Below are 112,413 nucleotides of genomic sequence, written 5' to 3'. Positions count from 1 at the left end.
CCGCCAGCTTGAAATACATTGACGGGAATGGCCGGGTTTGCAAAAAGCCCGGCCATTCTCTTTTACGGATTATACAAAACCGAGAGAAACGAGAACATATATAAGCACCGTCTCCGGGTAGCTTTGCCGGTAGACGTTACTTTTTAGAATGTATCTAGCTCTCCTTATAAGATTTCCCTCAAATGACTGAAGGAAGTTTTCCAAGGTTCGTTGGGAGGCTCCGTCAAGAAAGCTTCTTGCGCTCCTCGCTGCTTCGGCATGAGATCGTCTCCAGAGACGAAATTTTCCGCCAAACAAGGACTTCAAACGAGAGATTTTCGCTGTCCAGCTACGATTTTCCCCGATCGCGTTCGCGCTGTGCTGACGATATAAGAGCTTGGGAACACTGTCATAATATATCTTTCCCCCTGCGCCCGAAACGATAAGATAGGACCACCAATCGTGACTCACGAAGGGAGTGAGCCTCGCACTCTCCTGCACGATCTTGAACGCCGCTCTGTTCATCAGCATGGTATTTCCGCCAGCAATATTTTGCAGCAATGCATTCTGAAAGCTGGGGTTTCGCTTGATCAGACGGGATAAACCGACCTGGCGGCCTTGTTCATCTATGAGAATCGTCCTGCCGCAGTACAGCATCGGCCTGTTCTCATCACGTTTATCCATGATCTCCATGGCATGTGACAGTTTGTCTTGTAGCCAGACGTCATCCTGATCACAGAAACCGAAGAAATCTGCATCATCCGGGGTCTTAATAATCAGGGAACGAAAATTCTCCGCAAAACCACGCTGCGGCCCTTGATCGATATTATACGCCCCGCACGTCCAGCGATTACGGTACTCATTCAAAATCGCGAGTGTGCCGTCCGTCGAGCCATCATCACTAATCCACAAGTCAACGGCACCATTGTCCTGGGCAGCTATGGAATCAAGCTGTTCACGCAGATGCCGCTCACCATTACAGGTCGCCAACAAGATTGATGTTTTTCTCATGTTTTTGAGCGACCTCTCCTAACTCCATCATATACGCCCATCCCCAGCGCCGCTGGGAACCTCGTACACTTCGCTGGCCTAATCCCGCTATTTATGGGCGGCGCGAAAGAGATTGACCGGCAACCGCGCGGTGCCGTAACCATGCCATACTCGTCATGTTCCATGCCGCATCTTCAATAGAGAATCCACCTGAATGGCATTTACACATCATCTTTCCTTAATCCGGCGCCTTACCCGGCGTGAATTTGATCAGCGTTTCAAGGGTTCTTTTTTAGGTTGGTTCTGGGCGATCATCGTACCTCTTGCCATGCTCGCGGTTTATTCGCTGGTGTTCGGATCCATTCTCGGGTCCCGATGGCCGCAGCCTGAAGACGCAACCACCCAATTCCCGTTTCCAATGCTGTTGTTCGTGGGCCTGATCGTGTTCGGGTTGTTTTCCGAGCCATTCAACCGAGCGCCAAGTTTGATTCTGGAAAATAGCTCTTATGTGAAGAAGGTCGTTTTCCCCCTCGAGATTCTGCCCGTCGTCGCTGTTATTGGCGCGCTGATAAATTCGGGCATATCCTTCATCGCATTCTTTCTCATATATTTCGGCCTATTCGGCATCCCGCCATACACAGCCCTGCTGCTGCCCATCAGCTTGCTGCCTTTGGTGCTGTTCACACTTGGCGTCAGTTATTTTCTTTCATCGGTTGGCGTGTTCCTGCGCGATGTCCGCCACATCACTGCCCCGCTCTCCACGGCCATGCTTTTCCTTTCTGCTATTTTCTACGATCCGGAATCAGTGCCCGAGGCATATCGGTGGCTTCTTTACCTGAATCCGCTCACGCCCGCGGCCCTGCAGGCCCGCGACCTCCTGTTCTGGGGCAAGATTCCATCCCTGTTCGAGTTTGCCGTCAGTTTACTTTTTAGTCTTCTGGTTTTCAGCCTCGGCCTCGAATGGTTCAAGCGTACAAAAAAGGCGTTCTCCGATGTCATCTGACGAAATCATCATCGAAGGAAAAGGGCTGGGAAAGGCATATCAAATCTACGCCAAGCCCCATGACCGGCTGAAACAGATGCTCTTCCGGTCCCGCCGCTTTTACAGCGAGTACTGGGCCGTGCAAAATGCGGATTTCGTTGTCCGCCGCGGCGAGACCGTTGGCATAGTCGGACGCAATGGCTCCGGTAAGTCCACACTCCTGCAAATTATCGCAGGCACCCTTCAGGCCACGACCGGCAGCATCGAGGTGAAAGGCCGGGTTGCACCACTCCTTGAACTGGGCGCGGGGTTCAATCCCGAGTTCACAGGTCGAGAGAATATCCGGCTCAGTGCCGCAATCCTCGGACTATCGCCGGATCAAATCACCGAAAGAGAGCCATCGATCGTGGACTTTTCCGGCATCGAGGATTTCGTCGACCAGCCGGTCAAAACATATTCCTCCGGCATGTATGCTCGCTTGGCCTTCGCCGTGGCAGCGCATGTCGATGCTGACGTCCTGATCGTGGACGAGATCCTGTCCGTAGGCGATGCCGCTTTCACCCAGAAATGCATGCGTTTTATTCGCAAGTTCAAGGAGCATGGGACCATCCTCTTCGTCTCGCACGATACGGCGTCCGTGAATGCCTTATGTGACCGTGCGATCTGGATGGACAAAGGACAAATCAGGGCTGAGGGAGAAGCCAAGGAGATTTCACTTGCCTACCAGGCAGCGCTGCATGGCGACGATGTGGGCGGTTTCTCCATTCAAGGCAGAAAGCGCGAAGCAAAGAAGCCTCGTCGCGATCTTCGCCACGAGTTGATCGCGACTTCAACGCACAGAAATGACATTGAGGTGTTTGCTTTCGATTCCGAAGCGCCCTCATACGGAGCCGCCCAGGGCAAGATCGTCAATGTCGAATTCCAGGCAGAAGATCAAACCCCGCTTTCGGTGATCGAAGGCGGAAGCGAGGTGACGCTTGTCGTCGAAGCGACCGCCCTCGCGGATCTGGCAAGCCCTATTGTTGGTTTTTTCGTCAGGGACAAGCTGGGGCAGAACCTGTTTGGCGACAATACCTATCTAAGCTTCGCGCACAGCCCCCTCGAAATTCCTGCCGGCGACCGGTTCGTCGCGCGCTTTTCGTTCCAGATGCCTTATCTGCCGACAGGCGACTACGCTGTCTGCGCCGCTCTCGCTACCGGTACGCAGAGCGATCACGTCCAGCAACACTGGGTAGATACGGCAGTTACGTTTCGGTGCGAGGGCGGGCATCATCGCCAAGGGCTTCTGGGTATCCCGATGCATGAGATCGACTTGAAGCTTAACGATACCGATACCGCGCAGAGCTCCGCTCCTGCTTAACCCTTTCATCCCATTCCTTTAGCCGGAGAAATTCATGGTAGCCTATACGACGCCTTCATCCATTCAGCTTCCGGAACGGGTCGAGTTTCCAGTCTCGTGGGCGGGTCATATTCCTTTTGCTTTCTGGATTGTCGAGAATCTCCGACCCAAAAAAATCGTCGAGTTAGGAACTCACAGCGGTAATTCGTTTTGCGCATTCAGCCAGGCGGTCGATCGCCTCGAACTGGACACGGCGCTTCATGCTGTCGATCACTGGGCTGGCGATGAGCATGCAGGGGCTTACGACACGGCCGTCTACGATGATCTCAAGAGATATATGAAGAACCGCTACAGAGATCGCCCTCACCTGCACCGGACCAGCTTCGACGATGCGACCCGCGAATTCGACGACGGCAGCATAGACCTGCTCCATATAGACGGGCTCCACACTTATGACGCGGTGAAGCACGATTTCGAAATCTGGCGACAGAAGCTGACAGCAAACGCTGTCGTTCTTTTTCACGATACGGCGGTTACTAACCGGGATTTCGGTGTGGGTCGATATTTCGAGGAATTGGCGAAGGAACATCTCGCGTTCAACTTCTCTCATTCGCATGGGCTGGGGGTGTTGGCCCTGTCCGAGAACCTACCGGAACCGGTGCTTGCGCTTCTTCGGGGGCAAGCAGATATGAATGGGCTGCTGCCGCGGAGCGTGTTTTCCCGTCTCGGTAATGCCATTACCGATCATTTTTATGCAGAAGCGTTCTGCAAGGTTGAAGAGCGCGACCCTTTTCACATGGGTCCTGATGCGCCGTCCCTCTCAGAGATGCTGCGTATGCTCCAGCACAACGCGGGCGAGCGGATTACGCTCTACACAGGCTTCAACTCTCCGAAGGTCAATACGTCGGACGTATCCGACGATCTCCCCCTCAAGATTCTGGCAAGCGGCTTTTTCAGTCCGGACCATTATGCAAAGCTGGCTGGGCTTTCCACCGACGACGCGCTTGCACTCTGCCGCCACTATCTAGACGAAGGCGAAGAGGCCGGGCTTAGTCCCTCCGCCGAATTCGATCCGGTCTTCTATGCTCAGGAATATCCGGATGTTGTGACTTCCGGATCAGGACTTCTGGAACACTATCTCTTCCATGGTCGCCATGAGGGGCGCGTGCCAATGAGCGCGGAAGGAGTCATACAAGAAATCACCCCCCCTGAGACAACAAAGTCAGACGTTTTCGCAAAAGAGGAATAATAACATTCGCCCGGGATATTCTACCTAAAGTATTATTGCTCGCACACGTGGAGGGAACGCCAAAGAGAAGTCAGGAGAATCAAGACTGAAATTCAAATTATAATAGGCGTCGTTATTAAGTTTATCCTTCCAACGCAATTTCATGAATTCGACTTCTGAAGAGAACCTCAACTTCTTTTCAGGGGTATCTTCAGCTCCTCGTGAAACGCTCTCCAGATGGTAGAGTTCAGCGAAGGGCGTCACAACGTTAAGGTATCCGGCTTCGAGACTCTTAAGGCATAGGTCGACGTCGTTAAAGGCGACCTTCAAATTCGTCTCGTCTAGACCACCTATGTCTAGATACTTTCTTTTATCGATAAGCAGGCAAGCGCCGGTAACAGCCGTCACGTTTGAGCGAACCCTCAAACGCCCGAAGTACCCAAAGTCGGAGTAACGTTTAGCGCCTAGATGAAAATGGTTTGCGACCCCTCCAACACCGACCACAACACCTGCGTGCTGAACAGTATCGTTTCCATAATAAAGCTTCGCGCCCACACAACCTATCGAAGGCTGTACGGCCAAGGAAACCATCTCAGTCAGCCAGCCCGGAGAAATAACCTCGATGTCGTTATTGATCAGGCCGACGATCGTGCCATTGGAATGTTGAACCGCGTAATTATTTATAGCCGAGTAATTAAACGGCTTATCATAATCGATAATATGTATATTCTCGATTGACTGCAAGGATTCGAAATACTCTTTCGTCTCCGGCTCCACAGAACCGTTATCAACTATGATGATTTCATAGTTTTTGTATTCCGTTTTCTCCAGGATAGAACTAACACAGCCGCGAACAAGCTCCACCTTGTCTCTGGTTGGAATGATCAAACTGACAAGCGGTGCCGGGGTTGGAACAGCATAACGATAATTATAAAAGGGCAGATTCTCTATCGGAACAACATCCGCGCCCTCGCCTATCCGTGCTGCGTGGTCTTTCAACGCTCTGAAACCAGCATCGTAAGCATAGCTTTTTTCCGAGCCTGATGCGGCGGTGGAACCGGCAACAGCGCGCCAATGATATAGTATTTTTGGAATATGTCGTATCTGGTCGGGATGGAGCCCCTCTATGAGACGAAGGTTCAAATCATAGTCCTGGCTACCTTCATACCCCTTCCTCCAGCCACCGATCCTGCGAATATTATCTGTCTTATGCACCGTAAGGTGATTGAAATAATTCTGCGACCTAAGAAGTTCTAACGAGAAATCCGGTTTGAAAAACGGGTCGAATCTATCTCCGGCTTCAGAAATCTTATCCTCATCGCTGTAGATCAGAGCGCTTTCGGGATGCCGGGCAATTTCCTGAACGATTTCGTAAAGCGCATGCGGCCGCAAAATGTCATCATGATCAAGAAGCGCTATCCACTCTCCCCGAACAATCTCGAGAGCGGAATTCGAGGCCGCGGAAATGTGCCCATTTGTCTCACGAAACGTCACACAAATACGGTCATCTAGTTGCATGTACCGTGTCAAAACTTCCCTGACGTGGGGATCCGTGGAGCAATCATCGGCGATACAAAGCTGCCAATTGCTGTAGACCTGCGCACGAACGCTTTCAATCGCTTCAACAAGCAGATTCTCCGGCGGATTATATGTAGGCATGACTACAGAAATCAGCGGCTGAATTTCCAGCTTTTCTGCGGCATCGCGCATGGCCCGAAGATCGTCTGGAGAGAAACTGTCGTAGAGGCGAATCCATTCCTCATAGGTCCGCTGGCCGGGGGACGAATTATCTCCGTCGCTCGACGAAACCCGCTCGACCTCCTTCATAAGGCCACTCACCCCCTCGGCTCGAAGGATATCGAGAGAGCGGCTTGCCGTGTTCCACGCCTTCCTCGGCGTATCCATCCTGTTGCTCGCCGTACTGACGATCCTTCTCAGCCGGTGAAACGATGAAGAGATACGGCGAAGGGTTACGTCTTTCAGAAGGAACGTTCCCGGCGTCACACCTGGATCGAAGCGAAGTCGCGACGTTACCGCCGGCAACTCGAAGGCAGCTTGATAGGATGCGCCGATTTTCCGTATCCTCAGAGAAATCGTATCTCCCTCAGAAAAGCCCTCGCCCCGGTCAAAATAAAGGACCGGAGACATCAAAGCGTCGTCGGCTGAAAATCCCAGCAACCGCATCCGGTACATGCCCGGCAGAAGTGGTTCCGTGAGGTCAACCAGAAACTGCGGGTCATTGCCGATGATTTCCCACTCATCAGCCTTTTCGCCTTTGCTGATCAAGTGAAGATCATTCACACCCGAAAGGCTCAGTCTCTGTTCACGTCGAAGAAAATGTTGCATGGGATTAAATCAATGCCCGTTGTACAGCCTCGATGAATTGGTGCACCCCACTTTTCCACTCAGGTAGGGGGTGACCAAAAACGTCTGAGAACTTTCGGTTGCTGAGACGCGAATTGGCAGGACGTTTGGCCGGTGTCGGATAATCGGCGGTTGTTATGTCCTGGACGTTTGCGCTCTGCAGGCCAAGTTTACTGCTCTCGGAAAATATTTCACGCGCGAAACCCGCCCAGTTCGTATCGCCTGTTCCGGTCATGTGAAATACGCCGCGCCATTGGTCTGCTTCGTGATTTTCGAGAATGTGGGTTGTCACGGCATATATCGCCGCCGCGATGTGCGGAGCATAAGTAGGTGACCCAAATTGGTCCGCAACAACATTTACCGTTTCGCGATCACCAGCCAAACGCATCATCGTCCTGGCAAAATTATTACCCCAGGGGGCAAATACCCATGCTGTCCGAAGGATGACGTGCCGCGCATTATAGAAAGCGACATAATCCTCCCCTGCGAGCTTGGAAGCACCATACACACTCCGCGGGCCGACCGCGTCAGTTTCGACATATGGATCAGGTGCATCGCCAGAAAAGACATAATCGGTAGAAAGATGTATAATCGGGATGCCGGCAGCAGCAGCAGCACGTGCAACATTGCCTGCACCATCGCGGTTGACCAGATAGGCCAGAGAACTCTCCGTCTCGGCCCGATCAACTGCCGTATAAGCGGCGGGATTAACGATAACGTCCGGGCGAAAAACGGATATTGCTCGTCGCAAACCATCAAAATCGGTTATATCAAGATCCGGGCGCCCCAGGCAGCTCAGTTCCACATTCTCTGGCTTCGCAGCCATCATTGCCTGCGCAACCTGACCGGTATTACCTGTTACAAGAACACGTTTGGCAGCCATCACGCCACCTGCCCCAGTCGCTCTCCCGCATAGGCCTTGTCCCGGATCGGGCGCCACCAGGCCTCATTCGCCAAGTACCAGTCGATTGTCTTCTCCAGCCCGGTTTCAAACGTTTCTTCAGCGCTCCAGCCCAGCTCGCTTTCGATCTTGGTCGGATCAATTGCATAACGTCTGTCGTGTCCGGGGCGATCAGTCACAAAGTGAATGAGATCACGATAGCTGCCCTGGCCTCTCGGACGCTTACGGTCAAGAATAGCACAGATGGCCTCGACAACCTGAAGATTAGTCCGTTCAGCCCGCCCACCAATATTATAGCTTTCGCCCGTTTTTCCCTTGGTCAGTACGCACTCGAGGGCCCGAGCGTGATCCTCGACATAAAGCCAGTCGCGAATGTTTGCGCCCTTTCCGTAAACTGGGAGAGGTTTTTCATGGAGAGCGTTCAATATCACGAGGGGGATGAGCTTCTCGGGAAAATGAAAAGGGCCATAGTTGTTGGAGCAATTGGAGAGAACCACCGGCAGCTTATAGGTCTCGAACCACGCTCTCACGAGGTGATCGGACGCCGCCTTGGAGGCCGAATAGGGAGAAGACGGATTATACGGTGTCTCTTCCGTGAACACGCCGCTGTCGAATGGAAGGTCTCCAAACACTTCATCTGTCGATATGTGATGGAACCGAAATGCCGCCTGCATCTCGGGCGCCAGCGTCCTCCAGTAGCACAGAGCGGCATTCAGGAGACGAAACGTGCCCACGATGTTGGTTTCGATAAATGCTGCGGGACCGTCGATTGATCGGTCGACGTGGCTCTCCGCTGCAAGATGCATGATGTGCGTGATCTTCTCCGCGTGCATCATATCCAGCATCGCTTGTTCATCACAGATGTCGGCCTGATAAAACTTATAGTTGGGACGCTCTGAAGCAGAGCCCACCGAGGCGAGGTTGCCTGCATAGGTTAGCTTGTCGACGTTTATGACATTTACCGAAGGCCGGGAAACCAGATGCCTCACGACAGCGGAACCGATAAAACCAGCTCCTCCAGTGACCAAAACTTTCATTTCATTCTCCGACATCAAATTTGGTTCGCTCAATCGTATTACTCGAACGTTTCGGCGTCACCGAAACCCGGAGCCTTCCGATCCTTTTCCGACAGCTTGAAAGCACTGCCGAGATCGGGCCACGAGATCGCGATACTCGGATCGTCGTAGCGAATATTTCGATCTAGTTCCGGGGAATACAGATCACTGACCTTATAGACGACCTCGGTCCCCGGCTCCAAAGTGACGAAGCCATGCGCGAAGCCCTTTGGCACAAGAATTTGGTTCCATTTTGCCGCTGATACTTCCAGACCCACCCATTTTCCGTAGGTCGGAGACGAGCGCCTTATATCAACAGCAACGTCGTATATAGCTCCCTTTACCACGCGAACGAGCTTGTCCTGCGCCTTTGGAGGAAGCTGATAGTGAAGCCCCCGGAGCACTCCGATTTCGGCGGAGAGCGAGTGATTGTCCTGAACAAACTGGAGATCGACGCCGAGCGCCTTGAATGATTCCTGATTATAGGTCTCGGAAAAGAAGCCGCGATCGTCGCCGAATTTTTCCGGAATGATCTCCTTGACGTCCTTGATCTCCAGCGATCGAATTTCAAACACGGGGCATTCCTTTTACGCGGCGCAGATAGTTTGCATATTCGGTTTTCCCGAGCTCGTCTGCTCGACGCTCCATATGCTCGTCATCAACGTAGCCAAGCTCATAACCGATCTCCTCCAGACACATGATCTTTATGCCCTGACGTTTCTCGATAGTCCGAACATAAGACGATGCCTCATGCAGGCTGTCGTGGGTGCCAGTGTCCAACCACGCATATCCCCGCCCAAGCTTCGCGACCCGCAATTTTCCTTGGGCCAGATAAGCGTTATTTACATCGGTTATTTCCAGCTCACCGCGCGCAGAAGGCTTAATGCTTGCGGCGATATCCAAAACGTCGTTGTCGTAGAAATACAGGCCGGTTACTGCCCAGTTAGATTTGGGTTGCGTCGGCTTCTCTTCGATCGATTGCGCGACGCCGGTCTTGGCATTGAATTCGACCACGCCGTAGCGCTGCGGATCATCAACCCAATAGGCGAAGACAGTTGCTCCGTCGGGCTGGAGACGCGCTTCCGTGCAGAGGTCTGCAAGGCCGGCGCCATAGAAAATATTATCGCCGAGGACGAGTGCGACAGAATCATCGCCGACGAACTGCCGACCAATGATAAATGCCTCTGCGAGTCCGTTCGGCTGCTCCTGCACAGCATAGCTTATCGAAATTCCGAAGTTGGAGCCATCGCCCAGCAGAGTGGTAAAGGCCTCCATATCCCGCGGAGTCGTGATGAGCAGTATTTCTTTGATGCCAGCCATCATCAGAACGCCGATGGGATAATAGACCATAGGCTTGTCATATATCGGCAGAAGCTGTTTTGAGACCGGCACTGTCACCGGATACAGACGTGTCCCGCTTCCACCCGCAAGTACTATACCTTTCAAGAGGCCGCTCCTTGATCTTGTTGATTCGTCGAACGTTCGCACTGAAAATGCATAAGCCCATCCGGGAGAATGCGTCGACGAGATTTCCTCTCAGTTTGATACGGCACTGGTTTCCTTTCAGCCTCGAAGGTATTGTGACGGCCGGCAACACACTGGGGATGCAGAACGTTCGTCGATTCAGCAAGAAGCTTATGATTGTGTCCTAAATGGACAATCAGACAATTTGAATGACTCATTGTAGTCAAGATTTTTAGCACTTTCGTAACATACACTCGGGATTGGTCCTCGCCGATGAGCTGAATGCAAGATGGCAACGCTCATGCACATGCACCTCGTTTGATCTTAAGGCAGGCCAGGCGGCCCCAGCAGACGGACGAACGGTGGGAGCAGCTACTTTTCTATCCGGAACCAGGAACAGATCACGATCACAGTTCCTGATTTGCATCGTGGCGCAGAACAATGACTGTTGAAAATATAATACGGGCTTTAGTTAAAACGTTACGTTGCAACTACGACCTAGACTTGACTTGCTCAAACGGATTGTTCATAGCGCCTAGAAATTTGAAATGCCTTATAATATTGGTTGGGGGGTTTTATGAAAATCGCAGTGGCGGGGATGGGATATGTTGGCCTCTCCAACAGCGCGCTTCTCTCTCAGCACAATGAAGTTACAGCTATCGATGTTCTGCCGGAGAAGGTGGGTCTGATAAACCGTCGGATATCGCCGATTATCGATACGCATCTTCAACAATTTATCCAGGACCCAAAGCTTTCACTAACGGCAACTGTCGATCCACAAACGGCATACCAGGATGCACAATACGTCATCGTGGCCACGCCTACCAACTACGATCCCAGCACGGGAATGTTCGACACCCGGTCGATCGAGGCTGTCATTTCCACCGTCCACAGCATCAACCCGCAGGCGACTATAGTAATCAAGTCCACGGTACCCGTGGGGTACACTGCGGATTTGTCGCGGAAGATGGGAAAGAATAATATCATTTTCTCGCCTGAGTTCCTTCGCGAAGGCAAAGCACTTTACGACAACCTCTACCCTTCTCGTATTATCGTCGGCGACCGCTCCTCACGTGGACAAGAGTTTGCTGATCTTCTTCTTGCCGGCGCGCATGATAAGTCAACGCAAGTGCTGCTGACCGGCCCGACGGAAGCGGAGGCAATCAAGCTCTTTGCCAATACCTACCTTGCGATGCGCGTGGCATATTTCAATGAGTTGGATAGCTATGCCGCTTCTCATGATCTGGATACACGAGAAATCATCGAAGGCGTTTGTTCCGATCCTCGTATTGGAGCGCAATATAACAATCCGTCCTTTGGCTATGGCGGTTATTGCCTGCCAAAGGATACAAAGCAGCTTCTTTCGAACTACCGGGACGTCCCCCAGAATCTCATACGTGCGATTATTGACTCAAATAGCACGCGCAAAGATTTCATTGCCGAACAGATATTGGCACGTCAGCCCCGAAGGGTTGGCATACATCGTCTGGTGATGAAGGCAGAATCAGACAATTTCCGAGAGTCGAGCGTCCAGGGCATCATGAAACGGCTCAAGGCAAAGGGCGTAGAGGTTATAGTTTACGAACCCTTGCTCGCAGATGAACCCCATTTTTTCCACTCCCGGATCGAAACCGATCTCAACAGTTTCAAGAGAGATTGTGACCTGATCGTCGCCAACCGCGTCGTCGACGAATTGCGGGACGTGAGTGAAAAAGTATACACACGGGATATTTTTGGGAACAGTTGAATATTAGAAAGTTATTCTCTTGGATAAGGCAAGTAATAAAAAAATACTTCCCGTTATAGTAGGAGCCACAGCTCTAACTATAATTATATTAATGATAATCGGCGTAAACCCTTTCACCCACACGCTCGCTCCAATGGACCTGCTCCTTCATTATAAAGGCTGGTCAAATCTCGATATGAAGGTGCCACTCATTAATCCAGAGCGCTCCGACGTTTTGGATTATTATCTTCCCAAATGGCGCTTTTTCCGCCAGGAAATTCTAGCGGGAAACTGGCCCGCATGGAACCCGTACAATCAGCTCGGTGGTGTCGGTATATGGAACCCGACAGAACAAGGGTTGAGCATACCTTTTCTCATCTTCCTGATCATCCCCAACGAGGCGATCGCTTATACACTTGCACGTTCTGCGAATTTCATCATTGCAAGTGTTGGAACATATCTCCTCCTCTTGGTGATGTTTCGCCACCGGACTGCGGCGATGCTCGGCGGAATTACCTATGCCTTCTGCGGTTTCAATATAGCCTGGGCCCACTGGCCGCACGTCACCACCAGCGCGCTTATTCCATGGGTGCTTTTGGGTATTTGTGCTTATCTTGAAACCGGGCGAGTGCGTTGGCTTGCCCTTGTATCCGGCAGCATAGCTCTCCTTGCATATGGAGGCTTTCCGTTCGTGGCAGAATGGGGGGCACTCGCTGCCGCTCTTCTGGCCAGCACGATACTCATCGGACAGCTCAAAAACGGCGATTCTCGAATTATCATATTTTCTCGCGCAGCATGTCTCTTTCTTGCGGCATGTTGCGGGGCGATCATTGCACTGCCAGGTGTATTGCAGATGCTCGCCCTCCTTAAGACGACGGATATCTCGCATCGCTCTGGGGGCACTGTCTTTGCCCCCAGCGATGTCATAAACTTGCTAGGTTTTGACTTCTCGAAAAAAGTGGGAGTCGAACGCACGGTTTCAACGAGTTATATAGCCACTGGCCTTGCCTTATTTGGAATCGCGATCGCCGTGTTCCGTCGCGAGCGGTACACGATATTCTCTTTAGTTCTTTTAGTTATTGTAACTCTTGTCGTGTTTGGCGTCCTTCCGCGTGATCTCGTGAGGGCGCTACCAGGATTCGACAACAATGTGTGGTCGCGTGGGAGTGCCCTGATCGGACTCGCATTGGCAATGCTTTCTGCCTCGGCTCTCGCATACATAAGCAATATCATCTCTCGGCCTCTCGCGAAGATCGTGAGCATTGGCGCCGTGGCGCTCGCGGCATTTCAATTGCATGGTAATTTTGCGCAAATGAACGCGAAACCAGAGCTGCAGGCGTACCTTCCAGAGACGCCAACGATCTCTCACATTCGTAGCAAACTTATTCCAGTTCAAAGCGTTTTAGCGGATAATTCGTATATTATATCGGGGACTATATCTAATTACTTTGTTCCGGAATTTTTTGGGCACGGTTTTCGTACAAATAGTCAAGAATTATTAATGCTGGAACTTGCCACGAACTTTCGTTCAACGTCGACAGCGTCATCATTAGCGTGTGAAAATATAACACCCACTCTTCCTGCCCTCACTTACGTAGGAGTCAGGTATGTGCTTATCTCGGACAGATGCAGACAAGGCATCGCGTACCTTAGCGACGGTCATGGGCATCGTCCCTCTCCACTTATTGATCAGAATGGTCTCGACGGGGTCATACTATTAGAGGAGAAAAGAGCAATCAGTGGGGCAACTTTCACGTTCGCAACTTATACCGCAGCAACAGCTCCCGGAAGAGTGAGATTTTGCCTGCATGATTCCTCCAGGGAAATAGCTTGCAGCTTTCTTTCGGCTGAAGAGATCAAGGACAACAAGCCTGGAACCTTCCGGTTCGCCAAAGACATTCTTCTTCCGGCGGGAGAGTATCGGTACACGCTTCAACTTCTTCCTCCATTTGAGGCTTCAAAGAAATTGAGCGTGTGGAGCTTCGAATCGCCAAAAGAGCAACATTTCACGACGTCCGGCCAATCGCGTGAGTTTATCCCTAAAATGAGCCTGCTTTTCGAACGAGAATGGCCAAACAGCTTTGACCTCCGAAGTCTGGAGCCCGGCATTACTCTTGTAGAGAACTTGGCAGTCAGTGGCAGCAGCTATTTTCTGGACGATCTACGTAATCCCGACCTGCCCGATTTTGATAACGTCACTTTGACCGAGTATCACGCGGATGATATCTACCTGCACTACACGGGTAACAAGGCTGGATGGGTTGTCCTTCCCATCAGGGCGGATAGTAACTGGCGAGGTACCATTGATGGCGAAAACGTATCGGTGGAACGGTTCCTCGATCTCTTCCCCGCACTACAAGTCTCAGGTAGTGCTCATATTCGTCTCTACTACGATGACGCCGGCGTTCTGAGATCCTTTGTTCGATTACCCCTGATTGGCCTGTGCGTTTTGCTTGCAGTACTGTTTATAGGGCGTCGATTGGAACAGAAGGTGACGTCATGACCCTACGCTTAGTCTTCATGTTGAAGCTCGGCCCACACTGCCTACCAGACAAGGATACAATAGAATGAAACTCATTATACAGGTTCCCTGTCTGAATGAGGCGGAGACACTTGGCATTGCGCTGGACGCACTGCCGAGAGAAGTTCCAGGCTTTGATGTTGTCGAGTGGCTCATCATTGACGACGGCAGTAGCGATAATACTGCGGACGTCGCACGGGCGCATGGAGCCGATCACGTCGTCAGGCACACCCGCAATAGGGGGCTCGCCCACGCCTTCATGACCGGCATCGATGCATGCCTGCGACTTGGAGCAGACGTCATTGTCAATACAGACGCTGATAACCAATATAATGCAGGAGATATTCCGGCATTGACAGCGCCAATTCTGATGGACGAAGCCGATATGGTCATCGGTGCGCGCCCCATTACCACGATCGATCATTTCTCCCCGGTTAAAAAAGCTCTTCAGAAACTTGGAAGTTGGGTCGTACGAACCGTGAGCAGCACGGATGTCCAGGATGCTCCCAGCGGCTTTAGAGCTATCTCTCGTCAAGCGGCAGAAAGCTTAGTTGTCTTCAATAACTACACATATACTTTAGAGACGATCATCCAGGCCGGACAGAAAAATCTTAAAATTGTAAACGTTCCCGTTTCCGTCAACGAAGATCTCCGGCCATCCCGTCTGTTCAAGAGTATCCCGGCGTATATTCGCAAATCCGTCATGACGATGGTGCGGATTTTCGTCATCTATAGGCCCGCTCGTGTCTTCGGGACTCTTGCAGTGTTCCTGTTCGGCACAGGCGTGTTAATCGGCTTCCGTTTTCTTGTATATTGGCTTATGGGGCAAGGAGACGGACATATCCAGTCTCTGATATTGGCGGCGGTTCTGATGCTCATGGGCTTCCAGACATTCGTTACTGCCTTTTTGGCAGACGTTATCGCAGCGAATAGACGACTTCTGGAAGAAATCCGCACGACACAACGACGCGCTCTTTCTTCCAAAGCTGAACATATCGATGGCTACTCAGGAAAGTCGCCGGTAGGCACCTCCAAATAAGGAAACCAGAATGTCTATCAAAGTTGCAGGCGGTCGCTCCGAAGAGGGCGTCGTAATTGGTAATACTTTCGACAAGTATGGCTCAAATAACCCGCTCGTTAAATGGATGATGGCAGGCTTCGATGGAGCCCTCTCCGACTTCGTCAGCGAAGCAGCACCACAAACGATTCACGAAGTTGGATGCGGCGAAGGCTATTGGGCGATGACTTGGGCGCAGAGAGGAACACAGGTCAAAGGAACCGACTTCTCGAGCGACGTGATCGAGATGGCTCGAGGCAATGCAAAAGCGCGGGGTCTTGACCCGAAAATGTTCGAAGTCCGTAGTATATATGACGTGGATTCCATCGCCGACAGCGCTGATCTGGTCGTATGTTGCGAGGTGATGGAGCATGTCGATGATCCAGACCGCGCACTCCAGGCGTTACAAAAGATCGTGCGTAAAGACTTGATCATATCTGTGCCGAGAGAACCCCTGTGGCGCCTTCTGAACATGGCACGTGGGAAATATCTATCGGATTTTGGCAACACACCCGGACATATCAATCACTGGTCCACCCGCGGCATCCAGCGGCTTGCCAGCAGATACTTTGATGTTGTCTCGGTAAAGACCCCTTTACCCTGGACAATGGTTCACTGTCGCCCTCAAAAAAGTCATAAGTAAAGAGATCATCTTGAGTAAGATATCCCGGGCGCAGTGGTTGAACCGAGTCGGACAAATCCTTGGATTACTCGGTGTTCTATTTCTTGCCTACAAATTATTCCAATATCAGTCGGAGCTCGATTTTCAAAATTGGGGTATCGCCAACACTGCCGCCTTGCTCGGTCTTTGCCTGCTCTATGGCTTGGCGAACCTCTCGCTAACGGCAGGGTGGCACTTCTCCCTTAAATATCTTGAGTATCCTCAAGAATTCAAATGGACACTTAATGTATATGCCGTGACCCAACTGGGGAAATACCTCCCAGGCAACATCTTTCAGTTTGCAGGACGCCAAGCTATGGGTGCTGCCGTAGGCATCCCGCAAAAGAAGCTTGCCTTGAGCTCGCTCATCGAAGTGTTTTTCCTGACTTTAGCTGCCGCGTCCTATGCTCCTACCGTTCTGCCCACCTACTTCGCTTGGATCTCAAGAGAAGTATCCCTGTTGCTTTGTCTGCTTACGATTTCCATTGGCCTCATAGTGACGGCACTACTGAAACCCGCTGCCTTATCGAAGTCTGGCCTGGGTTACTGGACACAGGTATTAACGTCGAGTTCGATATTCGTCGGAGTCTACCTGCTGGCCGGCGGCACCGTGAGCAGTTGGGACCAGTTTTTTGTCATCGCAGGCGGCTTTAGCGTAGCCTGGTTGATCGGCTTACTGACACCAGGCGCTCCAGCCGGTCTCGGCGTCAGAGAAGCTGCGATAGTGCTATTTCTGGCAGAAGTAGCCCCGGCACCAATTGTCCTGAAAGCGGCTCTATTGGGCCGATTAGTAACAACTATAGGCGATCTTCTTTTCTACCTTGCTAATCGTGTCGCTCAAAAACAACTTGCCCTCAAGAGTCATTAAACCTCGTATTCTATACACACGATGCGCCAACAGGAAATTCCTACATAATTCCGCTGGCGGCTTGTAGCTTTTTGAGAAACGGCAGGTGCAGCAGGCTGCCCTTGCGACGTACATCCGTCATGATTTGCGGAAGGTGATCCTCGTGACCAATCTCCCGCAAAGCTTGCTCAATCTCATCGCTGGTGAACTGAAGACGATACAAAAGATCACGCTTCATCAGAGGGCAACCGAGGAATCTCCGATACAAGAAACCGCCCGTGTGGATCTGAGACCTCTGTCCAATAGCAGCGATCACGCTATCGATGATCTCAGGCGGACTCATCTCGGACAAATCGGACATGCGTAAGCGAGTTGGCGCCGGAGTATATCGTGAGAGGGCGAGCAAATCTTCTTTTGAAAGGCGCCCCAGCGGCGCCCGCAAGTCATTCGGACTGTAAAGTATCTCTATCGTTCTGGCTTTCGGAACTATCGCGCGGGAAAGTCCGATCTCGCCCGCTTTTATGGCCCAGAGCCGCGAGTCAATCAGCAGGTAATTGATCCAGAAATCACGAAAATACTCCGCTCTAAAGACATCGCCGTGGACCGAAAAGCAAAATGACTGAATGTGATATTTAATCTCCCAATTCTCAAATGCGCCGGTAACATCCGCCTTGGAATCCGCGAGACGCTTGAAAAGGTCGACCAAACCATTTTCGAAGAAATATGTGCTGTCATTCAGATATATGACCCGATCAGCTTCCGGAAATTCTTCCAGGCAATAGAGTGTAGCGTCCTTGAAGCCGCCAATGTCGAAGCCCGCATTGTTTCGGATTAGTATCTTCTTCGATTTCAGCTTCACCTCTTCAAGATCGTCGCCTGTCATGGGATGATTTATGACAAGCACGACGTTCACACCGGTATCAGCCAGTGCATTAAGCGCGTTACGTACATACCAGGGAATACCGCTCGGCTGCCATATTAGGAAAATGGCATATACATTTCCGGAGTGGTGCAGGTGTCCATCGTGCGTCTCGACAATGTTGGAACTCTCGACCGGCTTGTTGAACCACTTGGCGGCGAGCACCTTGCGATCGTGATAATATAGGCGAGCTGCAAGTTTTCCTACGCCGAAAATTCCCTTGTTCAAAGCTTGTCGAAACGCCACGCATCTCTCCCTGATTTAAATTACTGACTTGTGAAACACGGTCCCACGTCCGAAATGAGACACGGACACCTAAATTGCGAATCCTCATAAAATTCTGCAATGGCCTGGCAGGACTGGCAAGGCAACAGATAATGCATTCCTGTCTGAAGCTGACGTGACCATACAGCCTGCAATGGCATGGCATTTGTTCGCATTTCCCGGTAGCGAGCTTCTACAGTGGAGAATCACTATGTTCTCGCCTTTGAACCGCTCTTGCATCGGTCACCAAAGCGCGGGCGGTGAGAGGGGGCTCCTCGTATTAGAATTTTCCCGACACGGCCTAAATCCCACGCGACTTTGACAGAACCGTTAGCCAGAATAACCATATCGTCCCAGCAGGTTTCGGTCATTTCGATCGGCTACGGGAAGAATCACAAAGGCGTCGGGCAGGCTCATGAACCAGGGCACTGCTTATTGCCGCAGGACGGACAGGACGAACTGTCCTCGTTGAACTCGCCGAACCATCTCATAGATCAATATTCAGTTCCGGATACCGCGCATTTATTGCATCAACATCGACTTGGTATTGCTTGCCGATCCAGGCACATATCTCGTTGATCAGGTCACTCGATGAATGTGCGTAGGCCACCAGATCGCACCGTCTGCCTGTTTTCACAACGACCGGATTCGATGGAACGAGCGCTCCACTTGCCAGCAATGCCGAAACGACGCTCAGCCATCCTATCGCGTTGCCCTGCCCCATGAGCGCGGCCTGCACGACGACCGTGTAATCCGAAAACTGAAGCTCGCGTGCCGTTTCTGTGATGATCTTCGAAGACACAATATCTGCCCACCGGAATTGCGACCCGCTCAGAGTAATCAGCCGGTGAAGTCCTTGATGTGGCGACTGTTCGAAGTCGGGCGCGCGCACGGGCATCAGGATTTCAGGCATCAGCGAATAGATCGAGTATCGCTCATCTCCGCGCGGGTCGAAGCGCATTGCAATGTCGACATCATTGACGGGACAATCAAGTGGCCCCGCGATGAACTGAAACTGCATTTCGGTGTCTGGAAATGCGGCTTGAAACTCTTTCATGCGCGGCATGAACCAGTGAGTAGCGAAAGCCGCCGAAACCGACATGCGCACGGTACGACGCTTCTTTGACGCTTTCTGCGTGAGGCCAGCCAGCGCCTTTTCGATATTTGAAAAGCTCTTCGAGACTTCTGTAAAAAGACGTCCCCCCTCATCGGTCAGCTCGGCCCCAGTCGGCGTCCGCCGGAACAATTGCATGCCGACATGTGCCTCTAGTCGACCAATGGTCCGGCTGACTGCGGGGCTGGTCACACCCAACTCTTTAGCAGCCCTGGCAAACGTGCCACATCGGACCGCAGCTTCGAATGCGACCAGTGTGTTAAGCGAGGGAAGCAGGCGCCTGAGGTGGGACATTACAAAATGTAACTCCGGTGCTGATTATTATGGGAATTGCCGGGGAGAAAGTCATTCGCCACAACTCGTTCCACTGCTGATTTTTGTCTGACTTGGGAGTGGCAAATTAAATGGCGTTCGAAAATTTCAAGGTCCTGACCTTTGATATCGTCGGGACGTGTATCGACTTCGAAAAGGGCGTCCTCGATGGTGTCCGCAAGGCTGGCGGCGATGCCGCCAGGGCGCTGACCGACGACCAGATCTTCGGCCCCTATCTGAAGGCGCGGGAAAAATTTCCGGGACGTGCGAGCGAAGTCATGCGTGACGTCTATCTCGATGTCGCTCGTGCACTTGGACTGCCGGAAGACGATGCCGCAGGAGACAGTTTTCACAGTCAGTTTTTCGATTTTCCCGCATTCGAGGATTCTGCGGAAGCACTGCGTCGTTTGCGTAGGCATTTCCGCCTGGTTGCAATGACCAACTACGACCGCGTCGGCTTCAGCGCGAATTCCAACAAGCTGGGAAATCCGTTTCACGACAGCGTCACTGCTGACGATGCCCAATATCCCAAACCCGACCCGAGATTCTTTTCCTATAACCTTGGCCGTCAGTCTGCATTCGGTTTCAAACAGGACGAGATCCTGCATGTCGCCCAGAGCCAGTATCATGATATCGGCGTCGCCAGAGAACTCGGGTATAAAGTTTGCTGGATTGAGCGTCGGCAAGGGCTCAAAGGATTTGGCGGCTCGCCAGTCCCGGAGATGGTAACAAGGCCCGATTTCCACTTTGCCACCCTGCGCCAGCTTGCCGACGCCGTCGACGCCGAGAAAAGCTGAACAGCGACACGAGCCCAGGAGTTCGCACGTGCATAAGTCAGCCTTACCTCTATCGCTCTGGCGCGAAACTGCGACACCCGCAACGGCCCACTCAGAGCTGCATGACAATGTCCAAGCAGATGTCGTCATCATCGGTGGCGGATATACCGGTCTGTCGGCGGCGCTGAGAGCGATCGAACTGGGATTAAAACCTGCCATTCTGGAGGCACGGCAAATTGGCTTCGGTGCATCGGGAAGAAACGGTGGCGTCGTGTCCACCAAATTTCGGGTCTCGCTAAGCGACATAGCGAAAACCCATGGCAAGAACGTTGCTAAGCGCATGAATGCGCTTGGCCACGAGGCAATGAGTTGTGTCGAGAATTACATCGAACAATTCGGTATCGTGGAGGCCGACCTGCGGCGAACTGGTAATATTCGATGCGCACATAACGAGACGGCATTTACCGCTCTGGTCGAGGAAGCAAAAATTGTCAGGGAGGTTTTCGGCGACACGAGCTTCACCATACTCGATGCCAAAGCTGTCGCGGAGGAAACCGGAAGCACATGCTTCTTTGGTGGCATTCTGAATTTTCATGCCGGAATATTCCATCCCCTCAGCTATTGCCGGGGTCTTGCGAAAGCCGTTCTTGCCAATGGTGGCAGCATTTATGAAAGTAGCCCTGCCCTTCGTTTTACCGATGAGGGGGGTGAAAAGCGCGTTCACACGACTGACGGGTCGATCCGGTGCAAACAGGTGCTGATCGCGACGAACGGCTATTCGGATATCAGTTCCGCCACCGAAGCTGTTCGCAAGACCGTCATCCCCTTCCGGAGCGCTATCATCGCGACCGAAGCGCTGCCCAGCGCGATTTTCAGGGAGATTCTTCGCAACGACCGCAGCTATAGTGAGACACGACGAATGATGAGATGGTTCAGGCGCAGTAGCAACCGGCTTCTCTTCGGTGGTCGAGGTGCTTTTGGCAAAAACGACTCTCCCGCCGCCTACGCGATGCTGGAACAGGCAATGCGCGATATTTTCCCTCAGCTGAAAGAATATCGTGTAGCCAGTCGCTGGTCGGGCCTTGTTGCGATGACGATGGACAGCCTCCCGCAAATTGGGCTTATCGAAAAAAATATCGCATTTTCTCTCGGATATAACGGTGCAGGGATTGCCATGTCGAGCCTTCTTGGACGCTACGCGATCGACATACTGCAAGGAAAGCAGCCCGACCTTGCACTGATGCAGCGCCAAAAACCGGAAAACATTCCGTTCTTTTCGATGCGCGCGCCAGCCGTCCGAACAGTTGCTGCCTGGTATCAACTGCTCGACCGGTTTGGACGGTGATTCAGGCTGCATCTTCGCTAGAGAGAACTGCATAGTCTCATCGCGTCCAGCATCGCCGAATGAACGTTCCTACTTGCAAGAGCATCACCGATGCGATGCAATTCGAACCCCACTTTATCGTGTTGCGGCTGTGGTCTGGCATCAATCAAGGCCCGCAGATCCGTCACGCCATCATTCGAGGAATGCGAACGAAGCGCGTCGAAGATATCGTTGGATGGAACACTCCCCTGCTCCACTACGACATGGTCCACCACGAGCGTTTCCACCTCCCTCGATATGTCGTTGACGAGTGTTGCAACCAATCGATTGTCTTGACGCTCAACGGCCGTCAAACGAGTTTCTGTCTTCGGATAAAGGTTGAATTTCAGGAAAAGCTTTTTCCACCTGACCTTTTCGGCATAGGTCAATTCCTCCCCGAGCTGTGCATCGATAGTCACAAAATGAACTTTGGCACCCACACCAACCGCTTTCTCTGCTGCGAGCGGTGCGGGGTGTCGGCCTGTTCCATCGAATATCAGTACGTCTCCCGATAGCTTTGCCTGCCCGGACAAAATATCCCAGGTCGAGGCGCACAGATCACCGCCGTGAAGAAGATCGATTTGCGGCATGCCACCAGTGGCCAGCAAAACAACATCCGGGTCCAGAGACATAATCTCGCTATCATCGAGATAGGCATTCGTTTGCATGGTAACGCCAAGTCGGTTCAGTTCGGCAACTCGCCATTCAACTATACCGAGCAGGTCAGTGCGCCACGATCCCTTTGCACCAAGAAGAAGTTGACCGCCGAGCTCGGATGCAGCTTCAAACAGCGAGACCTCGTGTCCCCGTTCCGCACTTATTCTCGCAGCTTCCAGACCGGCAGGCCCGCCGCCTACGATAACGACCTTGCGTTTGCCATTACCGGATTTCGAATAAACATGCGGCAGAACAGTCTCGCGCCCCGTAGCGGGATTGTGAAGGCACGCGGGACGGTGCGGAGATTGGCAATGGGTTGCACCGACGCATGGCCGGATCTCTTCTTCTTTGCCTTGAGCCAACTTGCTTGCCAGATATGGATCGGCGATCTGCGCGCGTGTCATCCCGGCCATATCAACTTTGCCTTCCCGTATTGCAAACCGTGCCGACGCGATGTCGGAGATGCGGGCCGCGTGAAAAACTGGAATGTCCAGTTCCTGACGAAAACGACCGACAGGTTCGATCCAGGGCGCGAGCGGCGATCCCATGCCCGGCATCGCATCCTCCGCAAGACCGCGCGTGGTATCCATCATTCCGTAAATCGCGTTGAAGAAATCGATTCCGCCAATGTCGCGCAAGGCCTGTGCGACTTTGACTGACTCCTCAAAATTCATCCCCCCACCAGGTCCCTCGTCGACCGCCATGCGGATGCCCACGATAAAATCGTCACCGACGGCCCTTCTGATCGCCTCATGAACCATCAACGGAAAGCGCATCCGATTTTCAAGGGAACCACCGAAACGATCGGTGCGGCGATTCGCGATCGGCGACAGAAACTGGCCGATCATGTGCCCGCCAGCATGTGTCTCTATGCCATCGAGACCGCCTTCCTTGCACCGCAAAGCAGCATTGGCGAACGCTTTGACAACGCGGTCTATATCGTGCTCATCCATCTCGCGTGGTATGCTACGATGCAAAGTTTCGCGAATGGGCGACGGCGCGATCATTGCAAGGCGGTCACCACCATAGCTTTCCCCGCGGCGCCCAAGATGCGTTATCTGACACATGAGCGCAGCACCATGGCGGTGCATTCTCTCAGCGAATTGCTGAAAATGGGGAATGATTGCGTTTGTCCCGACATTCAACTGGCGAAACACATTCGGCGAATCCAGGTCGACATTTGAAGACCCGCCGAACATCGAAAGCGCAAGACCACCCCTAGCCTTTTCCTCATGATAACGCTGATAGGCCTCAAGCGGCATCCCTCCCACTTCCAGACCGCACGCGTGGCTGGTGCTCATGATCCGGTTGCGAAGTTCGAGATGCTTGATCTTCAACGGTTGCAGCAGCGGGTCTGCTTTCGCATTAGTTGCTTTTTGCTGGTACATTGTTTTCCCTCGGGCAATAGCGAACCCATTCACGCAAGCGGTCGTTTGCGCGGGATTTTCGCTGAACGAATTCGGTGTCTGACTAAAAGATCTGACTCAAGAACTGCTGAGTTCGAGGATCCTTTGCTGCGGTGAAAAACTCCTTCGGCGGCGCATGTTCAACGATCACCCCCTGGTCGGTGAAATAGATGTGGTCGGCGACTTCACGGGCGAAGCCCATTTCATGCGTAACCAGAACGCAGGTCATGCCATCTGATGCCAGTTCCTTGATCGTCAGCAGCACTTCCTTCACGGTTTCGGGATCAAGCGCCGCAGTAACTTCGTCAAAAAGCATCACCTCCGGCCGCATCGCAAGGCTGCGGGCAATTGCTACGCGTTGCTGCTGCCCGCCTGAGAGCTGGCCAGGATATTGATTTTCCTTGCCCTCCAACCTGACCTTGGCGATCAGCGCACGTGCGCGCTCCTCCACGAGCTTCTTCGGCTCTCGCAGAACCTTGATCGGTGCCATCATGACGTTTTGCAGCACGGTCTTGTGCGGGAACAGATTATACTGCTGGAAGACGATCCCGACCTTTCGTCGCAACGCGATCTTGTCGAGCCTGGGATCATTCACTTCCTGCCCGTCGACCGTGATCGAGCCTTTCTGAATCGGGCTCAAACCATTGATGCACCGAATAAGGGTGGACTTCCCCGATCCCGAGGGACCGATGATGCAAATCACCTCACCTTTGCGGATATCGAGGCTCACGCCCTTGATGACCTCCAGGTCTCCATATGCCTTGTGAACATCGCGAAGAGAGACCAATGGACGGGCCGCACCGGAATGGCGCGCACTCTGAGCGTCACTTTCATATGGCATATTTTTTCTCCAGCTTCCTGGTGAGCAACGCGATCGGGTAGATGTATACAAAGAATAAGCAGAGCAAAAACAGGTAGAAAGGAAAGAGGAATTCCGGCTTGCCGCCCGAAGCCTCCATTGCTGCCTGCGCGTTCGCGACAGATTCGCGGACACTGAATATCGAGGCCATCGGCGTCGAAAGCGTCAACAACGCATACCAATTCATCCATGGAGGAATCGCGCGTTTGAAACTCTGGGGTAAAATAACATTCCAGAGCGTCTGAGGTCTGGTAAAACCAAGGCTTTCAGCCGATTCCCACTGTCCGGTCGGAATGGACCGCACCGCGCCGCGAACGATCTCACTGATGTTGCCCATCACCGGCAAAGCGAAGGCAACGGTTGCTTTCGCCCAACCCGGAAACGGTACGGCAATCCCGGCCGGTAACCTCAGGTTCTCAGGCATCATGTACATGGCAATGAACAGAATGACGAGCCAGGGAGAATTGCGAAACAGATGCGTCACGAGACGCGCGACGACACGCACAGGCCCAAAAACGCTGATCTGCATAAGGCCCAAAAAAATCCCCAGTATCGTCGCCAACGCCATTGCCAGAAAGCTCATGTAGAGATTCAGGGAGAAGCCACGGAGAATGAACGGTATCCACCCAAACAACGTTTCAAGCGCGGTGGGCGCCCCCGCCTCCAATGTTTGCGCGTAGGAAACGCATAGCGAGGCTGAAAACACGGCAAATAGCGCAACTCCATATCGCCAAGTGAGTACGGAAGAAATCCTGGCTGTGCCGAAGCGCGCAACATCGATCGTGTAAGGTTTCTTACTCATTGCCGTACCCCGGAAGCGCTAGTCGATGTTCGATTGCATGTAGAACCGATGCGAGCAGACTGACGACGATCACGTAGAACAAAAACAGCAGCAGGATCATTTCAGGGACGTTGATATTGTCCGACCAGACCTGATTAAGGACATAGGTCATTTCAGGAACTGCGATCACGTAGGCAAGCGACGTGGTTTTAGCCAAGCTGACGAGATTGTTCGTCAAGGCTGGCAGGCTGATGCGAAAGGCCAGCGGCAGCGTGACATACATATATATTTGCCAGTTGGAGAAGCTCAGGCTCTCGGCAGCCTCCTTCGTCGTCTCAGGCACGGCCTCAAGACCTGCGCGAAAGATCTCGACATTGAAGGCACCGCCGAAAATCCCAAGCGCGATCACCGCCCATCCGAAAGAAGAAATAACCGGCTCATAATATCCGCCCATATCCACGGCCGGGGTAAACGCTCCCAGGCCGAAATAAAAAAACAGGAGCTGAATCATCGGCGGTGTGTTGCGAAACGCCTGGATATAGGCATCAACGGCGACGCGAACGAGCGCGCTTTTCGATGTCTGCGCCCATGCCCCCAATATGCCGATAACGAGAGACAGCAATATCGAGAGCGCCATCAGCTGCAAGGATAGAGAGGCTCCCTCGATAAAGCGGTCGAACTCGTACTCGTCATAGAAGACGATAAAGTTCAGGCCCGCAGTCTCGTTCAGATTGCGGAAGAAGGTTGACATGGATTCGATCATTATCGCTCCGAGCAGCTCCTGATCAGAAATTGCGGGCCGATGCGCCGTGCACCTTTTTGGAGACACAAGACGCGCTACCAGTCTGTGCTTCCTGCATCATATTGCGCAAAAACCGATGCGATCTTCGCGACGATACAGCCTTATTGTTTCGGTTCCAGATAGGCAGTGTCCCAGTGGAATTTCTGATTTTGCTCGGTGAACCATGCGGAAGGCTCGACCTTCCATTTCTTGGCCAGCTCAATGAGCTTTCCATCGGCCTGCCAGCGATAGGCCATACCTGCCATGAAAGCGCCCCATCCCTTGTCGAGTTCTTCGATGGGAACAGCCGCCGCCCAAGGGTTGTTATAAAGTACCTCGACCGGCATTTCGTAATCCTGCCACTCAGGCGATTCAAGATCGGCCATGATGCTCACATCATCATAGACCCACGCGATGCAACGGCCGGCACGCAATGCTTCCTTGCCTTCCGAATTTCCAGTGAACGCAGTCAGCTTGGCTTTAAGCTCCCGCTCGATCTGCTGATTGTAATAATTGCCCTGCTTGCCGCACACCGGCTTGTCGGCAATGTCTTCCCAGCTCTTGATAACGCCCTTCTTTGCCAGCAAGGCCGGGCCGGATGTCCAGTACGCCGGCTCGATGATGCCGATGGCTTTGCGCCGTTCTGCCGTGTCGTACATGCCGCCGATGATGAGATCGATCCGATTCTGCTGCAAAAACTGCATACGATTGGCAGAGGTGATGACCACTGGCTCCAGCGTAACCCCAAGCGCATCAGCAACACTCTGAGCCAGATCAACCTCGATACCTTGCAACTCGCCATCCGCAGCCGGGAACGACCAGGGCTTGAAGGCCCCTTGCAGGCCGACGCGCAACGTACCCCGATCCAGAATTTCCTTCAGGCGCTCCCCTTCTGCGCGTGCGTCGCTTGCGAACGAAGACAGCGCGACTGACAACGTTGCAACAGCTGCCAAAGCAATGGTTGTATGGTTACGTATGCCCATTTCAGTTCACTCCTCTTTTATATTTGTTATGATGGTTCTACTGCCCCTGAACGATGCACGTTCCTCTGGAATGTCAGAAACCTGTCCACTTCTCGCTCCACCTGTTCCGGCTCCCATCCGAGCAGATCAGCGATTTCACTGGCCGCCTTCGCGGCAGTGTTCCTGTCTATGTGCTGGCCCCAGGCGATTCCGCTACGGGTATAGAAGATGCCTTTCAGATCGCGGGCATGCTCATGCGCGACGTAGTCTCGAAATGATGACAGGTCGGTCTTGCCGACCCGAACCATGCCACCCCTTGAGGCCTCACCGTTTCGCTTAGGAAGATTTGCTTTCACAAGTTCCAGCAATTCTCTGCCGGCACTCATATGGCTCATGACCGGGCCGGCCGTCATGGCATAAATACCCGGACACCCAATCGATTTTAGATCGTGGATTTGACGAACGCGGTCCCCATGAGGATTGTTTGGATTGAACGTTAGAGGCCGCACGCCCGCCCATGTAAATTCGATGTCGTGTTTCGACAGATGCAGGCCCGGCAGAAGGAAATTGATCTCGTCCAGCAGAAAATCGACATCGCTATCGTCAGCAGCGACACCGCAAGCATCACCCTCGAAATAAGTTTCCGTTGGGCCGATATGAAAAAGATTGTCACGGAAAGGCAGGCAATAAATCGGCATCCCCAGCCTGTTGAGTGCGGCGACACCGTATCCGCTATAATATTCGGGTAGCCGGACGAGTATATGCGATCCCTTTGTTCCATAAACGAAGCGCTGATTTTTCTCATCAGACAGCGGACGTACGACGTCGTCGATCCAAGTACCGGCCATATTGAGAATGATCGGTGCACAGGCACTGCTCAGGCCAGAAGCGGACCGAAGATCAACCTGCCATGAGCCATTCGGCCTCTTCCCCCGGATGTCCGCATGCGTGAACAGCCGGATGTCCGCGCCAACACGTTCAGCATCGAGTGCCGCATCGACACAAAGTCGGTCAGGCCAATCTATAATGTATTCTCGATAAGTGGCGATCGATTTCAACTGATCGCGGTCTCGCAGGTCCTTCGCTAAAGGAACGATCTGATCGAAACCGCTTTTGTGCCGTTTATAATCTAAAGGTAAGCCGGTCGCACCAAGACGTTTGAGCAATGAAAAGCCTATATCCAGATGCCATCCGCGCAATTCGTCCTTCTCATAGAGCGGAAAACACATTGTAAATGGCTTGCAGCGTTCAGGCTGGAGGCGAACCAGTTCCTCACGAGCGCTCATGGCATCGCGCGCCATGGAAACGGCATTCTTGAGTTTGAACGGCGAGCTTGCGAAGGTACGCACGGGCCGGCTGGTCTCAAAATACCGCAGGCCGCAATGCAATATTCTAGATGACCGGCTTGATGCACCGCTCGCCAGATCATCCTTCTCAACGAGGAGTATCTTGTAGCCCGCCGCACTGAGTTCACGGGCGGCACTGGTGCCGTTGATGCCGCCACCAATGACGATCACCTCAAACTGTTCGCACTGCTCGGTTTCTGCACTCATCAAAACTGTGCCCCTACTCAACGCGAGGCGAGTACAGCAGCAATTCCTGAATGCTCAAAATAGAAAAACTGGCCTGCATTATGCAATAAACGCATATAGAGAACATGGTAGCTGGATTTTGCCAGCTACCTATATTGACGCATTATAGGCGTGGCAGTTTCGCCAGCATCGTGTCGCGTTCGATTCTCAAAAGTCCAAGAAGAGCTTCCGAAACGCGACTTTGCGGGCGGGAATATGGCCGCAACAGTGCTACGTTGAACGGAATCTTGGGATGGAACGGCACAAGGGTGACACGATCGTCTAATTGGTGGATCGCCGTATAGGGATCGATGAGTGCAATTGCCAATCCGATCTTGGCGAATTCATACGCCGCTGCAGAAATTGTGATCTCGTAGGCCGGGTCGAGCTTTTCGCCGGCACTTCGAAATGCCTGAGCGATGATCGGGCCTGCCGCAGTAAATGAAGCAAAAGAGACGAATGGATGGCCGCGCAGGTCTTGCGGCTCAATCTTGTCGCGCGCGGCAAGCGGATGCCCCTTCGGCACCGCTGCAATATAGGGAGCGTCGCTGAAAATCTCCGTCTGAAAGCCGGACCTGCGAAAAGGAAGTTCGGCGAGACCGAAATCAAGCTGCTGCGAAGCCGCCCATTCTTCGATTTTTGCAGAAAGGCGTATGCTCATGTGGACACGGGTCTGCGGCCATTCCTCTTTGAATTTCTTCAACGCCCACGGCATGAAACTGATGCCGAGAGCGGGCATGACCGCCGTCGTGATACGGCTGGTTTCGCCCTCTGCAACTCTGGCCGCAAAATTACGCAAGGAATCGAGTGACGTATAGGCACGATCGATTTCATCGAGGAGAAGATGCGCTATCGAGGTAGGCGTTATCAGCCCCTTCCGACGCTCGAACAGCGTAACGCCTAGCTCAGCCTCCAGCTTGTCCAGAAGCCTGCTCACCGCTGGCTGGCTACGTCCTATCAATTCTGCCGCCGCACTCACCGTGCCCGTCAGCATCACTGCCCGAAAAGCAGAGAAGTGGATGAGCTTCATATCCACTTCCCAGTTTTGTTTGCTCGGCTTTTTCAATGAGAGCTCCGCTAGTCGATTACATGCGCTACATTCGCGCACAATTTTGTCGAGGGCAATTCCGGCCCCAGCCAGATCCGAAGGGGCTTTGAATAGGACCTCGCGCCTCAGGCGATACGCGCCGAATCTGGCCGTATTGGAAACCGGAATAGCGCTCTTCTTGAGCCTTGCTTCTAGGAGTATCCAGCCACCAGCGGACTGCGACCCGGATGTCGTCAGTCAAAGGGAATTCATCGTGTTCTTCATTCGTCAGCACCCCGAACAGCTTCTCAGTGGTAATGAACAGGTGCGCGGCTCGCGCTCTGGCTGTTCTTTGCACCCTGGTCTTTAAGGAGCGGTATATCTCGGTCTAACCGAGGCGAGCCTGGAGAGGGGTGGGTACACGCCGGTGGAAGAAGTAGGAACCAGCTTCGCGCCGCAGATAAGTTGACATCGCCAAAGCGCCCTTTGTGGGGTGCAGCGTGGGGTCGTTCCCAGCACTGGCGACATGGAGCTAAGTTATTGAATTAAAACGAAGAAATTGGCTGGGGAACCTGGATTCGAACCAGGACTAACGGAGTCAGAGTCCGTGGGTCTACCGTTAACCTATTCCCCAGCAGATGCGGCCGGTGAGACCGCAATGAGACGCGGCGGGTGCAAATTGATCAGCAGCGCCTCGCGTCGGGCTGCGTAATAGCACATAATGGCCAAGGTGCAAGCGCTTAGTGCCAAAAAAATGACAGCCGCCGAAGGGTATTCCATGTGTTTGACGATTCGCTTCTCGCTCCTCCTGACCGTCGCATTGCTGGTGAGCGCATGCGGGGCCGGAAAAGCAGTGCAAACAGCCGGGGAAAGCTTCGACCGCGCCGGTTGCCTGTCACGTGAGTTCAAGGGCCAAACGCCATGCCCTGCGCCGGAATAAGCCGGCGTCGTAAAGTAGATGTCCTGTCTTGCGGCAGCGTCCGAGGCAGATCGTTCCATATCTTCATTGCGCGGCAGTGCAGCGCATCAATACATGGCCATCTGCCCGCTTGTGGAACTTTTCTCGCAAGTATAGCTTGTAACTAAAGGCTGGATATCCAAAACCTGCCTTGCCCGGAAGGAGGTCCGGGTCGTTTTATCCGCAATTCCATATCGGGCCGATCAGCGCGTTGGGAATTGCATATTTCCTCGCAAGCGTGAGGACTTTGACACTTGCGAGACCATCTTCAGAGGAGGAGCTGAACATGGACTTTCTGCGCCACATTGCATTGCTCGATTTCATTATCGTAAGCGCAGCGATCGCACTTTTCCTGTGCAGCCTGCAGAACAGGCATTTGCACTGATAAACAACGCCTACGGCCTTACGGCTCGCTTGCACGGGGTCTGCCGGGGCGAAGCTTGGCAATAAGCTGGCCGCGCTCAAAGACAACAATGATGGCAAGTGAGAGAAGAAACGGGATCAGCAGATAGAAGAGCCTGAATACCAGGAGAGCCGCAACCACGTCGGCTGCGGGGATTTCCGGCAGGCCGGTCACAAAGACGAATTCCAGCACGCCTAAGCCCCCTGGGGCATGCGAAAGCAGTGCAACGCCAAAGGAAATGATAAAGATGCCGAGAACGGTCACAAAGCCGGGATTGCCGGTTTCCGGCAATGCGAAATAGATGATTGCTGCGGCAGCGATCAGTTCCAGCGGCCCGACAAGCAACTGACGCCACACCACGCGCAAGCGCGGGAAGCGCAGCCACTTTCCGAAGATGCGACGCGGACGCGGACGCATGTAGCTGACAAAAATATAGAGCGCGACCAGACCCAGTAAAAAGAACGCAAGCCCGGTGGCCGCACCATGAGGCAAGTCTTCAAAGTAGCGGCTAAGCAGCCAGGGTTGAACAAGCAGGACGAGCCCCGCCAGAAAAACCATGGATAGCGCAAATGTGAACGAACAAAAGGCGACCAGAACACCTACTTCGCTCATGGTGAGCCCGCGGGAGGAATAGGCCCTGTAGCGAATCACTCCTCCCGAGACAACGGAGCCGCCGATATTGTGGGAGAGCGCGTAGGTCGTGAAGGAACAGAGCGAGATGAACAAAAACGGGATACGCCTGCCCAGATGGGCCAACGCAATATGGTCATATCCAGCCAGCGCGGCATAAGCAAAAACTGTGCAGAGGCCGGAAAATATCCAGTTGCGAACCGGAATCGCAACAAAGGCCGCCTCCAGATCGTCGTATGAAATTCCGCGCAATTCCTTATACAAAAGCCATGCCGACACAGCGACTGCAGCAAATCCTATCGCTGGCCAAACATAGTCTTTCAGTCTCATGCCTTCCTGCTCCTGCTCAAATCCCACAAAGCGGCGGGGCGTTCTTTCATCCGCCGTTTCGTCGCACCTTATCCCAGGTGCTTTCTCCTTCAACCCGGCGCCCGCGCGGCCGCTCCCGCAAGATGGGTCCTAATGCTCTCGCGCGCAATGCGTTCAGGTTCCTTGTCTAGCTTCACGATCCGGACAAGTCGTTAAAATCGACGGGAAACCACCCGTCTTCGACCGTCGATCGCGCGGTTTGGTTTCTCGCGCACAGAATGGGCCTTGGTCATCAGCACCGCTGCTGCTACTATCGCGCCAACACACACTCTCTGGCTCTGGCGCGTCGAACCTGACTGCTGCCGTGCATGTAAGGATTAATAGTGACCGACTCCGATATTCGGGCCGAAAGGCCTACAGTCGGAGGACCGGCAGATCGTGACGCGAATGCAAAAGCGACGGATCGCCCTGCCCGCAGGAGAAAGGCCAACCGCCGGTCCTCCTCTCGCAAGAAGGCATCCGAGAAGCAGCCGCGGCATCCTGGTACGCCACAGAAGGCGCAATCCGGGCACGAGGACGGACCTCCCAAGGCGGAATTCCGCAAACCGCGAAAGAGAAAGCGCCGCGGCCGCGGCAGAGTTTTCGCGCGCGATGGCGAGCAAACGGCTGCTGCGGGAAGCGGGCAGCAGGCAAAAGCCACCACCCGCAAGCATGCCGAAGCGGTTACGTTCTCTGCCGCCGCCGGTTCGGAGGCTACGAACGATGCTTTTGCGGCGCTTGATCTCGGCACGAATAATTGCCGCCTGCTGATAGCCGTGCCTTCCAAACCAGGCCGCTTCCGCGTCGTGGATGCGTTTTCGCGCATAGTACGGCTTGGCGAGGGGCTCTCCGCTAGCGGACGCCTGAGCGAGGCCGCAATGGATCGCGCGGTAGAGGCGCTGAAAGCGTGCGCAGGAAAGCTCCAGGGGCGCAGCATCAAACGCCAGCGCCTGATCGCAACGGAGGCTTGCCGCGCAGCCGAGAACGGTGCCGAATTCTTGCAGCGTGTGCGTTCCGAAACCGGGCTTGACCTTGAGATCATCGACCGCGGCACGGAGGCGCGCCTTGCTGTAGCCGGATGCAGTCCGCTGGTGACACGCGATACGGATGGGGTGGTGCTGTTCGATATAGGTGGCGGATCTTCGGAGATTGCGCTCGTTGATCTATCTCGACGCCGTAGTGGACGGCTCGCCGACCATATCGTCTCATGGACATCGCTGCCGGTTGGCGTGGTTACGCTGGCTGAGCGTTTCGGCGGGCGCGACGTTACGCCGGAAATTTTTCAGGCCATGGTAGACGATGTGCTGGGTCACCTCGCTCGCTTCAAGGGCAAGGATCGGCTCGCGCATCTGATAAAGGGCAAGAATTTCCATCTGCTCGGGACGTCCGGTACCGTGACAACGATTGCCGGCATTCATCTTGGCCTTGCCCGCTACGATCGCCGACGCGTCGACGGGCTGTGGATGGAAAACAGGGATGTCGACGCGATGATCGAAACATTGCTGGGCTGGGATTTCGAGGCCAGACGACAAAATGCCTGTATCGGCAATGACCGAGCCGATCTCGTGCTGGCTGGCTGTGCCATTTTGGAAGCCATTCGCCAGACCTGGCCATCCGAGCGTCTTCGTGTTGCGGATCGCGGGTTGCGCGAAGGAATTTTGACCGAACTGATGGCCGATTCCGGCGCCTGGCGGCGCGGCGGCAGCAGACAGAAGAGACCGGCTCATGAAAAAGCCCGTTAAGGGAAGTGGCGCGCGCGTAGTGCGCACCAAACTCAAGAAAAACAATAAGCTCAAACCCTCCTCACGTCGCTGGCTTGAGCGCCATCTGAACGATCCTTATGTGCAGCGTTCCAAGGCGGACGGCTATCGCTCGCGCGCGGCCTACAAGCTGACCGAGATCGATGACAAGCATAAACTGCTCAAGCCAGGTCAGCGCGTGGTCGACCTCGGTGCAGCGCCTGGCGGCTGGTGCCAGGTCGCAGCGGCGCGCGTGCGTTCGACGCCAGAAGATGTACGTGTGGTCGGCATCGACTATCTGCCTGTGGATCCAGTTCCCGGCGCCACCATCCTGGAACTCGACTTCCTCGATGATTCCGCACCTGATCGGCTGATGAAAACGCTAGGCGGTGCCCCCGATATCGTGCTCTCGGACATGGCGGCACCAACGACCGGTCACCGCCGCACGGATCATATCCGCACCATGCATCTATGCGAGATCGCGGCCGATTTCGCGGTATCGGTGCTGAAGCCCGGCGGGCATTTCTTGGCAAAAACCTTCCAAGGCGGAACAGAAAACGCGCTTCTCGACCTGTTGAAACGTAATTTCCGAAGTGTACAGCATATCAAGCCCCCGGCATCGAGGGACGAGTCAGTCGAACTGTACCTGCTTGCCAAGGATTTTAAGGGCCGCCAGGAAGCGCCTGAAACAGACGACGCGGAAGAAGCCTAGCCGTTCTCCTGCGTCGGTGTCCTGCCAGCGCCGTGCCCCGATACGGTGCTGCCGGCATCGGCTGGCAGACGCAGGAAGGAAAGCGAGGCCGAGACCGTGATGACGGCCATCGCCGTAAAGGCCCAGAAGAACGATCTTTGCGTCATCTCACCGCCCCCCGCATGGGTGGCAATCTCCAGCACTGTTCCACCGAAGGCAACGCCGAGCGCGAGTGAAATCTGCTGCATGGTCGCGCTGATGGCCGTCGCATTACCTGTTTCCTCCGAGTTGACATCGGCGAAGACCAGAGCATTCGCAGAGGTAAAAAAGAGCGAGCGCAGAAAGCCAGCGAAGTAGAGCAGCGGCATGATGACGATGTAGGACAGGCCCGGGTGGAACTGTCCGTTCGCCGCGACCAGAACCGTGCTGATCAAGGTGGCGCTCAACAGAACCGTTCGAAAGCCCAGGATACGCAATAGCTTCGGCGCTAGAAATTTCATCGAAAAGGCACCTGCCGCCGTGATGAAGGTCACGAGACCAGACTGGAACGGGTCCAGCCCGAACACGATCTGCAATAGAAGCGGCAGGAGAAACGGCACCGCGCCTATGCCTATCCGAAACAGCGTACCGCCGACGATTGCAGCACGGAAGCTCGGATTACGGAAAAGGCGCAAATCGAGGATGGGCGCAGGGTTCCGGCGCGCGTAGGCCATGTAGAGCATCAGGGCCACCAGTCCAATAACAAGCGCAATGAACCCGACGACCGGCGGCAATGCGGGCAATGAGATTACTGAAAGGCCGAACACGACACCGGACGCCGCAATTGCCACCATGGCAAAGCCCAGCCAATCGAGCTTGCGTCCCGGGTCGACGCTCTCGATCTCCGGCAGATAGCGCCCAGAGAGATAGATGCCGAGAATGCCTATCGGTACATTGATGATGAAGATCCAGTGCCAGGAAAAATAGGTCGTCACGAACCCGCCGACAGGCGGGCCGGCCATGGGGCCGATCAGGGCGGGAATGGTCAGCCAGGCCATGGCGGCAATAAGCTGGTCACGTGGTGTTGAACGCACCAGTACAAGACGCGCCACGGGCGTCATCATGGCCCCGCCCATGCCCTGCAGAAAGCGCGCGAGAACGAAACTGCCCAGAGAATTCGACAGGGCGCAGGCGATAGAGCCGATCAAAAACACACCGATGGCGCAGCGAAAAAGCCGTTTTGCACCGATCTTGTCTGCCATGAAGCCACTAATCGGGATGAAGATTGCCAGCGACACCATGTAAGCGGTCAAAGCCAGTTTCAGCGCGATAGGGCTTGTGCCCAGATCGGCGGCAATGGCCGGAAGAGACGTCGCGATCACCGTTGAATCCATGTTCTCCATGAAGAGGGCGACGGCGAGGATGATCGGGACAACACGGTTCATTCGGATGCAAGCTTTCGGCGGGGACGGATTTGCTCTAGCGTGTTTTCACGAATGCCGTAAGGGAATGTCGCTGCTGGTACAAAGTTTTCTTCACCGATCCGTGAAGAGCAGTCACGCGAAACCGTCTTATTTCGGCTTAGGACTGCGCTATATTTCAATCGATCTTCCCAGCCTGCTTCTTGAAAAGGATAAGGCGATGCCCAAACTGGAAATGTCTCGTCGCACGGTTCTAGGAGCCAGCATTGCCGGTCTTCTGGCAAGCGCCATGCCGATCAGCCTTGCGTTCGCACAAACCTCTCCCAAAGCCGCCCAAGGAGCCAATATGAAGACACGTGTGCGTACCTACGAATTCCCACTTGGCAATTTCAATATACTGGTTTTGCAGGACGGCATTCGGCCGATGGAAAATCCCGGAGAAACCTTTGGCATGAACCAGACGCCGGAAACCGTGGCCGCGCTCCTTGAAGCAAACTTTCTCCCCGCGGACAAATCCGTAAACGGCTTCTCGCCCGTCCTCGTCGATACCGGCTCCCAGAAGATCCTGTTCGATACCGGCTTTGGTGAAGCCGGCCGAGAAGCGGGTAGCGGAAAGCTTCTGGAGGGACTCGCCCAGCATGGCATCACGCCAGAAGACGTAACCATCGTCGTTCTTACCCATCTGCATGGTGATCATATTTCCGGGCTGATGGAACAAGGCAGGCCGACATTCCCAAATGCCCGTTATGTCACTGGCGAGGCTGAATATGCCTTCTGGAAGGACCCTGCCCGCGCTGGCACTCCCGCCGAAGGCAATCATCAGTCTGTGTTGAAGAACGTCGTGCCACTGGAAGAAAAGCTCACCTTCCTCAACGAAGGCTCGGAAGTGGTGCCGGGTATCACGGCGCATGAGGCTTTCGGTCATACGCCGGGCCACATGATCTTCCGTGTCGAGTCGGCTGGAAAAGCGCTGATGCTAACCGCAGACACCGCAAATCACTTCGTGCTTTCCCTACAGCGTCCGGATTGGGAAGTGCGCTTTGATATGGACAAGCAGGCTGCTGCCGCCTCCCGTCACAAGGTATTCGACCAGATCGCTGAGGAGCGCATTCCTTTCATCGGCTATCACATGCCTTTCCCGTCGGTGGGTTATGCAGAGAAACTTGACGAAGGCTTCCGCTTCGTCCCCGTGGCCTACCAATTCGACGCGCAGTAATAGCCTGCCAAGACGTCAGTGTTGCATCCGGCGGTCACCGAGACTTCCGGGTGCGGCGCTTTCGACAATCGGTTTCCGGTTATCGGAATAATGCAGCACCACCAGATTTAGCGGTGCAGTCATGCATCCACACCATATCTTTTTTATTTCCAATTCGTCAAAGACGTGTTACGAGCCGGTGCCAATCCTGCAAGGGAAAACAATTACGACGCGGCTCTGATCAAGTGTTCGCGCCATCACTCTTTTTTCAAAGGAATGGCAATGGCAAGCATCATCGAATCGATAACCGGCCCAACGGCGCTCACCTTTGACGATGTGCTGCTTCAGCCCGGCCACTCCGAGGTCATGCCCGGCCAGACCAATATTTCCACTACGATTGCCCGCGACATCGAATTGAACCTGCCGATTCTTTCCGCTGCCATGGACACGGTTACGGAAGGTCGTCTAGCCATCGCCATGGCGCAGGCTGGCGGCATTGGCGTCATCCATCGCAATCTCGAACCGATCGCCCAGGCCGAGCAGGTGCGCCAGGTCAAGAAGTTCGAAAGCGGCATGGTCGTCAATCCGGTGACCATAGACCCGGAAGCAACGCTCGCCGAAGCACTCGAACTGATGAAGCATTTCGGCATTTCGGGGATTCCGGTCGTTGAGAATGCCGACCCCGCGCGTCAGCGTCCAGGCAAGCTGGTCGGCATCCTCACCAATCGCGATGTGCGGTTCGCCTCCGACACGCGCCAGAAAGTGCGCGAGTTGATGACGCATGAGAATCTCATCACGGTGACGGAAAACGTTTCGCAGGACGAGGCAAAACGCCTCCTGCACACGCACCGCATCGAGAAATTGCTCGTCGTCGACAAGGACCGCAATTGCGTCGGTCTCATAACGGTCAAGGACATAGAGAAATCGCAGCTCAATCCGAACGCGGCCAAGGATGCTCAAGGCCGGCTGCGCGTTGCTGCTGCCACCAGCGTGGGTGATGATGGTTTCGAGCGCGCCGAGCGCCTGATCGACGCGGGTGTTGATCTTCTGGTCATCGACACAGCGCACGGTCATTCGCAACGCGTTCTCGATGCCGTGACACGCGCCAAGAAGCTGTCCAACTCTGTTCGCATCATGGCGGGCAATGTGGCGACCGCCGATGGCACACTGGCACTGATCGACGCTGGCGCGGACGCCGTCAAGGTTGGCATCGGCCCAGGCTCGATCTGCACCACGCGTATCGTTGCAGGCGTGGGCGTGCCGCAGCTTTCGGCCATTATGTCGGCAGTTGAAACCGCCGACAAGCATGGCATCTCCATCATTGCCGATGGCGGCATCAAGTTCTCCGGCGACCTCGCCAAGGCGCTGGCCGCCGGCGCCGGAGCCGCCATGGTCGGTTCGCTGCTCGCTGGTACGGATGAAAGCCCGGGCGAGGTCTATCTGCACCAGGGACGTTCGTTCAAAGCCTATCGCGGCATGGGTTCGGTCGGCGCGATGGCGCGCGGTTCGGCAGACCGCTACTTCCAGGCGGAAGTGCGTGACACGCTGAAGCTCGTTCCGGAAGGCATTGAAGGCCAGGTGCCATACAAGGGTCCAGTCGGGGCTGTACTTCACCAGCTCGCCGGCGGTCTGCGTGCTGCCATGGGCTATGTCGGTGGCAAGGATCTCACCGATTTCCGCGACAAAGCAACCTTCGTTCGCATCTCCAATGCAGGCTTGCGTGAAAGCCACACGCATGATGTCGCGATTACCCGCGAAAGCCCCAACTATCCGGGCGGCCTGTAACCGGCCTGTCCATATCCGCATAGCAACGAGAAGACCGGCTATCATGGCCGGTTTTTTTGTCATAAGCCTATCGATAATCCTGCGGAGAGAGCGCAATGAACCAGTATCTGATTTTCTGGCCTATGATTTTGCAGATGGCGCTCACCTTCTGCATCTACAGCCTGCTCCTCAAGCGACGCGTTGCCGCCATACGTGCTGGTCAGGCCAGGGCTGGCGACTTCCGCGGTCGTGAGGCCGGGGAGCCGGAGCTCAGTCGCACAGTAGCCAATAATCTGTCCAACCAGTTCGAACTGCCGGTGCTGTTTTACGTCCTGTGCCTGGCGCTCTTTGCCACTGGCGGTGTTTCGCTGTTTGCATTGATCGCCGCGTGGATGTTCGCGCTGTCACGCGTGGCGCATGCCATTGTCCACCTGGGCGCCAATCGCCTGAGCCGCCGCCAGCCGATCTTCATGATCGGCTTGTTCGCCACCCTCCTGCTCTGGCTGGCACTGGTCTTCCAGCTTCTGGCCCGCTGACTGTTCAGCTGCGGCGAGTATTTCGCGATGGCGGAAGCGGGCCGTCGCCGGATCAAAGTCGTACTTCGAGGCCAACTCAGTAGCCCGTAGGCTCAGATCGTTGACTGCCGCGATGATGAAATCCGCTTTCTCGTCGCAAGCAAGATAGCTGAAATTCAGCCGCACCCAACCCGGTTTTTCCATTTCCAGTCCTGAGCGTATGGCCGCCAGAATGGTGCTCGATGCATCTTCATCAATGTTCAGCAAGCGGTGTGCGTACGGGCCGGCACAGGCGCAACCGCCACGCGCCTGCACGCCGTAATAGTCGCTGAGCATACGTGTGAAAAGCTGGTGATGCACGTAATTGCCTTGCTCATCGCGCACCCGGAACGAAAAGATCGGCAGACGTTCTGCCTCCAGATTACCGAGCAGTTCCAGCCGCGGATTATCCGCCCAGCCGTTCAGAGCCTTTACTCGAAGCTCGGCATGGCGTGAATCGATAAAATCCTGGCCAATCGCGTGCTTGATCATCAGTGCCAGCCCTGCCCGGATGTCGCCGATAACATTGGGTGTACCCGCTTCCTCGCGCGCGGTGATCCGGCTTGAATAATCATGGTCCCAAGGGGAAACGAAGGTGACCGATCCTCCGCCCGGCATTGTGGGACGGTGAATGCGGACAATCTCGTTACGCAGCATCAGGACGCCGCTCGCGCCAGGTCCACCCGGAAATTTATGCGGCGAAAAGACGATCGCATCCCTTGCGCAATCCGTGCCGCTCCGCATCTGCATTGGCATATACGGTCCGCCCCCCGCGTAATCCCAGATTGCAACCGCACCATACCGTTTGAGGATACGCGACACGGCATCGGTGTCCGTGACAATGCCAGTCACATTGGAGGCCGCAGAAAATGTACCGATGACAAGATCGTGGCCTTCCAACGACTTCAGCTTGCGCTCGAGGTGGTCCAGGCAAGGTCCGCCTCCCGCACATTCGGGGATCTCAAACAATGGCGCACCGCATTCGCGCCAAGGCAGAATATTGGAATGATGCTCATAAGGACCGGAAAGCACCGCAACTTTTTCCCCGCGCGCAATGCGACCGGGAATGTCGAGCAGCAAAACGAGCTTGTTCATGCCGGCAGTCGCGCCCGATCCCGCGAAAATAACGCTGCAATCATCGCCAGCTCCCAGGTCGTCTGCGATCGCCTGGCGTGAGGCTGCGCGCATGCGCGTCATCTGCGCACCGCAAAAAGAGGCCTCGGTGTGACTGTTTGCGTAATAGGGCAAAACATGTTCCATCACGAACTGCTCTATTTGCTGGAGGGCGCGGCCTGATGCCACATAATCGGCATAGACCAGCTTCCGCGGTCCCGCCGGCCCGTCGATGGAAACGCCCTCGCCGATTACGCCGGCGCGCAGGCGCTCGATCAAATCCTCGCATTGCAGCGTGTTTTTGAAGCCATCGAACATCGTGATTCCCCGCGTTAGGTGCCGGGATGATCTTGACACTTCAATCCGATGATTTTTGTGATATATTCTGCCTTACAAGCATCAATTTTCTATCATATGATCGAATAATGAGCAAAAATATCGATCAGTTTGACGCGCGGATTTTGCGCGCTCTTCAGGTGGACGGGTCGCTGTCACAACGTGATCTGGCAGAACAGGTCGGGTTGTCGCAGAACGCATGCTGGCGGCGTCTGCGCATCCTGGAAGAAAAGGGTTTCGTAAAGGGGCGCACGGTACGGCTCGACCGCGAAAGGTTGGGGCTTGGCCTGGTCGTTTTCATGATGATCAAGACGCGCCATCATTCGAAGAGCTGGCTCGAACAATTCCGCAACCTCGTTTCCAGTCTGCCACAGGTGGTGGATTTCTATCGGATTGGCGGCGAGTATGATTATATGCTGAAGGTCGTGGCGCGCGACATGGCCAATTATGACACGGTTTATCAGCGGCTGATCGAGAAGGTTGATCTCGAATCCGTCACGTCCTATTTCGCGATGGAAGCCATTGAAGAACAGCGACCTATCCCGATCTGATCAGCTGTCGCCATAATCGGGTATTTTCAGGAGTTCACCGCAAGCTTTGCAATGTACGGCGTCCGGGTCATGACGTTGCAGGGCGCATCTCGGACAAGGAAAGAAGACCTTTGTCGGACGAAACAACGCCTGCGCCAATCGAACGAAGAGCGAGATGCCGACCAACATGGTAATGATGGCAATTGTCTTGCCCCATATGCCGGGCAGAACGATGTCGCCGAAACCGGTCGTAGTTACGGTAGCTACTGTAACGTAAAGCGCGTCGATATAGCCTTCAAAGCCCGGATTGCTACGAAAGAAGCTCGTATAGACGAAACCGGAGACGACGAGCAGGAAGGTAACAAGGTTCGTCACTGCGCGGGCCGTGTCCCTCCACTCGGCCAAGCCGTTACGTTCGAGCGGTCGCCATAACATGCCAGTGTAGGAAAGCGTCCAGAGGCGCAGAATACGCAAGAATCCCCAGTTCGCGAAGGATTCTGGGAAAAGCAGAGTCACCAGAATGAAGATATCTACCAGGAAAGGTAATTGCCGCAGGCGCTTCATCGGGTCGGAAGCTACATAGATGCGCGCGACGATGTCGAGCGTGAGGAGCGCCGCCACCGAATAATCGATCCAGAGGAAACTCTTCATGTCGCGCAACACGGGCGACACGACAAAGAATGCGATAATCGCTATATCGACGATGAGAATGGCGAGCTGGAACCGCTGCGCGGCAGGCGTCGTGCCATGATAGAGTTGGCGCAATTTCAGGCGAAGCGCACTTTCTTCTCTTCCGTCGTCGGGTCTAACCATACATACAACCTGCTTCTCGTAGTGATACAGGCGTATTCCCTAACACAGAAAAAGCAACGGGATGACCGCGACATCCCGTCCATTTGTTATCTTCCCCTGCGGAAATCGATGGGAACGTTGAAGCTGCGGCTAACACCTTCAGGTGGCGCTGGTACCGGCGAGGCATTGCGGACCGTTGCCAGCGCCGCCTGATCAAGTGTTGGGGATCCGGATGAGCGTCCGACGGATGCTGAAAGCACCCGACCATTTGCGTCGATACTGAAACGAACCATCGTCTCACCCCGCGCATTACCGGCACTTTTCTTGAATTTCCTGAGATGAGACACAAGCCGGCCATAGTAGCGGCGCGGCGAAACTTGGTTTGCGCGTGAGGCGCGCTGCTGACGCGCATTCTGGTTCTGCCCCTGCTCCGCCTGGCGAACGGTGCGCGGGCGTTCGTCAACCTGGCGGGGACGCTCTTGCTTATGCTCAACCGGCTTGCGTGTTTCCTGACGCTTTACCTCCTCGCGCACAGCCTGCCTGCGTTCCACCGGACGTGGGCGCTCACGCGGCGGCTCGGGGCGCGCCACCGGTAACGGGACCTCGGCATCCCGCAACATGGCAAGATCCTGATTTACTTCCTCCACCGGCTCCGGCTCAGGTTCTGGCTCCTGCACCTCTTCGGGCTCGGGTTGTGGCTGCGGTTCCGGCTCGACCTGTTCAGGTTCCGGTTCGGACTCCGGTTCGACAACTTCTTCAGGCGGTGCAGGCGTCGGTTCCTCGACGGGCTGCGGTTCTTCCGGCGCACTCATGGCTTCGTCAGCCGTATCCTGCTGGGCGATATCGATTTCGCTGGCATCCACTGGTTCCAGATCGATAATGACCGCCTGGGGTGCGTCGAGCGGTTCCTGCGATCGGTTCAGCAGACCATAATAAGCAGCGCCCGCATGGGCGACGACGACCAGGACGGCAGCAACTGTCCAAAGGATAGTGTTTCTTACGCGATGGCTTCGCCGCAATTGCGCATGGCTGCTATCCGTATTGCCACTCATCCCTGCCCTCAATTCTGCGTCGGCTGTGGGGTCGGACCTTGCGCCGGCTCAGGCGTGCCTCCACCTTCGAGACCGACCAGCGCGATCTTGAGATAACCAGCAGTCCGAAGAAGATTCATAACTTCCATGAGATCGCCATAGGCCACCGTCTTGTCGGCGCGCAGGAAGATGCGCGCTTCGCGGTCACCACCGGTTGCGGCGTCGAGCTGTGCCTGAATGGTTTCGCGGGCAACGGCGTCATTGCCGACCGAAAGCGTCAGATCCGGCTTCACCGTGAGATACAGGGGTTCAGGCGGACGCTGCGCCGGCGTTGCGGTCGAGGCAGGCAGATCGACATTGATATCGACAGTAGCCAGCGGTGCGGCCACCATGAAGATAATAAGGAGAACGAGCATGACGTCGATGAACGGCGTCACGTTGATCTCGTGGCTTTCCACCATGTCGTCATTGTCGCTGCTATGTTTCAGGCTTCCCGCCATGACGCTTACTCCGCAGCTACCGAAACGCGCTGACTATGCGTGTAGGCGCCATAGTCCAGGTCGCGACTGACCAGGCGCTCAATTGCAGCCGATACATCACCCATCGTGTGACGATAGCCGGCAATCGAGCGGGCGAAAACATTATAGAACACGACGGCGGGGATGGCCGCGACAAGTCCGATGGCGGTTGCAAGAAGGGCTTCGGCGATACCTGGCGCAACAACAGCGAGATTGGTCGTCTGCGCTTCAGAGATGCTGATGAAGGAATTCATGATGCCCCAGACGGTACCAAAAAGCCCCACGAACGGTGCAACGGAGCCTATGGTGGCCAGAATACCGGTGCCTTTCGTCATCTTGCGACCGGAAAAGGCTTCGATGCGCGAAAGGCGCGAGGTTACGCGCTCCTTCAAGCCCTCGGCGCCAGCTTTCGATAAAGCGCCGCGTGACAGATCCACTTCCTCGTTGGTCGCCTTTATCATGATTGCGCCCGTACCACGCGATCCGGCCAGCGTTTCCGTGGCATCCTGGAGGCTGCGCGCATCTTCGACGACGCGGAGTACCTTGCCGATGCGGATCTTCGCGGCGGCAATCTCAAGGCTCTTGGCAAGCCAGATAGTCCAGGTAAGCAACGAAGCAATGATCAGACCGATCATGACCCCCTTGACCACCCAATCGGCAGCCATGAACATGCCCCAGGGCGAAAGATCATGCGGCAGCGTTTCCGCAGGAACTTCGCCCGGTTGCGCGACATCGACAGGGCCTTGCGCGGATTCATTTTGAACAGGGGCCGCCTCGGAAACAGCTGGCGCGGGCGTCTGCTGCGGCGCTGCAGGCTGAGTTTCAGGTTCAACTGGTTGGGCTGCTGGCGGAGTGGCCGATTGCGTTTGTGTAGGCTCGGCGAGCGCAGGCGCCTGGTTCTGCGTCTGCGACTGTGCATCTTGTGCAAAAGCCGCAGTACTCACGAAACCTGCCAGAACCAGTGCAGGAATGGAATGGAGAAGCGCCCTCTGCAGCCTCAGACGTATATCTGCCTTGTTGCCGGACATATCCAATCCTTCCAAGTCAAGTTTTCGCTGAGGAGGTCTTAAGCGCTTTTTGAACTTGATTTCAACCGTCAAGTTAAAATTTCAGCTACTTATCATCGAGACTCCTGCCGGTCCGGACCCGGGTAGACGGGATAGCGTCTTTCTCGGAGCTAGCGGCTCGACCCTTGAGGAACGACTGGCTGATGAGTGAAATCTTCACGTCCCGCCATTTCCTGCGCGTCGCGTTTGATCTCGATCGGACTGGTGGCATAGGCGATAATGAGTTGCGCCACCGAAACCAGCGCATCACGATGAATACGCTCATAGCCATGCGAGGCATCGACGCCGAAGGTAATCAGCGCGGTTCTTATGTCATGTCCCGCAACGATGGCAGCGGCACTGTCGGACCGGTAATACCGGAACACATCCTTCTGATAAGCAATGCCATGATCGCGACAGAGCGAAGTGAGCTTCTTCGTCAGATGATAATCGAAAGGACCTGTCTGATCGGCCATTGCGACGGTAACACCGAACTCCGACGAGTTCTGCCCAGGTGCCGTCGTGCCATTATCCACCGAAATCAACGCGGCAACTTCCGGCGCTACGATGGAGGACGCGCCTACGCCCACTTCCTCCGCAACAGTGAAGAGCCAGTGTAGGTCGACTTCGGTGCCGCAACCATGGCGCTCCATCGCCTCTATTGCGGCCAGCATGGCGGCGACACCTGCCTTGTCGTCCAGATGTCGCGAGACGATAAAACCGCTGTCGAGGAATTCCGGCTGCGGATCAATGGCAACGATATCGCCAATCTCTATTCCAAGCGCCTGCGTTTCAAGTTTCGAACTGGTGATCTGGTCAATGCGCAGTTCCACAGTGCGCCACGAAACAGGGAGCGTGTCCACCTCGTCATTGAAAGTGTGCCCAGAGGCCTTCAGCGGCAGGATCGTTCCGCGAAAATTGCCGATCTCTGCATAGATCGTGGCTCGCGCGCCTTCGGCGAAGCGTGAAGACCAGTTGCCAATCGGCACCAGTTCCAGCCGCCCGTTCTCCTTGATGGACTTGACTTGCGCGCCCAGCGTATCAACGTGAGCGACAACGGCACGTGCGCCTTCGCTGACGCCACCCTTGTGAATCGCTCTGATCGCCCCGCGGCGCGTCAGCTCGACAGTCAGGCCGAGCCGCTCCAGTTCTCGGCTGACATGACGCACGACGCTATCGGTATAGCCTGTCGGGCTGTCGATGGACAAAAGCATACGCAATTGTCCAAGCAGATAGGCCTCGTCAATATCAGGCAATGTCATGCGCTCTGGCTCTCACTTTCCGTTTTCATATCCGGAACACGAGATTGCGGGAAAAGCAAATCCACGAAACGCTCGGCTGTTGGTTGCGGCTCGTGATTGGCGAGACCGGGGCGTTCATTGGCTTCGATAAATACATAATTCGAGCCGGTCGGTTTCTCGATCATCAAGTCGATACCGACCACCGGAATACCAATGGCGCGGGCAGCCTTGCGCGCGGCATCCACCAAAGCAGGATGCACGCGATCTGTGACGTCGTGGATAGAACCACCTGTATGGAGATTAGCCGTCTTGCGCACGACAAGCTCACAACCTTCGTCAAGAACGCTATCCATCGAGAAGCCTGCCTGGTCGACGCAGCGCACAGTTTCCGAATCCATTGGAATTCGGCTTTCGCCGTCGGTCGCCGCCTGTCTGCGACGCGACAATTGCTCAATCAACTGACGCACTGTCATCTGTCCGTCGCCGATGACATGGGGTGGTTTCCGCAACGCTGCGGCCACCAGTTTGTAGTCGATGACGACTAGGCGCAAATCCTCACCTTCAAAGCAGGACTCGATGATGACGCGGTCGCAGACTTCGCGGGCAATGACGATCGCCTCGTCCAGTGCATCCATTGTCGTGATGCCCACGGCAATGCCCCTGCCCTGCTCGCCACGCGCTGGCTTGACGACAACAGAACCGTGCTCCTTGAGGAAAGCCGCGAGCGCTTCGCGGTCCTTCGTCGCCTCGATTTGCTCCGGCACGCGCAAGCCTGCCTTTTCAACCACGCGGCGTGTCACGGCCTTGTCATCGCAGATCGACATGGCGACGGCAGAAGTCAACTCCGACAGGCTTTCGCGGCAGCGGATTTCGCGCCCACCGTAGGAGAGCTTGAAGAATCCGCCCGCAGCGTCCGTTATTTCAGTATGGATGCCGCGGCGCCTCGCTTCATCTACGATAAGACGCGCATAGGGATTAAGCGCACTGTAGTCGTCGATCGGGGCGGCGAACAATTTCTCGTTGATCGGGTTCTTGCGCTTGACGGCAAATACCGGAACCCGGTGAAAACCCAGCTTTTCATAAAGTTTCACCGCCATTTCATTGTCATGCAGCACCGAAAGATCGAGATAGGCCGCACCGCGTGCGGAAAAATGCTCCGCCAGCCTGCGCACCAGCATTTCACCAATACCCGGATGGCGCGCTCGCGGATCGACAGCCAGGCACCAGAGCGAGGAACCTTTCTCCGGATCGTTGAACAGGCGCGCATGGTCGATACCCGTAACCGTGCCGATAATATCGCCCGTCCCTTCTTCTTCCGCGACGAAGTAGGTCATGGAGCGGTTGTTGCGATTGTCATGGAAAAAATTCGGGTCGAGCGTAACCATGCCCCGCGCGGCATAGATGTTGTTGACGGCGCGTGCATCCTCTTCCGAGGTCAGGCGACGGATGAAAAAACCGCGGGGCCGCTTACGGCGGCTGGCGCGATAGGTCGGGAAGTCGAGCCGAAAAGTATGCGAGGGATCGAGAAACACCTCCTGCGGGGCAACTGCCAGAATGACGTGCGGATCGCGTACATAGAAGATGATATCGCGCTGGCCGCGCTGCTCCTCGCGCAGCGCATTGATCAATTCCGTCTTGTCTTCAAAAGTCTGGTCGAAGAGCAACCTGCCCCAACCGCAATCGAGCACGACGTTCTTCTTCATCGCCTCCTCGCCATCGCGGCTTTGGGCGATTACAGGCTTCATCGACTGGGTGCGCATACGCTGCAAACGGTGGCCCAGCGCCTTGTCGCGCTGGGAGGCATGTCGTGCTTCGGTGGTGCGAGGCTTTTTCACGGCATCAGATTCCATGTGTCTGCATCCAGAGTTCCAAAAGTCCGACCTGCCAAAGTTCCGAGCCCTGAAGCGGCGTAATGTGTTCCGAAGGCTTCGCAAACAATCGGTCGAGATAATCCTGCCGGAACAGATTTCGCTCGCGCGCCGCCTTCGAAGTCAGGGCATCGCGCACCATTTCGAGATAGGGGCCATCGACATATTTGAGCTGAGGAACGGGGAAGTAGCCCTTCTTGCGGTCGATCACTTCCGAAGGAATGATTTTGCGCGCCACGTCCTTCAGAATGCCCTTGCCATTATCGCGGATCTTTTCTTCATGCGGAATGCGGGCAGCGAGCTCCACCAACTCATGATCCAGGAAGGGAACCCGGGCTTCCAGCCCCCAGGCCATCGTCATATTATCAACCCGCTTGACCGGGTCGTCTACCAGCATGACGCGACTGTCGAGGCGTAGAGCGCGATCGATCGGCGTGTCGGCACCAGGCGAAAGCAGATGCTCGCGTACCAGCGCCAGGCTGGGATTATTCTCGTCTACCCACTCAGCATTGAGATGCGTCTTCATCCTAGCATGGTCGCGGTCGAAGAACACCTGTGCGTAGTCGGATACGACGTCGTTGCTGTCGGCCAGCGGCGGGTACCAGTGGTAGCCTGCAAATATCTCGTCAGCGCCCTGCCCCGACTGCACGACTTTGATATGCTTGGATACTTCCTTGCTGAGAAGATAGAAGCCGACATTGTCGTAGGAGACCATCGGTTCCGACATCGCAGCAAAGGTACCTGGAAGGGCGTCCATCAACTCCGCGCCCGGCACAAAAATCTTGTGATGACGCGTGCCGAAACGTTCGGCGATCAGATCGGAATAAACAAACTCGTCGCCCTTCTCGCCATTGGCCTCTTCGAAACCTACCGAAAAGCTCATCAGGCCCTTCTGGCCCTGTTCGGCGAGCAAGCCGACAATGAGACTGGAATCGACGCCACCCGAGAGCAGAACGCCAACCGGCACATCGGCCACCATTCGGCGCTTGACGGCAAGACGCAGCGCATCGAGCACCCGCTCGCCCCACTCCTCGCGCGACAGATTGGCTTCTGACGCATCGCGCTCATGCGGCGGATTCCAGAAGATTTCCTGAGTAAAGCTGCCATCCGGCTGATAGATGCGGATCGTTGCAGGCGGTAATTTCTTCACGCCATTGAGAATCGTGCGCGGGGGCGGCACAACGGCATGAAAACTCATGTAATTATGCAGGGCCGCCTTGTCGATCGACGTGTCGATGCCACCAGCGGCAAGCAGGGCCGGCAGCGCGGAAGCAAACCGAATGCGCCCGTTCTCCTGCGTGTGATAAAGCGGTTTGATGCCAAATCGGTCACGCACCATGATCGTGCGCCCCGTGTCACGCTCGTAGATGACAAAGGCGAACATGCCGTGGAAGCGCTCCGGTGCTTCCTTGCCCCACGCGTGCCAGGCTTTCAGGATTACTTCGGTGTCGCCATGGGAAAAAAAGGTATAGCCTTTTTCTTCCAGTTCGGCACGCAGCTCCGGATAATTATAGATGCAGCCGTTAAAGGCGATGGTCAGTCCCAGCGCTGAATCCACCATGGGCTGTGCCGATTTTACGGAAAGATCGATAATTCTCAGTCGTCGGTGGCCGAAACCGGCCGTGCCTGACATTACCATCCCGGAAGCGTCCGGCCCGCGCCGCTCCATTGCCTCCGTCATCTTCGAGATTGCGTCTACCGACGGCTGACTGCCATCGAACCTGATTTCTCCGCAAATACCGCACATATTCGGGTGCCCGGACCTCCATTGTCATTATAAGAACGTGCACAAATGCGCACAGCAAAACAGCCCCTCAGAGCCACCGTCGCAACTGTTTCAGGCGACGAAGGGTAAGGGGAGACGAATGGATAATGGGTAGGCGCCTGGATTGTTCCGAAAAGAATCGATCAGTTTTTTGCGCAGTCTTCGCACAGGCCATGCATCTCGATGGTCGTCTTCGTCGAGCGGAACCCCTTCTTCGACATCAGGCCGCCAAGCACCGTATCGAGTTCGGCGCCTGAAAATTCGATAACCCGGCTGCAATTGTCGCAAATTGCAAAGGCGGTTGAACAATTAGCGTGATCATGATCGTGGCCCCTGTGATCATGCGTACAGACCACGAAAGCATTGAGGCTCTCGAGCCGGTGGACGAGGCCCGTTTCCTGCAACTTGTCAAGCGCCCGATAGACCTGCAACGGCGCGCGGAACCCATCGTCACGGAGGCGATCGAGGATCGTATACGCGCTCAGCGGCCCATCGGCCTCACTCAGAACGTTCAGGACCAGCGACTGGTTCTTGGTTAACGCGGGATGGCTATGGCTCGTGTTCATGACCTTCTATCCCTGATTTCAGTGGACTTGCCAAGCCTGCTCTGCCGCAACTTGACATCATGCTTGATATGTAATGGTATTACGTTACAGTTCAATGGAGATTTCAATGCAGCAACCGAGAGTGCAGGACGATCGTCTACCGGTCACCGTCCTGTCCGGATTTCTAGGCGCTGGCAAAACAACGCTACTGAACGCCCTTCTGCATAACGTGCAAGGCAGGCGCATCGCCGTCATCGTCAATGATATGGGCGAAGTGAATATTGACGCCGCCATGGTCCGTGAGACTGAAGGCAATGTCGCACGTACGCAGGAAAAGCTGGTTGAAATGACGAATGGCTGCATTTGCTGCACCCTGCGCGACGATCTTCTGGCAGAGGTCAAGCGCCTTGCGGGCGAGAAACGCTTTGATCATCTTGTTATCGAATCCAGCGGAATTTCCGAGCCCCTGCCGGTTGCCGCTACCTTCGCTTTCCGTGATGAGCAAGGCTACAGCCTGTCGGACGATGCGCGCCTGGACGCAATGATTACCGTGGTCGACGCGGCGAATCTGTTGAAGGACTATTCGAGTCAGGAGTTCCTGCGCGATCGCGGCGAGACCAATGGTGACGATGATGAACGCACGCTGATCGATCTTCTTGTTGAACAGATCGAATTCGCCGATATCGTGCTTTTAAACAAGGTGACACTGGCCGGTCCGCAAAAACTGGCGGATGCGCGTCAGATCGTGCGTGGTCTCAATGCGGATGCCAAGATCGTCGAAGCCGATTTTGGCAAGGTAGCGTTTGAGGAGATTCTGGGTACAGGGCTCTTCGATTATGACCGGGCGCAATCGCATCCACTCTGGGCGAAGGAGCTTTATGGCTTTGCAGACCATGTGCCTGAAACGGAGGAATATGGCGTCCGCTCGTTTGTATATCGCGCCCGTGCCCCGTTCGATCCCAGGCTCTTCAAGGCGTTTCTCGATCGGGAATGGCCGGGCGTCTTGCGCGCCAAAGGCTTTTTCTGGCTGGCGACGCGACCGAACCATGTCGGCGAAATCAGCCAGGCCGGCGCCCAGGTGCGCACGCAACGGCGCGGTCTGTGGTGGGGGGCGGTTCCGCGTCATCGCTGGCCTGCCGATCCGGACTGGCAGGCGGCGATGCTTCCCTATCTCGATCCTGAGTGGTCGGACCGCCGCCAGGAGATCGTATTTATCGGCACGTCGCGGATGAACGAAGTGAAGTTGCGCGCTGAGTTGGATTTCTGTCTGGTCAATGCTGATTGTTTCCAGCCTGAGGCCTGGCAGACAATGCGCGATCCGTTTCCGCACTGGGAGCTTCGCACCGTATTGACCTGAAGCCGCAACGGTCGGGAGTTCGGTGCGATAATCTTCGGCCTCAGCGCGTCTTTGGGTCCTCCCATACACATGGCCCGCTGAGGCACTTGCAGCGATGCGAAGGCAGGTTTTGCGGCAAAGGGCTTTCTTCAACGCGCTGCTCTGCCTATCTTGGCACAGAAACACCCGCATTCAAGCGGGGATCAAGAAAGGGCACTGCCATGGAAATTCGCGATATCAACGACAATTACTCCGCCACCGGTCAGATACAGCCGGAGCATGTCGCGGATTTGAAGGAAATGGGCTTCAAGTCCATCATCTGCAATCGTCCGGACGATGAAGAGATTGGGCAGCCGAGCGCCTCGACGATCGAGAAAGCGGCCCGGGAAGCTGGCCTCGCCTTCCGTCACATTCCTTTTACGGGCGCGCAGATGGACCAGGGCCACGTCGAGGCAATGGCAAAGGCACTCGACGAGATGGAAGGTCCGGTTCTGGCTTATTGTCGCTCCGGAGCGCGCTCGACCAATATTCATGCAGCCGTTTGCGAGAAGAACGGCGGATAATGAAAAGCCCTGCCTTGGAATTCCAAGGCAGGGCGCTTTAAAATTTTTACAATAATTTTTACAAAATCACTTCGAATATATCTCCTGAAAGAACTGCCTTTCAGGACGACGATGTCATCACAACCCAACCTCTTGGGGGGGGGGGGGTGGGATCGGCGGGGCCGCAATGACATCGTCTCTCGGACCGGGTGCAAATTTCCCGGAATTCCTCATGCCGCGAAATCGCTGCATCTCGGCAAGGCATCAACTGGCCTGGCCCGGCGATCTTGTCCCGACCGCTTCGATGACCGGAGTAATGCCTGAGGACTGATCGCCAGTCACGCCGAACTGCTCCCAGTTTGAATGGCCGAACCTGCTGCCAGCCAGCGCACCAGAATAATACGCTGTTTCGATTGCGGATTTTTCCTTTCAAATTGGCATCAGCCCGTCATGATCATGACCAATCCAATGAGCGCGGATTGCATGAAGCGGCAAGTCGCCATAGATGATAAGGACTTCTCCTGCTCATATCTGCAGGCCCATACAGGAAACTCGATGCCTCAACCACGCGATCTCACACCGTTCATCCACCAGGTCAGCGCGCTGGTCGACGCTGCAATGAAAGCCGGCGCGGACGATGCCGACGCCGTTACCGTGCATGGTCAGGCACGCTCTGTCTCCGTGCGACTGGGAGAAGTCGAAGGTATAGAAGCCTCGGAAAGCGAGGACATGTCGCTGCGCGTCTTTGTGGATGGTCGCGTGGCCAGCGTCTCTGCAAACATTGCTGCCGACCCTGACATTCTTGCGAGGCGCGCCGTTGCCATGGCCCGAGTCTCGCCACGCGATCCGCACCAGGCGCTGGTAGAGCCGGAACTTCTCGTTTCAGCACCGCAGGATCTTGATCTTTTCGATCCAACGGATGTTTCTTCCGAAGAACTGCGCGAAACCGCGCTTGCAATGGAAGACACGGCGCGCGCGATGAACGGCATCACCAATTCAGGCGGTGCCAGCGCCTCCGCCGGTTCGGGCGGCCTCATCCTCGCCACCTCTCGCGGCTTCCTTGGACATTATACGCGCAGCGGCTTTGGACGCTCCGTCAGCGTCATCGCCGGTGAAGGCACGGCTATGGAGCGCGACTACGATTTCTCGCACCGTCTCCATTTTTCTGATCTGGATGATGCCGAGACGATCGGCAAGCGTGCTGCAGAGCGCGCCATCAAACGTCTCGGCGCACGACAGATCCCGACAGGCCGCTTCCCCGTCATCTTCGATCCCCGCGTGGCACGAGGCTTCGCGGGAACGCTCGCCGGTGCAATCAACGGCGCGTCTGTGGCCCGCAAAACAAGCTTTCTTCGCGACAAGATGGGTGAGATCGTCGCCAACGCCTCGATAACGTTGACCGACGACCCGCTTCGCTTGCGCAGCCCAGGATCGCGGCCTTTCGATGGCGAAGGGGTCGCTGGCGAAAGGCTCGTCATGATCGACAAGGGAGCGCTGAGGCACTGGTTTTTGTCACACTCGGTTGCGGGCGAACTTGGCCTGAAGACGAACGGACGCGGTGTTCGTTCTGGCTCCTCCGTCATGCCTTCTTCAACCAATCTGGCGATCGAACCTGGCGAACGCAGCCCAGCCGACCTGATTTCCGCTGTCAGCACCGGATTTTACGTAACCGATGTTTTTGGACCAGGCGTCGATCTCGTCACCGGCGATTATAGTCGCGGCGCGGCTGGTTTCTGGATCGAAAACGGCGCATTGGCTTATCCGGTCGCAGAAGTCACGATTGCGTCGAATATGAAGGATATGTTCCTATCCATGGAACCGGCGAACGATATAGAGCGTCATTTCCCGACCGCATCCCCAACCCTCTTGATCGGAGACATGACGATTGCCGGAAAGTGACATTTCCGATCTGGCGCTGATCCGCGATGCCGCCGCCGAGGCCGGCCGGATTGCACTCAAATTCTTCGGCATGGAGCCGCAAGTCTGGATGAAGGCCGGGGTCTCGCCGGTGTCTGAGGCCGATTACGCCGCTGATACCTACCTGCGCGAGCGCTTGCTTGCCGCCCGGCCAGGCTATGGATGGCTCTCTGAAGAAACCGCCGATTCACCCGAGCGCCTCAAGGCGCGCCGGACATTCGTCGTTGATCCCATCGACGGGACACGCGGCTTTCTTTCCGGTGGCGACGAATGGTGCGTATCAGTCGCCGTTGTCGAGAATGGCAGGCCTGTTGTGGGCGTGCTCGACTGTCCTGCCAAGAATGAGATCTACTGGGCCGAAGAAGGCAAAGGCGCTTTCCTCAATGGCAAGACAATCTCCGTCCGGCATCCAGCCGAAACGCTTGACATTGCGGGCCTGAAAGCCACCATAAAGACCTTGCCGGTCGATATTCGGGCTCGCGTGCAAGAATTCCGTCACGTCCCTTCGCTAGCCTATCGTCTCGCCATGGTGGCACGGGGCGCGATCGACGCGACCTTCGTCAAGGCAAATTCTCATGACTGGGACCTTGCCGCTGCGGACCTGATCTTGCGGGAGGCAGGCGGCGCGGTCATCGATCCATGGGGGGAACCGCTTGCACTTGCCGGTGCAGACCCGCGCCATGGCGCACTGGCAGCCGGCTCTGGCGAACTGCTTGAAGAAATGCGCAAGGTACTGTCCCACGGAAACGCCTGACGCAAGTTGCGCGGACATCGTGCGGCCGCAAAGCCAGGATCCGTGATCCTTCGCAAACTCCCACAACAGGTAATAGCCCTAGTTCCCGGTTTCCATCCGAGTAAAAATCGGCTACGCGAGTGCCTTGAATCACATCGTCTTACTTCGCAGGAAGGATCGTTTTTCCATGGCCGACGCACAGCAGTCCAAGCAACTTCTCCACCTCGTCTTCGGCGGCGAACTGACGACGCTGACCGGTCTGACGTTCAGCGATCTGAATGCGCTCGATATTGTCGGCATTTTCCCCGATTATAAGTCGGCAGAAACAGCCTGGCGTAAAAAAGCGCAGGAAACGGTCGACAATGCGCATATGCGCTATTTCATCGTACATCTGCACCGTCTGCTCGACCCGGACACGGATGCCACCAAGGCCTGAGAATGAATGCCCCAGATTTGTCGCCTGAAGACAGCGGCAAGAAACGCAAGGATACTATGCTGCGCCGCAGCTGGCGGGCAGTGCGCCGCCCGATCGCGCAATCACGCGTCGTCAAGCGCGCACTGGCATCCATTATCTATGGCTTCATGGAACTGGTGATGCGCACCAACAAGCGTGTAGCCGGATCTTCCGATCTCGAAGCGATTCTGAAACGGGAAGCGCCCGGCATCATCACCTTCTGGCATGGGCAGCATCTTCTGGGTGCCAGTATTTGTCCGAGAGGCTGGCCCGTCACGGCTATGGTTTCACGTAGCGCCGATGCAGAAATGAACGCGCTCGTCATGGAGAAATATGATTTCCAGATTGCGCGTGGCTCGGGCGGACGTGGCAATGCCAACGACCGGGACAAAGGCGGGGCGCGTGCTCTCATCACATTGAATCGCGCCCTCGATGCCGGACGCAATGTGGCCATGATCGCCGATATATCAAAGGGATCAGTTCGCGAAGCCGGGCTTGGTATCGTGACGCTTGCCAAGCTTTCGGGCCGTCCGATATGGCCGGTCGCTATCGCAACAAGCCGCCGCAAGGTGATCGAAAAAACATGGGACAAGACGACCTTGCACCTGCCATTCGGACGGCTTGGGGTTATCGTAGGACCATCGATCCGGGTGGATTCCGATGCCGGCGACGTGGAGTTAGCGAATAAGCAGACTGAACTGACAATAGCGCTGAACAAGGCCACGGAAGAGGCATATTCATTGGTTGACGCAAAACAATGAGCGAACGCTGGGCAAGAATGGCTCTTTCGGCCTATCGCTATGCGGGTGCAGTCGTTTACCCCTTCCTTGGCGGGTATATTTCTTGGCGCGCACGAAAAGGCAAGGAAGAGCATCACCGTCGGCGTGAACGCTATGGCTTTGCCTCCGTCGAACGCCCCGTTGGTCCGCTGGTCTGGGTGCATGCGGCTAGCGTCGGCGAAACCGGCGCTGTTATTCCGCTGACCGAACGCCTGCTCGATCTAGGAATCAATGTCGTGCTGACCACCGGCACCGTGACTTCTGCGCGCCTTGCCGAAGAACGCCTGGGGGATCGCGTCATCCATCAATATGTGCCGCTCGATCTCAAGACGGCGGTGAGCCGCTTCCTTGAGCATTGGCATCCAGACCTTGCCATTTTCGCGGAGTCGGAAATCTGGCCGATGACCGTTCTCGAACTTGGTGAACGGTCCATCCCGCAGGTGCTTGTCAACGCCCGTCTTTCGGACCGCTCCTTCGCGTCCTGGAAAAAGCGCAGTTATGTGGCCGAGGCACTGCTTGAGAAGCTTGCCCACGTGATTGCTCAGTCGGAGGACGATGCGGAGCGCTTCCGTCAGCTTGGCGCCCGCCCGGTCACTGTCTCTGGAAACCTGAAGGTGGATACCAAGGTCCCACCCGTCGATGAGCGGACGCTGCATTTGTTGATGCGCCAGGTCGGTAACCGCCCTGTCTGGGCGGCAATTTCGACCCATGACGGCGAAGAGCAGATGGCAGCCCGGATCCACCGCAATCTGCATGAATATCATTCCCGGCTCCTGACCATCCTCGTGCCGCGCCATCCGGACCGCGCAGATCAGATAACACGGATGCTGACAACTCAGGGATTGACGGTCGCGCGGCGTAGCCTGAACGAACCGATCGAAGCCAATACCGATATCTATCTGGGCGATACAATTGGCGAAATGGGCCTTTACCTGCGCTTGACTGAAGTCGCCTATGTCGGTCGCTCCATGGCGCTTGCGGTGAGCGGCGGCCAAAATCCGCTTGAACCGGCTATTTTGGAAACCGCCATCCTTTCCGGGCCCAATATCGGCAATTTCCGGGACAGCTATCAGCGCCTCGAAGAAGAGGGTGCCGCGCGTATTGTCAACACGCCGGGCGAACTTGAGGAGGCTATCGATCTGCTTCTGACCAATAATAATCAGCGCGAGAAAATGATGCTGGCCGCAGCACGCACTGTCGAGGACATGAAGGGCGCGCTCAATATAACACTATCGACACTGGAACCCTTCGTGCATCCGCTCGTCGTTAAATCACGGCTCGGCACGACGCGCTTCCGGATGCGCTAAGATGGTCGGAAACGCACCGGATTTCTGGTGGGAAGAACGCAGCTGGAAAGCGCTTGCGCTTACGCCTGCCGCCCTTGCCTACGACGCGGTCGCCCGTCGCCGCATGGTGCAGGCGCCACGCCTACCCGTGCCAATCCCGGTAATTTGCGTTGGAAATTTCACCGTCGGCGGTACGGGCAAGACCCCTGTCGCAGTAGAGATAGCCAAAGCCGCTAAAGCACGAGGCCTCAACCCGGGTTTCCTGACGCGCGGCCATGGCGGAACGGTGGGTGCTTTGCCGCATATCGTCAAACCTGGGCGGGATCTCGCGCGCCATGTGGGCGACGAACCGCTTCTGCTCGCCGAACATGGCATCGTTTGCGTTTCCCGCGATCGCCACGCCGGCGCACAACGCCTGCTGGCGCGGGGGTGCGACTTTGCCATCATGGATGATGGCTTCCAAAGCGCACGCATCCATATCGACTATGCGCTGCAGGTCGTCGATGCCGTCCGCGGCATCGGCAATGGCAAGGTTCTTCCCGCCGGTCCCTTGCGCGCTTCGCTATCAACGCAGATGCGCTTCACAGACGCGTTAATGGTGACCGGCAAGGGCGATGGCGCAACGGCCCTCATACGAATGGCGGCGCGGGCGGCAAAACCTGTCTATCACGCCTTTGTCGAGCCGATGAATGCAGAATCTATCGCAGGTAAGCGCGTTCTTGCCTTTGCAGGCATCGGCCATCCGCCAAAATTCTTCGAAACGGTGAAGGAATGCGGCGCCGATCTTGTTCAAGCCGACAGTTTTCCCGATCATCACGGCTTTACGGATACCGAAATCGCCGAGCTCGGCGAAACGCTGGAACGCCGCGGATTGATCGCAGTGACGACCGCGAAAGATGCAGCCCGGATGCGTTCAGGTTCGAAAGCCGCGCAGGCGTTTCTCACGCATTGCGTCGTGCTCGACATCTGCCTTCGGTTCGATCCGGCAGGCATAGCGGAACGAATCGTGGGGGAGACGATCGCGCGGGCGCAAAGGCGGCGTTTTCCCTGACGAAAAAGCCGGTCTCAACAGACCGGCTCCTTCAGTTGGCTTTAAAATATCAGAAGAACGCCTGCAGGCCGGTTTGGGCGCGACCCAGGATCAGCGCGTGCACATCGTGCGTGCCTTCATAAGTGTTGACCGTCTCCAGATTCTGCGCGTGACGCATGACGTGGTATTCGATCTGGATGCCGTTGCCGCCATGCATGTCGCGTGCCTGCCGTGCAATGTCGAGCGCCTTGCCACAATTGTTGCGCTTGACGAGCGAAACCATTTCAGGCGCCATCTTGCCTTCGTCGAAAAGGCGACCGACGCGCAGCGAAGCCTGCAAGCCGAGCGTGATTTCGGTCATCATATCGGCAAGCTTCTTTTGGTAGAGCTGCATCCCTGCAAGCGGCTTGTTGAACTGCTTGCGGTCAAGGCCGTACTGGCGGGCGCGGTGCCAGCAATCTTCCGCCGCGCCGAGCACGCCCCAGGAAATGCCGTAACGTGCGCGGTTGAGGCAGCCGAATGGCCCCTTGAGACCGGACACGTTCGGAAGCAGAGCTTCCTCGCCGACTTCCACGCCGTCCATGACTATTTCGCCAGTAATTGATGCACGTAGCGACAACTTGCCGCCAAGCTTCGGTGCGGATAGGCCCTTCATCCCCTTTTCCAGGATGAAGCCACGGATCTGATTGTCATGCGCGGCAGATTTCGCCCACACGACGAAAACATCCGCGATAGGCGAGTTGGAGATCCAGATCTTCGAACCCGAAATCTTGTAGCCGCCATCAATCTTGACGGCGCGCGTCTTCATCCCGGCAGGATCAGAACCCGCGTCTGGTTCCGTCAGGCCGAAGCAACCGATATATTCACCCGAAGCGAGCTTCGGCAGATATTTGTGCTTCTGCTCTTCCGAGCCATAGGCGTAGATCGGATACATGACGAGCGAGGACTGAACGCTCATCATCGAGCGATAGCCGGAATCGATCCGTTCAATTTCGCGTGCAACGAGGCCATAGGCGACATAGGACGAACCCACACCGCCATATTCTTCCGGAATTGGAACGCCGAGCATCCCGGCAGCGCCCATTTCTCGGAAGATTTCTGGATCGGAATGCTCTTCCATGTAGGCGTGCTCTATACGCGGCGCGAGTTTATCCTGCGCGAAGGCGCGGGCGGCATCGCGCATCATGCGCTCGTCTTCGCCCAGTTGTTCTTCAAGCAGCAGGGGATCGTCCCAAACGAAGCTAGCGGTGGATTTCGGTGCGGCCTTCATATCCATGATCTTCATCCCGTCTTCTCAGGCTCCCTCAAACCTGCCCTTCCGGCAGGCCGTGGATGCTTCATGTGTAAGCATATCGCCATTTCGTGCCCACCATAAAGCGGGAGAGCGAGCTGCGTCTCATTTTAATAAGTGATAACCATAGTGCATATTCGCATGTCACTTATATGCCTCTCCTTATTCCACGGTGAACCTTTATTAAGAACTGCCGAAGGAAAGTGAGGAACATGGAGGCGTCAGCCTTCACACACCTGCAAAGAGTGCGTTTGATGCCGCCTATAAACCAATGGCTCTCGTACAAACGTGCAGCCCCCACAGACACCGCTTTGCCGCAGATAGTGCGCGTAGCGTTCTGGTTGGGCCTCGGCGTCATCGCGGTTGTTGTGACCGCCTCTTATATCCTTCTGCAACAACTGATAGCCGAACAGCATCGCGATCAGTCGCTGCATACTCTGGCCAGTTCGCAGAAGGCCTTGTCACAGCGTATTGTCATCTTGGCCTTCAATGCGCAGCAAGGAAGCGTAGAAACCCTGCCGGCTGCAATCAATGCGCTTCATAGTGCCACTATCGACTTCGAAAAGAACTATGACCAGATCCTCAAGCTCACAGGTGCAGAATCAACAATTCGCCATGGCGAAAACTCCCTGAACACTATTCTTTTTTCCGATCCGATTCATCTCGATCATTTCACGTTGAATCTGGCGGCGAACGCTCATCGCTTCGTGAGCTATACGCAATCGGCGCTCGCTAACGATTCGCGGTATCTCGCCAATTCGGGCCTGGCGGCGCTGGACGATACGATCGCCAGCCAGACGCTTTACGGCTATGCTGCGCTCCAGCAGATGCTGGCGACGGATTTCGAACAACGCATCGAAAACATGCTGACGCTGAACCGGTTTCTTTATGGCGGCACCATCGTCATGCTCATTCTGATCGGCCTGCTCGTCTTCCGCCCCATGATGCGCGTCATGGAGCGACACACGAAGGAACTGCTACAGGCGCGTAGTTCCATGGCCTATCTCGCCAGTCATGACGGACTGACGGGACTGCACAATCGCACGTTCCTCAAGGAGCAGTTCTCCAGCATGCTTGCAAACGTGCAGCGACGCGGAACTCAGCTAGCGCTCGTGCACCTGGATCTCGATCATTTCAAGCAGATCAATGATCAACATGGCCACGCGGCCGGCGATCATGTGCTTTCAGAAGTGGCAAGACGCATCCGCACCACAACAAGAGGCAATGATCTATGCGTCCGGCTTGGCGGGGACGAGTTCGTCCTCATCTTTTCGGAAGCTGAGAAGCTTAGCAATGTCTCCAACATGATCGGCCGCGTGCTGGCGCAGATCAGTAAGCCCATCGTTGATCGCAATCAAACCATCCTTCCCGGAGCAAGCGCTGGCGTGGCGCTTTTCCCGCTCGATGCCAAGGGTCTCGATGATCTGATGGCCAGCGCGGATCTGGCGCTCTACTCGGCAAAGAAATCGTCACGCGGCACGTTCCGCTTCTTCTCGACCGATCTTCGCCAGGCGGTGGATCGCCAGCAACAATTGGAGAAGGAGCTACGGGGGGCCATTCACGAGCGCGCCTTCGCGTCTTACTTCCAGCCGCAGGTCAATCTCAAGAACGGCGAACTCTGCGGTGTGGAAGCGCTCGCACGCTGGCCTGACGAGCAACGCGGACTAATGTCGCCGGGCGACTTTCTGCCCACCGCGGAGAAAGCCGGTCTCATGCCGGCAATCGGCCAAATCCTGACAGAGAAGGCAATCGAGCAGGCGGCATCATGGTACAAGGCAGGCATTCCCTTCGGGCGACTTGCCGTCAACGTCTCTGAATCCGAAATCAACTGCGCCAGCTTTAGCGATTTCATCCTCGACACACTGGCCCGGCACGGCTTGCCACCGCATCTGCTCTCCATCGAGATCGTCGAATCGGTCATTCTGGACGACCTGCAAAACGGCATGATAAACAAGCTGACCGATTTGCGTGCACGCGGCATCCACCTGGAGCTCGATGATTTCGGCACTGGATATGCGTCGCTTACGCATATCGACCCGGAGGGGATAGACCGGATCAAGATCGACCGCCAGTTCATCCGCAACATTCACGAAAGCAAGCGTAATTGCAGCGTCGTCAAGGCGCTTGTCGATCTCTCCTCCGATCTCGGCATAGGTCTCGTTGCGGAAGGCGCAGAAACGCAGGCAGAGATGGACATGCTGATGACCCTCGGCTGCCCCGCGGTTCAGGGCTACGGCATTGCACAACCCATGTCGGCGGACCTGTTCAGCGCATGGCTCGAAGGCCGCAGTTCACGCAGCAAGATGACGCTGACTGTGTGAAAACCGGTTGATGGCCATCGACCGGAGATTTCTCTAAGCTCTCTAATGCGCTAGAAAAAGCCATGGCCATTCGTCAGCTCTCAGAAACCGTCGTCAACCAGATCGCAGCCGGCGAAGTCATCGAACGTCCGGCAAGCGTCGTGAAGGAACTTGTCGAGAACGCGCTTGACGCAGGAGCAACGCGCATCGAAGTCGTCACTGCTGGAGGCGGCCTGTCGCTGTTGCGTGTCACCGATAATGGTCACGGCGTGCCCGAAGACGAATTGGCACTGGCGATTTCTCGCCATTGCACCTCCAAGCTCTCCGATGACATTCATGACATACGTTCTCTCGGCTTCCGCGGCGAAGCGCTTCCCTCGATCGGCTCTGTTTCGCGGCTGACCCTGCGCTCGCGTACGGCAGACGCCGATAACGCCTACGAGATCGGCGTCGATGGCGGCAGGGTGTCGGACACCCGCCCCGCACCGGGTAATCGCGGCACAATGGTCGAGGTGCGCGATCTTTTCTTCGCCACACCTGCCCGGCTGAAATTCATGAAAACGGAACGTGCCGAGACGGCGGCGATCACCGAAGTGGTCCGGCGTATCGCCATCGCCTTTCCGCATGTGCGCTTCCAGGTATCCGGCCCCGATCGCAACATGCTCGATCTGCCAGGTTTCTCGCGCGATGCCGACGGGCAGTTGCAACGGGTTGCGCAGATCATGGGCAAAGATTTTACCGACAATGCCCTTCCGGTCGATGCAGAACGCAACGATGTCCGCCTATTCGGTCATATTTCTCTTCCTTCGCACAGCCGCGCCAATGCGTTGCAGCAATATGTCTATGTCAACGGGCGTCCCGTTCGCGACAAGATGATCGCATCCGCCATCCGCGGCGCCTATATGGACGTACTGCCGCGAGACAGGCACGCAATCGCCGCTCTCTTTATCGAGCTTGACCCGGCTTATGTCGATGTCAACGTGCATCCCGCTAAAGCGGATGTTCGCTTCCGCGATCCAGGAGGCGTGCGCGCATTGATTGTCGGCGGCTTGCGGCAGGTTCTGGCACAGGCGGGTATCCGCCCCGCGACCTCGGCGGCAGACGCGATGGCGGCTGCTTTCCGTCCCGGCGGCGCGACGCCGGAAAGCAGAGGCTACCATCCGTCCTCCTATAGCTACGAGGCACGCCCTTCGCAGGCACAGGCTGGCGCTTTGGAGCTCTACCGCGCCAGCCTTTCACCGGCCGGCGGATTTTCTGCTCCATCCCAGGCACCGTTTGACACGCGCGCACCTCTCCAGGCGGCACTGGAAATCGGTGCTGCGAGCGCCGATGCACGCGCAAATGAAACGCCGGTCTCAAACGATCTCCTGACAAAGCCATTGGGTGCGGCGCGCGCGCAGGTGCATGAAAATTACATCGTTGCGCAAACTGAGGATTCGCTGGTCATCGTCGATCAGCATGCGGCGCACGAACGGCTCGTATATGAAGCATTGAAAAATGCGCTGCATTCTCGACCGCTTGCGTCCCAGATGCTGCTCATACCGGAAATCGTTGATCTGCCGGCGGACGACGCCGAGCGACTGGCAACGCATTCCGAGACTTTGGCCCGCTTTGGTCTTGGCGTTGAGCGATTTGGTCCTGGCGCAATCGCCGTTCGCGAGACGCCCGCCATTCTCGGCGAGACGGATGTCTCACAGCTGGTGCGGGACCTTGCCGACGAGATTGCCGACAACGACACCGCCGATACGCTGAAGGAGCGCATCGATGCGATCGCCGCGACTATGGCATGCCATGGCTCGGTTCGCTCGGGTCGCCGTTTGCGAGCAGAGGAAATGAATGCGCTCCTGCGCCAGATGGAAGCTACGCCGGGGTCCGGCACATGCAACCATGGCCGCCCGACCTATATCGAGCTGAGACTGAGCGATATTGAGCGGCTGTTTGGGCGGCGTTGAATGGCTTGCTATACTTTGGCGCTCATAGCCGTTATCCTGTCCGGCAAAGAGATCAGGATGCGACTTTGCATCGTATGAAGGCATGAAAGATGAATATTTTCGACGGCTCCGGCGGTAAGGAAGCAAAACTGCGCTACATGGACGCGGATTTTCAGGTCATCTCACCGGGCAGCTTTGTACGCTGCGCCATTACTGGCCAGGCCATCCCGATCGACGAACTGAAATATTGGAGCGTCGCGCGTCAGGAGCCTTATGCAGACGTTGAAGTCTCCTTCAAGCGTGAACTTGAGGCGCATCCTGAACTACGGAAGCGATAGACGTCGTTCAGACGCTTGCGTCCCGCGCTTCGTAGAGCTTGACCGCTTTCTCAATCTCCCGCTTGAGATTATCCTTCAATGAAGCGGTTTCTTCCAAAATCAGGTCTGCCTTCAGGAAATCCAGGACGCGGTATTGCGAAACGGGCGGGCGGATCAGGACCTGCGGCGGATTGCGTTCCAGTTTGGTGCTGATAATCGACTGCATCATCAACTGGCTGGTTCCGAACATAAGCTCGATCGAGTTCGGCAGTTTTCTGGCAGCTTTCGGATCTTCCGGGGGAACAGGCGAGCCCACAACATCGACCGCGATGACGATATCGGCATCCTCCTGCAAAAGATCGAACGGCACCGGGTTGTAAAAACCGCCATCGATCAGAACGCGCCCGTTGCGACGCACCGGTGAAAAGACGGCCGGGATAGCGGACGATGCCGCAATTGCAGAGCGCAGATCGCCGTCCTCCATGACAACAAGACGATTGCCATAGAAATCTATCGCCGTCACTTTCAACGGGATTTGCAAGTCTTCGAACCTGGTCGGAATGGCATCGGGCAGGAAGGCATCGACAATGCGCTCGATGTTGAACTGCGTGAAGCGCAGGCCAAAGCCGCTGGTGCGGGCCTTCCACATGCGGCTGGCGACCTCCCCCTTTTTGGAGAGGACACCGCGGGCGTAAGCTGCGATGTCCTGCCCTGTCATACCGGAGGCCATGCCTGCCGCCATGATCGAGCCTATGGAGGAGCCGGCGAGTCCAACCGGCTTGATACCCAACTCATTCAGCGTATCAATGGCATGCACATGGGCGAGACCGCGCGCCCCTCCCCCGCCCAGCGCCAGGGCGAAACGAGGCCCGCTCGTCTGCGGCTTCGAGGAGAGCGCGGCGTCAGGTGTCATGACTTACCGTTCTCAGGTCCGATCAAGAGGATTGCAGGCTTGGTCGAAAAGAGACGTTTTCCCATGGCGTTGACCTCTTCTCTGGTGATCGAGTTCAGCAATGGTTCAAACCTGGAATCGAAGAAATCGATCCCCAGTTCATCGCGTTGGATGTCTACGAGTGTGGAGGCAATGGCGCTCGACGAGGAAAAGCGGCTGATCGGGATCGACCCCGCAAGATAGGTCTTCGCGCTGGCCAGTTCGGCCTCCGTCACCCCATCTTTGACTGCGCGCCCGATCTCCGCTTCGATGACTTCAAGCGCCTCGCTCGCGCTTTCCGACTTTGTTGCGGTTGTAACGACAGTGCCTGCAAAATGATCGAGAAACTGGCTGCCCATGTTCGCGCCATAGGCCAAGCCGCGTTTCTCTCTCACTTCCACAAAAAGGCGCGAATTCATGTCGCCGCCGAGTATCTGCGTCAGTAGAGCCTGCGTCAGCTCTATTTTTGGATCATCGCTGTTATCGGCCGGATAGGAGAGCATGATACTGGTCTGCGGCAACGGATAGACCTGATGAACAGTCTGATCATACTTGCCCTTCACTTCCGGAACAGGCGTCAATTGGCTCTTTTCCGGAAGATCACCGAACACGCGGTCAAGCAGGCGTTTGGCGCCCTCCTGATCAATCGCCCCGACAATGCCGACATAGAGTTTATCGCGGGCAAACATCTTCTTGTGCGCCTGACGCAGATCGTCGCGCGTGACACGCAGGATCGTCTCCTCGGTCGTCGGGATAGCGTAGGGATGGTCGCCAAAAAAGGCTTCCTGCCATTTGATCTGGGCGAGATATTGCGGATCCCGACTCTGCGCGCGCAGACGTTCTATCGTGAGTCCACGCACGCGCTCGACGGGCACCTCATCAAAGCGTGGTGCGTTCACGGCCTTGGTCAGAAGATCGGTTGCCTCCACTTGCTTCTCGGTAAGGAAACGCATACTGCCCGAAATCGTATCCTGGCCAGCACTGAAGCTTATATCGGCTCCAGCCTTATCGAGCGCCTCGACAAATGCCTCGCGATCGAGATCGCCCGCGCCTTCATCAAGCGTCGAGGTCATCAAAGAAACGAGACCTTCCTTGCCTTTCGGGTCTTGCGCCTGGCCACCATCCATCGAGAAGCGGATGGTCACCATCGGTAACGTGTAATCCTCAACCAGATAGGCCTTCACACCCTTGGAGGATTCAATCTCTACAGGCTTCACCTGCGCATGGGCAGCGAGGGGCGTCAGGAGAAGGGCCGGCAGAACTGCTGCACGGAAGAAACGGGAGACGGTCTCGGATTTCATTGCAAACATCCGCTCGAATTTCGACAGGCTTTTGATATGGATCATCAGTTCTGCGCCTTCTCTTCTGCGGGTTTGGGAAGCAGGTAAGCCGTGACGGACCGGTCGTAATCGAGATATTTCCTGGCGACTGCCTGAACCTGGGCAGCCGTTATCTTCTTTACGCGATCTGTCCAGCCGAAGAAGTCGTCAGCATTGCCGCCGATCGAATAGATCAGCCCCATAGTGTTGGCCATGCCGATCTGGCTGTCACGCGCAAAGACCATGCCGCGCGTGAAGCGCGTCTTGGCTGCTTCAAGCTCCTCCTGCGTAGGGCCGCTTTCGATGATGCGTTCAACTTCCGCCTGAACCTGCTTTTCCATCGCCTCGACGCTTTCCTCCCCGCGCGGCGTCGCGTTGACGGAGAAGGTACCGTAATCAAGGTTGAGGCCGTCATAGCTGGCACCTGCCGAACTTGCAGTCTGATCCTCGACCACGAGCTTCTTCTGCAAGCGGCTCAAGGTTCCGCCACCAAGGATTTCCGCCAGAAGATCGAGCGCCTCAGCCTCGCCATTCTCGGCTTTCAATGCCGCTGGAACGATCCAACTGGTCGAGAAGCTTGGGGTGGTGATACGATCATCGCGCATCGTCACGGTACGGCGGGTGTCCTGCTGCGGCTCACTGGGGCGCAGGCGCGGTCCGATTTCCGGTCCCTTGGCGATCTTGCCATAAGTTTCCTCGGCAAGCTTCAGCACTTCCTGCGGATCGACATCGCCGGCGACGACGAGCGTCGCATTGTTCGGCTCGTAATAGCGATTATAGAATGCAATCGCATCCTCACGGTTGAGCTGCTCGATCTCTTGCATCCATCCGATGATCGGAATGCGATAGGGATGGTTCTGGAACAACGTGGCCGAGACTTCCTCACCCAGCACGGCACTCGGATTATTGTCAACGCGCATACGGCGCTCTTCAAGAATGACGCTGCGTTCTGTGTCCACCACCTCGTCTGAAAGCACAAGATTGCGCATCCGGTCGGCCTCGAATTCCATCATGGTCTTCAGATGCTGCGGCGGCACGATCTGGTAATAGGCCGTATAATCAGTCGAAGTGAAGGCGTTTTCACTCCCACCTGCTGCCGAAACAGTCTGCGAGAACTCGCCAGCCTTGTGATTTGTCGTGCCCTTGAACATGAGATGCTCGAAGAAATGGGCGATTCCGGATTTACCCTTCGGCTCGTCGGCGCTGCCGACCTTGTACCAAAGCATATGCGTGACGAAGGGAATGCGCTTGTCCGGAAGCACGACGATAGTCAGCCCGTTTTCCAGCGTAAAGGTTTCAACTTCCGTGCGCTCTGCGCCTGGTTGGCTTTGCGTGATTTGCGGCTGCGGCGTCTCTTGCGCGTGCGAAATCGTGGTCGGAACGGGGACCAGCAAGACTGCACTCGTCAGCAATATTAGAAATCGAGAAGAAAAAGACTGGGGCTTCAAGCGCATAGAAGAGATAACCTCTGCTTGGAAGTAGAAATGCATCGGCAAGATCACAAGCGTTAACGCCGATGCATTACGAAATTTGAAAACGAAACGGAAAAATCCGCCGGAATCGGAGTCGCACGACAAAAAGGCGCGATTCAGGCAAAGGTAAACAGATGTAACGTTGTGTCACCGTAATTTCGGGTGTCAATACGCGTAAACTTCGCCATCGGCGCAATCTCCGCGCCGGCGATTTCTTCCAGAATGACGAGAGCGCCGACCTTAAGCCAACCACCGGTAGCTGCGCTCATCAGTGCCCGTTCACCCAGCCCTTTATTGTAGGGGGGATCTGCAAAGATGATATCAAAAGGCAGCATGGTGCCGATTTCGCCAAGGCGTGTTGCGTCCCGGCGAAATATTTTGGTTCGCCCCTGAAGACCAAAGGCTTCGACATTGGTACGGATCAAACCGCGCCCTTCCGCCGATTCCTCGATAAACACCCCGGCTGAACACCCGCGCGAAAGAGCCTCCAATCCCAATGCGCCGGTGCCTGCGAACAAGTCCAGGACGCGTCCGCCATCCAGTCTGTCCCTATGGGCGTGCGCGAGGACATTGAACAGTGCCTCGCGCGTACGATCAGTCGTAGGGCGGATGTCGCGCGATTTCGGTGTAGCGAGCTCTCGCCCGCGAAACTCACCGCCGACGATCCGCATCCCTGCCCTTCCGTTCGCCGCCTGGCTTGTCGCCGTCGCGTTTCACGCCATCACGCTTTTCAGATCGGGGCTTATCGCCGAAGCTTTTCTTGTTGCCAGAAGGCTTCTTGTCGCCGAATGGGCGTTCACCGCGAGGACGGTCCCGGAAGCCTTCCGAGCGAGGTTTGTCACCATAAGGCTTGCGCTCGCCCGAGAATTTGCGCTCACCATCGCGCTTCTCAAAGCGCGGCTTGTCGCCATAAGGACGACGCTCGCCGGCATCGCCATCGCGCTTCTCGAAACGTGGCTTATCGCCGTAAGGCTTGCGCTCGCCCGAGAATTTACGCTCACCTTCGCGCTTCTCAAAGCGCGGCTTGTCACCATAAGGACGACGCTCACCGGCATCGCCATCGCGCTTCTCGAAACGTGGCTTATCGCCATAAGGCTTGCGCTCGCCGGCATCGCCTTCGCGCTTCTCGAAACGTGGCTTATCGCCATATGGCTTGCGCTCGCCCGAGAATTTACGCTCACCATCGCGCTTCTCAAACCGCGGCTTGTCACCATAAGGACGACGCTCGCCGGCATCGCCATAAGGCTTGCGCTCGCCCGAGAATTTGCGCTCACCTTCGCGCTTCTCAAAGCGCGGCTTCTCACCATAAGGACGACGCTCTCCGTGAGGCTTCTTATCGCCGAAGGAACGTTCATCTCGCGCGCGATCGCGAAAGCCTTCCGAGCGCTGTTCCTCACGCTTCTTCTCGGCCTTTTCTCCCTGCGGGCGTGCGCCCGGGGCCATCCAGACATTGCCTCGACGTTTCAGCGGATTCTTTTCATCGATCGGCTCTTCGTCGCGACGTCCGGCCTTCTTGCCGAAGTCCTTTTTGCCAAACGGCTTATCGCCAAAGGAACGACCGCCGCGATCATCGCCACGGCGGGTGGAGAGACGCGAAAGCATCTGCTCGCGCACCTCTTCCTTCGACATGCGGCGACGACGGATCAGGCCGCCCTCTTCCTCTTCAGGCAGCGAAGTACGGGCAGGCGTGGGCTGATACTCCTCGCGGGCATGATCGCGAGAGCCGGAGCGCTCCGCTCGGACCGGCTTGTTCGAGAAGGGCTTGTTGATCGCAGCGTCGAAATTGGCGCCGGATTCTTCGATCAAACGCTCCCCAAGCTGATCGCGCAGCGCGCGGCCCTTGACTTCGAGTACCGCACCTTCGTCAAGATCTCCCAATTGAAACGGGCCGAAAGAAATGCGGATCAGACGCGTGACTTCCAGGCCGAGCGCACCAAGCACGTTCTTGACTTCGCGATTCTTGCCCTCACGCAGGCCCAGCGTCAGCCAGGAATTCGTGCCTTGCGTACGCTCCAGCGTGGCGTCGATCGCGCCATAGAACACGCCATCGACGGCAATGCCGTTCTTCAGTTCGACCAGCGCCTTCTCATCGACCTTGCCATGCACACGCACGCGGTAACGGCGCAGCCAGCCGGTGGTCGGCAGTTCGAGCATGCGCGACAACCCGCCATCATTGGTGAGCAGTAGCAGGCCTTCAGTGTTGATATCGAGGCGACCTACCGTCATCAGGCGCGGCAGTTCCGCCGGGAGCACGTCGAAAATGGTTGGGCGACCTTCCGGGTCGCGCGTCGTCGTCACATAACCACCGGGCTTATGGAAGAGGAACAGGCGCGTACGCTCGATCTGCGGGATCGGAGTGCCATCGACAGTGATCTTGTCGTCAGCCTTAACGTTGATGGCCGGGCTTTCGAGCACCTTGCCGTTGACCGCGACGCGACCGGCAGCAATCAGCGCCTCGGCCTCGCGACGGGAGGAAACGCCCGCGCGCGCCAGGCGCTTGGCAATGCGTTCGCCTTCATCGGCTGCCTGTTCAGGTGCCGCTTTTTCTATGTTTTTATTTGGATTGTTTGTCATCTGGCCTTTGCCTTTCAGCCCGGCTAGATAACAGGAAGCGCTATCTCTGGCGAGGGTTAAAACGCGCAGGTTAACGATTGATGCGGTCAAATTTCATGGAAATCGCCTTCGAAGAGGCGAAAAAAGCACAAGAACGTGACGAAGTGCCTATCGGCGCCGTTCTCGTGCTCGACGGCATGGTCATTGCACGGGCCGGAAACCGCACGCGTGAACTTGCCGACCCGACCGCTCACGCCGAAATGCTCGTTATCTCCCAAGCCGCGCGTGAGCTCGGCAGAGAGCGGCTCGACGGTGCTGATCTTTACGTGACGCTGGAACCCTGCACAATGTGCGCCGCTGCCATCTCCTTCGCGCGCCTTCGCCGGCTCTATTTCGCCGCCAGCGATGACAAAGGCGGAGCAGTGACCTCCGGTGTGCGCTTTTTCCATTCCCCAACCTGCCATCACGTACCGGAGGTGTATTCCGGGCTGCGCGAGACAGAGGCACGTAGCTTGCTACGCGACTTCTTTCAGCAAAAGCGTGGATAAATTTCTCCAAGAAGAAATATTTATTCCTTTATCATCAATTCCTTACCGGAAAAATATAAAACCCGGCCAAGAAAAAACGCTCTTTCCGTCCCCACCCTTCGCGCTTGAAGGATAATGCTCCTGTCGCGTCGGAGAGGGCAGGAAGTGCACCCTAGCTTCTGGCGGCGCGATGGATGATGGGTGAAGGCGCCGGCGCGCCTGCGCCCATCATTCAGGCGCATGTGGACGCATGCCAAGTTTTATGAGAGTTCGGGCCACATGCGCTCTACCCTCTCAAGAATGCGGCAGCGTCCGGGGAAGAGTAGAGACCGGCTTCCCCGGACCTGGCGTTTCTCTGTCATCAACCGCGCGGCGACGAGCCGTAGCGGCGTTTCGTGCTGGCCGGGGAAAGAAAAGCGCGGCCGAGAGTGCCCTGGAAAATAATCGGACTTAACGTCCGGGGATAAGATTGCCGAGGCTCCATCCACCGCCGCCCGCTTCCTTCTTGCGGCGACGTTCCTTTGCAGCTTCAGTCTCGCCGAGATCGTCCTGCGGCGCGGTCGCTGCCGCCTGCCGATAGTCGATCGGCGGCTCACTCAAATAGCGGCGCTGATTGGGAGTGCCCTGCTGCTGCGCAGCCAGACGGCGACGAAACTCTTCACTACGCGCCTTCGAATTCGACGGGCCGAACTGGTCCTCGAAGCGCTGCGAACGCGTTGCCTGAGCGCGCGCGACATCGGGAACGATAGGCGAGCGGTAGTTGGGGTTATCCTGATTTGCCGTGGCCTCGTCACGCAGACGTTGACGCCGCTGTTCCGGCGATTCCGGCCATTGCGCTCCGGCAGTCTCGACGACGCTATCCTGTGGAGCCGGAAGATTCTGCGTGTTGGCGGGTTTCACGAGCGCAGGACGCGGCTGGTAGGCGATCGCTTCCTTTTCCTGCGGACGCAACGAGAACATGCTCTGCAAATCATTCGACAGCTGTTCGCCGGCGGAGACGCCAGTGCCATAAGTCGGGCCTGACTGGCAACCGGCAACGAAAAGCGCCGTACCCGCGACCACCACCGCGCCGAGACGGCGACCTACATTCGACATGGAGAGCTTAACGATCGTCACTGAGCAGCCTTTCGCTGAACATACACACATCTGGCTGACCCGCTCAGATAGCCTCGCGACATTAGCGGGACGCTGCCTGTGGATTTCTACCTAGTCGGCAGAGCTTTTAACAAAGCACAAACCAAAGAGCAACGCTCGCCCTCACCTGTCACGCAATGTTGGCGGGATAAGGGCGCAGCTGCAAAACAGCGCCCTCTCCTCTTACAGACGGCCGAGTGCTTTCAACTCGTTCAGCGCCGCGGCATCGCGTGCCGACACATCCGGCCAGGCCGGGTCGGAGCCGACATCATTCGTATAGCGCCAGGAACGTTGGCATTTTACGCCTTTGGCCCGCTCAATGACAACACCTACACCTGCAACTTCATCCATCACGAAGGCTTCGTCCGGCGCCGCGTGAGACATGATGGCGATGTCGCTGGTAATTGCTGTTTCGGCGAGATCGACATCCGCGACCGCTTCGGCAAGAGCGGCGTCTGTGATGAAAACCCGTGGCGCAGCCTCAAGCGAAGAACCGATCGTCTTCTTCGCGCGCTCGATCTCCAATGCACCGGTGACGACGCGGCGAACCTGTCGCACTTTGCGCCACTTTTCAGCCAGCACATCATCGCGCCATTCGACGGGCGTTTCGCGGAACTGCTCCAGATGCACGGATGCTGCCTGCGGATAGCGCTCGCTCCACGCTTCTTCGGTCGTGAAGGGAAGCATCGGCGCGAGCCACGTAACCAGACGATCGAACAGCTGGCGCACGACATAAAGTGCTGCCTGACGACGCTTGCTCGACGGTGCATCGCAGTAGAGCGCATCCTTGCGTATATCGAAATAGAAGGCGGAGAGCTCGACATTTGCAAAGTCGATCAGCGCACGGGCAATGCGCTTGAAATCGAACGCATCATAGGATTCGCGCACCAGCAGATCGAGTTCGGCCAGACGGTGCAGCATCAGGCGCTCCAGCTCCGGCATCTCTGAGAGCACGACGTCGCCGCCCTCATCATGGGCAAGTGTACCGAGCATCCAACGGACTGTGTTGCGCAGCTTGCGATAGGCATCAACATTGGTCTGCAGGATGGTCCTGCCGAGACGCTGATCCTCCCAATAATCGGTGTTCATGACCCAGAGGCGCAGGATATCGGCACCCGAGTCCTTGATCACGTCCTGGGGCGTAACGGTGTTACCGAGCGACTTCGACATTTTGCGGCCTTCTTCATCCATGGTGAAACCATGGGTGATGACGGCGTTGTACGGCGCACGGCCACGCGTGCCGCAAGCCTCGAGCAGCGACGAATGGAACCAGCCGCGATGCTGATCCGAACCTTCCAGATAGACGTCGGCCGGCCATTTCATGTCCGGGCGATCCTCCAGCGTAAAGGTATGGGTCGAGCCCGAATCGAACCAGACGTCGAGAATGTCGCGCACCATGATCCACGGCTCGCCGGCCCTGTCGGCCAGGAAGCGATCGCGCGCGCCATCGGCAAACCAGGCATCGGCACCTTCAAGCTCGAAGGCCTCCAGGATACGCTTGTTGACGGCCTCGTCCCTCAACACATTGCCGTCGGCATCCACGAAAATGCAGATCGGCACGCCCCAGGCGCGCTGGCGCGACAATACCCAATCCGGGCGGTCTGCGATCATGGCACGCAAGCGGTTCTGCCCCGCAGCAGGCACGAAGCGGGTTTCGTCAATGGCCTTGAGCGCACGCGAACGCAACGTGGAGCCGTCTCCAAGTTCCTTGTCCATATGAACGAACCATTGCGGCGTATTGCGGAAGATGACCGGCTTCTTCGAGCGCCAGGAATGCGGATATTGGTGCTTTAGACGACCGCGCGCAAAGAGTGCATCGGCTGCAATCAGCGCCTCGATAACGGCCTTATTGGCGTCGCCCTTCTTGCCGTTGTCGTCGATCACTCGTGCAGCGCCGCCTTCGCGATCCGGACCGAAGCCCGGCGCATCCTTGGTATAGAAGCCTGCATCATCGACCGGAAACGGGATTTCTGTCGGAATGCCACGCTCGCGAAGCAGATTTTGGCTATCCATCCACACGTCAAAATCTTCACGGCCATGGCTTGGAGCCGTGTGGACGAAACCGGTACCAGCGTCGTCGGTCACGTGATCGCCAGCCAGAAGCGGCACGATGAATTCATAGCCACCGCCGAAGCCCTTGAGGGGGTGATCAAGCGTGATTGAAGAGAGGTCGGCGGCGGAAACGTCGCTTAACTTGTTGAATTCGAGCTTGGCCTTCTTGAAGCACTCTTCGGCGAGCGCATCAGCGAAGACTAGCCGTTCTCCTGCTTGCGGCCCAAAATCATTTTCGGCAGCAGTGACTTCGTAAAGACTGTAAGCAACGCGGGGCGAATAGGCGACAGCGCGGTTGCCGGGAATGGTCCAAGGCGTGGTCGTCCAGATAACGAGCGATGCGCCAGCAAGGGCATCCGAGCCGACTACCGGAAACTTCACCCAGATCGCGTCGCTTTCATAGTCGTGATACTCAACTTCTGCTTCCGCCAATGCGGTACGCTCGACCACTGACCACATAACGGGCTTGGAACCGCGATAGAGCTGGCCGGACATGGCGAATTTCAGCAGTTCGCCAGCAATACGCGCCTCGGCGTGAAAGTTCATCGTCGTGTAGGGATTTTCGAAATCGCCAACGATGCCAAGGCGCTTGAACTCCCTCGACTGCTCGCCGATCCAGCCTGCGGCGAATTCGCGACATTCCTTGCGGAACTCGTTGATCGGCACCTGATCCTTGTCCTGGCCCTTGGCGCGGTATTTTTCCTCGATCTTCCACTCGATCGGCAAGCCGTGGCAGTCCCAGCCCGGAACATAGTTGGAATCGAAACCGCGCATCTGGAAGGAGCGCGTGATGACGTCCTTCAGTACCTTGTTTAGCGCATGGCCTATATGGATATTGCCGTTGGCATAGGGAGGACCGTCATGCAGCACGAATTTCTCGCGGCCTTTCGCGGACTCCCGCAGCTTCTTGTAGAGATCCATCTCCTCCCAGCGGGCCACGATTTGCGGCTCCTTCTGGGGCAGGCCAGCACGCATCGGGAAATCGGTCTGCGGCAGGTAAAGGGTCTTGGAATAATCGATCTTATCGGACGTATCGGTCATCGTCATGCCTCGGCGCGAGCATTTGGAATTGCAGCTCGCAGTCTGGAAACTACTGGAAAGATGCGCGTGCGCGACTGGTGCCTGGTAATTGGCAAAACCCGGACCGCCCGGCGACCGTCAGGCCGCCCGGACAGCCGGGCTGATAATTCGTATCGTGGTCTTGAGCAAAAGCTGCGCCATCGTCATGATGGGTGCTTGTAGCGGAGGCGAGCGCCGCTGGAAAGAGTGCGTATTGGTCAAGAACGAAAAAACGTGGCAAACGTGGGCTGATCCCGAAGCATGCAGCGTTAGCCGCTAAAGTTCAGCCTGTGATCGAGCGGACCAATCGGCTGCGCCGCCGCCAGAACAGCACGGGCCTCCACCTCATCCCGACGCATTTGCTCGACCAGGGGGTCGAGCCCGTCGAACTTTACCTCGCCGCGAAGATAGGCGAAGAACGAGACACTGCAAACCTCCCCGTAGAGATCGCCAGAAAAGTCGAATACGAAAGTCTCGAGCAATGGCTCACCATGCGACGTGACAGTGGGCCGACGCCCGAAACTCGCAACGCCGTCATGCAAGCTTCCGTCAGCGCGGCGCAGACGCACCGCATAAATGCCATGGGCAAGCGTGGCGTCATCTGGCAGCGTCATGTTAGCAGTAGGATAGCCGAGGGTACGGCCAAGTTTTTGACCGTGCTGCACAGGCGCCTCCACGATGAAACGATAGCCGAGCAGGCCCGCAGCTTGCGAAATCTCACCAGTGCAGAGGAACTCGCGGACGCGGCTCGACGAAACTCTCTCGCCGCCCTCATCCGAAAAGGCTTCCACCATCGTCACGCCGAAGCCGGCTCCTTCACCTGCCGTCTTCAGGAAATCCGGCGTGCCTTCGCGGTTTCGTCCGAAATGAAAATCAAAACCGGTGACGACGTGGACGACACCCAGCTTGCCCAGAAGAATATTATCAATGAAGCTTTGGGCGGATTGGGTCGCGAATTCACGGCTGAACCGCAATTCAACCAGGCCGGAAAAACCGAGCGCCTGCAAGAGTCGCGCCTTGAGATGCGACGGCGTGAGCTGAAACAGCGGCATTTCGGGACGGAACACCTGGCGCGGATGTGGCGTGAAACTCAGTACGACGGCAGGAACGCCGCGCGCCTTCGCTTCCTCCAACGCGCACTCCAGCACCGCCTGATGACCGCGATGTACACCGTCGAAATTGCCTATGGCCACGACTGCGCCGCGCAATGTTTCAGGCAAAGCAGCGTCCGGGGCGATATGAACAAACTCGACAGGCTGCACAGCTTTGTCCTCACGCCAGACGCGGCATGGTGGCAACCGGCATGTGCCCATGCCTGTTCAGGAACACGGCCATGCGCCCCGCATCCGGCTCAAGCGCGTCGCCATATTCGCCTGCATGAATGCCGCCGGAAATGAACAAGGCGTCCACGCCATTGGCAACCGCACCCTTGATATCGGTGAGAATACCGTCGCCGATAGCCAGCGCATCCTTCGCCGTCACCTCGCGGCCAAGAACCCCGCAGGCAGCTTTCAACGCTGCCTCATAGATCGGATGATGCGGCTTGCCGGCAATGAATGTGCGACCGCCGAGCAGACCATAGTCGCGCGCAAGAGCACCCGCGCACCAGACGAGCTTTTCGCCCTTTTCTACAACAATATCGGGATTGGCGCAGATGAAAGGCAGGTTACGGGCGCGCAGCCGCTGCAAAAGATCTGCGTAGTCTTCCGGCTTTTCACTATCATCATCGACGAAACCGGTACAAACCACGCTGTCGGCTTCGAATTCCTCAACCAGTTCCACATCCAGATCTTCGTAGATGGATTCTTCGCGTTCCGTGCCGATATGAAAAATGCGACGCGGGCCTTCGGCAATCAGCTTACGGGTAACATCCCCCGACGTGACGATGAAATCCCATGCATCGTCCGGCACGCCCAGCCCGCGTATCTGCACCTCGACCGGCTTGTTGGGCCGTGGCGCATTGGTGATAAGAACGACCGCCTTACCCTTCTGGCGCGCGCGCTGAAGGGCTGCACAAGCTTGCGGGAATGCCTCGACGCCATTGTGCAACACCCCCCAGACATCGCATAAAACGACGGAATAATCATCGAGCAACGCATCGAGCGTTTCCACCGTGCGGGGCGCGGCGGCAATGGCTGCGTCGGTCATATCGTCTCCTGGTTATGGGCGTCGCATTTGGCAAAGCACCTAGCGCAAGAGGCGCGGCCTGTCACCACCCTTTCGAGGCTCTTGGGAATCTCGCACAACGCATCTAACCCGGCATCGAACCGATACCCTTTAGTACTTATATAGGCTAATGAGTATTATCGAAATTATTTTGCATTAACTAAGATATCTCCCAAGATAAGTCAAAATTTTAGAATTATTCTCAACGAGATTTTACAATTCTTCTGATAGCCACAGGTGAATTTTACCGAGGTGATCAAATGAAATCTTTTCAAAAGAATACTTCCGGATCGCTAAACATCATATTTGTTCTAATATGCGTTCCACTACTGGCGGCAATTGCTTACGCCATCGATGTTTCAAACATGTTGCGGCAGCGCGAGGAGGTCCAGACGGCACTCGATGCCGCATCGGTCGCATCGGCAAAAGTTGCCCTCTCCATGCGAGCAGACGAACTCGATGACTACGGGCAGCGCATGTTTCAAGCAAATATCCATTCGCTCGCCGCATCAGAAGTAAGTGTAAAAACGGAGCTGAATCCGGCTGGCGCGGCCGGTATCCTTAGAGTGAGCGGCACCTTCAACTACGACCCCTTTCTTCTAGGAGCGCTCTCCAATCTCGTAGGACGAAGCGGCAGCACACCAATAAGCCTCACGAGTGACGTGAAGCTGTCCGGCAAGGTTGAAGTGGCAATGGTGATCGACAACTCCTTTTCGATGATTTTTACAGGCGGAGGAACATCCATCGACCGCATCGAAACCGTTCGCCGAGCCAGCCAGAAGACAGTCACTGCGCTCGCTTTGCAAGAGGATACCAAGGTCGCCCTGGTCCCTTTCGCCAGCACCGTCAATATCGGCAGCCAGAACCGATCTGCGCCCTGGATCGACAGTTCGGGCATTGCCCCGACGCATCACGAAAACTTCGACTGGGCGGGGTCGTTTCCGGGCGATCCCGCGACGTGCGACAAATGTGTCGAGAAAATCGGCAATATCTGGTTCGCGCGTGGCAAGGATTGGGACACCCAGCAAGACAAGCCTCTGACCCGTTTCCAGTTATTTGACGCTGTTAGCGTACCCTGGGGAGGGTGCGTGGAGGCGCGCCCTGCGCCCTACACTGTCGGAATGCAGCCAGCACAAGCTTCGCAAGACGCATCAGGTACCATTATGGGCGATCCCCACTCGCTGTTCGTCCCGATGTTCGCCGTCGATGAAATCGGCTCCGGCGCCGAGACCAACGACTGGTGGAACAAAAACGCGACGTCCGGCACCGACAGGGAGAGGCAGGCAAATGTGGAGAGGTATTTTTCAGGAACGCCCAGTACTATTCCGAACGGGAAAGGCCCGAACTTCGACTGCACGGTGCAATCCGTGATTCCGCTGACCGATGTCTCCGACGCGGCCAATCTGAAAATGATGCAAGACGCAATCAAGAAGATGACACCGGTAGGCGACACAAATGTTGGTGACGCGATTGCATGGGGTCTTCGCATTCTGACGCCGGGAGAACCATTCGATGAGACGGAATCCGGGAGGCTCGCCGTAAGACGCTACATGATCATCCTGACCGACGGCGCCAACACCTACAACGTCAGTTCAAACACAGCTGGAACCGTATCAAGGTACGGCGCCCACGGATACGTGAAGCCATTCGACACGGCGCAACAAAATCGTATCTTCATGGGTACCGGCGTCACACCCGGCACGAGCGAAAAAAGCTTTAGCGACGCCCTGGACAGCAACATGAAAAAGGCCTGCGACGAAGCGAAAAGCGATGGCATCATCCTGATCACCTTGGCTCTCGACCTCGATTCCAACGATGTTGAGGAACATCAGCAGATATCGCTTCTTCAGGAATGTGCTTCGCCGGACGCGTTCAACCGCAGCACTCCGTCGAACGGAACGGCTCCGCTTTCAAACGATCGGCCCGACCCGGAAAAACTTTTCTGGAATATTTCTTCCGACCAACTGGAGGAAGTCCTGGCGCAAATAACTTCCGATTTTAAAAGCATGTATATTTCAAGATAATACTTCGATACCGAAGAAACTCATAGTTTAATCACACCAAAAGTATATTATGTTAAAAAAATTTATTAGCGATCGCGACGGCGGCTTTTTTGTCTTCGTCGCGCTGGCTTTGCCCGTAATTCTTGCCACAGTGGGCCTTGCCGTTGACTATACCAATCTCCAGCGTCTGAAAACCGAACTCCAGGCGGCGCTCGACGCAACCAGTCTTGCCGCCGCGAAGAATTATCACGGCAAACCGATCGATACATATGCACAAGGCATTTTCCGCGCCAATCTTGAAGATATTTCCCTTCCAAATGTCAAATTGACGCTTGAGTATCCGCAAAATCAGGCTGGCAAACGGTTCATCCAGGCGAAAGCGAGACTGCACTACGACACCTTCCTCATGGGCGCAGTCGAACGCATCTTTGGAGCACCGGACGGACCCGGCGTAATTCATCTGGCGTCGAGCAGTTCCATTCCCCAGGATGCAGAAATCGTCCTTGTGCTGGACAATTCAGGATCAATGAACAATTTGGGTTTTGGCACGAGAACGCAACGGATCGACGTACTCAAGAACTCCGCAAAGGGGCTGATCTCAGCGCTGGGAGCTTCTGCTCAGTTCTCTCCGGGAGCCAAGTCTCATGTCAAGATCGGCATTGTACCGTTCAATGCATGGATCAATGTCGGCGCGCAAAACCGGCAGGCCTCGTGGCTCGACGCCAAGGGAATTTCTCCCATCCACCACGAAAATCTGGACTGGGAAAGTTCCTTTCCGCTCGAACACGCACCGGAATGCATCAATGACCGCCGATGCATTCGAAAAAACGGCGATGGATCCTTCACCGCAATTGGGGGCGCCTGGGGCAAGCTCAAGGGAAAACACCTGACCAGGTTCACCATTATGCAGCAGGCCAAGGAAATCCACAAAGCGGAAAGCATCAAACAGGGCTGGAAAGGTTGTGTCGAATCGCGGCCTGCTCCCTACACACTTTCATTTGCCGCACCGGACGCGGCGTTTCCGGCATCTCTTTTCGTGCCTATGTTTCATCCTGACGAACCGCCGCTTGCAGGCCACACACGTATCTCAAAGCATAATAATTGGTGGACCGACAAGCCGAACCAGGCTTCGGTCCATGACCATAATGAGGTCAGCCGCTACTTTACGCAGGATCAAGCGGAAATTCGTCCCATCCACCCGATCACGGCGCATATCGACGCGCCGAGCGGGCCCAATGGCGATTGCGTAATCCAACCCGTTACTCCTCTTCGGAGCGTGGGGCAGAATGCTGCCCGGAAGGAATTGCTCGACAAGATCAACGCGATGTCACCCCACGGCAAAACAAACGTGCCGGAGGGGATGATCTGGGGTCTCCATCTCTTGTCTCCCCATGCCCCCTTCTCCGGCGCAACGCCTTTTCGCAACTCCGGCACCCAAAAATTCATGGTTATTCTGACGGACGGCGCCAATGAATATCGCGACCGTGTAAGCGGTGTAGAAGCCGACAGCGGATACGGATCTTACGGTTATCACGCTCCTAAAAGAAGCGAGAAACCGAATAGGCGCCTGACGGAAGCAGCCGGCTTGAGCGACGGTGCATCCACGGAGGCAGGCCTCGATGCCATCTTCACAAAAGTCTGCGCCAAGGCACACGAGGAGGGTGTGATCGTCATGACGGTCGCGCTAGACCTGAATGACAAAACGGCCGAGGAAAAAAAACAGATCGCTCTTCTTCGGGCCTGCGCTACAAAAGCAGGAAATGGCAAGCGTCTTTTCTGGAATGCGGTGAGCGCTCAGCTTCCGGGAGTGTTCCGTGAGATTGCCTCTCAGATCAGCAATCTGCGTATTGTGGACTGACGATATAGAGCCGTCACGACACGGGGCCTTACTGGGTGAGCGGCTAGCCGCTCACTCAACCCTTCAGCGAGTCTGGCGCGCGCCGTCACCATATCTTCGTGAATTTTTTTACGCCGTCAGCTCATCCGCCTTGACTCGCAAAATGAGCCTCTCTATCTCTTCGGTCAGCTTTAGCACTCGCCAATAAGGAGTGCTAACAGCAGGGGGATATCAGGCCCTTAATCTGTTTTCGACAATCCTGTGAGGATAGAAACATGGCAGAGTTGAATTTCCGTCCGCTTCACGATCGCGTCGTCGTTCGTCGCGTCGAGTCGGAAGAAAAGACCGCTGGCGGCATCATCATTCCCGACACCGCCAAGGAAAAGCCGCAGGAAGGCGAAATCGTCGCCGTCGGCTCCGGCGCCCGTGACGAGGCCGGCAAGGTTGTTGCCCTCGACGTCAAGGCAGGCGACCGCGTCCTGTTCGGCAAATGGTCGGGTACGGAAGTCAAGATCGGCGGCAAGGACCTGCTGATCATGAAGGAATCCGACATCATGGGCATTATCGGCTAATCCAGCCGTTCGCTTGACCATATTAATTCACTCTCTCGTTTAGGAGTCTCCAATGGCTGCGAAAGACGTAAAATTTTCCCGCGACGCACGTGAGCGCCTTCTGCGCGGCGTGAACATCCTTGCCGATGCCGTCAAGGTCACGCTCGGCCCGAAAGGCCGCAACGTCGTCATCGACAAGTCCTTCGGTGCACCACGCATCACGAAGGACGGCGTTTCGGTCGCCAAGGAAATCGAACTGGAAGACAAGTTCGAAAACATGGGCGCACAGATGCTGCGCGAAGTTGCTTCCAAGACGAACGACATCGCCGGTGACGGCACGACCACGGCCACCGTTCTCGGCCAGGCCATCGTTCAGGAAGGCGCCAAGGCTGTTGCTGCCGGCATGAACCCGATGGATCTGAAGCGCGGTATCGACCTCGCTGTCACGGAAGTCGTCGAAAAGCTCGTCAAGGGCGCACAGAAGATCAATACCTCGGCAGAAGTTGCCCAGGTTGGCACGATCTCCGCAAACGGCGAAAAAGAAATCGGCGAGATGATCGCTGAAGCCATGCAGAAGGTCGGTAATGAAGGCGTGATCACGGTTGAAGAAGCCAAGACCGCCGAAACCGAGCTCGAAGTCGTCGAAGGCATGCAGTTCGACCGCGGCTATCTATCGCCTTACTTCGTGACCAACCCTGAAAAGATGGTTGCAGATCTCGAAGACGCCTACATCCTGCTGCACGAAAAGAAGCTCTCCAACCTGCAGGCCATGCTGCCGGTTCTGGAATCGGTCGTTCAGTCGGGCAAGCCGCTCGTCATCATCGCTGAAGACGTCGAAGGCGAAGCTCTCGCAACGCTCGTCGTCAACAAGTTGCGCGGCGGCCTCAAGATCGCTGCTGTCAAGGCTCCTGGCTTCGGCGACCGCCGCAAGGCCATGCTCGAAGACATCGCTATCCTCACGGGCGGCACGGTGATCTCCGAAGACCTCGGCATCAAGCTCGAAACCGTCACGCTCGACATGCTCGGCCGTGCCAAGAAGGTTTCGATCTCGAAGGAAAACACCACCATCGTCGATGGTGCTGGCGAGAAGGCAGAGATCGAAGGCCGCGTTGCCCAGATCAAGGGTCAGATCGAAGAAACCACTTCGGATTATGACCGTGAAAAGCTGCAGGAACGCCTTGCCAAGCTCGCTGGCGGTGTTGCCGTCATCCGCGTTGGCGGTGCGACCGAAGTCGAAGTGAAGGAAAAGAAGGATCGCGTGGACGACGCGCTCAACGCAACCCGCGCTGCCGTTGAAGAAGGCATTGTTGCTGGCGGTGGCACGGCTCTGCTCCGCGCTTCCAGCAACATCACTGCCAAGGGCATCAACGCCGATCAGGAAGCTGGCATCAACATCGTTCGCCGCGCTCTGCAGGCTCCGGTTCGCCAGATCGCCAACAACGCAGGCGACGAAGCTTCGATCGTTGTCGGCAAGACGCTGGAAAACAACTCGGCCACCTTCGGCTACAATGCTGCAACCGGCGAATATGGCGACATGATCGAACTCGGCATTGTCGATCCGGTCAAGGTTGTTCGCTCTGCTCTGCAGAATGCAGCTTCGGTTGCCGGCCTGCTCATCACCACCGAGGCGATGATTGCAGAACTGCCTAAGAAGGACGCTGGCATGCCTGCAATGCCGGGCGGCGGCATGGGCGGTATGGGCGGTATGGACTTCTAAGAAGTCTTATCCAATCGCTGAAACTGGGGCGGCCTTCGGGTCGCCCTTTTTCTTGTGAAGGCGGAGAAGCTGCCCCGATCAAAAGCAGCCGCATCGGCACTGTTGGAAGCCTCGCCATTTATCGGGGAATGCTGCCAGAGAGACGATCGAGAAAGATCGCCTCACTCTCTGCGGCAACCGCCTGACGCTCGGACTGGAGAGACGCCTGTATGGATATTCCTTGGGAAACAGATCGTGGCCTGCCTCCACGTTCAAAGGGAGAAAATCACCATTTATCAAGGCTGTAAATCACCGCCATTGCAAGCATCTAGCCTATTCTTTCGCTTCTTGCGGACACATGCAGATTGCGTCCCGCCCCCCAGCCGGTAATGGCAATGCCGAGACCGATAAGAGCAAAAAGAATGCCCGAGGCAGCATAGGTCCCGGTAAGGCTATGCAACAGGCCAACAGCAAGCGGACCAGCCGCGGCTATGAGATAGCCAATGAACTGCGCCATGCCGGACAAATGAGCCGCGACATGACTATCGGGCGAACGCAACACGATCATTGTCATGGCGACGGCGATCATGCCACCCTGCCCGATCCCCTGCACAACCACCCAGAGCCACACGCTCCAGAGCGGAGCGAAAAGAAAGCCGAGCAATCCGATCGCGGCGCAGGCGGCAAGAACGAGATTGACGCCGCGCTGATCCCGGCAGCGCATGGCAATGCCGGGCAGAACAAGGCTGGCGATCATCTGCACCACGACCTCGAGCGAAACTATCGCACCAGCGGCGACGGCATCCATGCCGCGTTCCCGCAGGATGGGAGCAAGCCAACCAAAGACGATATAGGCCAACGAGGATTGCAGCCCCATGAAGAGCGTGAGTTGCCATGCGAGCCTGTCGCGCCAGAGACTGGACACCCTGTATCGGTCCTGGCGAGGCCGTTTTCCCGCCGCAAGGGCTTGCGGAAGCCAGAGGGCGAGAATGAGCAGAACAGGCAGTGCCCAAAAGGCGAGCGCCAGCTCCCAGCGCCCGCCAACCATGTTCTCGATCGGCACGGTGACACCCGCAGCAAGAGCCGCACCAGCGCACAGCGCCATTGTGTACAATCCCGTCATCAACGCTGTCTGCTTGGGAAAATCCCGTTTTACCAGACCTGGAAGAAGCACGTTACCGACGGCAATAGCCCCTCCGGCCATTGCCGTTCCCAGCAGCAGAAACGGGAAAGAAACAATACCTCGCAGGGAGGTTCCCACCGCCAGCAGAACCAGAACGAGCAGCAAGGTTCTTTCCGTACCTATACGCTGTGACAAACGTGGCGCGAAGGGCGCGAACAGGCCAAGACATACGACGGGCAACGTAGTGAGGATACTGGCCTCGAGCGACGTCAGCCCAAGCCCGCGGACAATTTCGGGCAGCAGAACCGACGCACTCGCGAAGACAGGGCGGAGATTGAATGCGATCAGCACGAGGCTCGCGCCAAGTAGGATGCGGCCGAGCATCGTCGTCGGCAAATGCGACGACGAGACCTCCTCAACCACGACTGTCTCTTCTTCTTCCGGGGCGATTGCAGACACGCCTCATCTCCTGCTTGCATATGCGACGGACGATGGATGGAGGTTGGCGAATGGCATGTCAACGCGCTGGTTGGAGCCAGGACGCCTTTGTCTTGCAGTCCAGCCTAAAGCAACGGACGCAAGGCCAGCTCGCAACCGAGCAGAAGCAAGCAGATAAGAAAGGCCTTGCGAAAAGTTTGCGGGCTGATGCGATTGCGCATCCGCTGACCGCCCCACATGCCGATCAGAGCCGGTATCACCGCCAGAACCGAAACCCATAATGCGTCGGGAAGAAAAGCCCCGCTTCCCGTCAAACCAATTGCCAGGGCAATGGTCGACACGGTGAAGGAAAGCCCCAGTGCTTGCACCAGATCGTCTTTCGCGAGGCCCAGAGATTGCAGATATGGGACCGCAGGTATGACGAAGACGCCCGTCGCTCCAGTGATCATTCCTGTTACCATCCCTGTAAGCGGCCCGAGCAGAGTTTCGGCATCCGATGGAATATGCAGTTGCGGAGCAACGAGGGTGAAGAGGGCATAGAGGATGAGAACGACGCCTAGCGCCATACGCGTCCATTCATGCCCGGTAGACAGAAAGGAAGATGCAAGAATCGTCGTGACAAATATCGCCAGCATCATTGGCCAGAAACGCAAATACAAGCTTGCGGGATTGCGGCCAGTGAGAAGCTGCCAGACATTGGTGACGAATGAAGGCACAAGAAGCAGAGACGCGGCCATAACGGGAGAAATGAGCGCGCCCAGTACTCCCATGGCAACCGTCGGCAGCCCCATGCCGGTCACGCCCTTGACGAAACCGGCCAGCGCAAATGTCACAGTGATAATGGCAATAAGGGAATGATCCATTTCTCCATCTTCACCACCCTCGTGAGGCCGGCACAATGCGGCTTTTCAAGCGCCAGCCTTCGGATGACACGAAGCCTGCAACGCGCTATCCTTGGCTATGCGTTTTGACCTGACCGACCTTCATCTATTCGTGGCCGTCGTCGAAGCTGGCAGCATCACGCACGGAGCCGAACGAGCCCACCTGGCGCTTCCATCCGCCAGCGCACGCCTGCGCGGCATGGAGGAAATCATCGGCGTGCCGCTTCTGAAACGGGGAAGACGCGGAGTTGCGCCGACACCGGCGGGCGAAGCTGTCGTGCATCATGCGCGGATCGTGCTGAAGCAGATGCAACAGATGCGCGGCGAGCTTGGCGATTTCGCCAAGGGACTGAAGGCCCAGATCACCCTGCTTGCGAACACCGCCGCCGTCAGTGAATTCCTGCCACAAGCACTCGCGCCATTCCTGCAGAAGCACTCCCACATCGATATCGACCTGAAGGAGCGCCAAAGTAGCGATATCGTGAAAGCTATCCGCCATGGACTGGCCGACATCGGCATCGTCTCGGACGCCAGCGATGTCGAGGGCCTGGAGACGGCACCGTTTGCGGCGGATCAACTGGTCGTCGCCGTGCCCGACGGTCATCGCCTTTCCGAGCGTGCAAGCGTCGCGTTCGATGAGATTCTTTCGGAGTCCATGATCGGCATGTCGCCAGGGAGCGCTCTTCAGGATTATCTCGGGGTTCAGGCAGACCGGCTCGGCAAAAGCCTAGCCTTCCGCGTCCGGCTTCCCGTCTTTTCCGGCATGATCGAAATGGTGCGTCACGCAGTTGGAATAGCAGTCGTTCCTGAGCGCGCAGCACAAGGGGCCAGGACGATATTGCTCGATGAGGCGTGGGCAAAGCGAAGGCTCCTGCTTTGCGTGCGTAGCCGCGATGAACTTTCGCCGCAAGCCCGCATTCTTTTTCAGGACCTGGAGATGTTTTTCAAGGATGCATCCTTGAAAAACAACGCGGCAGATAGAAAACCAGCGCCGTTTGCGCCATGAATGACGCACGGCGCTTTGTGATGAAAACGGAGGCATGATGGAAGATTTTCTGCTGTTTCTCATGGTCGGCTTCATGGCTCAGATGGTCGACGGTGCGCTGGGCATGGCCTACGGAGTCATATCATCGACCGTGCTTCTCGCATTCGGCGTCAGCCCCGCCCATGCATCGGCTTCCGTCCATGCAGCAGAAATGTTCACCACCGCCGCCTCGGGTTCGGCGCATCTCTATCATCGCAATATCGACTGGAAACTGTTCTGGCGTCTGGCACCTTTCGGCATCCTGGGCGGCTGCGCAGGTGCCTATGTACTGACCTCCTTCGACGGCGGATTTATCAAGCCTTACGTCACGGCCTATCTGTTTCTGGTTGGTATGTGGCTGTTGTTTCGCTCGTTTCGCAAAATCCCCAGCAAGAGCATCAACCACTCCATTGTGGCTCCGCTGGGAGCGGCCGGAGGGTTTCTCGACGCGGCGGGCGGCGGCGGCTGGGGACCGATCGTCACCACCGGACTGCTCGGCGCAGGTGGTGCACCGCGCTATGTCATCGGCAGCGTCAATGCAGCTGAATTCCTCATCACGACGGCGGTTTCTATAAGCTTCCTCATTGCCATGCTAACCGGGCACTGGGAAGAGGCCGGAGAATTAACGGACCACCTTTGGGCTGTACTCGGCCTGATCGCCGGCGGTGTGTTTGCTGCGCCACTGGCAGGCTTCATGGTGCGCTGGTTGAGGGAGAAAATCCTCTTGCGCCTCGTCGGCACGCTAATTGTGCTGCTGGCTGGCTGGCAGACCCTGCAACTGGTGGGCATCGCACCCGCCGGCTGAGCGCCAGCCAGCCAACAGCCGTTTGAAGGCACGATGCCATGCCAAAGATCAAGTCCGAGGCGGGACGTTGAAGCCCTTCTCGCTCGCCGGGCGCGCCATGGCGGCCTCCACCCAGGCCGCAACCTTCGGAAACTCTGCAAGCTTCAGATGGTCCTTAGCGCCATAGAAGATGTCGAGACCACGCACCCACGGGAAGGTCGCGATATCGGCGATCGAGTAATCTTCGCCCGCCAGCCATCTGGTTTTTTCAAGCTGCGTTTCCAAAACACCGAGCAGACGGCGCGCCTCGTTGCGATAGCGCTCTTCCGGATAAGGATTATTGGCCACCTTGTCGGCAGCATATTTGAAGAAGTGACCGAACTGGCCGAACATGGGGCCGACGCCACCCATCTGGAAGAACAGCCAGCAGAGCGCATCGTAGCGCGCACGCGGGTCGGTGGGAAGAAGTTTACCGGTCTTCTCGGCCAGGTAAACCAGGATCGCGCCGGATTCGAACAGACCGATAGGCTTGCCGCCAGGACCGTTCGGGTCGATCAACGCCGGAATGCGTCCATTGGGGTTGAGAGACAGGAATTCGGGCGTCTTCTGCACATCCGTGCCGATGTCGATCTTATGCGTCTCGTACGGCAGGCCAAGCTCTTCCAGCGCAATCGACACCTTCACGCCGTTCGGCGTCGCCAATGAATAGAGCTGGATGATGTCGGGATTCTGCGCCGGCCAGCGGCTGGTGATCGGAAATGCGGACAGGTCTGCCATGGTCGATCCTTCAACGGTCTTGGGTTTACATTTCCAAGACAATAGGAATCCGCAGGCCCTTTGATAAGTCCTTCAAAGCTGACAGGGGGTTCAATCGTTTTGAAGGAGTGAACAGACTTTTTGAGAGTGGACAAACAGGCCCTCCCCGTCCCATACAAGGCGCGTCCGCGGCGGATCGTCGCCATAGGCGGAACAAGTTTCAGCCCGAAAGGGCAACGCTTTTGAAGGAGCATGAGCGATATGGCCGCAAACCGCACCGAAACCGATACTTTTGGCCCGATCAAAGTCCCTGCCGATCGTTACTGGGGCGCGCAGGCGCAACGCAGCCTAGGCAATTTCAAGATCGGTTGGGAAAAGCAACCGCTGCCAATCGTTCGCGCCCTCGGCATCGTCAAGCGTGCAGCCGCCGAAACCAATCGCGACCTGGGCAAGCTGGACTCCAAGCTCGCCGACGCCATTGTGCAGGCCGCCAATGAAGTGATCGAAGGCAAGCTCGACGCGCACTTCCCGCTCGTCGTCTGGCAGACCGGTTCCGGCACACAGTCGAACATGAATGCCAACGAAGTGATCTCGAACCGCGCCATCGAGATACTGGGCGGCGAAATGGGTTCCAAGAAGCCCGTTCATCCGAACGACCACGTCAATATGAGCCAGTCCTCGAACGACACCTATCCGACGGCCATGCATGTGGCCTGTGCGGAAGAAGTCGTGCATCGCCTGATCCCGGCACTCCAGAAACTGCGCAATGCGCTCAACGACAAGGCCAATGCCTGGAAGGGCATCATCAAGATCGGTCGCACGCATACCCAGGACGCCACTCCGCTAACGCTCGGCCAGGAGTTTTCCGGCTATACGCAGCAAGTCGAGAACGGCATCCAGCGCATCGAGCAGACGCTTGAGAAGCTGATGCAACTGGCGCAGGGCGGCACCGCCGTTGGCACCGGCCTGAATGCGCCGATTGGATTTGCCGAAGGCGTCGCCGACAAGATCGCCGCCATCACAGGCCTGCCTTTCACCACGGCGCCGAACAAGTTCGAGGCGCTTGCGGCACATGACGCGATGGTCTTTTCGCATGGTGCGATCAACACTGTCGCCGCTTCGCTTTTCAAGATCGCCAATGATATTCGCTTCCTTGGCTCCGGCCCGCGTTCGGGGCTGGGTGAATTGGCCCTACCAGAAAACGAACCCGGTTCCTCAATCATGCCGGGCAAGGTCAATCCCACCCAATGCGAAGCGCTAACGCAAGTATGCGTGCAAGTGTTCGGCAACCATGCAGCGCTCACCTTCGCTGGCAGCCAGGGCCATTTCGAACTCAATGTGTTCAACCCGGTCATGGCGTATAACTTCCTGCAATCGGTGCGCCTGATGGCCGATGCGGCAATCTCGTTTACCGATAATTGCGTCGTGGGCATCGAACCCCGCGAGGACAATATCAAGCGCGGCCTGGAAAACTCGCTCATGCTTGTGACTGCGCTCAACGGCAGGCTGGGCTATGATGCCTGCGCTAAAATTGCCAAGACGGCGCACAGGAACGGCACGACTCTCCGCGAGGAAGCCGTCGGCGGTGGATATCTGACGAATGAAGAATTCGACGAATTTGTCAGACCGGAAAAGATGATCTCACCGAGCTAACGCCGCTTCAAGCCCCTCCCTTTACGAGGTGGGGGGCTTGCCTCGAGAGGGAGGCCGAGACTTATTGTTCACCTTTATGGAACAATAAGTCGTCAAAACAAGCTCTATCGTTGACGAGTTCCTTCCGCTAAATTACCTCCATCATCAATGCGAGGTTATCCGTCGTGAACAATGCTCTTCTGCTTCTTGGACGTGCTCTGCTGTCCATCATCTTCATCACTGCCGGTTGGGCCAAGCTCACGGCGATTTCCGGGACCGCCGGCTATTTCGAAAGTCTCGGGCTTCCGGCTCCAGCGGTTCTGACTGTACTTTCCGGCCTGCTCGAGTTCTTCGGTGGCCTTGCCATTCTTGTCGGCTTCAAGACGCACTGGGCCGCCTTCACCATTGCCGTCTTCTCGGTGGCGGCTGCCTTTATCGGCCATTACGGCCAAGGCGGAGACAACCCTGTCCTGGTGATGATGAACCAGCAAGCGCTCTTGAAGAACTTCGCGATTGCGGGTGGTCTTCTGGTACTTGCCGTATTCGGTCCCGGCGCTTTGTCAGTCGATGCCATGCTGGGCAAAAAGAAAAGCTTGGCGTGAGGCAAAAAGGGAGCGGAAGAACCGCTGTCCTTCTATAGCGCAGAAACGGAAAAGGCAGCGACCCCTCGTCGCTGCCTTTTCCTTAGCGGTCGAAGCGGCCGCATCATCCCCCAGGGTTCAGCGACGCTTCGGTACAAGCAGCCTTCTTCAAAAGAAGAGGCGCTTGCATGTCCCCCGCTATAACCGTTTGCAGATGAAGGCGCTTGGCCCGCATTCGAAACCGGTTAGATTTCCCTTGTCCAAGAGAGTACCCGATCGCGACAGAGTCGCAAGGGGCGCGGCCTCCCCTGCACGTGCTTCCTCGGCATGTGTTGGTAATGTGCAACAGTGCACCGCTCGGTCGGTTTAACGGCTACGCGACCTCTCCTCGTATAGCGAGGGTCGCGCAGCCGTGTGTCGAGCGCCTAGATGACGACAACGCTCGCGCCGACGGGCACACGATTATACAACTCGATGACATCTTCATTGCGCATACGGATGCAGCCCGAGGAAACCGCCTGGCCGATAGTCCAAGGCTGATTGGTGCCGTGGATGCGATAAAGCGTGGATCCGAGATAAAGAGCGCGGGCGCCAAGCGGATTGGCCTCGCCGCCTGGCATGTGTGCCGGCAGAATGCGGCCCTTGGCTTTCTCGCGCTTGATCATTTCAGCAGGCGGGCGCCAATCCGGCCATTCCTTCTTCGCCGTCACCTTGTGGGTGCCTGCCCATTCGAAACCGGGCTTGCCGGTGCCGACCCCGTAGCGGCGCGCTTGCCCGTTGCCCTCCACCAGATAGAGGAAATTCCGTCTGGTATCGATGACGATCGTGCCCTTTTTATATTTGCTTTGATAGGCGACCTGCTGCGGCAGATAGATCGGGTCGATCTGCGGCGTGATCGGCCGGCGCATGGCCGATGGTGCTGCCGCCATCTGCGGGACAGAGCGCGTGGCAGGTTGTCGTTCACGCCCCGCACGACGTTCTTCGCGATAGACGCGGTGCTCTTGCTGGCGCGGATAGCGTTCATATTCGCGCGGCGCCGGCTGATAATAGCGCGGGTCCTGCTGGTAATAGCGTGTCTCGTCCCGCACCTGGCGCCCGATCGGACGACGATTGACCTGGGCAACCCAGGGTGCGGCAAGATCGGGGCTGACGACAGCCGGTGGACGTTCCTGATAACGACTTTGCGCATAGGACGGTGCCGTGATGGCGCTCATAGCAACCAGCACGAGGAAAAGCTTGCGGATCATGCTGACGATGCCCCCTCGAAACAGAAACCGATTATCTCAAATTCAACCTTGTAACCGCAAGGAAATGGTAAAGAAGCTGAATTCGTTGCGCCCGTTTTGAAACAAATCCCGAACAATGGTTACCGAGCGGTCTGCGAATCTGGTAAACGCGGCGTTACAAGCGTGGTGGGGGTGGAAAAATGAGCGAGTTGGCCAAAGGACTGATTCGAGACGAGACGGGTAAATGCCGTTGCTTCTGGTGCGGGTCCGATCCGTTCTATCAGGCCTATCATGACAATGAATGGGGCCGTCCGGTCACAAACGACACGCGTCTGTTCGAAAAGCTGTGCCTGGAAGGCTTTCAATCGGGCCTTTCCTGGATCACAATCCTGCGCAAGCGCGAGAATTTTAGGGCTGCTTTCGCCGGTTTCGAGATCGATAGGGTGGCCGCTTTTACCGAGGATGACGTGGCGCGGATGCTGAACGATACGGGCATTGTGCGCCACGGCGGCAAGATTCGTTCCGCCATCAACAATGCGAAACGCGCGCAGGAACTTATCGCTGAGAAAGGCTCTCTCGCCGCCTATTTCTGGAATTTCGAGCCAAAGGCACATGAACGCCCTCAGCTATGCGACTATGAAACGCTAATCGCCATGCCGAAGACAGAAATTTCCACGGCGATTTCCAAAGACTTGAAGAAGCGCGGCTGGAGCTTCGTCGGTCCCACCACTGTCTATGCCTTCATGCAGGCCATGGGCCTCGTCAACGACCATATAGAAGGCTGCCATCTGCGCAACGAAGTCGAGAAGGAACGGCAGGCGGCAAAGCGGCCGGTTTGAGAAGGGAAAATTCCCGAAACGCTTGCCGCAAATGGCTTCATCGGTTACGAAACCGGCACCATGCGCGAGCCTGTCGCGCGTCCATCAATGAACGGTATTTTTGAGCATGTCGGCCAAGTCGGAAAAAATGAAGGCGCGCCTGCCGCGCGGGTTTGTGGATCGGGAAGCTGCGGATATCCGCGCCGTCCACGAAATGACCGCGAAAATCCGCGAGGTCTATGAGCGTTACGGCTTCGACCCCGTGGAAACGCCGCTGATCGAATACACCGACGCACTGGGCAAGTTCCTGCCCGATCAGGATCGTCCGAACGCCGGCGTCTTTTCCTTCCAGGACGATGACGAGCAGTGGATGAGCCTGCGCTACGACCTGACCGCGCCGCTTGCGCGTCATGTCGCCGAGAATTTCAACGAAATCCAGCTGCCCTACCGCACCTATCGCGCCGGTTACGTTTTCCGCAACGAGAAACCGGGGCCCGGCCGCTTCCGCCAGTTCATGCAGTTCGACGCCGATACGGTCGGCGCACCTTCCGTTTCTGCGGATGCTGAAATGTGCATGATGATGGCTGATACGATGGAAGCACTCGGCATCAGGCGCGGCGATTATGTGATCCGGGTCAACAATCGCAAGGTTGTCGACGGCGTAATGGAAGCAGCTGATCTCGGCGGAGACGAAAATGTCGAGCGACGGCTGGGCGTGCTGCGGGCCATCGACAAGCTCGACAAGTTCGGTTTCGAGGGAGTGCGTCTCCTGCTCGGCCAAGGTCGCAAGGACGAGTCCGGCGACTTTACAAAGGGTGCCGGACTGAACCCCGACCAGATCGAGTTTCTGATCAATTATCTCCAGTCCGGCAACGTCTCACGGTCGGGCGATCTCTATGCGCAAGGCATTGCAGAGCTTTCGACGATCGAGAACATGGCGCGCGCTGCTGGATATGGCGAAGATCGCATCAGAATCGACCCCTCCGTCATTCGTGGTCTCGAATATTACACCGGCCCCGTTTTCGAGGCAGAACTCACTTTCGACGTGACGAACGAGAAAGGCGAGAAGGTCGTGTTCGGGTCGGTCGGCGGCGGTGGGCGCTATGACGGCCTCGTTTCGCGTTTCCGTGGTCAGCCTGTTCCGGCAACTGGCTTTTCCATCGGCGTTTCCCGGCTGATGACAGCACTGAAGAACCTCGGCAAGCTCGGCACGGAAGAAGTCGTCGCCCCGGTCCTCGTCACCGTCATGGATGGCGATACGGACGCTATGGGGCGCTACCAGCGCTTCACACAGGAGTTGCGCAATGCCGGTATTCGCTCTGAGATGTACCAGGGCAACTGGAAGAAGTTCGGCAACCAGTTGAAATACGCCGATCGTCGCGGTTCACCTGTCGTCATTATCCAGGGCGGCGACGAACGCGCCAATGACGAAGTGCAGATCAAGGACATGATTGAAGGCGCGCGCCTTTCCGCCGAGATCGAGGACAATCAGACCTGGCGCGAAAGCCGCCCTGCGCAGAAAGTAATCAAGGAAACCGATCTGGTCGCCGAAGTGCGCAACATGCTGGATGCCCAGGCTGCCGATCGCATGCAGTCGAAGGGTTGAGATATGCAGCCGGTCGAACGACGTTTTCCCAAGATCGCTTCGGAAATTTATGCGCTTTTTGCAGAGCGTGAGGCAAAAACCGTCGAGATCGACATTTTGCAGCCTGCCGATCCTTTTCTCGACATGGCCGGTGAGGATTTGCGTTCACGCATTTTCCTGACTGAAAGCGAAACAGGCGAGACGCTTTGCCTGCGCCCTGAGTTTACAATACCAGTCTGCCGCGACCATATTGCCAAGCAGGCGGGAACGCCGTTGCGCTATGCCTATCTGGGAGAAGTCTTCCGCCAGCGTCGTACCGGCGGCAGCGCCTTTTTCCAGGCGGGGATCGAGGATCTCGGCGAAACGGATCGAGCAGCGGCCGATGCTCGCTCCATTGCGGATGCGCATCAGCTAGTTTCGCGCCTCCTGCCGAAAGTTCCACTTACGGTAACCTTTGGCGATCAGGCGATTTTCGAAGCTGTGCTCGAAGGCCTTGGCCTTCCGCGCGGCTGGCAAAAGCGCCTCGCACGCGCTTTCGGATCGCCCGATCTGCTTTCACAGTCGCTGAACGATCTGGCTGACAATGGCGCACGCACCACGCTTGATGCGGAAACAGCGCGGGTTGCAAGCACTAAGGACGCGCTTATCGCTCATATCGAGAAACGCATGGCGGAGACTGGCCTCTCCCCAAGCCTCGGGCGCAGTCCGCAGGAGATCGCCACACGCCTGAGCGAGAAGCTTGCGCTGGAGAAAGTGCAACTCGGCGAAAGCCAGATGCAGGCGCTGAAGGATTTTCTGTCCTTGAAAGCCCCGCTTGGCGAAGCCACGAATGCCATTGCCGATTTTGCCGGAAAGGCCGGACTAGTGCTGAACGGCGCATTCGAAATGTTCGAAACCCGCATCAAGGCAATGGAGCGTCACGGCTTGAAGCGTGATGCTCTTATCTACGATGCAGGTTTCGGTCGTCCACTCGACTATTATACGGGTCTCGTCTTCGAGATCGCTCCGCGCGGCGGCAAGGCTGTTCTGGCTGGTGGCGGTCGCTATGACAGGCTTCTGACACTGCTCGGCGCGCGCGAGGAAATTCCAGGCGTCGGTTTCTCGGTCTGGCTCGATCGGGTCGAGGCGCTGGCTGGAGAAACAGGCAAATGAGCATTACTATCGCCCTGCCCTCCAAGGGGCGCCTGAAGGAACGCACGCTTGAAATCTTGGCTGCAAGCGGCTTTGTCATACGCCTCCCGGAAGACCAGCGCAAATATAGCGCCACGGTCGAAGGCCGAGACGATATCGAAATCGCGTTTCTCTCCGCTTCCGAAATTGCCGGCGAACTGGGCGCCGGAAAAGTCGATCTTGGTGTCACCGGCGAAGATCTGCTGCGTGAGAAGCTCGCCGACGCGGATCAGCGGTGCGTGATCGAAACGCCGCTCGGCTTCGGACACGCCGATGTTGTGCTGGCTGTACCGGATGTCTGGCTGGACGTGGAAACCATGGCCGACCTTGACGATGTCGCGGCCGAGTTCCGTCAGCGTCACGATCGCCGCCTGCGCATCGCCACCAAATATTGGCGCCTGACACAGCAATTCCTCTCCGGCAAACACGGCATTCAGGTCTATCGCATCGTTGAAAGCCTCGGCGCTACCGAAGGTGCTCCGGCAGCAGGCATGGCGGACGTCATCGTCGATATCACCTCCTCCGGCGCAACGCTCACGGCCAATCATCTCAAGGTTCTTCGCGACGGTGTGATACTGCGTTCGCAGGCCTGCCTCATTTCCTCGCGCAGAGAACGTTCGGGTGAAGATGCGGCGCTGCTAAGCGAAGTCGCCGAGAAGGTAAGGGCTAATCTGGCCTAGCGTCTTTACGTCAAAACCAGTTGCGGCGATGCCTGCATTGTGTACTCATCAACCGATGAACGATAGCGCGCACACTCACCAGATCTCTCTTTCGCAAGCACGCGGTCCAGAGAACTGCGTCCTCTATGCCATTGGCGATATTCACGGTCGCTACGACCTGATGCAGGCCATGGAGCGCTCTATCGCGCTGGATTTTGCCGAACGCGGAGCCAGCAGGCGCGAAATCATCTTCCTCGGAGACTATGTTGATCGCGGGCCGCAGTCGCGCCAGGTCCTGGAGCGCTTGTCGCAACTTCGCGCAGCTCCGGATATTCATATCCTCTGCGGCAATCATGACGCGGCGATGGTCGAGTTCCTCGATCATCCGAGTGGCGAAGGATTGTTTGCGCTGAACGGCGGCGATGCCACCGCACGTTCCTACGGAATCGAAATCGATTTTACCGATCCGCTTTCACTGGCCCGTGGGCATCAGGCGCTTTGCGAGGCAATTCCGCCTGAGCATGTCGAATTGTTGCGTAACATGCCGGATCGCTATGTGGCAGGAGATTTTTTCTTCTGCCATGCAGGCATCGACCCCACGGTCGCGCTGGAAAACCAGGAGCACGACGACCTTTTGTGGATCAGGAAACTATTCCTCGATTGCGACGGACTGCACCCTAAGGTGATCGTCCACGGACACACACCGACGAAGCAGGTCGAAATGCTGCCGAACCGCGTCAACCTGGACACACATGCTTGGAAACGCGGCGTACTTTCCGCGCTTGTAATCGATGGTCCGGAAAAGAAAATTATTCAAGCCGGCGAGGCTTAGTGTGCCGCGGAGACACCGTAGCCGTCAACCACCACAGCATGATCCGAACCTGCATGCGCCGTATAGATGGCGGTTCCCCAGGCAGCGATGCCCGACAGCAAGAATAGCGACAGAAGCGTGGTCTTCATTGCGGACATCTCTTTTTGGCCTTCCTGCCTGCCATTTTTGCAACAGACTGTTACCATAATATTTAACAGCCTAAGGGGTTCCCGTTCGAACCCGCCTTTGACAGGTCGCGCTCTCTCTAGACGGACGCTGCTGATGGCGAAAGCCCCCGCGTCGGTTTAATTCATGAGTTTCTTTTCAAGTGATGTTTTTGCAACTTGAAGCTTCGAAGTGCTTGACCCGAAAGGCTGCGCATTTCATCTCTGTGCGCATGAGAGCCAACTATAAAATGCAGCGCCTATTCATCGATTCCCCTCTCCATGAGGGTGCATCCTTGCAGGCAGATCATCAGCAGAGCCACTATCTGGCGCATGTGCTGCGCTACGCAGAAGGTACGGAGCTTCTCGTCTTCAACGGACGGGACGGCGAATGGCGCGCCGTTGTGGAGAAGATCACCAAAAAAGGCGTCTCTCTGCGTGCAACGAACCGGGAACGCCCGCAGTCGCCTCCAAGCGATCTTATCTACTGCTTTGCCCCGCTCAAGGTCGGGCGGCTCGACTATATGATACAGAAGGCTGTGGAAATGGGGGCGGGGACGCTGATTCCCGTCATCACCCAACATGTTCAGAATCACCGGCTTCAAATCGACAAGCTGAAGGCAAATGCTGTTGAGGCAGCGGAACAATGCGGCATCCTGTCATTGCCGGAGGTGCGCCAGCCGATGAAGCTTGATGCGTTGCTCGTTGAGTGGGACCCGGAACGTGCGCTGATCTTCTGTGACGAAGCGGCGGAGGGCGATGATCCTCTGCCTGCGCTCTCAAAGCTCACCCGAGAAAAACTCGGGCTGATCATTGGTCCCGAAGGCGGATTTTCCGCCGCCGAGCGCGAGATGCTGCGAGCCGCGGCCTTCGTTACCCCCATCCCGCTAGGCCCGCGAATCCTGCGTGCCGATACGGCAGCCGTGGCTGCGATGGCAGTACTCCAAGCTGTGGCGGGAGACTGGAAATCCTGATTCTTGAACACTCAGCAGATCGCGTTTTCAACGCGCGTTGAGGAATGATCATCATTTTTTGCTTGCGAGGATGCCGGAGCTTGGCCATCAAGCTGCGACATTGAACTCATGAGTGCTTCCGGAGACCGCCATGGCGCGCGATACGACTGACGAAAGACCGATCGAAAGTTTCGACGAAATGGTCGGCTATTTCGTGCGCGGCAACAAACCGAAGGAGGAGTGGCGCATCGGCACGGAACACGAAAAGTTCCCGTTTTTCGTCGATGGTAATGCGCCAGTGCCCTATGAAGGGGAGCGTTCCATCAAAGCGCTGCTTGAAGGCATGCAGAAGACGCTCGGCTGGGATCCAATCATGGATGCCGGCAATATCATCGGACTGGTCGAACCTACAGGACAGGGCGCCATTTCGCTGGAACCCGGCGGCCAGTTCGAGCTTTCCGGCGCTCCGCTCGAAACGATCCACCAGACCTGCCGTGAGGGCAACGCCCATCTTTCCCAGCTACGCGAGATTGCCGAACCGCTCGGCATTCGCTTCCTCGGGCTTGGCGGCAGTCCCAAATGGACCTTTGCGGAAACGCCGCAAATGCCGAAATCGCGCTATGCGATCATGAAGAATTATATGCCTAAGGTTGGAAGCCACGGGTTGGACATGATGTTTCGGACATCTACGATCCAGGTCAATCTCGACTTCTCATCCGAAACCGACATGCGTCGAAAGATGCAGGTTTCGCTGAAGCTTCAGCCCTTGGCGACGGCTCTCTTCGCCAGCTCGCCCTTTACCGACGGACAGCCGAACGGGCTGCTTTCCTGGCGTGGCGAAATCTGGCGAGACACTGATAACCAGCGCTCCGGCTTGCTACCATTCGCATTCTCGGAAAATTTCGGCTTTGCCGATTATGCAGAATGGGCGCTCGATGTGCCTATGTATTTTGTCATACGCGACGGCCACTACATCGACATGACGCATATGACCTTCCGTCAGTTCATGGACGGTAAGGCAAAGGGCGAGTTTACTCACTGGCAACCAACCCTGGGTGACTGGACAAACCACCTCTCCACACTCTTTCCCGATGTACGCTTGAAGAAATTTCTTGAAATGCGCGGTGCAGATGGCGGGCCGTGGCGGCGTATCTGCGCGCTTCCGGCTTTCTGGGTGGGACTGCTTTATGACGAAGCCGCGCTCGATGCCGCCGAACAACTGACACGCGACTGGACCTTTGAGGAAGTACAGGCAATGCGCGACACGGTGCCTGTGAAGGCTCTGGCGACTGCATTCCGCAATACAACCATGCGTGAACTCGCTCGCGAGACCCTTGCCATTTCCCGCCTGGGTTTGAAAAACCGTAACCGTACAAATTCGGAAGGCTTCGACGAAACACACTTCCTGTCACCACTGGAAGAGGTTGTGGCGCGTGGCACAACGCTGTCGGAGGAATTGCTTACCGCCTACCACCTGCGCTGGGGCAACTCGATCGATCCGCTGTTTCTGGAACAAGCCTTCTGATTCAGTAGGTAGCCGCAAGACATTCTAAACGTTGCACGCAGAACAACCGCCGCGAGATGCCGCATTTCACTTGCGGCATCTCTTTTTTGAGAAGATGATCACACCCGGTACTGCGCTTGCCACTATCGGCTTGCAGAAACAGGGGATACTCGTCATGTTTTCTTTGTCAGATCTCATCATCAAGGCCGATGGCGGCAAGAACGTCCAGCAAATTTCCCAGCAATACGGCCTTTCCCAGGGCGAGACGCAGCAGGTGATCGAAGCGGTTCTGCCTGCCCTCAGCCAAGGCCTGGCCAGAAACGCCGCTAGCCCGCAGGGCGCCGCGAACTTTCTCGAGGCCCTTTCCGATGGGAAGCATGCAAAATATTTTGATGATCCGGCGCAAGCCCTTTCCGCGCAAGGAAAGGCCGAAGGCAACGGCATATTGGGCCATCTGTTCGGGTCAAAGGATTTGAGTCGTGCGGTTGCAGCCGAAGCCTCCAAGGCAACAGGTATCGACGCCAATATCATCAAGCAACTTCTGCCGGCGTTGGCAGCCATGGTGATGGGAGGCCTGTTCAAGCAGTCGACAGGACAAGTCCAAGGAGCTTCCGCCGGACAGGATGGCGGCATCCTCGGCCAGATCTTCGAGCAGATCTCCGCAGGACAAGGCCGTGCCGGTGGCGGTGGCGGCCTCGGCGATATTCTCGGCAGCATCCTGGGAGGCGGCAGCGCCGCCCCGTCCTCCTCACGTGGTGGCGGTGGACTTGGCGATCTGTTGGGCGGCTTGCTCCAGGGAGCCGGCGCGGGACGGGCACCTTCACAGAACGGCAGCGCTCCCCGGCCAGGGGGCGACAACGCGCTCGGTAATATCTTCGACAGCTTCCTGGGCAGCAAGGGGGGCGCGGCAACCGGCGCTGCGCAGCAACCCGAGTATCACCAACCAGACTCCCATGCGCCGAGTGGCCAGACGTCGCAGAGCGCACCCGACAATCCACTTGGCGAGATTCTCGGCAAGATGTTTCAGCCCGGAACAACGGGGACGCAAAGCAACAGCAACGTTGACACCGGCGATGTCATGAAGTCGATTTTTGATCAGTTCATGAAACGCTGACCGGGCTTCGACAAAAAAATGCCCGGTCGAAGGGACCGGGCAGGAAGGCGAGGAGCAAAGGGGAACCTTACGGAGCTACTCCTCGCAATCTGGAAACGCATGACGGAGTTCCGGCAGAGCGTATAAAACCCTTATAGTTCACATCCAAATGATTTTCATCTCTTATTGATTAGGCCAGTGGAGGCTTTTGCCTTGATCCATTCAGGCTCTTGCTTTCGACATTTTTAGCTGCACCAATCGCCTCATGAGCGAATCGTCCACTCCCACCAATACGAACGCGACCGAATTCACCGTCAGCGAAATTTCCGGTGCATTGAAACGCACCGTTGAGGATGTCTTTGGCAATGTGCGCGTACGCGGCGAGATATCGGGCTATCGCGGTCCGCATTCGTCCGGGCACGCATATTTCGCCCTGAAGGATGATCGCGCCCGCATGGAAGCTGTGATCTGGCGGGGCACGATGAGCAAACTGCGCTTTGCGCCCGAAGAAGGCATGGAGGTGGTCGCACAGGGCAAGCTCACCACCTATCCCGGATCGTCTAAGTACCAGATTGTTATCGACACGCTGGAGCCGGCTGGCGCAGGCGCACTGATGCTCTTGCTTGAGGAGCGACGCAAGAAGCTTGCGACGGAGGGGCTCTTCGAGGAGGCGCGCAAGCGTGCGCTGCCCTACCTGCCGAGAACCATCGGGGTGGTCACCTCGCCGACCGGCGCGGTGATTCGCGATATCCTGCACCGGGTGCGCGATCGTTTCCCCGTGCATGTGCTTGTCTGGCCGGTGCGCGTACAGGGCGAGACGTGCGGATCGGAGGTTTCCGCAGCCATTGCGGGCTTTAATGCAATGGCTGAAGCCAGCCGACCCGACCTTCTGATCGTGGCCCGCGGTGGCGGCAGTCTTGAAGATCTGTGGGGTTTCAATGAGGAGGCGGTCGTCCGTGCGGTTGCGGCCTCGACAATTCCAGTAATCTCGGCAGTCGGCCACGAAACGGACTGGACGTTGATCGACCATGTTGCGGACCGGCGCGCGCCAACGCCAACTGGCGCTGCCGAAATGGCCGTACCGGTGAAGGCTGAACTCGAAGCCGGACTCGCCTCGCTTAGCGCGCGCCTTTCCAATGGAACCTCCCGCCAACTCGACCGAAAACGCCAAGCAACGCGCGCCGCAGCACGCGCTCTCCCCTCGCCCGATGCATTGCTTGGCCTGGTACGACGCCGCTTCGACGAGGCATCCGGACGCTTGTCACGCGCTCTCGTTGTTTCGACCGAGCGAAAGCGCGCGCATCTCTCCGCAATTCGTCTCACGCCCGCGCGTCTCGTGCAGCGAACACAAGACGCACGGCGTAGCCTCGATCGGACGGCCGCACAGCGGGACCGCGCAATCCGTCTTAAGCTGGAACGCGACCAATCCCGACTTGAACGCGCCGCCCGTCTTCTCGCCACGCTGTCGCACAAAGCGATTCTGGCCCGCGGCTTTGCCCTGGTGACAGATGAACATGGTACTGTTCTTCGCAATGCGGAAACCGTGCAGCCAGGCCAGTCATTGACTATTACGCTAGCGCAAGGCTCGCTGGATGCAATTGCGCAAAACGGAACTGCGCCGCAGCAAAAACCGAAGAAGAAGACGTTACGCAGCCGAACCAGTACGCAGGAAGAACTGTTCTAGCTCTTCACTTTCCGCAGACCCACGGCAATATGAGCTTTCATGATCGTAGCCCTTTTTCGGGCGGGGAAGGTGGTCTTTGGCCCTGACGATCGCAATAAGAAGGACAAAACGCGATCCGGCTGAACAGCAGAAAAATCTTACGGGAAATAATACATTTATATATCCGGAATAAAGGGCCGGCAAACCGGCCCCTTATGTTCCTGTCCGACAAAAGAATTTACGGTGTCTTTGTCGGTGCCTTGCCGAGTTCATCACTAATGAACCCAAATGTTTCGCCAAGTTTATCGCCAAGTGTTGTGACGGCGCCGATAATGGCAACGCTGACGAGCGCAGCGATCAGGCCGTACTCGATTGCCGTTGCACCAGACTCATCCTTGAGAAATTTCTGTAAGAAGTTCATTTATGTAGGCCCCCACCCTTCGGGTCGTTTCGTGTTGACGGCCTGAATGTATGAGCCACAGTTTTCAAACAAGTGAATTATATTGGTGAATTATTTCTTTCACAGATATTTTTATTAGAAAGAACAGTTTCCCTTACATACAACGCGATAAGTCGGCGTTGTATATAATTACATTAAATTTTACTTATGTAAGCTTTCACTGAAATAATCGCCACTCCTTCACGAGCACGGCAAGGGCAGATGAGGATCCCGAAAAGACGATGAGTTCGCGAAGAGAAGTTCCTGGAGATGTTTCCCATCTCCCCGCAAGTCCGAGTGACATATGAACTTACTGGGAGAAGGGAATGGTACGGTTGAGTGGGGTCGAACCACCGACCTCAGGTGCCACAAACCTGCGCTCTAACCAACTGAGCTACAACCGCACATCAGGATTTGGAGCGTTTACGGCGAACCGCGTTTCATTTCAACCCCAATTTCCATCAACCGGCAAAAAATTCACGTCAATGGTCGCTTCCGAGGCAATTTCGAAAGGCGGGAAATCCCTGAGCAAGGGACGATCAAGAATCTAAAAAATAATTAAAATTGTAGCAACAGATTAACCAATGGCATCGAAAAAGATCAGTTTACCAGACGCATCCTAGACCTTTGCGCGTCATGGCATTATTTAAAAAACTGTTAACCCGCGGTGTTGCGACAAGCAGGCTCAGAGAACCATGGCATACCGGCCCCACCCGTTCATCGACATCGTTGCGCTTGATCCCATTCGAGCGCATTTCGTCGACGCGCGCGCCATGGCCGTCATTGCACCAACACTGGACGCCGTTCTGTGGACCAACGGTCCCGGAGCACACTTGTTGGGCTTCGAGGATGTGATCAGTGCGACCGGCGCTTCCCTCTCGCTTGGCTTCGTAGCAAAAAGACAAATCCAGGCCATGCATGGTTTCCCTGACGCCATAGAAGAAACGGCACTCTCTCTGCGTCTTTTTCAACATGGCGGTTCGGCGACCCAACTCATCATCTCGTCTCTTATCCTGCCGGACGGAGCGAAGGCCCTTTTGCTACGCGCACCAGCAAGCGGCATCGCACCAGAGCTCTCTGCGGCACTGGAGGGTATTTACGGCGATGGGCAGCATGCAGCGATCATCGATAGGCAAGGACATGCTCTTGCTGCCGATCCGGACTTCCCGGCGCTTGAGCTGACGCCCGAAACGCTCGCATCGGCGCTTCAGCATATTGGGCGGGACGGTGCCGTCCTCTTCAAGAGCCGCGTAGAAGCACAAAACCGCGCACTTCCCTGTGGTATCGTGCGCCTGCGTGACGATCTTCACCTGCTCATCACTGTTGACGAGACAATGCAGGAAGGGAGGCCAGCATCGCGCGCTCCCGAAGCCGAGCAATCCGCAATAGCTGTCTCCCAGATGGCGACCGAAGCAGCCGAAGGCTGGCATTTCGAGCACACCACCAATGACGCGGGCGAAATCCGGGCGGAAGAGGCGCAGGTACAATCCCGATCCCCCGAAATTTCCACACCCGCAGAGACGGTGACACAAACGGCGCGCCATACTGAAAGCTGGATCGACGAGCGTCCCATACGCTTCGTCTGGCGCACCGATGCCGAAGCACGTTTGAGCTTGGTTTCGGAGGAGTTCGTTTATGCAGTCGGCCAACGGCCCGATGATCTCCTGGGCGTGCGGTTTGCTGAACTCACGCAGCGCTTGCGGCTGGACGACAATGGCGAAATCTCCGGGCTTCTGGAAAGGCGTGACACCTGGTCGGGGCGTGTTGTGCACTGGCCCGTTGGTGACAGCGAGTGGCTCGTGCCAGTTGAACTTGCAGCACTGCCGACCTATGACCGCGATCGCAACTTCGAAGGCTTTCGTGGCTTTGGCATTGCCCGGATGAATGAAGCCTTCCGCTTTGATGAAAACATGGCGGATGCAGGCGTCGCGGCTGCCAATCGACCCGAGCAGAAACCCGCTGATGTTGCGCCCGCAGCGCCCGCCGAGACAATGCCGGAGAAGCCGACGCCCCGCGGTCATCTCAACAATACTGAACGTGCTGCCTTCCGTGAGATTGCAGAACGCCTGCGCCCGCTGGCACGGCGCCAAAACGAGGAAGCGCAAGCTTCCCTTTTCACAACGGTGAATCAACCTGGAGAAGCGTCGAAACCGGCGGAATCAGAGCCTTCCGCCAAACACACAGAGCCTTCATCCATCATCTCGCATCCGGCCGAAGGCAAGGATGATGACAGGATCATCAAGCATACCATTCCCGAAACGTCGGATCCGGCTCCACACTCGACGCCGCGATATTCGACATCGCGGTTGCTAGGCGACGAACACCTCTTCGCCGAACCGGCCACAACGCACAATATCGACGCTTCCTCCCCGGAAGAACTGGAAGATGCGTCGCGCGCGACCGCCTCGACAGAAGCAACGGAAACCGTCGTCGCAGAAGAAAGCACCGGAGCCTCCAAAGCCGATGCGCAAGCCGAGGAATTCGCACTTTACGAGCGCGAGGCGGCAAGGGAAGCCAGAACGATGGCGCCGCAGGATACGAGCCTGCTGGACACGCTGCCAGTCGCCGTTCTGGTACATGCGGGTGACCTGCTGCATTATGCCAATGAGACCTTTTTCACCGTGACCGGTTATACCGATCTTGGCGCGTTCTCCGCGGCCGGTGGCATCGAGGAGCTGTTCGGCGAGCCCTATGCTCCCGAACCGGTCGATGAAAGCAGCAATGAGACGCGGCGCACCATGCGCCTATTCGACGCAAATGGCGACGAAAGACCTGTAAAAGCCTATCTGCAATCCATCTCCTGGCAAGGGGCCAAGGCGCTGCTGCTGGCTATCGTGGAGGATGATGCAGCGATTGTGCAGGATGCGAATGCTGCCCTCGAAGCGCAGGTCACGGAGCTTTCGGAGCGGCTTGAAGAGATGCGCACCATTGTCGACACGGCGACGGATGGCGTCATCCTCATCAACAATGACGAGACGATCCGCTCGATAAGCCATCCGGCTGAAGCGCTTTTCGGCTTCGACAGCCACCAGATGGCAGGAAAGCCCTTCCCCGCCCTCTTTGCAATCGAGAGCCAGCGCCCGGCGCAGGATTATCTGCGCAGCCTTGCCAATGACGGCGTCGCGAGCCTCATGAACGATGGGCGCGAAGTAATTGGTCGCGAGGCGCAAGGGCGCTTCATTCCGCTTTTCATGACTGTCGGCAAGTTACCAAACGGCAGTGGCTTTTGTGCAGTCGTGCGCGATATCACTTCCTGGAAGCAGGCCGAAGCGGATCTCAAATCGGCCCGTCTGCGTGCAGAAGAAGCTTCGTCGCAGAAGACGGATTTCCTTGCTCGCGTCAGCCATGAGATTCGCACGCCGCTCAATGCCATCATCGGCTTTTCAGAATTGATGATGGACGAAAAACTCGGCCCCCTGCTCAACGAGCGTTACCGCGATTATTTGCGTGACATTAATCGTTCCGGAACGCATGTGCTGGACCTCGTGAACGACCTGCTCGACATCTCCAAAATCGAGGCGGGTGCGCAGGAGATGAGCTATGAGGCCGTTTCCCTGACGGAGACATTGGCCGAAACGGTGGCGCTGATGCAGCCGCAAGCCAATCGCGAGCGCGTCATTATCCGTTCAAGCTACGCCTCCAACGTTCCCGAGGTGGTGGCGGATTTGCGCTCGGTGCGGCAGATTGCGCTCAATCTGGTCTCGAACGCCATCCGCTATACCCAGCCCGGCGGACAAGTCATAATTTCAACCAGCTATGAGCCAAATGGCGAAGTGATCGTCAAGGTGCGCGACACCGGCGCAGGCATGACACAATCTGAAATTGAACATGCTCTGAAGCCCTTCAAGCAGATCAATGCGTTGAAGCGTACGCGCGGTGACGGAACGGGGCTTGGCTTGCCATTGACCAAAGCCATGGTTGAAGCCAACCGCGCCCGCTTTTCGATCAGTTCGACGCCGGGTGTCGGTACGGTCGTCGAAATTACCTTCCCACCGACCCGCGTGCTGGCCGAATAGGAAAGAAAGGCGCCCCATCGCGAGCGCCCTGGTTCTCATCAATCCTGCAATTGTGGCAAATGCCGATAAAGATCAAGCGCGCCAGGATTAGCGAGCGCCTCGCTGTTCTTGACCGCTCGCCCGTGAATGATCTCGCGCACCGCAAGTTCGGTGATCTTGCCGGATTTGGTGCGAGGTATATCCGCCACCGCAATAATCTTGGCAGGCACGTGGCGCGGGCTGGCCCCTTTTCGGATAACCTCGCGAATGCGCTTCTCCAGCGCATCATCCAGCGTCACGCCTTCCGCCAGGCGTGCGAAAAGCACCACGCGCACGTCATGGTCCCACTCCTGCCCCACGCAAAGCGCCTCCAGAACCTCCGGCATCTGCTCGACCTGATTATAAATTTCGGCCGTGCCGATGCGTACGCCACCGGGGTTTAGTGTCGCATCCGAGCGTCCATGAATGATAATGCCGTCATGGGGCGTCCGTTCGGCGAAATCCCCATGACACCAGATGTTTTCGAACCGGTCGAAATAGGCGGCATGGTACTTTTCGCTTTTCGGGTCGTTCCAGAAATAGAGCGGCATGGAGGGGAAAGGCTTCGTGCAAACGAGCTCCCCTTTTTCGCCGCGCACAGGCTTTGCATCCTGATCGAACACATCGACTGCCATGCCAAGCGCAGCACCTTGAATTTCGCCTATATGAACCGGCAGAACTGGAACGCCAGCCACCAGGCAGGCAACGAGGTCCGTTCCGCCGGACATGGAGGAGAGGTGGATATCATTCTTGATCGACTGGTAAACGTAATGGAAGGACTCCGTCGCCAGCGGCGACCCCGTGGAGGAAATGCACCGCAAATGCGAGAGATCATGCGTCTTGATCGGCTCGATACCCGCCTTGCGCGCCGCATCGAGAAATTTCGCGGATGTGCCGAAATAGGTCATCTTCTCGGCCTGTGCGAAGTCAAATTGAACGTTGCCGTCCGGATAGAAGGGCGAGCCGTCATAAAGCAGGAGCGTAATACGACGCGCCAGGGTCGAGACGATCCAGTTCCACATCATCCAGCCGCAGGTCGTGAAGTGATAGACGCGGTCGCCCGGCTTTATATCGAGGTGCAGTACATGCTCCTTGGCGTGTTGCAGGAGAACGCCGCCTGCGCAGTGAACAATACATTTCGGGATACCCGTCGTACCTGACGAGAAAAGGATGTAGAGCGGGTGATTGAAAGGCAGCCGCGTAAATTCGACAGGATGGGGCGCGAAACTTTGCAGAACGTCATCGAATGTTCGTGCAGCGGCCAGGCTTTCAGCCAAGGCGCTTCCACCGCCCAAAAAATCGGCAATCAAGACATTGCGGACCGAAGGCAAAGCCTTGCAAACAGCGCTCACCTTTTCGGAGATATCGATCCGCTTGCCGTTATACCAGTAACCATCCACGGTAACGAAAAGCGCAGGTTCGATTTGACTGAAACGATCAAGTACGCCCTTCTCACCAAAATCGGGGGAACAGGACGACCAGACTGCGCCCATCGACGTCGCCGCCAGCATCGCGACAATCGTCTCCGGCATGTTGGGCATCATGGCGGCGATGCGATCGCCGGGTTTGATACCAAGCGATTTGAACCATTGCTGCAGACGCGAAACATCGGCGCGCAACTCATCCCAACTGACGCGTCGCTCCACCTGCGCTTCGGCACGAAATACCAGCGCGTCGCCCGCGCCTTTCTCTTGCAAGAGATTTTCCGCATAGTTCAAGCGGGCGTGCGGGAAGAAAGTTGCCCCCGGCATTTTTTCGCCATCACGCAGAACGGTGTCGCCCCGCTCGCCGACAATCCCGCAATAGTCCCAGATTGCTTCCCAAAAACCTTCTATGTCATCAACCGACCATGCGTGCAGCGCAGCGTAATCGGATTTGCCGATCTTCTTCATGAAATCGGTCAAGTTTGTCTCGGCTACACGCGCGGCGGACGGGGTCCAGATGGCTTGATTCATGGTGCGATATTCCTCCCGGACAGGAGTTTAGCGTCATCGTGAGCCGCTTCAAGCCGGAAGTCGCGTGTCGAAAAGAAGACTTTGCCCTACTATGGTCGCGTTGCTCCGCCAGCGAGATGAGCTGTTTAGAAGCGAAACGCGAACTGGACCGCGGGTAACGCGTTGTTATAAGACGTATTGAAACGGGATTGCCACGGTAAAGCATGTCAACGAAATCATCGCTCCCGATCCGGAGTCCGTGGCGCGGCCTTAAATGGGGTCTTGCAGCCCTGCTTTTCATTGGCACAGCTTTTGGGCTGTTTTTCGTCGTTCTCCCCTACATAGCCTCGACGCAGATCGTACGCGACCGCATCGCACTCGAGATGAGTAGCTGGAGCGGCTACCGCGTCGAACTCGGGCAACCTGCACAGCTTAAGGTATTCCCGAATTTCAACGCCGTGCTGGGCGACGTCCGGTTTTCCGAGTGGCAGGATCTGGATCGCAAGCCGATTGTCACTGCTGAGAAGATCGAGATCACGCTGTCGCCGCTCGAAGCACTCTGGGGCGGCATCAGCTTCACGGAAATCCGTTTCATCCGCCCGGTTCTACGCCTACGGGATAATGGCGCATCCATGCCAACCCCGCCATGGCCAGGCGGCGGACGCCTTGCCAGCGCCATTCGCAACGCGCGCCTTGCAGTGAGCCGCTCACCCCAATCGCCCGACACGAGCAGCTTATCCTCCCAGGCGTTCGGCACACTGTCCTTTTCGGATGCACGGATATTGATGATGCGGCTTGGCGAGACCGATAGCGAACTCATGACAGGGCTGCAGGGCAGCCTGAGCTGGCCCGCCCTCAATCGTCAGGCACAATTGAACGCCAGCGGTATCTGGCGCGGAGAAAACGTCAAGTTCAGCGCCACCACGGCGCAACCCTTGTTGCTTTTTGCCGGTGGAAGTTCACAGATCAACCTGTCTTTTGAGGCTGCCCCTCTGAATGCAAGCTATGAGGGTCAGGCCAGCTTGGCGCAGGACGGCTTCGTCAATGGAAAGGCATCCGTCAGCGGTCCATCGATCCCTCGCATGATGGAATGGCTCAGAACCGAGTTCGACACTGTCCAGGCGCCAGGTGCCGTGAGCTTCACCGGCAATGTCAGCGGTAGTAGCAAGCAGATCGAGTTTCAGAACGCAGAACTCACCTTCAACGACAACACCGGACGCGGCGTCATTGAGATCAGCTTTCCGGAGAACGTGGTCGCCCGGGTGATCGGCACGCTTGCTTTCCAGACCATCGATATCGACGCGCTGACAGCAAACTTCTCGCCGCTGGCGGGTGGAGCGCAAGGGAAAACGGACAAAGCAAGCCCTCCTCCCCTGGAGCTGGATCTGCGTCTTTCCGCTCCCAGTGCCAAAATCCGGAACCTGCCACTGACGAACATCGCCATGACCGTGCAATCGCGCGCCGGGCTCGAGATGATCGATCTTTCGGACGCCACAGCTTTTGGGGGCACCGTGCAGGCGGGCCTTCGCATCGAAACGCTGGAAGGCGGAACACGTGCAGAACTTCGGCTCCACAGCTCAAACCTCGATGGAGCTGAACTGTCGGACGCCCTTGGCGTCAAAGGGTTGTTTCCTGACGCGAAGGGAAGTATCTCGACGACGTTGCGAGGACCCGCAACATCCTGGTCCGATCTCCTCAATGGCGCAGAGGGTAATCTGACGGCACGTTTCGGCGCAGGCACGCTCAATCTTGTCAGTCTGCCTGCCTTCGTCGAGCGAACAAGGCAGGGCGGCTTTTTCGCGCTGTCGGAGCTGCAATCGAGCGCAATCGACATTAGTCGCGCCGAGGTCACTGCAAGTCTCGCCTTTGGTCTGGCACGTGTCGAGAAGGCTGAAATTCTCGCCAAGGACTATGCCGTGCGGCTCAACGGCCTCGTGCCCTATGTCGGCGGCGGGCTGGCGCTCTCTGGCACGGCAACTCGCAATCTGCCCGAAGGTCAGGTGCCCTCAGAAAACGATGATACCGCGTTCTTCGTCGGCGGCTCGCTGCGGTCGCCATATATATCGCCTATGTATCGGCAGCCGAGCCGGGCTACCCCCGCAGAGTCAAGCCCGTCCTCAACGGGAGCAGGCGAAGCCGATCCGGCTCAATAGACACGTATTCCTACGTAGTTGCTCGCGCAGGTTCTATCTCATATTTCAAATTTCTTAATAATGAGAACCCGCGAGAATGAAACATTACGTCTTCAAAAACAATTACAAAAAATTGCAAATTAAAATCCGTCTGCAGGGCGAAGAGGATGCTCACAAAACTCTCAATTACGGCGACAGTATATCTTTTAACATTGAACGCGCCGCGACAGGAAAGCATATCGTAAAATATGGAAGAGCCGTTGTTCAGCAACTTGATCTGAATAATGGTTATTCGTCGGACGATATAAACATGCCGAATACCTCCCTCAATCGACACGATGCCATCACTTACAAGCCGAATCGTGCTGCCGGTGAAATGGTTCTGACCGATTTTGGTACAGCAAGTGCTGCAATAATCGATAGAGATGGAGTTGCAAAGAACGAGCCGGCCGTCCTGTTCCAGACACTGGCTGGTGAAACTCTGACATCCGTGCTGTCCCCCTTCGCAATAGCCCTTGATTCCCTTACGCCGTTTTATTCGACGTCGACTTTTCTCTGCGGTAAAACGGGACTGTAGCCTTCCGAACATCGGCCTCAAAGGCAGCGGCCTATGCCTGTGCAGCCTTTTTGCCGCGTCGCGCGTATATCTCCGCAATTGCCACTCATAGAGTGCCATGAAAAATTACGAGGACAACGGAGGGAGAAATGCAACCAAATTTCATTGGGTCGGGTCGCAGGCCCCTGCCCCTCGAGCACCTGGACTTTTTTAAATTCATCAACAAGACCTCCGACTCGCTCAGCATTGGAATTCATCTTCAATGCGGAGAGATCAGGAAGGTGAAGCTCGACACGGGACAGGATCTGAAGCTGCTGCTCAAGAAGGAAGGCCACAAGGTTGCCTTCGCTCTCGCGGACCTGCCCGTGACCAGGGTCGATCTCAATGATGGAGGAAGCTCGGATGATTTGATCATTTCGTCATCGCCCTGGCGAGGTGAAAATCACCTGTATTACAAAGCACGCTTCTTCAGCCTGAGCGCCAATTTGATCGACTTTGGCAAGAAGACCTATCTGCGGAACTACCAGGACCCAGATGGTGTGGACGGCAGGGCCCATAACGACATTTTTAACCAGTTCATCGACAGCGATACTATCGTTCTGGCCCTTGAAAGCAGCGTCACGGACGTGCCGCTGAGCTAAAACTCATCAAGTATTATCAAAAAGGAATATTGACGAATGACCAAAAGCGAAAAACAAGAATACCTTCAGACAGGCGAAGTCGACCACGTTTCACCGGGACGCGACGATATGCGCGCTACTGAGTTTCTAACCCGCGATCTAGACTATTTTCGCCTGGAGAACAAATATAAGGACCTGTTCTTCAAGATCAGGCTGAAAAATTCTGTCGACGAAAAAGTACTTT

General features: G+C 56.3%; 92 protein-coding genes, 2 tRNA genes and 2 pseudogenes (1 of these 96 cut by a window edge). 51 read left to right on the top strand and 45 right to left on the bottom strand.

Annotated features, from left to right (window positions below; all coding sequences use genetic code 11):
- Window positions 1-69: 69 nt before the first annotated feature.
- Window positions 70-990 (bottom strand): glycosyltransferase family 2 protein, encoded by a 921-nt coding sequence (locus IE151_RS06470; protein ID WP_189489021.1) that lies wholly within the window; start codon window positions 988-990, stop codon window positions 70-72.
- A 193-nt stretch (window positions 991-1,183) separates the two neighbouring features.
- Here IE151_RS06470 and IE151_RS06465 point away from each other — a divergent pair, with 193 nt between their 5' ends.
- From IE151_RS06465 to IE151_RS06455, 3 genes are read left to right on the top strand one after another with little or no spacing between them, the layout of a single operon-like run.
- Window positions 1,184-1,972 carry an ABC transporter permease gene (locus IE151_RS06465; protein ID WP_189489019.1) on the top strand — a complete coding sequence of 263 codons (789 nt, stop codon included), beginning with the start codon at window positions 1,184-1,186 and terminating at the stop codon, window positions 1,970-1,972.
- Window positions 1,962-3,311, top strand: a complete 1,350-nt coding sequence (locus tag IE151_RS06460; protein WP_189489017.1) for an ABC transporter ATP-binding protein — start codon at window positions 1,962-1,964, stop codon at window positions 3,309-3,311. Before IE151_RS06465 ends, IE151_RS06460 begins: the two co-directional genes overlap by 11 nt.
- Window positions 3,312-3,345: 34 nt before the next feature.
- A complete protein-coding gene (locus IE151_RS06455; RefSeq protein WP_189489015.1) occupies window positions 3,346-4,539 on the top strand; it encodes a class I SAM-dependent methyltransferase in 1,194 nt (397 codons plus the stop codon).
- A gap of 24 nt (window positions 4,540-4,563) precedes the next feature.
- Here the strand turns inward: IE151_RS06455 and IE151_RS06450 are convergent, their stop codons facing one another.
- The 5 genes from IE151_RS06450 to rfbA form a co-directional block, all read right to left on the bottom strand.
- Window positions 4,564-6,804: a glycosyltransferase family 2 protein gene (locus IE151_RS06450; protein WP_210310865.1), complete on the bottom strand. Its 2,241-nt coding sequence runs from the start codon at window positions 6,802-6,804 to the stop codon at window positions 4,564-4,566.
- 64 nt (window positions 6,805-6,868) lie between these two features.
- Window positions 6,869-7,765 (bottom strand): dTDP-4-dehydrorhamnose reductase, encoded by an 897-nt coding sequence (rfbD, locus tag IE151_RS06445; RefSeq protein ID WP_189489011.1) that lies wholly within the window; start codon window positions 7,763-7,765, stop codon window positions 6,869-6,871.
- The gene (rfbB, locus tag IE151_RS06440; RefSeq protein ID WP_189489009.1) at window positions 7,765-8,820 is read right to left on the bottom strand and encodes a dTDP-glucose 4,6-dehydratase; all 1,056 of its coding nucleotides are present in this window, start codon (window positions 8,818-8,820) and stop codon (window positions 7,765-7,767) included. Before rfbB ends, rfbD begins: the two co-directional genes overlap by 1 nt.
- Window positions 8,821-8,858: 38 nt before the next feature.
- Entirely contained in the window at window positions 8,859-9,413 is a 555-nt protein-coding gene (gene rfbC, locus IE151_RS06435; RefSeq protein WP_189489007.1) for a dTDP-4-dehydrorhamnose 3,5-epimerase, read from the bottom strand.
- Complete coding sequence (gene rfbA, locus IE151_RS06430; protein ID WP_189489005.1) at window positions 9,406-10,284, bottom strand: glucose-1-phosphate thymidylyltransferase RfbA; 879 nt, start codon at window positions 10,282-10,284, stop codon at window positions 9,406-9,408. The genes rfbC and rfbA overlap by 8 nt, the downstream gene beginning before the upstream one ends.
- A gap of 595 nt (window positions 10,285-10,879) precedes the next feature.
- Between rfbA and IE151_RS06425 the strand changes: the two genes are divergently transcribed.
- The 5 genes from IE151_RS06425 (at window position 10,880) to IE151_RS06405 (ending at window position 17,135) form a co-directional block, all read left to right on the top strand.
- The gene (locus IE151_RS06425; RefSeq protein ID WP_189489003.1) at window positions 10,880-12,049 is read left to right on the top strand and encodes a nucleotide sugar dehydrogenase; all 1,170 of its coding nucleotides are present in this window, start codon (window positions 10,880-10,882) and stop codon (window positions 12,047-12,049) included.
- 133 nt (window positions 12,050-12,182) lie between these two features.
- Window positions 12,183-14,531 carry a glycosyltransferase family protein gene (locus IE151_RS06420; RefSeq protein ID WP_189489001.1) on the top strand — a complete coding sequence of 783 codons (2,349 nt, stop codon included), beginning with the start codon at window positions 12,183-12,185 and terminating at the stop codon, window positions 14,529-14,531.
- A gap of 64 nt (window positions 14,532-14,595) precedes the next feature.
- The gene (locus IE151_RS06415; protein ID WP_189489000.1) at window positions 14,596-15,588 is read left to right on the top strand and encodes a glycosyltransferase family 2 protein; all 993 of its coding nucleotides are present in this window, start codon (window positions 14,596-14,598) and stop codon (window positions 15,586-15,588) included.
- 10 nt (window positions 15,589-15,598) lie between these two features.
- Window positions 15,599-16,249 carry a class I SAM-dependent methyltransferase gene (locus IE151_RS06410; protein ID WP_244636631.1) on the top strand — a complete coding sequence of 217 codons (651 nt, stop codon included), beginning with the start codon at window positions 15,599-15,601 and terminating at the stop codon, window positions 16,247-16,249.
- A gap of 10 nt (window positions 16,250-16,259) precedes the next feature.
- Window positions 16,260-17,135, top strand: coding sequence for a hypothetical protein (locus IE151_RS06405; protein ID WP_189488999.1), 876 nt, complete (start codon window positions 16,260-16,262; stop codon window positions 17,133-17,135).
- 40 nt (window positions 17,136-17,175) lie between these two features.
- Here IE151_RS06405 and IE151_RS06400 read toward each other — a convergent pair whose 3' ends face one another.
- Both IE151_RS06400 and IE151_RS06395 read right to left on the bottom strand, forming a co-directional pair.
- Window positions 17,176-18,198 carry a rhamnan synthesis F family protein gene (locus IE151_RS06400; RefSeq protein WP_189488998.1) on the bottom strand — a complete coding sequence of 341 codons (1,023 nt, stop codon included), beginning with the start codon at window positions 18,196-18,198 and terminating at the stop codon, window positions 17,176-17,178.
- Between the two features lie 586 nt (window positions 18,199-18,784).
- A complete protein-coding gene (locus IE151_RS06395; protein ID WP_189488997.1) occupies window positions 18,785-19,705 on the bottom strand; it encodes a LysR family transcriptional regulator in 921 nt (306 codons plus the stop codon).
- Window positions 19,706-19,815: 110 nt separating this feature from the next.
- Between IE151_RS06395 and IE151_RS06390 the strand changes: the two genes are divergently transcribed.
- Both IE151_RS06390 and IE151_RS06385 read left to right on the top strand, forming a co-directional pair.
- Complete coding sequence (locus IE151_RS06390; protein WP_189488996.1) at window positions 19,816-20,520, top strand: HAD-IA family hydrolase; 705 nt, start codon at window positions 19,816-19,818, stop codon at window positions 20,518-20,520.
- Between the two features lie 28 nt (window positions 20,521-20,548).
- Window positions 20,549-21,844: an NAD(P)/FAD-dependent oxidoreductase gene (locus tag IE151_RS06385; RefSeq protein ID WP_189488995.1), complete on the top strand. Its 1,296-nt coding sequence runs from the start codon at window positions 20,549-20,551 to the stop codon at window positions 21,842-21,844.
- Window positions 21,845-21,861: 17 nt separating this feature from the next.
- On the opposite strand, the gene IE151_RS06380 is transcribed toward IE151_RS06385, so the two are convergent.
- From IE151_RS06380 to IE151_RS06340, 9 genes are all read right to left on the bottom strand, one after another.
- Window positions 21,862-23,907, bottom strand: a complete 2,046-nt coding sequence (locus tag IE151_RS06380) for an NADH:flavin oxidoreductase (RefSeq protein ID WP_189488994.1) — start codon at window positions 23,905-23,907, stop codon at window positions 21,862-21,864.
- An 82-nt stretch (window positions 23,908-23,989) separates the two neighbouring features.
- Window positions 23,990-24,766 (bottom strand): amino acid ABC transporter ATP-binding protein, encoded by a 777-nt coding sequence (locus IE151_RS06375; protein WP_280517237.1) that lies wholly within the window; start codon window positions 24,764-24,766, stop codon window positions 23,990-23,992.
- A complete protein-coding gene (locus IE151_RS06370) occupies window positions 24,756-25,586 on the bottom strand; it encodes an amino acid ABC transporter permease (RefSeq protein WP_189488993.1) in 831 nt (276 codons plus the stop codon). Before IE151_RS06370 ends, IE151_RS06375 begins: the two co-directional genes overlap by 11 nt.
- Window positions 25,579-26,328, bottom strand: coding sequence for an amino acid ABC transporter permease (locus IE151_RS06365; protein ID WP_189488991.1), 750 nt, complete (start codon window positions 26,326-26,328; stop codon window positions 25,579-25,581). Before IE151_RS06365 ends, IE151_RS06370 begins: the two co-directional genes overlap by 8 nt.
- Before the next feature lie 140 nt (window positions 26,329-26,468).
- Window positions 26,469-27,329, bottom strand: coding sequence for a transporter substrate-binding domain-containing protein (locus IE151_RS06360; protein WP_189488990.1), 861 nt, complete (start codon window positions 27,327-27,329; stop codon window positions 26,469-26,471).
- A gap of 26 nt (window positions 27,330-27,355) precedes the next feature.
- On the bottom strand, window positions 27,356-28,861 hold the full coding sequence (locus IE151_RS06355; RefSeq protein ID WP_189488989.1) for an FAD-dependent oxidoreductase: 1,506 nt from the start codon (window positions 28,859-28,861) through the stop codon (window positions 27,356-27,358).
- A 142-nt stretch (window positions 28,862-29,003) separates the two neighbouring features.
- On the bottom strand, window positions 29,004-29,909 hold the full coding sequence (locus tag IE151_RS06350) for a LysR substrate-binding domain-containing protein (RefSeq protein ID WP_189488988.1): 906 nt from the start codon (window positions 29,907-29,909) through the stop codon (window positions 29,004-29,006).
- 557 nt (window positions 29,910-30,466) lie between these two features.
- Window positions 30,467-30,540: transfer RNA gene (locus tag IE151_RS06345), tRNA-Gln, on the bottom strand.
- Between the two features lie 727 nt (window positions 30,541-31,267).
- A complete protein-coding gene (locus IE151_RS06340) occupies window positions 31,268-32,227 on the bottom strand; it encodes a lysylphosphatidylglycerol synthase domain-containing protein (RefSeq protein ID WP_189488987.1) in 960 nt (319 codons plus the stop codon).
- 362 nt (window positions 32,228-32,589) lie between these two features.
- Between IE151_RS06340 and IE151_RS06335 the strand changes: the two genes are divergently transcribed.
- Together IE151_RS06335 and IE151_RS06330 are read left to right on the top strand one after the other, a co-directional pair.
- Entirely contained in the window at window positions 32,590-33,987 is a 1,398-nt protein-coding gene (locus IE151_RS06335; protein ID WP_189488985.1) for a Ppx/GppA phosphatase family protein, read from the top strand.
- Window positions 33,971-34,696 carry an RlmE family RNA methyltransferase gene (locus IE151_RS06330; protein ID WP_189488983.1) on the top strand — a complete coding sequence of 242 codons (726 nt, stop codon included), beginning with the start codon at window positions 33,971-33,973 and terminating at the stop codon, window positions 34,694-34,696. Before IE151_RS06335 ends, IE151_RS06330 begins: the two co-directional genes overlap by 17 nt.
- On the opposite strand, the gene IE151_RS06325 is transcribed toward IE151_RS06330, so the two are convergent.
- Window positions 34,693-36,099 (bottom strand): MFS transporter, encoded by a 1,407-nt coding sequence (locus tag IE151_RS06325; protein ID WP_189488981.1) that lies wholly within the window; start codon window positions 36,097-36,099, stop codon window positions 34,693-34,695. The two genes, IE151_RS06330 and IE151_RS06325, sit on opposite strands and share 4 nt — an antisense overlap.
- Before the next feature lie 196 nt (window positions 36,100-36,295).
- On the opposite strand from IE151_RS06325, the gene IE151_RS06320 reads away from it, so the two are divergent.
- The 3 genes and pseudogenes from IE151_RS06320 to IE151_RS06310 all read left to right on the top strand — a co-directional run.
- Window positions 36,296-37,291, top strand: coding sequence for an MBL fold metallo-hydrolase (locus tag IE151_RS06320; RefSeq protein WP_382344846.1), 996 nt, complete (start codon window positions 36,296-36,298; stop codon window positions 37,289-37,291).
- A 261-nt stretch (window positions 37,292-37,552) separates the two neighbouring features.
- Window positions 37,553-39,055, top strand: coding sequence for an IMP dehydrogenase (gene guaB, locus IE151_RS06315; protein WP_189488979.1), 1,503 nt, complete (start codon window positions 37,553-37,555; stop codon window positions 39,053-39,055).
- 95 nt (window positions 39,056-39,150) lie between these two features.
- Window positions 39,151-39,489: pseudogene (locus IE151_RS06310) on the top strand (MAPEG family protein); the annotation flags it as partial.
- Here the strand turns inward: IE151_RS06310 and IE151_RS06305 are convergent.
- A complete protein-coding gene (locus IE151_RS06305) occupies window positions 39,439-41,019 on the bottom strand; it encodes an aminotransferase class V-fold PLP-dependent enzyme (RefSeq protein WP_189488977.1) in 1,581 nt (526 codons plus the stop codon). The pseudogene IE151_RS06310 and the gene IE151_RS06305 sit on opposite strands and share 51 nt — an antisense overlap.
- Window positions 41,020-41,126: 107 nt before the next feature.
- On the opposite strand from IE151_RS06305, the gene IE151_RS06300 reads away from it, so the two are divergent.
- Window positions 41,127-41,588, top strand: a complete 462-nt coding sequence (locus IE151_RS06300) for an Lrp/AsnC family transcriptional regulator (protein ID WP_189488975.1) — start codon at window positions 41,127-41,129, stop codon at window positions 41,586-41,588.
- Here the strand turns inward: IE151_RS06300 and IE151_RS06295 are convergent, their stop codons facing one another.
- The 8 genes from IE151_RS06295 to IE151_RS06260 all read right to left on the bottom strand — a co-directional run bounded on the left by IE151_RS06295 (window position 41,589) and on the right by IE151_RS06260 (window position 50,394).
- Window positions 41,589-42,380 (bottom strand): ion channel, encoded by a 792-nt coding sequence (locus tag IE151_RS06295; RefSeq protein WP_189488973.1) that lies wholly within the window; start codon window positions 42,378-42,380, stop codon window positions 41,589-41,591.
- A gap of 86 nt (window positions 42,381-42,466) precedes the next feature.
- Window positions 42,467-43,411: a cell envelope integrity protein TolA gene (tolA, locus tag IE151_RS06290; protein WP_189488970.1), complete on the bottom strand. Its 945-nt coding sequence runs from the start codon at window positions 43,409-43,411 to the stop codon at window positions 42,467-42,469.
- 8 nt (window positions 43,412-43,419) lie between these two features.
- A complete protein-coding gene (exbD, locus tag IE151_RS06285) occupies window positions 43,420-43,890 on the bottom strand; it encodes a TonB system transport protein ExbD (protein WP_189488968.1) in 471 nt (156 codons plus the stop codon).
- 5 nt (window positions 43,891-43,895) lie between these two features.
- Complete coding sequence (gene exbB / locus IE151_RS06280; RefSeq protein ID WP_189488966.1) at window positions 43,896-44,936, bottom strand: tonB-system energizer ExbB; 1,041 nt, start codon at window positions 44,934-44,936, stop codon at window positions 43,896-43,898.
- A gap of 149 nt (window positions 44,937-45,085) precedes the next feature.
- The gene (locus tag IE151_RS06275) at window positions 45,086-46,216 is read right to left on the bottom strand and encodes an osmoprotectant NAGGN system M42 family peptidase (protein WP_189488964.1); all 1,131 of its coding nucleotides are present in this window, start codon (window positions 46,214-46,216) and stop codon (window positions 45,086-45,088) included.
- Entirely contained in the window at window positions 46,213-48,045 is a 1,833-nt protein-coding gene (ngg, locus tag IE151_RS06270; RefSeq protein WP_189488962.1) for an N-acetylglutaminylglutamine synthetase, read from the bottom strand. Before ngg ends, IE151_RS06275 begins: the two co-directional genes overlap by 4 nt.
- Window positions 48,035-49,810, bottom strand: a complete 1,776-nt coding sequence (locus IE151_RS06265) for an N-acetylglutaminylglutamine amidotransferase (RefSeq protein WP_189488961.1) — start codon at window positions 49,808-49,810, stop codon at window positions 48,035-48,037. The genes ngg and IE151_RS06265 overlap by 11 nt, the downstream gene beginning before the upstream one ends.
- 161 nt (window positions 49,811-49,971) lie before the next feature.
- Window positions 49,972-50,394 (bottom strand): Fur family transcriptional regulator, encoded by a 423-nt coding sequence (locus IE151_RS06260; protein WP_189488959.1) that lies wholly within the window; start codon window positions 50,392-50,394, stop codon window positions 49,972-49,974.
- Between the two features lie 106 nt (window positions 50,395-50,500).
- On the opposite strand from IE151_RS06260, the gene IE151_RS06255 reads away from it, so the two are divergent.
- The 8 genes from IE151_RS06255 to lpxK all read left to right on the top strand — a co-directional run bounded on the left by IE151_RS06255 (window position 50,501) and on the right by lpxK (window position 58,471).
- On the top strand, window positions 50,501-51,730 hold the full coding sequence (locus IE151_RS06255) for a GTP-binding protein (RefSeq protein WP_189488957.1): 1,230 nt from the start codon (window positions 50,501-50,503) through the stop codon (window positions 51,728-51,730).
- A gap of 200 nt (window positions 51,731-51,930) precedes the next feature.
- Window positions 51,931-52,272 carry a protein tyrosine phosphatase family protein gene (locus IE151_RS06250; RefSeq protein ID WP_189488955.1) on the top strand — a complete coding sequence of 114 codons (342 nt, stop codon included), beginning with the start codon at window positions 51,931-51,933 and terminating at the stop codon, window positions 52,270-52,272.
- A 534-nt stretch (window positions 52,273-52,806) separates the two neighbouring features.
- A complete protein-coding gene (locus tag IE151_RS06245) occupies window positions 52,807-54,150 on the top strand; it encodes a TldD/PmbA family protein (protein WP_189488953.1) in 1,344 nt (447 codons plus the stop codon).
- Window positions 54,137-54,922: a 3'(2'),5'-bisphosphate nucleotidase CysQ gene (locus tag IE151_RS06240; protein ID WP_189488952.1), complete on the top strand. Its 786-nt coding sequence runs from the start codon at window positions 54,137-54,139 to the stop codon at window positions 54,920-54,922. Before IE151_RS06245 ends, IE151_RS06240 begins: the two co-directional genes overlap by 14 nt.
- A gap of 166 nt (window positions 54,923-55,088) precedes the next feature.
- Window positions 55,089-55,337, top strand: coding sequence for a DUF4170 domain-containing protein (locus IE151_RS06235; RefSeq protein WP_189488951.1), 249 nt, complete (start codon window positions 55,089-55,091; stop codon window positions 55,335-55,337).
- Window positions 55,338-55,339: 2 nt separating this feature from the next.
- Window positions 55,340-56,116: a lysophospholipid acyltransferase family protein gene (locus tag IE151_RS06230; RefSeq protein WP_244636629.1), complete on the top strand. Its 777-nt coding sequence runs from the start codon at window positions 55,340-55,342 to the stop codon at window positions 56,114-56,116.
- The gene (waaA, locus tag IE151_RS06225) at window positions 56,113-57,441 is read left to right on the top strand and encodes a lipid IV(A) 3-deoxy-D-manno-octulosonic acid transferase (protein WP_189488950.1); all 1,329 of its coding nucleotides are present in this window, start codon (window positions 56,113-56,115) and stop codon (window positions 57,439-57,441) included. Before IE151_RS06230 ends, waaA begins: the two co-directional genes overlap by 4 nt.
- 1 nt (window position 57,442) lies before the next feature.
- A complete protein-coding gene (gene lpxK / locus IE151_RS06220; RefSeq protein WP_189488949.1) occupies window positions 57,443-58,471 on the top strand; it encodes a tetraacyldisaccharide 4'-kinase in 1,029 nt (342 codons plus the stop codon).
- A 49-nt stretch (window positions 58,472-58,520) separates the two neighbouring features.
- Here the strand turns inward: lpxK and IE151_RS06215 are convergent, their stop codons facing one another.
- Complete coding sequence (locus tag IE151_RS06215) at window positions 58,521-59,720, bottom strand: acyl-CoA dehydrogenase (RefSeq protein WP_189489078.1); 1,200 nt, start codon at window positions 59,718-59,720, stop codon at window positions 58,521-58,523.
- Between the two features lie 275 nt (window positions 59,721-59,995).
- On the opposite strand from IE151_RS06215, the gene IE151_RS06210 reads away from it, so the two are divergent.
- The 3 genes from IE151_RS06210 (at window position 59,996) to IE151_RS06200 (ending at window position 64,310) form a co-directional block, all read left to right on the top strand.
- Window positions 59,996-62,062 (top strand): putative bifunctional diguanylate cyclase/phosphodiesterase, encoded by a 2,067-nt coding sequence (locus tag IE151_RS06210; protein ID WP_189488948.1) that lies wholly within the window; start codon window positions 59,996-59,998, stop codon window positions 62,060-62,062.
- Between the two features lie 62 nt (window positions 62,063-62,124).
- Window positions 62,125-63,993, top strand: coding sequence for a DNA mismatch repair endonuclease MutL (gene mutL, locus IE151_RS06205; protein WP_189488947.1), 1,869 nt, complete (start codon window positions 62,125-62,127; stop codon window positions 63,991-63,993).
- 89 nt (window positions 63,994-64,082) lie between these two features.
- Window positions 64,083-64,310 carry a DUF2093 domain-containing protein gene (locus IE151_RS06200; protein ID WP_189488945.1) on the top strand — a complete coding sequence of 76 codons (228 nt, stop codon included), beginning with the start codon at window positions 64,083-64,085 and terminating at the stop codon, window positions 64,308-64,310.
- A gap of 7 nt (window positions 64,311-64,317) precedes the next feature.
- Here the strand turns inward: IE151_RS06200 and IE151_RS06195 are convergent, their stop codons facing one another.
- From IE151_RS06195 to IE151_RS06175, 5 genes are all read right to left on the bottom strand, one after another.
- Window positions 64,318-65,202 carry a patatin-like phospholipase family protein gene (locus tag IE151_RS06195; protein WP_189488944.1) on the bottom strand — a complete coding sequence of 295 codons (885 nt, stop codon included), beginning with the start codon at window positions 65,200-65,202 and terminating at the stop codon, window positions 64,318-64,320.
- Complete coding sequence (locus IE151_RS06190) at window positions 65,199-66,566, bottom strand: M16 family metallopeptidase (RefSeq protein ID WP_189488943.1); 1,368 nt, start codon at window positions 66,564-66,566, stop codon at window positions 65,199-65,201. The genes IE151_RS06195 and IE151_RS06190 overlap by 4 nt, the downstream gene beginning before the upstream one ends.
- Window positions 66,566-67,933 carry a M16 family metallopeptidase gene (locus tag IE151_RS06185; RefSeq protein ID WP_244636628.1) on the bottom strand — a complete coding sequence of 456 codons (1,368 nt, stop codon included), beginning with the start codon at window positions 67,931-67,933 and terminating at the stop codon, window positions 66,566-66,568. Before IE151_RS06185 ends, IE151_RS06190 begins: the two co-directional genes overlap by 1 nt.
- Window positions 67,934-68,127: 194 nt before the next feature.
- A complete protein-coding gene (gene rsmD / locus IE151_RS06180; RefSeq protein ID WP_189488941.1) occupies window positions 68,128-68,682 on the bottom strand; it encodes a 16S rRNA (guanine(966)-N(2))-methyltransferase RsmD in 555 nt (184 codons plus the stop codon).
- On the bottom strand, window positions 68,663-70,585 hold the full coding sequence (locus IE151_RS06175) for a pseudouridine synthase (protein WP_189488940.1): 1,923 nt from the start codon (window positions 70,583-70,585) through the stop codon (window positions 68,663-68,665). The genes rsmD and IE151_RS06175 overlap by 20 nt, the downstream gene beginning before the upstream one ends.
- Window positions 70,586-70,680: 95 nt before the next feature.
- On the opposite strand from IE151_RS06175, the gene IE151_RS06170 reads away from it, so the two are divergent.
- Window positions 70,681-71,112 (top strand): nucleoside deaminase, encoded by a 432-nt coding sequence (locus IE151_RS06170; protein ID WP_189488939.1) that lies wholly within the window; start codon window positions 70,681-70,683, stop codon window positions 71,110-71,112.
- A 429-nt stretch (window positions 71,113-71,541) separates the two neighbouring features.
- Here IE151_RS06170 and IE151_RS06165 read toward each other — a convergent pair whose 3' ends face one another.
- The 4 genes from IE151_RS06165 to IE151_RS06150 all read right to left on the bottom strand — a co-directional run bounded on the left by IE151_RS06165 (window position 71,542) and on the right by IE151_RS06150 (window position 77,484).
- Window positions 71,542-72,207 (bottom strand): GPALPP1 family protein, encoded by a 666-nt coding sequence (locus tag IE151_RS06165; protein ID WP_244636627.1) that lies wholly within the window; start codon window positions 72,205-72,207, stop codon window positions 71,542-71,544.
- Window positions 72,208-72,408: 201 nt separating this feature from the next.
- Window positions 72,409-75,318, bottom strand: a complete 2,910-nt coding sequence (ileS, locus tag IE151_RS06160) for an isoleucine--tRNA ligase (protein WP_189488938.1) — start codon at window positions 75,316-75,318, stop codon at window positions 72,409-72,411.
- Window positions 75,319-75,605: 287 nt separating this feature from the next.
- Complete coding sequence (locus tag IE151_RS06155) at window positions 75,606-76,649, bottom strand: bifunctional riboflavin kinase/FAD synthetase (protein WP_189488936.1); 1,044 nt, start codon at window positions 76,647-76,649, stop codon at window positions 75,606-75,608.
- Window positions 76,609-77,484, bottom strand: a complete 876-nt coding sequence (locus IE151_RS06150; RefSeq protein ID WP_382344831.1) for a TIGR01459 family HAD-type hydrolase — start codon at window positions 77,482-77,484, stop codon at window positions 76,609-76,611. Before IE151_RS06150 ends, IE151_RS06155 begins: the two co-directional genes overlap by 41 nt.
- A 278-nt stretch (window positions 77,485-77,762) precedes the next feature.
- On the opposite strand from IE151_RS06150, the pseudogene IE151_RS17940 reads away from it, so the two are divergent.
- The 5 genes and pseudogenes from IE151_RS17940 to groL form a co-directional block, all read left to right on the top strand.
- A pseudogene (locus tag IE151_RS17940) lies at window positions 77,763-77,915 on the top strand (TadE/TadG family type IV pilus assembly protein); the annotation flags it as partial.
- Window positions 77,916-77,942: 27 nt separating this feature from the next.
- Window positions 77,943-79,526: a vWA domain-containing protein gene (locus IE151_RS06145; RefSeq protein WP_244636625.1), complete on the top strand. Its 1,584-nt coding sequence runs from the start codon at window positions 77,943-77,945 to the stop codon at window positions 79,524-79,526.
- Window positions 79,527-79,575: 49 nt separating this feature from the next.
- Window positions 79,576-81,363, top strand: a complete 1,788-nt coding sequence (locus IE151_RS06140; protein ID WP_189488934.1) for a pilus assembly protein — start codon at window positions 79,576-79,578, stop codon at window positions 81,361-81,363.
- Between the two features lie 254 nt (window positions 81,364-81,617).
- The gene (gene groES, locus IE151_RS06135; RefSeq protein WP_189488933.1) at window positions 81,618-81,914 is read left to right on the top strand and encodes a co-chaperone GroES; all 297 of its coding nucleotides are present in this window, start codon (window positions 81,618-81,620) and stop codon (window positions 81,912-81,914) included.
- Between the two features lie 52 nt (window positions 81,915-81,966).
- Complete coding sequence (gene groL / locus IE151_RS06130) at window positions 81,967-83,610, top strand: chaperonin GroEL (protein ID WP_189488932.1); 1,644 nt, start codon at window positions 81,967-81,969, stop codon at window positions 83,608-83,610.
- A 307-nt stretch (window positions 83,611-83,917) separates the two neighbouring features.
- Here groL and IE151_RS06125 read toward each other — a convergent pair whose 3' ends face one another.
- Window positions 83,918-85,096, bottom strand: coding sequence for a CynX/NimT family MFS transporter (locus IE151_RS06125; RefSeq protein WP_189489072.1), 1,179 nt, complete (start codon window positions 85,094-85,096; stop codon window positions 83,918-83,920).
- A 179-nt stretch (window positions 85,097-85,275) separates the two neighbouring features.
- Entirely contained in the window at window positions 85,276-86,013 is a 738-nt protein-coding gene (locus IE151_RS06120) for a sulfite exporter TauE/SafE family protein (RefSeq protein ID WP_189488931.1), read from the bottom strand.
- Between the two features lie 97 nt (window positions 86,014-86,110).
- Here IE151_RS06120 and IE151_RS06115 point away from each other — a divergent pair, with 97 nt between their 5' ends.
- Together IE151_RS06115 and IE151_RS06110 are read left to right on the top strand one after the other, a co-directional pair.
- Window positions 86,111-87,037, top strand: coding sequence for a LysR family transcriptional regulator (locus IE151_RS06115; RefSeq protein ID WP_189489071.1), 927 nt, complete (start codon window positions 86,111-86,113; stop codon window positions 87,035-87,037).
- A 37-nt stretch (window positions 87,038-87,074) separates the two neighbouring features.
- Entirely contained in the window at window positions 87,075-87,860 is a 786-nt protein-coding gene (locus IE151_RS06110) for a sulfite exporter TauE/SafE family protein (RefSeq protein WP_189489070.1), read from the top strand.
- 48 nt (window positions 87,861-87,908) lie between these two features.
- Here IE151_RS06110 and IE151_RS06105 read toward each other — a convergent pair whose 3' ends face one another.
- On the bottom strand, window positions 87,909-88,616 hold the full coding sequence (locus IE151_RS06105; protein WP_189488930.1) for a glutathione binding-like protein: 708 nt from the start codon (window positions 88,614-88,616) through the stop codon (window positions 87,909-87,911).
- 240 nt (window positions 88,617-88,856) lie between these two features.
- On the opposite strand from IE151_RS06105, the gene fumC reads away from it, so the two are divergent.
- Complete coding sequence (fumC, locus tag IE151_RS06100; protein ID WP_189489069.1) at window positions 88,857-90,248, top strand: class II fumarate hydratase; 1,392 nt, start codon at window positions 88,857-88,859, stop codon at window positions 90,246-90,248.
- 164 nt (window positions 90,249-90,412) lie between these two features.
- Window positions 90,413-90,829 carry a DoxX family protein gene (locus tag IE151_RS06095; RefSeq protein ID WP_244636624.1) on the top strand — a complete coding sequence of 139 codons (417 nt, stop codon included), beginning with the start codon at window positions 90,413-90,415 and terminating at the stop codon, window positions 90,827-90,829.
- 404 nt (window positions 90,830-91,233) lie between these two features.
- On the opposite strand, the gene IE151_RS06090 is transcribed toward IE151_RS06095, so the two are convergent.
- The gene (locus IE151_RS06090) at window positions 91,234-92,055 is read right to left on the bottom strand and encodes a L,D-transpeptidase (protein WP_189488929.1); all 822 of its coding nucleotides are present in this window, start codon (window positions 92,053-92,055) and stop codon (window positions 91,234-91,236) included.
- Between the two features lie 179 nt (window positions 92,056-92,234).
- Between IE151_RS06090 and IE151_RS06085 the strand changes: the two genes are divergently transcribed.
- The 5 genes from IE151_RS06085 to IE151_RS06065 all read left to right on the top strand — a co-directional run bounded on the left by IE151_RS06085 (window position 92,235) and on the right by IE151_RS06065 (window position 97,098).
- Window positions 92,235-92,873, top strand: coding sequence for a DNA-3-methyladenine glycosylase I (locus IE151_RS06085; protein WP_189488927.1), 639 nt, complete (start codon window positions 92,235-92,237; stop codon window positions 92,871-92,873).
- Window positions 92,874-92,979: 106 nt separating this feature from the next.
- Window positions 92,980-94,458, top strand: a complete 1,479-nt coding sequence (gene hisS, locus IE151_RS06080) for a histidine--tRNA ligase (RefSeq protein WP_189488925.1) — start codon at window positions 92,980-92,982, stop codon at window positions 94,456-94,458.
- 3 nt (window positions 94,459-94,461) lie between these two features.
- The gene (locus tag IE151_RS06075) at window positions 94,462-95,589 is read left to right on the top strand and encodes an ATP phosphoribosyltransferase regulatory subunit (RefSeq protein WP_189488923.1); all 1,128 of its coding nucleotides are present in this window, start codon (window positions 94,462-94,464) and stop codon (window positions 95,587-95,589) included.
- Window positions 95,586-96,287: an ATP phosphoribosyltransferase gene (hisG, locus tag IE151_RS06070; protein WP_189488921.1), complete on the top strand. Its 702-nt coding sequence runs from the start codon at window positions 95,586-95,588 to the stop codon at window positions 96,285-96,287. Before IE151_RS06075 ends, hisG begins: the two co-directional genes overlap by 4 nt.
- A 55-nt stretch (window positions 96,288-96,342) precedes the next feature.
- On the top strand, window positions 96,343-97,098 hold the full coding sequence (locus tag IE151_RS06065; protein ID WP_189488919.1) for a metallophosphoesterase: 756 nt from the start codon (window positions 96,343-96,345) through the stop codon (window positions 97,096-97,098).
- Here IE151_RS06065 and IE151_RS17815 read toward each other — a convergent pair.
- On the bottom strand, window positions 97,095-97,226 hold the full coding sequence (locus IE151_RS17815; RefSeq protein WP_280517236.1) for a hypothetical protein: 132 nt from the start codon (window positions 97,224-97,226) through the stop codon (window positions 97,095-97,097). The two genes, IE151_RS06065 and IE151_RS17815, sit on opposite strands and share 4 nt — an antisense overlap.
- A 248-nt stretch (window positions 97,227-97,474) precedes the next feature.
- Between IE151_RS17815 and IE151_RS06060 the strand changes: the two genes are divergently transcribed.
- The 4 genes from IE151_RS06060 (at window position 97,475) to xseA (ending at window position 102,475) form a co-directional block, all read left to right on the top strand.
- The gene (locus tag IE151_RS06060) at window positions 97,475-98,215 is read left to right on the top strand and encodes a 16S rRNA (uracil(1498)-N(3))-methyltransferase (RefSeq protein WP_189489067.1); all 741 of its coding nucleotides are present in this window, start codon (window positions 97,475-97,477) and stop codon (window positions 98,213-98,215) included.
- Window positions 98,216-98,345: 130 nt separating this feature from the next.
- Entirely contained in the window at window positions 98,346-99,719 is a 1,374-nt protein-coding gene (locus tag IE151_RS06055; RefSeq protein ID WP_189488917.1) for a glutamate--cysteine ligase, read from the top strand.
- Window positions 99,720-99,873: 154 nt separating this feature from the next.
- A complete protein-coding gene (locus IE151_RS06050; RefSeq protein ID WP_189488915.1) occupies window positions 99,874-100,812 on the top strand; it encodes a DUF937 domain-containing protein in 939 nt (312 codons plus the stop codon).
- 244 nt (window positions 100,813-101,056) lie between these two features.
- Complete coding sequence (xseA, locus tag IE151_RS06045) at window positions 101,057-102,475, top strand: exodeoxyribonuclease VII large subunit (RefSeq protein WP_189488914.1); 1,419 nt, start codon at window positions 101,057-101,059, stop codon at window positions 102,473-102,475.
- Between the two features lie 217 nt (window positions 102,476-102,692).
- Here the strand turns inward: xseA and IE151_RS06040 are convergent, their stop codons facing one another.
- On the bottom strand, window positions 102,693-102,875 hold the full coding sequence (locus tag IE151_RS06040) for a Flp family type IVb pilin (RefSeq protein ID WP_189488913.1): 183 nt from the start codon (window positions 102,873-102,875) through the stop codon (window positions 102,693-102,695).
- Between the two features lie 345 nt (window positions 102,876-103,220).
- Window positions 103,221-103,297: transfer RNA gene (locus tag IE151_RS06035), tRNA-His, on the bottom strand.
- Between the two features lie 291 nt (window positions 103,298-103,588).
- Here IE151_RS06035 and IE151_RS06030 point away from each other — a divergent pair.
- Window positions 103,589-106,909: a PAS domain-containing protein gene (locus tag IE151_RS06030; protein ID WP_189488912.1), complete on the top strand. Its 3,321-nt coding sequence runs from the start codon at window positions 103,589-103,591 to the stop codon at window positions 106,907-106,909.
- A 38-nt stretch (window positions 106,910-106,947) separates the two neighbouring features.
- Here IE151_RS06030 and IE151_RS06025 read toward each other — a convergent pair whose 3' ends face one another.
- Window positions 106,948-108,882 (bottom strand): acetoacetate--CoA ligase, encoded by a 1,935-nt coding sequence (locus tag IE151_RS06025; RefSeq protein WP_189488911.1) that lies wholly within the window; start codon window positions 108,880-108,882, stop codon window positions 106,948-106,950.
- Window positions 108,883-109,085: 203 nt separating this feature from the next.
- Between IE151_RS06025 and IE151_RS06020 the strand changes: the two genes are divergently transcribed.
- The 4 genes from IE151_RS06020 to IE151_RS06005 form a co-directional block, all read left to right on the top strand.
- The gene (locus tag IE151_RS06020) at window positions 109,086-111,014 is read left to right on the top strand and encodes an AsmA family protein (protein ID WP_189488910.1); all 1,929 of its coding nucleotides are present in this window, start codon (window positions 109,086-109,088) and stop codon (window positions 111,012-111,014) included.
- A 76-nt stretch (window positions 111,015-111,090) separates the two neighbouring features.
- Window positions 111,091-111,570 (top strand): hypothetical protein, encoded by a 480-nt coding sequence (locus IE151_RS06015; RefSeq protein WP_189488908.1) that lies wholly within the window; start codon window positions 111,091-111,093, stop codon window positions 111,568-111,570.
- A gap of 260 nt (window positions 111,571-111,830) precedes the next feature.
- Window positions 111,831-112,190, top strand: coding sequence for a hypothetical protein (locus IE151_RS06010; RefSeq protein ID WP_189488906.1), 360 nt, complete (start codon window positions 111,831-111,833; stop codon window positions 112,188-112,190).
- A 36-nt stretch (window positions 112,191-112,226) separates the two neighbouring features.
- Window positions 112,227-112,413: the 5' portion of a hypothetical protein gene (locus IE151_RS06005; RefSeq protein ID WP_189488904.1), read on the top strand. It continues 380 nt past the right edge of the window; 187 of the gene's 567 nt are visible here — the first part of the coding sequence; its start codon is at window positions 112,227-112,229; its stop codon lies off the right edge, out of view.

Source organism: Limoniibacter endophyticus, assembly GCF_014652835.1.
Taxonomy (GTDB): Bacteria; Pseudomonadota; Alphaproteobacteria; order Rhizobiales; family Rhizobiaceae; genus Limoniibacter; species Limoniibacter endophyticus.
This window is presented reverse-complemented; position numbering and strand designations above follow the sequence as displayed.

Coding starts and splice junctions, on each gene's coding strand:
- IE151_RS06175 (WP_189488940.1), bottom strand. CDS start 70,585: ATGACAAACAATCCAAATAAAAACATAGAAAAAGCGGCACCTGAACAG.
- lpxK (WP_189488949.1), top strand. CDS start 57,443: ATGGTCGGAAACGCACCGGATTTCTGGTGGGAAGAACGCAGCTGGAAA.
- IE151_RS06170 (WP_189488939.1), top strand. CDS start 70,681: ATGGAAATCGCCTTCGAAGAGGCGAAAAAAGCACAAGAACGTGACGAA.
- IE151_RS06350 (WP_189488988.1), bottom strand. CDS start 29,909: ATGAAGCTCATCCACTTCTCTGCTTTTCGGGCAGTGATGCTGACGGGC.
- IE151_RS06455 (WP_189489015.1), top strand. CDS start 3,346: ATGGTAGCCTATACGACGCCTTCATCCATTCAGCTTCCGGAACGGGTC.
- IE151_RS06355 (WP_189488989.1), bottom strand. CDS start 28,861: ATGAGTGCAGAAACCGAGCAGTGCGAACAGTTTGAGGTGATCGTCATT.
- IE151_RS06250 (WP_189488955.1), top strand. CDS start 51,931: ATGGAAATTCGCGATATCAACGACAATTACTCCGCCACCGGTCAGATA.
- IE151_RS06230 (WP_244636629.1), top strand. CDS start 55,340: ATGAATGCCCCAGATTTGTCGCCTGAAGACAGCGGCAAGAAACGCAAG.
- IE151_RS06140 (WP_189488934.1), top strand. CDS start 79,576: ATGTTAAAAAAATTTATTAGCGATCGCGACGGCGGCTTTTTTGTCTTC.
- IE151_RS06190 (WP_189488943.1), bottom strand. CDS start 66,566: ATGATCCATATCAAAAGCCTGTCGAAATTCGAGCGGATGTTTGCAATG.
- guaB (WP_189488979.1), top strand. CDS start 37,553: ATGGCAAGCATCATCGAATCGATAACCGGCCCAACGGCGCTCACCTTT.
- IE151_RS06425 (WP_189489003.1), top strand. CDS start 10,880: ATGAAAATCGCAGTGGCGGGGATGGGATATGTTGGCCTCTCCAACAGC.
- IE151_RS06330 (WP_189488983.1), top strand. CDS start 33,971: ATGAAAAAGCCCGTTAAGGGAAGTGGCGCGCGCGTAGTGCGCACCAAA.
- IE151_RS06115 (WP_189489071.1), top strand. CDS start 86,111: ATGCGTTTTGACCTGACCGACCTTCATCTATTCGTGGCCGTCGTCGAA.
- IE151_RS06145 (WP_244636625.1), top strand. CDS start 77,943: ATGCGAGCAGACGAACTCGATGACTACGGGCAGCGCATGTTTCAAGCA.
- IE151_RS06265 (WP_189488961.1), bottom strand. CDS start 49,810: ATGTGCGGTATTTGCGGAGAAATCAGGTTCGATGGCAGTCAGCCGTCG.
- ngg (WP_189488962.1), bottom strand. CDS start 48,045: ATGGAATCTGATGCCGTGAAAAAGCCTCGCACCACCGAAGCACGACAT.
- hisG (WP_189488921.1), top strand. CDS start 95,586: ATGAGCATTACTATCGCCCTGCCCTCCAAGGGGCGCCTGAAGGAACGC.
- IE151_RS06370 (WP_189488993.1), bottom strand. CDS start 25,586: ATGAGTAAGAAACCTTACACGATCGATGTTGCGCGCTTCGGCACAGCC.
- IE151_RS06050 (WP_189488915.1), top strand. CDS start 99,874: ATGTTTTCTTTGTCAGATCTCATCATCAAGGCCGATGGCGGCAAGAAC.
- ileS (WP_189488938.1), bottom strand. CDS start 75,318: ATGACCGATACGTCCGATAAGATCGATTATTCCAAGACCCTTTACCTG.
- IE151_RS06245 (WP_189488953.1), top strand. CDS start 52,807: ATGCCTCAACCACGCGATCTCACACCGTTCATCCACCAGGTCAGCGCG.
- IE151_RS06025 (WP_189488911.1), bottom strand. CDS start 108,882: ATGAATCAAGCCATCTGGACCCCGTCCGCCGCGCGTGTAGCCGAGACA.
- exbD (WP_189488968.1), bottom strand. CDS start 43,890: ATGGCGGGAAGCCTGAAACATAGCAGCGACAATGACGACATGGTGGAA.
- groES (WP_189488933.1), top strand. CDS start 81,618: ATGGCAGAGTTGAATTTCCGTCCGCTTCACGATCGCGTCGTCGTTCGT.
- IE151_RS06235 (WP_189488951.1), top strand. CDS start 55,089: ATGGCCGACGCACAGCAGTCCAAGCAACTTCTCCACCTCGTCTTCGGC.
- IE151_RS06055 (WP_189488917.1), top strand. CDS start 98,346: ATGGCGCGCGATACGACTGACGAAAGACCGATCGAAAGTTTCGACGAA.
- IE151_RS06260 (WP_189488959.1), bottom strand. CDS start 50,394: ATGAACACGAGCCATAGCCATCCCGCGTTAACCAAGAACCAGTCGCTG.
- IE151_RS06360 (WP_189488990.1), bottom strand. CDS start 27,329: ATGGGCATACGTAACCATACAACCATTGCTTTGGCAGCTGTTGCAACG.
- IE151_RS06040 (WP_189488913.1), bottom strand. CDS start 102,875: ATGAACTTCTTACAGAAATTTCTCAAGGATGAGTCTGGTGCAACGGCA.
- IE151_RS06375 (WP_280517237.1), bottom strand. CDS start 24,766: ATGCCATATGAAAGTGACGCTCAGAGTGCGCGCCATTCCGGTGCGGCC.
- rsmD (WP_189488941.1), bottom strand. CDS start 68,682: ATGCGGATCGTCGGCGGTGAGTTTCGCGGGCGAGAGCTCGCTACACCG.
- IE151_RS06415 (WP_189489000.1), top strand. CDS start 14,596: ATGAAACTCATTATACAGGTTCCCTGTCTGAATGAGGCGGAGACACTT.
- IE151_RS06465 (WP_189489019.1), top strand. CDS start 1,184: ATGGCATTTACACATCATCTTTCCTTAATCCGGCGCCTTACCCGGCGT.
- IE151_RS06125 (WP_189489072.1), bottom strand. CDS start 85,096: ATGCTCGGCCGCATCCTACTTGGCGCGAGCCTCGTGCTGATCGCATTC.
- IE151_RS06065 (WP_189488919.1), top strand. CDS start 96,343: ATGAACGATAGCGCGCACACTCACCAGATCTCTCTTTCGCAAGCACGC.
- IE151_RS06380 (WP_189488994.1), bottom strand. CDS start 23,907: ATGTACCAGCAAAAAGCAACTAATGCGAAAGCAGACCCGCTGCTGCAA.
- groL (WP_189488932.1), top strand. CDS start 81,967: ATGGCTGCGAAAGACGTAAAATTTTCCCGCGACGCACGTGAGCGCCTT.
- IE151_RS06325 (WP_189488981.1), bottom strand. CDS start 36,099: ATGAACCGTGTTGTCCCGATCATCCTCGCCGTCGCCCTCTTCATGGAG.
- IE151_RS06215 (WP_189489078.1), bottom strand. CDS start 59,720: ATGAAGGCCGCACCGAAATCCACCGCTAGCTTCGTTTGGGACGATCCC.
- mutL (WP_189488947.1), top strand. CDS start 62,125: ATGGCCATTCGTCAGCTCTCAGAAACCGTCGTCAACCAGATCGCAGCC.
- IE151_RS06195 (WP_189488944.1), bottom strand. CDS start 65,202: ATGACACCTGACGCCGCGCTCTCCTCGAAGCCGCAGACGAGCGGGCCT.
- IE151_RS06460 (WP_189489017.1), top strand. CDS start 1,962: ATGTCATCTGACGAAATCATCATCGAAGGAAAAGGGCTGGGAAAGGCA.
- IE151_RS06085 (WP_189488927.1), top strand. CDS start 92,235: ATGAGCGAGTTGGCCAAAGGACTGATTCGAGACGAGACGGGTAAATGC.
- IE151_RS06300 (WP_189488975.1), top strand. CDS start 41,127: ATGAGCAAAAATATCGATCAGTTTGACGCGCGGATTTTGCGCGCTCTT.
- IE151_RS06110 (WP_189489070.1), top strand. CDS start 87,075: ATGGAAGATTTTCTGCTGTTTCTCATGGTCGGCTTCATGGCTCAGATG.
- IE151_RS06120 (WP_189488931.1), bottom strand. CDS start 86,013: ATGGATCATTCCCTTATTGCCATTATCACTGTGACATTTGCGCTGGCC.
- IE151_RS06340 (WP_189488987.1), bottom strand. CDS start 32,227: ATGAGACTGAAAGACTATGTTTGGCCAGCGATAGGATTTGCTGCAGTC.
- IE151_RS06105 (WP_189488930.1), bottom strand. CDS start 88,616: ATGGCAGACCTGTCCGCATTTCCGATCACCAGCCGCTGGCCGGCGCAG.
- IE151_RS06200 (WP_189488945.1), top strand. CDS start 64,083: ATGAATATTTTCGACGGCTCCGGCGGTAAGGAAGCAAAACTGCGCTAC.
- rfbD (WP_189489011.1), bottom strand. CDS start 7,765: ATGGCTGCCAAACGTGTTCTTGTAACAGGTAATACCGGTCAGGTTGCG.
- IE151_RS06305 (WP_189488977.1), bottom strand. CDS start 41,019: ATGTTCGATGGCTTCAAAAACACGCTGCAATGCGAGGATTTGATCGAG.
- IE151_RS06210 (WP_189488948.1), top strand. CDS start 59,996: ATGCCGCCTATAAACCAATGGCTCTCGTACAAACGTGCAGCCCCCACA.
- IE151_RS06015 (WP_189488908.1), top strand. CDS start 111,091: ATGAAACATTACGTCTTCAAAAACAATTACAAAAAATTGCAAATTAAA.
- IE151_RS06155 (WP_189488936.1), bottom strand. CDS start 76,649: ATGGGCACATGCCGGTTGCCACCATGCCGCGTCTGGCGTGAGGACAAA.
- IE151_RS06030 (WP_189488912.1), top strand. CDS start 103,589: ATGGCATACCGGCCCCACCCGTTCATCGACATCGTTGCGCTTGATCCC.
- IE151_RS06020 (WP_189488910.1), top strand. CDS start 109,086: ATGTCAACGAAATCATCGCTCCCGATCCGGAGTCCGTGGCGCGGCCTT.
- rfbB (WP_189489009.1), bottom strand. CDS start 8,820: ATGAAAGTTTTGGTCACTGGAGGAGCTGGTTTTATCGGTTCCGCTGTC.
- xseA (WP_189488914.1), top strand. CDS start 101,057: ATGAGCGAATCGTCCACTCCCACCAATACGAACGCGACCGAATTCACC.
- IE151_RS06295 (WP_189488973.1), bottom strand. CDS start 42,380: ATGGTTAGACCCGACGACGGAAGAGAAGAAAGTGCGCTTCGCCTGAAA.
- waaA (WP_189488950.1), top strand. CDS start 56,113: ATGAGCGAACGCTGGGCAAGAATGGCTCTTTCGGCCTATCGCTATGCG.
- IE151_RS06410 (WP_244636631.1), top strand. CDS start 15,599: ATGTCTATCAAAGTTGCAGGCGGTCGCTCCGAAGAGGGCGTCGTAATT.
- fumC (WP_189489069.1), top strand. CDS start 88,857: ATGGCCGCAAACCGCACCGAAACCGATACTTTTGGCCCGATCAAAGTC.
- IE151_RS06320 (WP_382344846.1), top strand. CDS start 36,296: ATGCCCAAACTGGAAATGTCTCGTCGCACGGTTCTAGGAGCCAGCATT.
- hisS (WP_189488925.1), top strand. CDS start 92,980: ATGTCGGCCAAGTCGGAAAAAATGAAGGCGCGCCTGCCGCGCGGGTTT.
- IE151_RS06365 (WP_189488991.1), bottom strand. CDS start 26,328: ATGATCGAATCCATGTCAACCTTCTTCCGCAATCTGAACGAGACTGCG.
- IE151_RS06090 (WP_189488929.1), bottom strand. CDS start 92,055: ATGATCCGCAAGCTTTTCCTCGTGCTGGTTGCTATGAGCGCCATCACG.
- IE151_RS06075 (WP_189488923.1), top strand. CDS start 94,462: ATGCAGCCGGTCGAACGACGTTTTCCCAAGATCGCTTCGGAAATTTAT.
- IE151_RS06060 (WP_189489067.1), top strand. CDS start 97,475: ATGAGAGCCAACTATAAAATGCAGCGCCTATTCATCGATTCCCCTCTC.
- IE151_RS06420 (WP_189489001.1), top strand. CDS start 12,183: ATGGACCTGCTCCTTCATTATAAAGGCTGGTCAAATCTCGATATGAAG.
- IE151_RS06275 (WP_189488964.1), bottom strand. CDS start 46,216: ATGACATTGCCTGATATTGACGAGGCCTATCTGCTTGGACAATTGCGT.
- IE151_RS06390 (WP_189488996.1), top strand. CDS start 19,816: ATGGCGTTCGAAAATTTCAAGGTCCTGACCTTTGATATCGTCGGGACG.
- IE151_RS06470 (WP_189489021.1), bottom strand. CDS start 990: ATGAGAAAAACATCAATCTTGTTGGCGACCTGTAATGGTGAGCGGCAT.
- IE151_RS06395 (WP_189488997.1), bottom strand. CDS start 19,705: ATGTCCCACCTCAGGCGCCTGCTTCCCTCGCTTAACACACTGGTCGCA.
- IE151_RS06255 (WP_189488957.1), top strand. CDS start 50,501: ATGCAGCAACCGAGAGTGCAGGACGATCGTCTACCGGTCACCGTCCTG.
- IE151_RS17815 (WP_280517236.1), bottom strand. CDS start 97,226: ATGAAGACCACGCTTCTGTCGCTATTCTTGCTGTCGGGCATCGCTGCC.
- exbB (WP_189488966.1), bottom strand. CDS start 44,936: ATGTCCGGCAACAAGGCAGATATACGTCTGAGGCTGCAGAGGGCGCTT.
- tolA (WP_189488970.1), bottom strand. CDS start 43,411: ATGAGTGGCAATACGGATAGCAGCCATGCGCAATTGCGGCGAAGCCAT.
- IE151_RS06150 (WP_382344831.1), bottom strand. CDS start 77,484: ATGACCGACGCAGCCATTGCCGCCGCGCCCCGCACGGTGGAAACGCTC.